This is a genomic window from Paraburkholderia sp. GAS199 (assembly GCF_050436585.1).
Taxonomy (GTDB): domain Bacteria; phylum Pseudomonadota; class Gammaproteobacteria; order Burkholderiales; family Burkholderiaceae; genus Paraburkholderia.
The window spans coordinates 1-115343 of sequence record NZ_JBNDMM010000008.1 but is presented as its reverse complement, the minus strand read 5'-3'; the positions used below and the strand labels follow the sequence as shown (position 1 = coordinate 115343).

Sequence of the window (115343 nt, the reverse complement as noted above, 5' to 3'; positions counted from 1 at the left end):
CCATCGGACCGGCCGGCACGAAGATGGTCGGCAGATGGCCGAACTGCAGCGCGCCGATCAGCAGGCCCGGCACGATCTTGTCGCAGATGCCGAGGCACAAGGCCGCGTCGAACATGTTGTGGGTGAGCGCGACCGCCGTGCTCATCGCAATCACTTCGCGCGAAAACAGCGACAGCTCCATGCCCGCATTGCCTTGCGTGACGCCGTCGCACATGGCCGGCACGCCGCCTGCGAATTGCGCCACGCCGCCGTTTTCACGCGCGGCTTCCTTGATGATGTCCGGGTAGTTTTTGTACGGCGCGTGCGCCGACAGCATTTCGTTATACGACGAGACGATGCCGATGTTCGGTTCGCGGATCGCCTTGATGGCGAGCTTGTCGCGCCCTTCGAGACCGGCAAAGCCGTGGGCCAGATTGGCGCACGAGAGCGCGCCGCGCGCCGGAAATTTGCCCTGCGCCTGGTCGATGCGGGCCAGGTAGGCCTCGCGCGTGGGCTTGCTGCGCTCGATCACGCGTTGCGTGACTTTCAACAATTGCGAATGCGGGGAAACCATCGGAGCTCCTTCGTCGCTGGCGACGCGCGCTCGATTCAGGCGTGCGCTTTATGCCAGGTAGGTATCGCGGGGGATGTCGGATCAGTCGACGTCGCAATATTAGTAGAAAAACTACATGATCGCAACGACGAATCCTGCTGCACCGCCGCATCGTCGGGCTACGCTCTACGCCTTACTGAGAGCGCTTCTACGTGATTCACAGCAAACCTAGGGATAACACCTAGATCGCTTTTTGTAGTTTTTGTACCTTCTTCAGCAATCAGATATAGTCCACGCATTCTTCAGCATAGTGCGAGTTTTCCGATGATGCTGTCCCAAGTGGAAGAGATGCGCGATCAGTTGCGGCCGTCCGAGCGCAAACTGGCCGATTACGTGATCGAAGCGCCGCGCGAGGTGTTGGACCTCTCGATGACGGAAGTCGCGGCTCGCGCGGGTGTCAGCCAGCCGACCATCGCGCGCTTCTGTCACGCGCTCGGTTTTTCGGGGTTTCGCGAGTTCAAGATCCGGCTTGCGCAGGGAATCGCGGCGGAAGTGCCCGCCGTCTATCGCGACGTGCGGCCGGATGAACCGACGCCGGGCGTCGCGGCGAAAGTACTGGATCGCACCATCGGCGCGCTGATTCAGGTGCGTAACAACCTGTCGTCGGATAGCGTGGCGGCGGCCATCGACCTGCTGGCGAGGGCGCGCCGTATCGAGTTCTACGGCGCGGGCGGTTCGGGTATCGCGGCACTCGACGTGCAGCACAAGTTTTTCCGGCTCGGCATGCCGAGCGTCGCTTATTCGGACCCGCACACGTTTTTGATGTCGGCGGCATTGCTCGGCGAGGGCGATGTCATGGTGGCCATTTCGAACACGGGCCGCACGCGCGACATCGTCGACGCCGCGAAATCCGCGCTGGCCGCGGGCGCCAAAGTGATTGCGATCACGCACGGCAATTCGCCGCTGGCGCGGCTCGCTACCGTCGGGCTTTTTGCGAACGTCGACGAAGACACGGACATTTTTTCGCCGATGACCTCGCGCGTATCGCATCTGGCGATCGGCGATATTCTGGCGGTAGGCGTTGCGTTGAGCCGGGGACCCGAACTGGTCGAAAAGCTCGCGCAGGTGAAAGAGGTGATCAACCGGCGGCGGATCGAGCCGGGTGCATGAAGTGGCGCGGCGCGTCAGCGCCACGTCGACTGGATACTCACTGTCTCAAAACGGCTTGATGACCACCAGTGCCACCGCGGCCAGCATGCCCAGCACCGGCAGTTCGTTGAACATCCGATACCACTTGTCCGATCGCCGGTTTTCCCCACGCTCGAACGTGCGCAGCAGCACGCCGCAATACGCGTGATAGATCAGCAGCAACACCACCACGCCGACCTTCGCGTGAATCCAGCCCTGCCCGCTGCCGATTCCGATCACGAGCCACAGCCATAGGCCGCACGCGAGCGCCGGCACGGTGATGAACGTCATGAAGCGAAACAGCTTGCGCGCCATGATCAACAGCCGCGCGACTGCCGCGGGTTCCGTTTCCATCGCCAGATTGACGAAGATGCGCGGCAGATAGAACAAGCCAGCAAACCAGGACGCAACCAGAACGATGTGAAACGTTTTGACCCAAAGCATCGACGGTACCTGTTTGTGGGAAATTGATAACGATACGGCCCGCTCACCAAGCGAAAGCGGCTGCATGACGCAGCCGCCTTTCCAGCGCTTGCCGACTCCTGCTAGCGCTGCCTGCTTCGCGAAGCCTTATTGACGGCCTTCGCCATGACCCAGCACGACATACTTGAGCGAGGTCAGGCCATCGAGTCCGACCGGTCCGCGCGCATGAAGTTTGTCGTTGGAGATACCGATTTCGGCACCCAGGCCGAACTCGAAGCCGTCGGCGAAACGCGTCGATGCGTTGACCATCACGCTCGCCGAATCGACTTCGCGCAGGAAGCGCATGGCACGGTCGTGGTCTTCGGTGACGATCGCGTCGGTGTGATGCGAACTGTATTCGTTGATGTGCTCGATCGCCGCGTCGAGGTTCTCGACCACCTTGATCGCCAGCACCGGCGCGAGATACTCGGTGCGCCAGTCTTCTTCGGTTGCGTCGACGAGCGGGCTCACCCCGGCGTCCGCGAGCACCGCGCGTGCGGCGGCGTCCACGCGCAACTCCACGTCTTTGTTGCGATACAGCTTGCCCAGCGGCGGCAGCACTTCGGCAGCGATGCCGCGCGCCACCAACAAGGTTTCCATCGTGTTACACGTGCCGTAGCGATGCGTCTTCGCGTTGTCGCAGACGGTCAGCGCTTTGGCCAGATCGGCGCGGTCGTCCACGTACACATGGCAGATGCCGTCGAGGTGCTTGATCATCGGCACGCGCGCTTCGTTCATGAGGCGCTCGATCAGGCTCTTGCCGCCGCGCGGCACGATTACGTCGACGTACTCCGTCATGGTGATGAGCTTGCCGACCGCGGCGCGGTCCGACGTGGCCACCACTTGCACCGCGTCCTGCGGCAGGCCCGCGGCTTCCAGACCTTCGCCGATCAGCTTCGCCAGCGCCGTGTTGCACTCGAGCGCTTCGGAGCCGCCGCGCAGAATCGTGGCGTTGCCGGACTTCAGGCACAGCGCCGCCGCGTCGATGGTCACGTTCGGGCGCGATTCATAGATGATGCCGATGACGCCCAGGGGAACGCGCATCTGCCCCACCTGGATGCCGCTCGGACGAAACTTCAGGTTGCTGATCTCGCCGATCGGATCGGCCAGCGCAGCGACTTGCCGCAAGCCTTCGACCATGGTCCGGAGCGCCTTGTCGGACAGCGTCAGCCGGTCGATGAATGCCGCGTCGTGACCTTTGTCGCGTGCGCGCGCCACGTCGCGCAAATTGGCTTCTTTCAGCGACGCCGCGTCGCGTTCGATCGCTTCGGCCACGGCCGCGAGCGCCGCATTCTTCGCCGCCGTCGAGGCACGCGCCATCGCACGCGAAGCGTGGCGGGCGCGGCGGCCGAGGTCGGTCATGTACTGGTCGATATCCATGGTGATTCTCGTGGTGCCGCGCACTTCAAGTGCGGCGGACGGACAGAATGAGCGGAAGATAAAACGATTGTAAGTCGGGTGCAGGTGCTTTGCTTGCCGCACCGCCGGCATGACACGACGGGCAAAACGCGTCGGACATGCCCGTTCAGGCTGGGCGTCGTGCCGACGTTGCAGGCGCGATACGAGGTCGCGCCGGCGGCACGGGCGCCGTTTTCGGCGCTGCCACGGTCATGGCCAGTTCGAACAGGCCGTCCCACGGATCGGGCGGCGGGTCGTTGAGATGATTGCCGGGCGTGCCACCGGACAAGCCCTTCACCTGGCGGTCCAAGCGCGCCGCCAACGCCAGCGCTTTCTCGAGCGCAGTTTCTGTTACGCGCGACAACGCAGGCCCGATCAGACGTTCACGCGGACCCCAGACACGGTTCTCGCGCACCAGCATCGCAAGCGGTTTGCCGGCCGATACGCCACGCTTGATTCGCAACAGCGTGCGCAATTCCTCGACGACGGCCCACAGCACCAGCACCGCCGCCTCGCCCTCGCCGCGCAAGCCGTCGAGCATGCGCGACAGACGGCCGACGTCGCCGGCCAGCATGGCTTCGTTCAGCTTGAACACGTCGTAGCGCGCGACATTGAGCACGGCATCGTGCACCTGCTCGAAGCTCAGCGTTCCGGCGGGATACAGCAGCCCGAGCTTCTGGATTTCCTGATGCGCGGCCAGCAGGTTGCCCTCGACGCGCTCGGCGATGAACGCCAACGCGCGCCGCCCTTCTTCACCCGCTGCCACGCGCTGATTCTGAGCCGCGAGCCGCTGACCCACCCAGTTCGGCAATTGCGCGCGTTCCACCGGGTCGATCTTCAGCGCGACACCCGCATCGGACAACGCGCTGAACCACGCCGACTTCTGCGTGGCCGCGTCAAGCCGCGGCAGGGTGATCATGGTGAGCACGTCGTCGTTGACGGACGCCGCGAGCGCCTTGAGCGCGTCCGCGCCTTCCTTGCCGGGTTTGCCGGACGGAATGCGCAACTCGACCAGTTGACGGTCGCCGAACAGCGACATCGACTGGCTCGCGCCCAGCAGCGAACTCCAGTCGAAGCCTCGCTCGACGGTGAACACCGAACGGTCGGTGAAACCGGCGCCACGCGCGCTGGCACGGATGCGGTCGCACGCTTCCTGAGCGAGCAGGTGCTCGTCGCCGTACACGACGTACAGTCCGGCGAGTCCCTTGGCGAGATGCGCTTCGAGCGCGTCAAGTCGCAGTTGCATGGCTACCGGTCGGCGAGGTTGGACGAAGACAAAATCGGCGTGCTCACAGCGGCGGCGGCGGCAAAGGCGCGCGCGGCGCAACACCAGGCACTTCCTGCCCGCGCGCCGGATGCATCGACTTCACCAGCGCGAGCCGGCGGCTCAGCTGATCGACGGCGTCGTTTTCCATGTCCGCAAACAGGATATCGGACTCCGCCGCCTTCGCTTGCGAGTACTGATCGCTGTACGTCATGGCGCGATTCAGCGCGATGATGCTCGGAGGAATCAGCACGGTGCCGTCCTTGCCGGTGAGCGAGTACGTCATGTACAGATTCAACGCGTACTCTTCGACGACACCCAGCGAATTCAGCGTCAGTGTGCTCTGGTCGCGGCCGATGCTGATCTGCAAGGTGGCATCGGCGTTGGCAGGCGACGTCACCACGACGGTGTCGCTGCCGCCCTGCACCATGCGGGTCAAACGTGCCGCGCCGGCAGGTGTGCCGCCGGAAATGTAGAGACGTTTAAACGCGTAATCCTGCTGGCCGCGCAGCTGGAAGCCGCACGCGGACAACATCAACACGCTGCATGCCGCCGTCAAAAACAATCTGCGAGTCACATTGGCTCCTGGGTTCGCAGTAGATTGCGCAGCGCCGGCAGCGCGGCCGCATGAAGCGGCGCCCTGCCTGCTGCCATGTTTGCGTACGCCGTCAGACGACCACGTTCACGAGTCGGCCCGGCACCACGATGATCTTTTTCGGGGCCTTGCCTTCGCTGAACTTCGCCACCATTTCGTGTGCCGCCGCCAGCTGTTCGATGGCTTCGCGCGAAGCATCTTTTGCCACGGTGATCGCGCCGCGAACCTTGCCGTTGACCTGCAGCACGAGTTCGATTTCAGCCTGTTCCAGCGCCTTTTCGTCGACCTTCGGCCATGCCGCGTCCAGCAGCGAACCGAATTCGTCGGCGTAACCGAGTTCCTGCCAGATCTGGAAGGTGAGGTGCGGCACGACCGGATACAGCACGCGCAGCATGACGCTATACGTTTCGCGCAGCACGGCCGCTTGCGCGCCCTTCGCGCTGTCGAGCGCGTTGAGCATTTTCATGGCCGCCGACACCACCGTGTTGTACTGCAAACGCTGATAGTCGAAGTCGGCCTGCTTGAGCACGCTGTAGATTTCGCGGCGCAGCGCCTTGTCGGCGTCGTTCTGGTTTGCGGCGTCGAACGCGCCGCCGGAACGCAGCGCAGCTTCGTTCGACTGCGCGAAATTCCACACGCGACGCAGGAAGCGGCTCGCGCCTTCCACACCCGAACCGGACCACTCGAGCTGCTGCTCGGGCGGTGCGGCGAACATCACGAACAGACGCGCGGTGTCGGCACCGTGCTGATCGATCAGCAACTGCGGGTCGACGCCATTGTTCTTCGACTTCGACATCTTCTCGACGCCGCCCAGCACCACGGCTTCACCGTCCGAGTTCAGCACAGCGCCGACCGGGCGGCCCTTGTCGTCGAACGAGACCGTGACGTCGGCCGGGTTGTACCAGGTCTTCTTGCCCGCTTCGTTTTCGCGGTAATAGGTTTCGTTGAGCACCATGCCCTGCGTGAGCAGGTTTTTGGCCGGCTCGCCGAACTTGACCAGACCGAGGTCGCGCATGACCTTGGCCCAGAAGCGCGAGTACAACAGGTGAAGAATCGCGTGTTCGATGCCGCCGATGTACTGGTCCATCGGCGCCCAGTAATCGGTGCGCTCGTCGACCATGGTCTTCGCGTCCGGCGACGCGTAGCGGTAAAAATACCAGGACGAGTCGACGAAGGTGTCCATCGTGTCGGTTTCGCGCTTCGCCGCGCCGCCGCACGTCGGGCAGGTGCAGTTCACGAACGCTTCGGACTTGGCGAGCGGATTGCCCGTGCCGTCCGGCACGAGGTCTTCCGGCAGCACGACCGGCAGATCCTTTTCCGGCACCGGCACGTCGCCGCACGTCGGGCAGTGGATGATCGGAATCGGCGTGCCCCAGTAACGCTGACGCGACACGCCCCAGTCACGCAGACGCCACGTGATCTGTTTGTCGCCGAGGCCGAGCTCCTTGAGATCGGCGGCGATCTGGTCGACGGCCTTTTCGTACGTGAGACCGTCGTACTTGCCGCTATTGATCAGCGTGCCGGTCTTCTCGCCGTACCATTCCTGCCAGGCTTCGGTCGAGAACTCCTTGCCTTCGACCGCCACGACCTGCTTGATCGGCAGGTTGTATTTCTTCACGAACGCGAAGTCGCGCTCGTCGTGTGCGGGCACGCCCATCACCGCGCCTTCGCCGTAGCTCATCAGCACGTAGTTGCCGATCCACACTTCGACCTGTTCCTGCGTCAGCGGATGCGTGACGTAGAAACCCGTGCCCATGCCCTTCTTTTCCATGGTTGCGACGTCGGCTTCGGCCACGCCGCCGCGTTTGCATTCTTCGATGAAAGCCTGCAGTTCCGGCTTGTCCTGCGCGAGACGCGTGGCGAGCGGATGCTCCGCGGCGATGGCGCAGAACGTCACGCCCATGACCGTGTCGGCACGCGTGGTGAACACGCGCAGCAGTTTCTGTTCGCCGTCGATTTCATACGGGAAACCGAAGTTCACGCCGAAGCTCTTGCCGATCCAGTTCTGCTGCATGATCTTGACGCGCTCGGGCCAGCCGAGACCTTCGAGATCGTTCAGCAGTTCGTCCGCGTACTGCGTGATGCGCATGTAGTACATCGGGATTTCGCGCTTTTCGACCAGCGCGCCCGAACGCCAGCCGCGTCCGTCGATCACCTGCTCGTTGGCGAGCACGGTTTGATCGACCGGGTCCCAGTTGACGGTGCCGGTTTTCTTGTACGCGATGCCCTTTTCGAGCATCTTCAGGAACAGCCACTGGTTCCACTTGTAGTAATCCGGGCTGCAGGTGGCGATTTCGCGCGACCAGTCGATCGCGAGGCCCATCGACTGCATCTGCTTCTTCATGTAAGCGATGTTGTCGTAGGTCCACTTCGCGGGCGGCACGTTGTTGGCCATCGCGGCGTTTTCCGCCGGCATACCGAACGCGTCCCAGCCCATCGGCATCAGCACGTTGTAACCGTTCATCCGCAGATAGCGGTACATCACGTCGTTGATCGTGTAGTTGCGGACGTGACCCATGTGCAGCTTGCCCGACGGGTACGGCAGCATCGAGACGCAATAGTACTTGGGCTTGTCGGTGGTTTCCGTCGACTTGTACGCGTCATGGGCGCGCCATTGCCCTTGCGCGGCGGATTCGACGTCGGAGGGAACGTATTTTTCGTGCATGGTGTGATGGGATCGCTGGGTTCGGTGCTTTCGCACCGACCGCCTGGTGCTCTGCTGGATGAAATTGCGTCGTTGCCCCGCTGTGCGGGGGAAAGGGCTGATTATACCGTTCGCGGACGGGTGCGCCGCGCGCCAGGATGTGGCGGCAAGACGCGTGATGCCACGGCGTTTCGCGCTACCGACGCCGTATGCGCTATTGCCCGCTACCCGGTGGCGGAGGATCGGTCACGAAGCCGATGCGTTCGAGACCCGCCTGCTGCGCCGCGCCCATGACCTGCGCGATCACTTCGTAACGCGTGGAGCGCTCGGCGCGCAACTGGATTTCGGGCTGATCGCCCTGTTTGCCGGCTTGCGCGAACTGCGTGCGCATCTGCTGGAGCGTGATGGCCGTGCCGTTCCAGTAGAGCTTGCCGGCGGCGTCGATGGAAAGGGAAATGGTTTGCGGCGTCTGGCGGGCCGGCGCGGCCGCAACCTTGGGCAAATCGAGCCGGATCGCGTGCGTGAACAAAGGCGCGGTAATGATAAAAATGACCAGCAGCACCAGCATCACGTCGATCAACGGCGTCATGTTGATCTCCGCCATGGGCGCGGCCGTCTGCTTTTTCTCGAGTCCGCCGAATGCCATGTCGCCTCCTTTGCCTGACCGCGAGACTCAGCGCGCCTGCGCCGCGACCGCGTGTTCCGTGCTGCGCGGCGCGCCTTCGACCGGCGCGCACACGTAGGCGTGCAGGTCGTGCGCGAAGCCGTCGAGTTCTTCCGACAATTGCCGCACGAGCCGTCCGAGGACGTTATAGGCGAGCACCGCAGGAATGGCCACGACCAGACCGAAGGCCGTCATGATGAGCGCTTCGCCCACCGGTCCGGCGACGTTTTCGATCTGCGCCTGCCCGCTCGCCGCGATGCTGCCGAGCGCGTGATAAATGCCCCAGACCGTGCCGAGCAGCCCGACGAACGGCGCCGTACTGCCCACGGAAGCCAGCAGCACTTGCCCGAACTCGAGCCGCCGCTGCGACGCGTTGAGCGCCTGCCGCAACGCGCGCAATACGCGTTCGCTGCGTTCGACGCGCGCCAGCAGCGCCCCTGGAATATCGACTTCGGCGGCATGCAGCGCGGCTTCGGCGAGCGGCGAAAACACCCGCTCGCGGTCTACGCGCCTCAGCACGGATACGCCTTCGGACAAGGTCGGCGCCTGCCAGAACTGCGCGATCGCTCGCGGCGCCTGGCGTTTGGCGCGCGTCAGCATCCAGCTTTTGACGATCAGAAAACACCAGCTCGCAATCGACATAGCCAGCAGCACGTACGCGACGCCGTGCGTGATGGCGTCGCTCGTTTGCAGGTAATGGGTGATGCCGCTGCCTGCCATCTGACCTCGCTATCGGAAAGTGATTTCAGGGACGCAGCCGGGCCGGAATAAGCCCGGCCCGATGACACGCTCAGCGCAGGCCGAGCACGTCCTGCATATCGAAGAAGCCGTTCTGATGGCTTTCGAGGAAACGCACCGCGCGCAGCGCGCCTTGTGCATAAGACAGACGGCTTGCCGATTTGTGCGTGATTTCGATGCGCTCGCCGATGCCCGCGAACAGCACCGTGTGGTCACCGACGATATCGCCGCCGCGAATTGCCGAAAAGCCGATCGTGGACGGATCGCGTTCGCCGGTCACACCTTCGCGGCTATAGACCGCGCAGTCGTCGAGATTGCGGCCCAGCGCGCTGGCGATCACCTCGCCCATCGTGAGCGCGGTGCCCGACGGCGCGTCGACCTTGTGACGGTGATGCGCTTCGATGATTTCGATGTCGTAGCCGGTGGCGAAGTGCTTTGCCGCGTATTCCAGCAGCTTCAGCGTGACGTTGACGCCCACGCTCATATTCGACGAGAACATGATCGCGATGTTCGCCGCGGCCGCGCGCAGTTGCTCTTTCTGCTCGTTGTCGAAACCGGTCGTGCCGATCACCATTTTCACGCCGTGACGCTGCGCGGCTTCCAGATGAACCAGCGTGCCTTCCGGACGCGTGAAGTCGATCAGGTAATCGGATTCGGCGAAAACGCGTTCGATGTCGTCGGTCAGCAGCACGCCTGTCTGCTTGCCGAGAAACGCGCCGGCATCCTGACCGAGTTGCGGGGCGCCGACACGGTCGAGTGCGCCGGTGAGCGTGGCTTCCGGATCGTTAAGAACGGTTTCGATGAGCATGCGGCCCATACGGCCCGATGCGCCAGCAATGGCAATTTTCATGGCTACGAGGGTTCGAAGAGTCAAAACCCGGCAAATGCGGGCAAAAGCGACGGCGCCGGGCATGACGCCCAGACACGCCGTCCAGATTGGTACGGCACAAAGCAGGACGGGCGCTGCACACGGCGCGTTGCCCGCATGCAGCGCCCGTCTTAAGACAGGGACAGCGCGATTAGCCGCCTGTTCCCGAAGCGGGAGCCGGCGCCGTGAGCGGCGCGTTGAGCGTCGGACCGCCGTTGCTGTTCTGCGAGCCCGTCGGACCCACCGGGTTGTCCTGGCTGCCCGGCACTTGCGGCGGCGGCGGACGATGGAACTGGAACTGCGGCTGACCGGCGGCCGTGGGACCTTGCGGCGGAACACCGCCGCCATTTGCCGTGGGCACCGAGGCCCGTGCCGACGACTGCGTCTTGCCCGTGGGCGCTTGCACGGCATTGGTCGCACGATTGGCGGCCTGCGCGGCTTCGGCGTTTGCGTCCGTTGACGGCACGGCGGCCGCTGCGGCGCCATCGACCGACGGCGAGCGCGTGGTATCCACCGTGACCGGCGCCGAGGCGGCAGCCGGCGCACTGGCAGCCGCGCTTGCGCTCGGTGCCGCAGCTTTCTTGCCGCGACGATCACCGTCGATTTCGGCCAGCAATTCGAGGTTGGACGGCAAATCTTCACCACCCGACCAGCTCGCGAGACGATCACCCGCGAAGTTCAGGACCAGATCGCGCTCCTGCACGACGTTCGTCGAACCGCGCTTGAAATAAAACACGTAGTCCCAGCGGTCGGCGTGGAACATGTCTGTCAACAACGGCGTGCCGAGCAGTTGGCGCACCTGTGCTCGCGACTGGCCAACCTGAAGTTGCGCAGCCGCTTCTTTCGACACGAAATTACCCTGCACCACCGTAATCCGGTACGGCGTAATGCTTTGGGCAACACGCTGCGTCAGGCTGTCGTAAGTGGAACATCCGGCAAGAACCGCGACAGTCGCAACAGCGATCAAGGTACCCCGCATGCGGCTCCCCCGGTAGATCAATTGAGATTTTGAAATCATTTCACTCACCGTGCGGGCCCGCTGACGAGCCGCGCGAGTTTCATTCCATCGAAGATGACCAGAACGGCTAAACACATTACTATGAGAGCCCAGCATTGTACTCTAGGGATCCCTTGTCATGACCAATCCAACCGATCTCAAGAATATCGGGCTCAAGGCGACCCTTCCGCGCCTCAAAATCCTTGAGATTTTTCAGCACAGCCCGGTGCGCCACCTGACCGCGGAAGACGTCTACCGCAATCTGCTGCATGAGGAACTCGATATCGGCCTCGCAACCGTGTATCGCGTACTCACGCAGTTCGAACAGGCCGGCTTGCTTTCGCGCAGCAATTTCGAGTCCGGCAAGGCCGTGTTCGAGCTGAACGAAGGGTCGCACCACGACCACCTGGTGTGCCTCGATTGCGGCCTCGTCGAAGAATTTTTCGACTCCGAAATCGAAAGCCGTCAGCAGTCCATCGCGAAGGAACGCGGCTTCAAGCTGCAGGAGCACGCGCTGGCGCTTTACGGTGCGTGCACCAAGGAAAACTGCCCGCATCGCAAGCACTGACGCCAGACAGACAGGCCGCCGGATGCGTCGGGGTGCGCGGTCCGGCCGGCAGAAAAAACCCGGCCGATGCCAATCGGGCCGGGTTTTTTTGCGCCCTTTCACGCCCTTTTTTGCGCCCTTTTCCGCCTTTCCGCAGATTTATTACGGGCGCACGCCGTTGCCTTACCGTAAGTCTTTTTGCGGCTTTTTCACGTCAGGGAAGCGCTTTTCGAACACTACATGATCCGACGGTCGACCTGACTTTGCCGAGGCCGTCGTCGCGGACATAAAAAAACCGCTCCGAAGAGCGGTTTTTTTTCGGTTGCCCTGACGACCTGGGCGGGCCGCGGGGAACACGAAGCGTCGTGCTTACTTGGCGTTGGCCAGTGCCACGGCCGTGTCCAGCATGCGGTTCGAGAAGCCCCATTCGTTGTCGTACCAGCTCGACACCTTCACCAGACGGCCCGACACCTTGGTCAGCGTTGCGTCGAACGTCGACGAAGCCGGGTTGTGGTTGAAGTCGATCGACACGAGCGGTGCATCGTTGTAACCGAGGATGCCCTTCAACGAGCCTTCCGACGCTTCCTTCATGATCGCGTTGACTTCTTCGACCGTCGTGTCGCGCGCGGCGATGAACGACAGATCGACGACCGACACGTTGATCGTCGGGACGCGAATCGCGTAGCCGTCGAGCTTGCCGTTCAGTTCCGGCAGCACCAGGCCGACTGCCGACGCAGCGCCGGTCTTGGTCGGGATCTGGCTATGCGTGGCCGAACGCGCACGGCGCAGGTCTTCGTGGTACACGTCCGTCAGAACCTGGTCGTTCGTGTAGGCGTGGATCGTGGTCATCAGACCGTTCACCAGACCGATCTTGTCATTCAGCGGCTTGACCAGCGGTGCCAGGCAGTTGGTCGTGCACGATGCGTTCGAGATCACCGTGTCCGATGCCTTCAGCACATTGTGGTTGACGCCGTAGACGATCGTTGCGTCGACGTCTTTACCGCCCGGCGCCGAGATGATCACCTTCTTTGCGCCGCCCTTGATGTGCGCGCTCGCCTTTTCCTTGGTCGTGAAAAAGCCCGTGCATTCCAGCACGACGTCGACGTTCAACTCGCCCCACGGCAGTTCGGCCGGATTGCGATTGGCCAGCACGCGGATCTTGTCGCCGTTCACGACCAGGTAGTCGCCGTCGACCGACACTTCGCCCGGGAATTTGCCGTGCGCGGTGTCGTATTGCGTCAGGTGAGCGTTGGTCTTGGCATCGCCCAGATCGTTGATGGCGACGATTTCGATATCGTGCTTCTTGCCGTTTTCATAGAAGGCGCGCAGCGTGTTGCGGCCGATCCGGCCGTAGCCGTTGATTGCGACGCGAATCGTCATGGTCTATCTCCTGATGGCTAAAAAAATACGTTTCTAATCGTCTGACTGGCTGCGTTGCCGCGCGTTCGCACGCGAACGGCAACGCGTGTTCGCCGATCAGCCGAGTGCGGCTTTGGCCGTCTCTACCACGTTCTCGACGGTGAAGCCGAAATGCTTGAACAGCACGCCAGCCGGGGCCGATTCGCCGAACGTGTCGATACCGACCACGCCGCCTTCCAGACCCACGTACTTGCGCCAGAAATCCGTTACGCCCGCTTCGATCGCGACGCGGCGCACGCCGTGCGGCAGCACGCGCTCACGGTACTCGGCGTCCTGCATGTCGAACACGGTGGTGGACGGCATGGACACGACACGTGCCGCAATGCCTTCGCGCGCCAGCGGCTCGATCGCGTTCAGCGCCAGTTCCACTTCCGAACCCGTCGCGATCAGGATGATCTTGCGCGCGACGATTTCGTCGTTCCAGTCGCGCAACACGTAACCGCCCTTCTCGATGTTGGCGATCTGCGCGTCCGTGCGCTCCGAGAACGGCAGGTTCTGACGGCTGAAAATCAGGCACGACGGGCCATGATGTTCGACGGCGTGCGTCCAGGCCACGGCGGTTTCAACCGTATCGGCCGGGCGCCACACTTGCAGATGCGGAATCAGACGCAGGCTTGCGACGTGTTCGATCGACTGGTGAGTCGGACCGTCTTCGCCGAGGCCGATCGAGTCGTGCGTGAACACGAAGATCGACGGCGCTTTCATCAGCGCGGCCACGCGCAATGCGTTGCGGCTGTAGTCCGAGAACGTCAGGAACGTGCCGCCGAACGCCTTGAAGCCGCCGTGCAGCGCGATACCGTTGATCGCGGCGCTCATGCCGAATTCACGCACGCCGTAGTTGACGTAGTTGCCCGCAGCCTTGCCTTCCGCGTTGACGCGCACCGGCTTGGCGGCCTTCCAGTTGGTCAGGTTCGAACCGGTCAGGTCGGCCGAGCCGCCGAGCAGTTCCGGCAGAACTGCCGACAGACCTTCGATGGCCTGCTGCGACGCCTTGCGCGTAGCGACCGTTTCCGCGCGCTCGTTTGCGCCGGCGATGATGGCCTTGGCCTTTTCTTTCCAGTCGGCGGGCAGTTGCTTCGCGTCGCGGCGCTTGAATTCAGCCGCTTCCTGCGGGTACTTCGCCGCGTAGGCTGCGAAGGCTTTGTCCCACTCGGATTCGATGCGCGCGCCGGCTTCCTTGGCGTCCCACGCTGCGTAGACTTCAGCCGGAATCACGAACGGTTCCCACTTCCAGCCGATCTTTTCGCGCGTGGCCGCGATTTCCTTGTCGCCCAGCGGCGAGCCGTGCGAATCGTGGCTGCCGGCCTTGGTCGGCGCGCCTTCGCCGATCACGGTCTTGCAGCAGATCAGCGTCGGCTTGTCCGACAGCTTGGCCTGCTTGATCGCCGCGTCCACGGCTTCGACGTCGTGACCGATCACGTTCGGGATGACGTTCCAGCCGTATGCTTCGAAGCGCTTCGGCGTGTCGTCGTGGAACCAGTGCACCACTTCGCCGTCGATCGAGATGCCGTTGTCGTCGTAGAACGCGATCAGCTTGTTCAGCTTCAACACGCCGGCCAGCGAACAGGCTTCGTGCGAGATGCCTTCCATCAGGCAGCCGTCGCCGACGAACACGTAGGTGTGGTGGTCGACGATGCTTGCGTCGGGCTTGTTGAACTCAGTGGCGAGCAGCGACTCGGCGAGCGCCATGCCGACCGCATTCGCCAGACCCTGGCCGAGCGGGCCGGTGGTCGTTTCGACGCCCGGCGTGATGCCGTATTCCGGGTGACCCGGCGTCTTGGAATGCATCTGGCGGAAGTTCTTCAACTCTTCGATCGGCAAATCGTAGCCGGTCAGATGCAGCAGCGAGTACAGCAGCATCGAGCCGTGACCGTTCGACAGCACGAAGCGGTCGCGATCGGCCCATTGCGGGTTCTTCGGGTTGTGGCGCAGATGACGCGACCACAGGGCCACGCCGATTTCGGCCATGCCCATCGGCATGCCGGGGTGGCCGGAGTTCGCTTTTTGAACGGCATCCATGGACAACGCGCGGATTGCGTTGGCCATCAGGGAGGTGGGTGCAGGAGACGGGGTCGTCATGTCGAGTCCGGAGACAGAGTCAGAAAGCGGTGCGCGCTCGAAGACCGGATGCTCGAATGCCGGTTCGCTTCGGCGCACGGTGCGGCGCCAGGAGACGCGAAACGGGCAGAGCAAACGGACAAGGCTGAAAGCGTGACATTCTAACAGAACGTTGCCCCCGTCCTGCTCGGAAAGCCCCCTCGTATTGCTGTCGGCAATGGCCGTCCGGACGCCCGCCGGGGCACGCCGCGCGTGGCCCGATACAATCAGGCAACCTCGATCCACTGTGCCGCCGCGCGCCGCACGGAGCCTGCCCGCCATGAGCGCGACCCTGCTGTTCCACCCGAATCGCGACGCCGTCTACGGCTTCGAGCATGCGCGCCGGCTCGCCAGCGTGCGCTCGGCCTATCAGCACATCGAGGTGTGGGATACGCCGCAGCTCGGCCGCCTGTTCACGCTCGACGGCCGGCCGATGACCTCGACGGGTGACGAGTTCATCTATCACGAATGCATGGTGCATCCGACCGCGCTGGCCCATCCCGCGCCTCGCACAGCGCTGGTGCTGGGCGGCGGCGATGGCGGCGCCGCGCGGCAACTGTTGCGGCATGCGTGCATCGAGCGGATCGTGGTGGCCGAACTCGACGCGGACGTGGTGCGTCTGACGCGCGAGCATCTGCCGGAAGTTCACGGCGGCGCATTCGACGATCCACGGGTCGAGCTGGTCATCGGCGACGCCGCCGACTATGTGGCCGCCGCCTCCGGACCGGCCGGCGCTCTAGGCAACATGGGCTTCGATCTGATCGTTTTCGACCTGACGCCGCCCGACTCGCCGGCGGCCGGCCTTTACACGCCGGGTTTCTACGCGCAACTGAAACGGGTGATGAACCCCGGCGCGGCCCTGTCGATGCACCTTGGTTCGCCGTACTTTCATCCGGAGCGCATCGGCCAGTTGCTCGACGACCTGCGCGAAACGTTCGCCGTCGTGCGTACGATGACGGCCTTCGTGCCGCTTTACGGCTCGCTATGGATGATGGCGACCGCCAGCGACACGCTCGATCCCGCGGCGCTCGCCACCGAAGCGCTCACTTCAAGATTGGCCGCACGCGGACTCGGCTCGCTGCAGCACTACGATCCGCACATGCATCCCGCACTCTTCTCCGCATTCCGCTCAGTGCGCGATAAACTAAGTCAATTCTTAAAGCCAGCAAGCTAAGGCGTGGGCAAAATGCACGGTCCAATCGGCCGGTAGTGTGAATCGATACCTGTCCGACCGACTGGCTTCATGGCACACGCCCCGCAACCCCCTCGATCCGGAGAACTCCATGACCGCCTCCCGCCCAGCCGGTGTGCCCTGGTTGACCCCCTATCTGACGGTGCGCGACGCCCGGGCCGCCACGGCGTTCTTCCAGGCCGCTTTCGGCTTCGAACTGCGTGACAGCGTCCAGGACGACGGCGTCGTCATGCACGTCGAGATGACTTATCAAGGTCAGTTGATAGTGATGTTCGCACCGGAAGGCGCGTTCGGCTCGGCGGCGAAAACCCCCAAAAGCGCGGGCGCAATTGCCCCGCAATCGTTCTATGTCTATGTCGACGATGTCGACGCGGTTTATGCGCGGGCACTGACCGCCGGCGCTAAATCGCTGAGCGAGCCACAGGATCAGTTCTGGGGCGACCGGTTCGCCCAGGTCGAAGACCTCGACGGCTATCGCTGGGCGCTCGCTCGCCACCTTTCGTGAACCAATGAGTATTTCTCTGATGCCTCGCTTCTTCGTCGGTACCCCTCTCAAGCCCGACGACATCATGCAGTTGCCAGATGACGTCACGCGCCACATCCTCGTGCTGCGCCTGCAACCCGGCGATTCGGTCGTGCTGTTCAATGGCGAGGGCGGCGAACACAGCGCCGAGCTCGTCGAAGTCGAGCGCCGCTCGGTCAAGGTGAGAATTCACGAATTCCGTCGTGTCGAAGTGGAAGCGCCGTATCACCTCACACTCGCTCAAGGCATCGCCGGCGGCGACAAAATGGATTGGCTGATCGAGAAGGCGGTCGAACTGGGTGCATCGTGTTTCGTCCCGTTGACCACCACACGAAGCGTCGTACGACTCTCCGGCGAGCGCGCCCAGCGGCGTCACGTGCATTGGCAGGGCATCGTGCGCGCCTCGTGCGAACAGTGCGGCCGTAACCGTTTGCCGGAAGTCATGCCCGTGCGCGAAATCGCCACGTGGCTGGGGGCGCTGCCCCGCGTCGCCGAGGAAGGCGAATTACGCATTCTGCTGTCGCCGCGCGCCACCATCAGCTTTTCCGCGCTGCCCACCGACGCGCCGTTCGGTCGCGTGACGGTGCTGGTCGGTCCGGAAGGCGGCTTTTCGGCGGCCGAAGAGGCGGCCGCGACGGAGCACGGCTTCACGGCTGTTGGCCTTGGACCACGCGTGCTTCGCACCGAGACCGCGGGCATCGCGGTGTTGTCGGCGCTCGCTGCGCGCTGGGGCGGCTGGTAAAGAACGCGTCCGCGAAGAATCCTTGCGGAAGGTTTCGCCGAAAGGTTTACTCCAAACAAAAGGCCCGCCAATTGGCGGGCCTTTTGCATGATCGGGCAGCGTGTTGCCGATTGCGTGGGTTACGCGAACGAATAGAAGACGCGGAACGCAACCTTGCGCTCGGCCCAGAACTCGGCGGCCTCGCGGAAAACGTCGAGCAAAGTCTCGCGGCCTTCCTTGTCGAACTTCTGCGCAACCGGCAGTTGATCGAGCACGATGACAAAACCAGGCTGCGTGCCCGCTTTCTGGACGAGGTCGGTCAGGCAATCATAGAGCGCGTCGTAGTTTTTCCCGAAGTGCTTAGGAAACAGGAACGATGTCGCGATGGTCTCGAGAACTTCCTGCTTGCTTTGCGCGTTCGCCGTGTACGCGTAAAGGAAATGCTGCCCCAGTTGATTGGCTTCGTCAGCGAGATCCTGCACGCGGAAGGCGCGGATCGACTGTACGATGTTCGGTCGTACGGTCTTGAAAAGACTCATGGGCTCCTCATTCGATGAAAGCTCAGTGCTGGCTTCGCTCTGGTTATCATGGCCCTGACCGCCGGCGCGCAATCGCATCACGCGCTGGAACAAATTGCCGTCGCCGGCCGCGAAAAGATCCGTCGCGACTCCGGTGTCGTGCGCGTAGACGTTGTCGCTCATGCCGTTCATCCCGATGTCATTCAACAATACGATTAAAACTGGTGTAGTGGTCGTCCGAGTAGAAGCAGTTGTCGGTTCGCTCGAGCGGACCTCCACAGACGATGCGGCGCGCCCCGCGATTACGTGAGCGAGGCGTAGGGACGGTGTATTCGTGGTAATAGCCGCGCCTATGCGGCGGCAGCAATCGTTCGCGGTTGCCGAATACGATGCCGTCCTTCTCATACGGGTAAGGCCCGCCAGCGGCAATCAAGTTCAATGTATTGACTGCTTCGCGCGGCAACTGCGCCAGCGCGACGGTGCCCTGCACCTGCGCGTCTGTACTGGAGGGCGCCGTGGAGTCGCGCGCAAACGCGCCAGGCACGGGGCCAGATAGAGCACAGAGCGTCAAAGCACCGATCAGCACGCCTTTGATGCGTTGCCACTTGCGTGCCATGAATCAAGGTTCCCCGCTGTTAGATCACGAGTTTGACGACCATGAAAGTCGTAAGGGTATCGCTAAAGCACCGCAGAATCAACGATCCCCAGGCAAGCGTACGCCCCCAAACTCGCCCGAAACGATACCTGGACAGGCTTTGACGACTTTTGACAGAATAATTAGCTTACACAAGCTAAGATTAGCCTTTCAGCGCGAAAGCAGGATTTTTTGCAGGCGGTTAGTGCGTCACGCCGGGGATTCGCGCCAGATTCCGAGGAGCCTCGGCGGCGGAGATATCTCAGTAGCCTTTTTTGGGTGGCTATCCCCTGTTCACCCAAGGCGTGCCCATTGCGGGCACGCCTTTTTTTTGCCCGGCGCCCTCGATCGACGAGCGCCGGGCCGCAGTGGCTTACGTGGACGCCGCTTAACGCGTGGCGATCACGTCGGCCACCAGCAAGGCCGTCATGTTGACGATCCGGCGCACCGTTGCCGACGACGTCAGCACGTGAACCGGCTTGGCAGCACCCAGCAGCATCGGACCGATCGCGATGTTATTGCCCGCGGCGGTCTTCAGCAGGTTGTATGAGATGTTGGCCGCGTCGATGTTCGGCAGCACCAGCAGGTTCGCGTCGCCTTCGAGCGTCGAGTCCGGCATGATCTCGCGGCGCAGGTTCGCGTCGAGCGCGATGTCGCCGTGCATTTCGCCGTCCACCTGCAATTCCGGCGCGCGCTCGCGCAGGATTGCCAGCGTGTCGCGCATCTTCTGCGCGGTCGGCGCAACGCTCGTGCCGAAGTTCGAATGCGACAGCAGCGCGACCTTCGGCTCGATGCCGAAACGGCGCACTTCGTCCGCGGCCATGATCGTGATCTCAGCCAGTTGTTCCGGCGTCGGATCGACGTTCACGTGCGTGTCGACGAGGAAAATCTGGCGATTCGGCAGCACCAGCGCGTTCATGGCGGCGTACACCTTCGCGCCTTCCTTCTTGCCGATCACCTGGTCGATGAAGTGCAAATGACGGTGCGTGGTGCTCACCGTGCCGCAGATCATGCCGTCGGCTTCGCCCTTTTCCACCAGCATCGCGCCAATCAGCGTGGTGCGGCGGCGCATTTCGAGCTTCGCCATCTGCGCGCTGATGCCCTTGCGAGACATCATCTTGTGATACGTCTGCCAGAAATCGCGATAGCGCTCGTCGTGGTCCGTGTTGACGACCGTGTAGTCCTGACCCGCGACCAGACGCAGACCGAAGCGCGCAATACGCTGCTCGATCACGGCCGGGCGGCCGATCAGGATCGGCTTCGCCAGCTTTTCGTCGACGATGATCTGCATGGCGCGCAGCACGCGCTCTTCCTCGCCCTCGGCGAAGACGATGCGCTTCTTTTCCGGCTCGACGCCACGCGCCAGCTGGAAAATCGGCTTCATGGTCGTGCCGCTGTGATACACGAACTGCTGCAGATGCTGTTCGTAGGCGTCCATGTCTTCGATCGGACGCTCGGCCACGCCGCAATCCATCGCCGCCTTCGCCACCGCCGGCGCGACCTTCACGATCAGGCGCGGGTCGAACGGCTTCGGAATCAGGTATTCCGGACCGAACGAGAGGTCCTCAATGCCGTAAGCGGTTGCGACGATGTCGCTCTGCTCCTGACGTGCCAGTTCGGCAATCGCGTTGACCGCGGCGATTTCCATCTCACGCGTCACCGTCGTCGCGCCCGCGTCCAGCGCGCCGCGGAACAGGAACGGGAACACCAGAACGTTGTTCACCTGGTTCGGGTAGTCGGTGCGGCCCGTGCACAGAACCGCGTCCGGACGCACTTCCAGCGCCAGTTCCGGCAGGATTTCCGGCGTCGGGTTCGCGAGTGCCAGGATCAGCGGCTTGTCGGCCATCTGCTTGACCATGTCCTGCTTCAGCACGCCGCCGGCCGAGAGGCCGAGGAACACGTCCGCGCCGCCAATCGCTTCAGCGAGCGTGCGGGCGTCGGTTTCGCGCGCGAAGCGTTCCTTGTCCGGGTCCATCAGTTCGACGCGGCCCTTGTAGACCACGCCGGCCAGATCGGTCACCGTGATGTTTTCGAGCGGCAGGCCGATGTCGACCAGCAGGTCCAGACAGGCCAGCGCCGCTGCGCCCGCGCCGGACGACACCAGCTTGACGTCCTTGATGTTCTTGCCGACCACTTTCAGGCCGTTGGTGATGGCCGCCGCCACGACGATCGCCGTACCGTGCTGGTCGTCGTGGAAGACCGGAATCTTCATGCGCTTGCGGCATTCGCGCTCGACGATGAAGCAGTCCGGCGCCTTGATGTCTTCCAGGTTGATGCCGCCGAAGGTCGGTTCGAGCGCGGCGATCACGTCGACCAGCTTGTGCGGATCGGATTCGTTCAGCTCGATATCGAACACGTCGATGCCGGCGAACTTCTTGAACAGCACGGCCTTGCCTTCCATGACCGGCTTGGACGCCAGCGGTCCGATGTTGCCGAGACCCAGCACCGCGGTGCCGTTCGTGACGACGCCGACCAGGTTGCTTCGCGCGGTGAAACGCGCGGCGTTCAGCGGGTTTTCGACGATTTCTTCGCAAGCGAAGGCCACGCCCGGCGAGTACGCCAGCGCGAGATCGCGCTGGTTGATCATCTGCTTGGTCGGGGCGATCGCGATCTTCCCGGGGGTCGGGAACTCGTGATAATCGAGAGCGGCTTCGCGGAGTTTGCTATTGACGGGAGTCGACATAAGGCGGGCTTCGAAGTGCGGATTAGAATAGATGTTCGACGGCATTGTAGCCCTAATTGCCGGCTCGATTCCTTCAATACGGGTACAACTGCCGCGACCGAAACAGTGCGAAAGGCAGTTGCAGCGCAGCATGACTCGCGCCGACGCCATCCGGAAGTTGCGTGCCGATCGCGCGCATATCCGGCAGGCGAGGCGCACGATACGCGCTGTTAGCGGGTTTTCACGGTATTTTTCAATTACGCACGCCACCATGCTTTCCGAGTTCTCGCTGATCGACCGATTCTTTACCCGGCGCGCCACCGCCCAATCACGCCGCCAGCAAGACGGGGAACTCGGCATCGGCGACGACTGCGCCCTGCTCTCGCCGCCGCCAGGCGAAATGATGGCGATTTCGACGGACATGCTGGTGGAAGGCCGCCACTTCTTCGCGGATGTCGATCCGGAAGCGCTGGGCCACAAGACGCTCGCCGTGAATCTCTCGGATCTCGCGGCAATGGGCGCCCAGCCACAGGCGTTCACGCTCGCCTTCTCGCTGCCCAAAGCGGACGAAGCCTGGCTAGCTGCTTTCAGCAATGGCTTATTTACGCTGGCAGACCGTTACGGTTGCGACCTGATCGGCGGCGATACCACCAGCGGCCCCTTGAATCTCTGCATTACGGTATTCGGCAGCGTCCCGCCGCAACTCGCGCTGCGCCGCGACGCCGCCCAACCCGGCGACGACATCTGGGTTTCCGGCACACTCGGCGACGCGCGCGCGGGTCTCGGCGTGCAACGCGGCGAGTGGTCGGCGAGCGCCGACGACGCTGCGACATTTCGTCGCGCCCTCGAGCGCCCGGAGCCGCGCGTTGCATTGGGTCGCGCGTTGCGCGGCGTCGCGCATGCCGCACTCGATCTTTCGGACGGCCTCGCGGGCGATCTGCGCCACATTCTGGAACGCTCCGGTCTGGACGCAAAGGTCGATGTCGACGCCGTGCCGCGCTCGGCCGCGCTGAAGCGCCTGTCGCCCGACATTCAGCGCCGCTGCACGCTTGCCGGCGGCGACGACTACGAACTGTGCTTCACCGCGCCCGTCGCGGCGCGCGAAAAGGTCGAAACCGCGGGCCACGAGGTGGACTTGGCCGTCACGCGCATCGGTACAATAAGCGACCTTCAAGCGGAGGCCGACCGTCCGGTCATCAACTGGCACGACGCCGCCGGCAAGCCGCTCACATTGACGTTGCAAGGCTTCGATCACTTTCATGCAGACTGATCCCTCGCTCGGCCCTGCCGACAAGCTCATCGGCAACCCGCCGCCCGACGCCTCCGGTCCGCGCGCGCCGCGTCCGCAGCCGCGCCGCGCTACCGCGCGTTTCATGCTGTCGCATCCGTCCCACATCCTGTCGCTCGGATTCGGCAGCGGCCTGTCGCCGGTGGCGCCGGGTACGGTCGGCACGCTGTTCGCGTGGGCGTCGTTTGCCGTGTTGAGCCGCTATCTGACGGTGATCGAATGGGGCGTGCTGATCGCGGTGGGTTTTGTCGGCGGCATTGCGATTTGCGGCTACACCGCGAAGAAGCTCGGCACCGACGATCCGTCGCCGGTGGTGTGGGACGAAATCATCGCGTTCTGGCTGGTGCTGCTGATGGTCACGCCGGTCACGCTGGTCGGGCAATGCTGGGCGTTCGTCGTGTTCCGTTTCTTCGACATGGTGAAACCGCCGCCCATCGGTTATTTCGATCGCCGCCTGAAAGGTGGCTTTGGCATCATGTTCGATGACCTCGTTGCGGCGTTTTTCACGCTGCTCGTCATCGCGCTGTGGCGCATGTCGATCTGACCGGCGGTCACTTCGTCGCAACGCCGTCGCTGCATCTTCGCCGCACTGTCGCCCTTTAGCCGATTTAGCCGCTTAATCCGCCTAGTCCGTATTTCCGCTTTCCGGATCGACGCCATGCCTACCGATTCAGTCGTTCACCAACTCGCGATTCGCGTGAGCAACCGTCTGCGTGACGAACGCTTGCTGCTCGTCACCGCCGAATCCTGCACGGGCGGCATGGTCGCCACCGCGATCACGGACATCTCCGGCAGCAGCGGCTGGTTCGATCGTGGTTTCGTCACGTATTCGAATCAGGCGAAATGCGAAATGATCGGCGTGCCGGCCGATCTGATCGACAAACACGGCGCGGTCAGCGAGCAGGTGGCCAAGGCGATGGCGGAAGGCGCGCTGCGCAACAGCCGCGCGCAGGTATCGCTGTCGATTACCGGCGTGGCCGGCCCTGGCGGCGGCACCGAAACCAAGCCGGTCGGCATGGTTTCGTTTGCCTGGAGCAACCGTCTGCACACGTCCGTCGAGACGAAAATATTCAAAGGCGACCGGGAAAAAATCCGCGTGCAGGCGGCCGCGCACGCATTACGCGGCGTCCTGGCGCTGCTCGACGAACGCGAACATTGACCGGCGCCCGCATGTCCGCATCCGCGACAGACAAAGACGAACTGATCCGCCGCTTCGATCTGAAGCCGCATCCCGAAGGCGGATTTTTCAGTGAGACTTACCGGTCCGAAGGGCGCGTCGCGCGCGTCGGCGGCTCACACGAGCCGGACGAAACGCGCTCGGCATCGACCGCCATTTACTACTTGCTCTGCGACGGCGCGCACTCGGCGTGGCATCGGATCAAATCCGACGAAGTCTGGCATTTCTACGCGGGTCAGCCGTTGCACGTCCACGTACTCGACGCGGCCGGCACGCTGGTGACGCATCGCCTAGGCAACACGTTGAACGACGTGGACGCCGTGTTTCAGGCGGTCGTGCCCGCGGGCGCGTGGTTCGCCGCGGAATGCGCCGACCCGGCGACGTTCGCGCTGGCCGGCTGCACGGTCGCGCCGGGCTTCGAATTCAGCGAATTCGAACTCGCCGACGTCGATGCGCTGATGGCCGCGCATCCTCATCATGCCGGGTTGATTGCGCGGCTGGGGCCGGCTGCGTAAAAACCGCCGGCCGTCGCGGCCATGATTGGGTCAGGAACGGCCCGCATCAGCCGCAACCATCCATTACCGGAACGCATTGATCCGGTCGCGCGTTTCCATCGCAGCTTGCGCAGCGGCTTCGGCGAAATCTTCGTCCTTGCCGGCGTAAATGATTGCCCGCGACGAGTTGATCAGCATGCCCGTGCCATTCGCCGTGCGGCCCGCGTTCACGGTGGCCTGAACGTCGCCGCCTTGCGCGCCGATACCCGGAATCAACAGCGGCATGTCACCCACGATGCCGCGCACCACTTCGATTTCCTTCGGAAAAGTCGCGCCGACCACGAGGCTCAGCTGCCCGCTCGCATTCCATTTTTCAGCGGCCAGTTTCGCGACGACCTGATACAGCGGACGGCCGCCCGTTTCCAGGAATTGCAGATCGGAGCCGCCCGGATTCGAGGTCCGGCACAACACGATCACGCCCTTGCCCTTGTGCTCGAGGTACGGCTCGATCGAATCGAAACCCATATACGGATTCACCGTGACCGCGTCCGCCTGATAACGCTCGAACGCCTCGCGCGCGTATTGCTCCGCCGTGCTGCCGATATCGCCGCGCTTGGCGTCCAGAATGACCGGCAGACCCGGATGATTCGCATGAATATGCGCGATCAGCTGTTCGAGCTGATCTTCCGCGCGGTGCGCCGCGAAGTAGGCAATCTGCGGTTTGAACGACGAGGCGTACGGCGCCGTTGCGTCGACGATCGTGCGGCAGAAGTCGAAAATCGCCTCGGGGCGGCCGGCCATCGCGCCGGGGAATTTCGTAGGCTCGGGATCGAGGCCGACGCACAGCAGCGAGTTGGTGCGCTGCCAGGCGTCGTTGAGTGTCTGGATGAAATTGGACATGATGGGTCTCGCGGCGAGCCGATAACGGAAGAGGCGCGTATTTTACCCGTCCTGCGCCGCTCACCCCGGCGCGCCCGGCACGGCGCAAGCGCGCGAGCACGCTCGCAGCCGCGGGTTCGCAGAAGCTACTGACGCCGACGCGAGCCGCGCGCGCCCGGCATGGAACGCAAGCCGGTCCGCTCGACGGTGAAGCGGAACGTGCGCGTCAGACGCTCGCCGCGCGCCAGCAGGGTCATGCCGTTCTCGCTCGCGCCGCCGGCCAGATTCATCGCGTTGATCGGGTGATCGACCGGTTCGAAGCAGAAAAAGTCCTGGCCGGTCGGCGTGTACAGAACGTAGTAGTCGGCGTCGGCGGCGATATTCAGCGAGAGCCGGCGTTTCGGCCACACCACCGCGGCCTGCCCGCTCCACCCGGTGAACGCATGATTGACGATGGTTTCCGGCAACGGATACGCCACGCCGAACTGCCAGGCGGGCGGCGCCGGCACATGCCGCACCGGCAGCCAGTCGTCCCCGGAAAGCCACAGGCCGCCGGCTGCCGCGGACAACTCGGTGTCGGTGTCGCGCACGAAAAACGGATGCAACCCGAGGCCGAACGGCATGGTCTCGCGCCCTGCGTTTTCGATTTCCAGCGTCACGACGAGCGTCGGGCCGTCCAGCGTGTAGGTTTGCGTCGCGCGAAACGCGTAGGGTTTGCCGTCGTGGCGATCGAGCGTCAGACGCACGCTCTCGCGGTCCGTTTCGGCAACCTGCCAGGCCGAAAGCCAGCCGTCGCCGTGGATCGGCAGCGGTTCGTCGGCGCGATTGCACGGCACCTCGACGCGCCGGCTTCCCACGTTGAATTGCCCGCCGCCGATGCGGTTCGAATACGGCAACAGCGGATAACACGCGAGCTGGTTCGGCTGCGTGTCGGCCGCGACGTGCCGGCAGCGCCGGAAAATCGGCGTCAGCGCGCCGTCGTTGCGCCAGTCGAAACGGGTCACGCCGCCGCCGAGCGTGGGCGCGACATCGAGCCGCAGATGCGCATTGGCAAGCGTGACGCAGGCGACATCGCCGGCGCTCACTTCACCGACCGCGACCGCCGACGTACTGGGACCCGGAAGCACCGGATTGGCTGCCGCGTTCAGTCGTGCGCGGCGTGTTTGAGAAGAAGCGGAAACGAGATTCGCAACAGTCATATCTGGCTCCATCGAGAGGCGTAGGACGTTTCCGTCATTGCTGACGGGTGTTGTTGGGCGACTTTGTGTACTGGTCGCCTCTGGGTCCGAACTGCGTGCTGCCGATTTACTGCCACTGGTTTTGCGACATCGACTTCTGATTCGCCGGAATGAATCCGGCCGGACTGCACTGACTGCTGCCGCGCGAGCGGAGCAGCGTCATTCTGCGCTAAGCGGGCGCGCCCTGGAATACCGGTTCGGGCAAACCGCGTCGCGCCGACGCCACCCTGAAAACGCCGCCGGCATGCGCGTCGTCCGCGAGCGCGGCGGCATCGAGGCCGACTCGCGCGCTCGTGATGTACAAGGAATCGAGCTGCACACCACCCAAGGCGACGCAGCTCGGCTGCGCCGTCGGCACTTCCACGCGCTCCGTTTCCACACCGTCGGGGCCGTATCGCACCACGCGCCGTCCGCCCCATTGCGCGTTCCACAGGCCGCCGTCGCGATCGACGGTGGAGCCGTCGGGTTCGCCGCTCGCGTCGGTGAGCGTGACGAACAGACGGTCGTTGGCGACGCTGCCGTCGGCGCGGTAGTCGCACGTGCGAATTTCGCGGGTCGGCGAATCGCAGTAATACATCGTCGCGCCGTCCGGGCTGAAGGCGATGCTGTTGGAGATTGCCGGCGCGGGCAGCGACAAACGCTCCAGCGAAAGATCGTGATTCAGACGGTAAAAGCCGCCCACCGCCTGCAGCGGCGAACCTTCGTCTTTCGTGCCGAACACGAAGCGGCCCTGCCGGTCGCAACGACCGTCGTTGACGCGCGTGTTCAGGCCGGGCTCCACGTCGACGATACGACGCGTCTCGCCCGTGGTGAGATCGAAGAACGCGAGATGTGTGGCGAGACCCAGCAACAGCACGTTGGAATCAGCGCACAGCGCGAAGGTGGCGAGCCGCTCCGGCATGTCCCAGAACGTGCTCTGACCGTCGGACGGATCGTAGCGCCACAAGCGCGCACCTTCGATATCGGTCCAGTAGAAGCGGCCGGTTTTCGCGCACCAGGTAGCGCCTTCGCCCAGCGCGCATTTCGTATCGAGCAGCAATGCTGCCGCCACGTGCGTGCCCGGTGCCGAACTCACGCCCAGCCTCCGTCGACGATGATGTCCTGCGCCGTGATCATGCCGCTGTCGTCGGCGGCAAGGAACAGTGCCATGCGCGCCAGGTCCGCAGGCTGCAATTCGGCGTCGATGCACTGACCTTCCTTGATCGAACGACGGCCCGCGTCGTCGAGCCACAGACGCTTCTGCTTGTCCGTCATGACCCAGCCCGGCACCAGCGTATTGACGCGAATATTGAAGTGACCGAGATCGCGCGCGAGCCCGCGCGTCAAACCCTGCACCGCCGCTTTCGACATCACGTACACCGGATAACCGCCGTTCTTCAGCATCCAGCTGATCGAACCGAGGTTGATGATCGAGCCGGCTTTGGCCGCCTTCATGTCTTCCATCACGGCTTGCGCCGCAAAAAACTGATGGCGGATATTGACCGCGATACCCGCGTTGAAAAACTCGGGCGTCACTTCGCCGATCGAATGACGCTTGTCGTTCGCCGCGTTGTTCACCAGCACCTGAATCGGACCCAGCGTGGCCTTCACGTCGGCGATCGCTTTTTGCAGCGCGTCGATATCGGTCAGATCGCAAGGCAGAAACAGTGGCTTGTGTTTCGAGTCGCCGAGTTTGTCGGCGAGTGCTTCGCCCTCGGTCGCGTCGATATCGAAGAACGCGACGCGCGCACCTTGCGCCGCGAAATGCTCGACGAACGATGCGCCGATGCCGGTCGCGCCGCCCGTGATCAACACCGTACGGTCGACGAGACTCGGATAGCGCGCGAACGCGTTGTCCGTGAGACGCTCGTTTGCATTGGCCGGAGACGACATCGTTCGATTCCTTTTAGAGCAGATTTAGAGTGGCGCCTGGCGCGCTTAGTCGCGCGAACCGCGGTTCTTCAACTGATCGAGCAGCACGGCGGCGAGCAGGATCGCGCCACGCACGAGGTACTGGTAGAACGCGTCGATGTTCATCAGGTTCATGACGTTCTCGACTGTGCCCATGATCAGCACGCCGATCACGACGCCGGAGATCGTGGCGCGGCCGCCGAGCAGCGACACGCCGCCCAGCACGCACGCCGAGATCACGTTCAGCTCGAAACCTTCGGCTGCATTCGGCTGCCCCGAGGTGATACGCGAGGCCAGAATCACGCCGGCCAGCGCAGTCACGGCGCCTTGAATCAGGAAGATGTAGACGCGCGTGCGCTCGACGTTGATACCGGCCAGACGCGAGGCTTCCGGATTGCCGCCGATCGCCAGCGTGTTACGGCCGTACACCGTCTGATTCAGCATGACGCCGAACACGATGAAGCACAGCAGCGTGACCCAGATCGGCAGCGACACGCCGAAGAAGCTCAGGCCGCCCAGCGCGATGAACGTATCCGACGACACGCCCACGGCCTGGCCGTGCGACACGATGAAGCCGAGACCGCGCACGATTTCCATCGTGGCGAGCGTGGTGATCAGCGCGTTGATGCGCAGATAAGCGATCACCGCGCCGTTGACGAAACCGATCACGGCGCCCGCGAACACCGCGGCGATGATCGCGATGAACGTATTGCCCGTGGCGTTGAGCACCATCGCGCACAACACGCCGGCGAAGGCGACCGTCGAACCCACCGAGAGGTCGAAGTCGCGCGAGGCCAGACAGAACATCATCGTGCAGGCCACCATGCCGATCTGCGAGATCGACAGCGCGAGGCCGAGCATGTTCTCGATCGAAAAGAAGTGATCGACGGTCAGCGACATCGTGACGAACATCACGACGAAGATCACGATCAGGCTGTACTCGGTGATCTGCTGCCACCACTTCGCCTTGTCGTTCGTCTGCGGAATCAGCGCTTCGGCCGCGCCTTTGGCGGCCTGCTGCGCGAGGTTTTCTCTGGCTTGCATGTTCAATACTCCTCCCGTTCCCCACGGGTTGCCGGACTTTCGTCCAAATGATGTCAGGCCGCTTGCTGGGTGGCGGCGCTACCGGTTTCGGGCAATGCGGTCGAGCTCTGCGGCAAGGCGAGGCTCAGCACCGATTGTTCCGTTGCATCCTTGCGCGCCAGTTCGCCGGAAATCCGGCCCTGACGCATCACGACGATACGATCGGACACGCCGAGCACTTCCGGCAGTTCCGACGAAATCATCACGATTGCGCAGCCGCGTTCAGCGAGCTGATAAATCACGTTGTAGATCTCGTGCTTCGCGCCGACGTCGATACCGCGCGTCGGTTCGTCGAGAATCACCACCTTCAGATCCGGCTCGGCCAGCCAGCGCGACAGAATCGCCTTCTGCTGGTTGCCGCCCGACAGGAAGCGGATTTTCTGGCGGCGGCTCGGCGTCTTGATCTTCAGAAGCTTGATGAAACGGTCGGCCGTTTCGGCTTCCTTCTTGCGGTCGAGGAACATGCCCGCGCGCAGATAGTGACGGCGGCAGCTGATGTTGATGTTCTCCGACACCGTCGCCATCGCGACGATGCCCTCTTCCTTGCGGTCTTCCGGACACAGCACGATGCCGTGGCGAATCGCTTCGCCTGCGCTGCGCACCTTGATCGGCTTGCCGTCGAGCAGCAGTTCACCGGCCTTCTTGCTGTCGGCGCCGTACACGAGGTGCATCAGTTCGCTGCGGCCCGCGCCCACCAGACCGAAGAAGCCGACGATCTCGCCGCGGCGCACTTCGAAGCTCGCCGGTTGCGCCAGCGCGTGACCTTCGATGGCTTTGGCCGCGAAGCGCACTTCGCCGAGCGGGCGCTCGGAATAGTTGTAGATGTCCGAAATTTCGCGGCCCACCATTTCGCTGACGATGGTGTCGCGCGACACGCCTTCGAGCGTCGGATGCGAGGCGATCTTGCGGCCGTCGCGGAAAATCGTGCAGGCGTCGCACAGTTCGTAAATCTCGTCCATGCGGTGCGAGATGTAGATCATGGCGCGGTTGTCCGCGCGCAGATCGCGCACCAGCTTGAACAGCACTTCGGTTTCGCGATGCGACAGCGAACTGGTCGGCTCGTCCAGCGCGATCACACGTGCATTGCGCAGCAGCGCCTTGCAGATTTCGACCATCTGCCGTTGCGCGATGGAGAGCTTGCGCAACTTCGCATTGGGGTCGAGCGCCACGCCCATCGCTTCGAGCCGCTCGCGCACGAAGCGCTTCGCTTCGCGTTTATTGACCCAGCCGAGCGAATTCGGCAACTGTCCGAGCAGCAGGTTTTCCGCGACCGTCAGGTCGGGCACGTATTGCAGTTCCTGGTGAATCACCGCGATTCCCGCTGCGATCGACGATGCTGCGCTCGTGAAGCGCACTTCGTTACCGTCGATCATCACGCGGCCCGAATCGGGCTGATATTCACCACCGAGAATCTTGAGCAGGGTCGATTTCCCCGCGCCGTTTTCGCCCATCAGGCCGTGCACCTGGCCGACGTTGACGTCGAAGGACACACCGTCGAGCGCGCGCACGCCTGGAAAGACTTTACCGATATTGTCAAAACGTAGCGTCGCTGACACTTCGCCTCCTTAACGATGAACCGCGCTTCGGTGCGCCGCACAGGCGGCAACGCAAAGCATGGCTTGTCTCTAATGCTGATTTCTTGCTGCTGCCGGCGCGTCGATCGAAGAACGACGCGCCGGCAGTTCACTTCATGTCACCGTTGCCGGATGGAGCCGCTCAGTTTGCGGCGAGGCCCATCTTCTGGCGCACGTCGGCCACGTTGTCACGCGTTGCCAGCATGCCGGTCGTCAGGGTCAGCGGGGGCGGTGCCTTGCCTTGCGTGATCCAGTCGTACATCAGCGTCGAGGTTTCTTCGCCGTGACGCTTCGGGCTGATGATGACCGTGCCGTAGAAGCCCGTCGGCGTCGGCTTCTTGAACTCGTTCAGTGCCGAATCCGAACCGCCGATACCGATACCGATCATGTTGTCCGCCTTGAAGCCGCGGCCTTCCGCTGCGCGCACTGCGCCGAGCACGCCTTCATCGTTGAGCGCGTAAGCCACCCAGTGCTTGAAGTTCGGGTTCTTGGTCAGCGCGATGTTGGCGGCGTTGAACGCGTTTTCCGTGTCGGTCTTCGCTTGCGGCGCGGCAATGATGTTCGCCTTCGGGAAGCCCGCGGCGATCAGCGCGTCGGTTGCGCCGCTGGTGCGGTCATGCGCGGTCGGCAGTTGCTCGTAGGTCACGTCGATCGCGCCGACGTCCTTCATGTCCCAGCCGCGCTTCTTGATTTCCGCAGCCAGGCCGTCGCCGACCTGCTTGCCGATGTTGTACGCCGAGATGCCCATATGCGGCACCGACGCGATCGGCTTGCCTGCGCCGTCCACCAGACGATCGTCGACCGTCATCATCTTCAGGCCGTCGGCTTTCGCCTTCGCGACGATGCCCGGTCCGAGCTTGACGTCCGGCGTGCAGATCACGAAGCCTTGTGCCTTCTGAGCCGACAGATTGTCGATTGCGCTCATCACCTTCTCACCCGACGGCGCGCCGATCTTCACCAGCGTGAAGCCCTTCTCCTTGGCGGCGATTTCGGCGAACTTCCATTCGTCCTGGAACCACGGTTCTTCCGGCTGCTTCACGAGGAAGCCGATCTTGACCGGATCGGCGGCTTGAGCAACCGGTGCATTGAAGAGCACACCCGTCGCCGCTGCTGCCAGCGTGAGGAAAATTCTACGTTTCATGATGCGTGTCTCCTGACTAATTGATAACGAGAAGGTATCGGCCGCGTCTTCTTGTACCGGTTGTGACACACGCGGCCAGCGCGTCGTCCGGTGAAACCTGCGCACCACGGCGCATCCTGCTTACTGCAAAAACCGTTGCCCGATCTCAGTCGTGATACAGCGCCGAGCGGCCGCCATCCACCGTGATGCAGCTCGCGTTGATGAACGGCGCTTCATCCGACGCGAGGAAAACCGCGGTCATCGCGACCTCATCCGGACGGCCGATACGGCCCATCGGCTGAAGGTCGACGGTCGCCTGGCGGGCGGCCGCCGGATCGGCTTGTTCGTTCCACCAGTCGTGTGTCAGTTGCGTCTCGATGTAGCCCGGCGCGATCGCGTTGACCCGCACGTTGCGCGGTGCGTACTCGATACCGAGCGCGCGCGTCAGACCAATCACGCCATGCTTGGCGACCGGATACGGAAAGCAGCCCGGAATGATCTTGAACGAGTGCGTCGAAGCGATGTTCACGATGCTGCCCGCGCGGCGTTCGACCATGCCCGGCAGAACCGCGCGGCATCCGTTCCAGACGCCGTCGAGATCGACCGCGAAACAACGACGCCAGTCGTCGTCGCTCATCGTCAGCGGATCGCAGAACACGTTGATGCCGGCGTTATTCACCAACACGTCTACTGGACCGAACGCGCGCTCGGCCTCGCCGACCGCGTGTTGCACCGACGCCGCCTGCGTCACGTCGGTTTGCACGGCCAGCACGCGCGCCGCCGTGCTTGCCTCGATTTGCGCCGCGGTTTGCTGCGCGGTGTCGAGGTCGAGTTCGGCCAGCACGACCGCCGCGCCTTCACGCGCGAACGCCAGCGCGATCGCCGCGCCGATGCCGCGACCGGCGCCGGTGATCAACGCGACTTTGTCGGCGAGTCGCTTCATTTCTTTGCGCCTGCCCGGGCGATGCGCAAGCCGTTGATGTAAGCCTTCGCATGCGAAGCCGTGCTCGCGACGCTTTGACCCGGCTTGTACAGCGCCGAACCGAGACCGAAGCCATTGGCGCCGGCGCTCAGGAACGGGCCCATGTTGTCCGGCGTGATGCCGCCGACCGGCACCAGCGGCACCTGCGCCGCGATCACCGCGCGCCACGCCTTCACGACGTGACAGCCAAGCTGCTCGGCGGGAAACATCTTCAGCACGTCGGCGCCGTTCTTCAGCGCGATGAAGGCTTCGTTCGGCGTCGCCACACCGGGCGCGCACGCGAGGCCTTGCGCTTTCGCAGCGGTGACCACATCCGGGTCGCTGTGCGGCATGACGATCAGTTCGCCGCCCGCCGATTTCACGTCGTTGACGAAACTCGGATGCAGCACCGTGCCCGCACCGACGATGGCGTCGGCCGGCAAGGCCTTGCGGATTGCCGCGATGCTGTCGAACGGTTGCGGCGAATTGAGCGGCACTTCGATGATCCGGAAGCCCGCTTCGTACAGCGCCTGACCATGCTCGGCCGCATCGACGGGCGTCACGCCGCGCAGGATCGCGATCAGCGGACAGACCTCGAATGCCGCGATCAGACCCGCGTGCGGCATGTACGGGGCGGGCAGATTGATGTGAGGTTGCATGTCTGTTCCTTATTCGTGTGCGGTCATGGACGGCGGCCGGCCGTTATCCGTTTATCCGGCGTGCGCCGTGCGGGGCGTCGGATTGACGAGCCCTGCCTGCGTGGCGACGCGCCACAGTCCACGTTCGGTGGCGTGCTTGACGAGTTCGGCCCGCGTGCAGCCGAACTGCGCCAGCGCGATGCGGTAGCGTTCGCACAGCGCTTCGTTGCCGATCAGCCGCAGACTTCGTGCGGCGAGCGAGTCGTGTTGCTGCGTCAGTACGGCGTCGAGCCCGGCCAGTTCGTGGCCGATCAGCAGGCCCGACAGATAGTCGGGCTGCTGCTCGCGCGACAACTGGCCCGTCAGGCCGAGCGTGCGCGAACTGAAGATGGTCGCGAGCATGCCCGCCTGCCCTTTCTGTTTCGCGATGCTCACGCCATGCACAAACGCGTCCGTATCCGGCCGATCCGGCGTGACCATCGTGCGGCCGAGAATGGTGTGCTCGCGCAGCGCCGCGAAAACTTCGCCGGTCATGAAAGTGTGAAAGCGCTCGATGCGTCCTGCCTCCACCATCACCCATTTCGCGTGCGTGCCGGGCAAGCCGATCAGCGCGCGTTTGTTGCCGTCCGGCGCGTTCGTCGCGCTGCCGTCGTGGCTCAGCGCGCCGAAAATCTGCGTTTCTTCGCCACGCATCACGTTGGGCAATTCGCCGCGTTGCAGGACGCCCGGCACGATATGCACCGTCGCGCCGCTCGCCGCCGTCACGCGGACGATCCCGGCTGCCAGCGAATCCGCATTCGCCGGCGCATCCACGTACGGCGCTTCGAGCCAGCCCTGCGCGCTGCCCACCATGCCCGCCGCGATGACCGGCACGCCGGGCGCGTCGGCGAGCCAGGCGCCGCAAGCGGCGTCGAATGCCGCGTCGAAGCCGCCTTGATCGGCGCTCTTCGGCAGATTCATGATGCCGGCCGTCGATGCCTGCGTGGCCAGCACGTTGCCGGCAGCGTCGAACAGATAGGCGCGCAGCGACGTCGTGCCCCAATCGAGCGCGACTAGCGCAGCCTGCTGCAGCGTCGACCCTGCCGCGCCGTCGACGGACTGGGTGGCTGTCGGCGTGAGAGAACCCGCTTGCGTCATCGCTTGATCCTGCGGGTTGCCGGTTGCGGTGCGCGCCAACCGAGTTCTTCCGAAATCGCGCGTGCTTCGCGCTGCACCACCGGGATCAGTTCGTCCATGCGTTCGAGCGACATGTAGGGAATCGTGCTTGCCACCGATAGCGCCGCCACCACCGCGCCGGAGGCGTCGCGCACCGGCGCCGCGACGCAGCGGATCGACGCTTCGTTTTCTTCGAGGTCGAAGGTGTAGCCGCCGGCGGCGTAACTGGTCATGCGCTGCATGAACGTCTGCGCATCCGGGCGGTTGTCCGGCTTGAACGTCACGCCGGCGAGCGCGCGCCGCGAGGCTTCGAACATCGACTGCCAGACGTCCGGCGTGAGGTCGAGCATCATGGCCTTGCCGATGCCCGTCGACGCCAGCGGCATGCGGTGACCGACGCGCGAACGCATCTCGAGGCCGCGCGTGCCAGGAATCTTGTCGATGTAGAGGACGTCGTCGCCGTCGCGTACGCCGAGGTGAATCGTGTCGAGCGTCTGTTCCGCGAGCGATTCGAGGTGTTGACGCGCGACGGCCGTCAGCGGCATCTGTTCGAGCGCGATCGTGCCGAGTTCGATCAGCTTCGGGCCGAGCAGATAACCGCCCTGCACCTGACGAAGATAGCGCGCCTGCACGAGGCTGCTGACCAGCCGGTGCGTCGTGCTGCGCGTCGTGCCGAGCGCGGCGCCGAAAGTGCGCAGATCGCGCACGCCGGCGGCGGCCGCCTCGAGAATCGCCAGGCCGCGCAATAGCGTTTGCGTACCGGCTTGCTGCGGCGTGATGTCGAGCAACGTGCTGGGCAACGCAATTTCGCTGACGACGGGTGTTTGCTGGGCGGCCGGGCGCGACGCCTTCGCGACGCCGGCGACATTGCCCGCGGAACGCGACTGCGGCGCTGCGCCGGCAGTCTGGTCGGCATGCGCCAGATCGGCTTCGGACGCGCTGGCGGCGTGAGTGGGCATCGCTTTGTTCATGGCGATTCGCTGATGGATGGGTTTTGCGCTTACAGCGCGGGGCCGGAGGAGAGGCCTCGACGGCTCGCTGCGTGGCTGGCGTGCAGGTACTGCCTGTGAGCGATCGGCATGATCTGGCTTGTCTCCGGTTTTTTTAGCGTCGCTGCGTGGGCGCTGTTTTTTGCGCTTGGCGCGTGTTGGTGAGGATTGTAGGGCGGTTTTTTGGAAATCTCCAATATGTGAGTGTTGGATTCATATAATGGGATTTTGGCCTTGCCATGGGGCCTTGGCGGGGGCCTTGGAGGTTTGCCCGCAGCGGTGGGGTTTCTGTTTTTTAGCGGTTTGTTTGCCTGCGGCGGTGGTGTCTCTGTTCTTATTGGTTTATTAGCGTTGCCCCTGTGCGGGGCGGCACTTACTTTCTTTGCCGCGGCAAAGAAAGCTAAGCAAAGAAAGCCGCTCAAACCGCTAATGCTATTCGTTATCGGTGGCGCTTCTCGGCGGCGGTGGCCCCGGAGCGTCCGACGTGTCGCGCACTCCGCGTGAGTGACAAGGCCGTCATCAGTTCCGGCGGCGCTTCGCGCGCCGAGCGGCATGCGACGGAAACCGAAGGTTTCCATTGAGCTTTTCGCCGAGGCGAAGCCGACGGCTGGCACACCGAAAAACCGAAGTGAAGGTTTGAATGAAGTACCGCTCCGGCGCGCGCAGCGTCGCCGGAACGGATGACTGCTGTACCACTAGAAACGACGATCCACGGTCGGCCCTATCGGCTGCCACTCCGTGTCGTTATGAGAGGTGCCCGCTTAGGGTTAGCGGTGTGAGCGGCTTTCTTTTGCCTACTTTTCTTTGCCGCGGCAAAGAAAAGTAGGTGCCGCCCCGCACAGGGGCAACACTAATAAACCAATAAGAACAGAGACACCCTCGCCGCAGGCATAACAAAAGAAACGCCGCCGCGCGAAGGCCAACAAAAACTAAAACAGTAAAAACAAAAAAACGAAAAACCAAACAATCATTCCGGCAATTCCGCCGCCCCCATCCGCCGCGCAATGACCCTCGACCTCTGGGCGAGATACCCCGACCCTCGATGTTCATCGAAATACTTCGGCTGCGGCAACATCACCGCCAATCTCGCCGACTGCGCAGCAGTCAACTTGGCTGCGGACGTCTTGTAATAATAATGAGCCGCCGCATCGGCGCCATAAACACCATTCCCCCACTCCACGGAATTCAGATAAATCTCGAATATCCGCTGCTTGTCCATCAAGGTTTCGAGCATCCACGTAATGATGAGCTCCTGCCCCTTGCGGATATAACTCTTCTCGCGCGATAAAAACAGATTGCGCGCGAGTTGCTGGGTGATCGTCGAGCCGCCCCGCACGATCTTGCCTTTGGCCTTGTTGCGCTCCCACGCCTGCAAGATGGCGTCGGTTTCGTAGCCGTTGTTGTTCACGAAGTTCGCGTCTTCGGACGCGATAATCGCCCGCTTCAGATTGTGCGAAATCTGATCGTACGGCACCCACGTGTGCTGGATGGAAAGGTCGGGGCGATCCTGCGATAAACGCCAGGCGTCCGAACGCATGAACGCGGTGGATTGCGGATTGACGGAGTTCCACACCGCGATCTGCGCGAAGTAAAAAGCCTGCGTCGTAAGCCACGCGATCGCCACCACGGCGCCCAGATAGAACACCCATCGCATCGGACCAGGCCGGATCGCGCGCCGCGTTGCTGTCATCGTGGTCTCAGTCGTCGAATGGGTGAGTCGGAGAAAACGGGTTACTGGACCGCCGCCTCAGGCGTGCGACGGCGCCTTCAGCAAGGCACGCAATTCGGCCAGCACGGGCGCGCCGTCGGGCCGCACGCCGCGCCACACGTAGAACGATTCCGCGGCCTGCTCGACCAGCATGCCGAGGCCATCCGCGCCACGCGCACCCAGCTTGCTCGCGTGCTCCATGAACACCGTGGGATGCGCGCCATACATCATGTCGTACGCCAAAGTGCCGGTGCCGAACGCGCGGTCGTCGCATTCGGGCAGCGAGGCGTCGAGACTGCCCGCCGTTGCATTGACGATCACATCGTACGCGCCCGCTTCGATGACGCGCGCCGCGCCGCCCGTCAGCCGACACCCCGAATCGCGCGCGGCTTGAGCGAACTGTTCGACCAATGCCTGCGCTTTTTCAGCCGTGCGATTGACGATGGTCAACGTGTGCGGCAAACGGTCGAGCATGGGCAACACCACGCCGCGCGCCGCACCACCCGCGCCCAGCAACAGAATGCGCGCGCCCTTCAGCGGCACGCCGAGGTTCACTTCGATATCGCGCACGAGGCCGAAGCCATCGGTGTTGTCGCCGTAGACGCCGTTAGCGTCGAAACGCAGCGTGTTCACCGCACCCGCCGCAGCCGCACGCGGCGAAAGCGTGTCGGCGAAGGCGTGAGCGTCGAGCTTGAACGGCACCGTCACGTTGAGGCCGCGACCACCCGCTTCGATGAAAGCGCGGACGTGCGGCACGAATGCGTCGACCGGCGCGAGCAGATGAGCGTATTCGATCGGCTCGCCGGTCTGCGCGGCAAAGCGGCCGTGGATGAACGGCGATTTGCTATGGACGATCGGATTGCCGATCACCGCATAGCGATCGCGCACGTCGCTCGCGCTCATCGCCCCGGCTCCGCGACGCGCTGCTGCTCGGCGTCGGCGTCGTTGCCGCTCGCGACGTTTTCGTCGCTGGCCACGTCGCCCGGCGCCACCGCGCCGCCGTCGAGATCGGCTTCGGCCTGCGCTTCGGCTTCGCCTTCCGCGCTTTCGTCGGCTGCGTCGATGATTTCTTCTTCGCTCTCGTCACCCTCGTCCGCTTCTTCAGCTTCGCTGCCGCTCGTCACGGTCGGCGCGTCGAGCACGTGCAACAGACGCACGGAAGCTTCCACCGTCAACTCGTCGATCGACATGACTTCCATCTGCAGACGCGTGCCGCGCGCATGCACGCCGAGGCCCGGCACGTGCAGCAACAGCGGAATTTCCTCGAGGCGCACCAGGTCGCCCTTCACCACCGAGGCCACCACCTGCTTGCGGTTTTCCTGCTTCAGCCAGCGCAGGCACCAGAAGTACTCCATCCGGCGCTGGTGATCGGCGTACGCCGTATAGGTATCGTCGAAACCCTGCACGACGGCGAACAGATCGGCGTCCTTCGGCTTGAACGGCGCGGCGAGTTTCGCGGTCACGCCATGCTGCACGCACGCAATCAACTGCCACTGGTTCACGAGGTCGACATAACGGCGCAGCGGCGACGTGCTCCACGCGTATTGCGTGACGCCGAGCCCTTCGTGCGGCGCGGCGTTGGTCTGCATGCGCGTGCGCTTCGGTCCGGTGGGCGCGCCGAACGCGCGCTGCGTGCGATAGATGCCCGGCACGCCATGATCGTGCAGGAACGCGCCCCACGACGAGTTGGCGAGAATCGCCAGCTCGGCGACGATCGTGTCGAGCGGCGAACCGCGACGGCGCGGCGTAATCGTGATGTGCTCGTCTTCGACGTAGAAATTGAAGTCGGTATTGCGCTGCACCTCGCGACGCAGACCGTAACCGGCGCGCGCGGTTTGCCGCTTTTCGAATAGCGCCTGCGCGAACGGCCACAACACGGCGATGTCCGCCTTGTGCGGATAGTCGCCGGTGCCCGCGGCGAGCGCTTCTTCCGTGACCAGCTCGTCGAGCGTGTTATGACGCAGATTGTTCTTGATGAAGACGCGTTCGGCGCGCGTTTCGCTCGCCACGATCTCCTGAGTTTCGCGATTGATGATCGAGTACAGCGACAACGCCGGCCGCAGGCCGCCTTCGGCCAGCGTGAAGGCGTCGACCACGCTTTCGGGCAGCATCGTGATCTTGTCGCCCGGCATATAGACGGTGGACAGACGCGCGCGCGCAATTGCGTCGACCTCGTCGCCCCGCTGGATGCCGAGCGCCGGCGCTGCAATATGCACGCCGATGCGGATGCGGCCGTCGGCCAGATGCTCGACGGAGAACGCGTCGTCGATTTCAGTGGTGGTCACGTCGTCGATCGAGAACGCTTCGACCATGGCTTCCGGCAGATCTTCGGGCAACGTGCCGACCGTTACCGGCGGAAAGCCCGTGCCATGCGGGAAGAACTCCGACAGGAATTTCGCCTCGTGCAAGGCGCGCGCCGACGGAATACCGCCGCATTCGAGCATCAGACGCGCCTGCGAAATGCCGCGCGCCGCCGCCGCGCCTTCCAGCGCCTTGTACTCGATCGTGTTCTTGTCGGGCTTCGTGAGCAAAGCCAGCGCCTTGCTGCCGGTGAACCCTTCCGGCAGACGGCCGGCCTTCAGTTCTTCTTCGTAGCCGGCTTGCACCAAAGCCTGCTGGCGCTTGCGCTCCAGACCGGCGAGCGCCATTTTCAGCTGTTCCTGCGGCGCGCGCTGATACATGCCGCGGCCCTTACGGCGGAAATACACCGGCGCGCCGTGCATGCGCAGTACCAGCGCCGCGCGCTGGATCGAGCCGAAGCCTTCGCCGAAATACTCGGCGCCCAGGGTGGCAAACGGAAATTCGTCTTCGGGCGCGCATTCCCACAGGAAGTCCAGATCGATTTCCTGCGCGGCGGCGTCCGCCTGCTGCATGAGTTCGGCCGCGCTGGGCTTCTCGAATTCGATCAACACATCTTTGGCGCGCACCTTGGCGCGCCGGCCGCCCGGCAGTTCGACCTGAAATGCGTCGCCTTGACGCGACAGCACGCTGCCCGCCTTGAAACTGCCCGATTCCTCGAAGAAAACGTTCACTCAATACTCTCGTTCTGACTTGCATCTGCCGGCGCGCCCGACCGGGTCGATGGTCGACTGACGGTCGCTGCCCGCGCGGCTTGGCAACGTGTTCGTGGTAGTGGCGCCGCGGCGCGATACGTGCGCGCCGGCGGCATGAATCTCGTGATCGGCGGTTTGCGCGCCGATGGGTCCTACGTGTTCAGGCCGCTTCGCGCGGCGCGGGCGGCTCGACGTCTTCGGCGTCGCAAAACGCCAGCACTTCGTCGACGTACTGCGGAAACTCGCTGATCGCGTGGTCGCTGCCTTCAATCAGCGTAGTGCGTGCGCCGGGATAGTGCGCAAGCATTTCGCGGTAATCGAGCACCTCGTCGCCGGTGGCGGCCACCAGATAATAGCGTTCGGGCCGCGTGATCGAGGCGACACCGAGCGCGCGCAGTTCATCCAGATGATGCGGCTCGACGACGATGCTGCCGCCGCCATGCCACAACGGCTGCTCGCCGAGATAGGCGCTCAGGTCGCGCTGCGGCACGACCGCCGGGTTCAGCAACACGGCCGGCCAGCCATGCTTTTCGGCCAGATACGTGGCGAAATAGCCGCCCAGCGAACTGCCGATCAAGGTCACGGTTTTCGGCTTCGCCTCGGCCACCAGCGATTCGGCGAGCGCCACGGTTTCGAACGGCGAAACCGGCAGCATCGGACAACACCATTCGTCGCTACGGCCGAGTTCGACGAGCCGCGCCGCCAGCACGCGTGCCTTGAAGGAATTCGGCGACGACCGGAAACCGTGCAGATAAAGAATCACGAAGCGCCTCGCGCGGAAAGTGCGTCGAGCAGTTTCTGATGCACGCCGCCGAAGCCGCCGTTGCTCATCACCAGAATCTGGTCGCCGGGACGCGCGGCATGGACTACGGCTTTGACGAGCGCGTCGAGATTGTCAAAAGCTTGCGCCTTGCCGCCGAGCGGCGCGAGCGCTTCACCGAGGTTCCAGCCGAGCGCGTCGCGGCCCGACGGTGCGCCGTAGCCGAACACCAGATCGGCGTCGGCCAGGCTGCCGGGAAGCTGCGCCTTCATCACGCCGAGCTTCATGGTGTTCGAGCGCGGCTCCAGCACGGCGAGGATGCGCGTGTTCTCGCGGCCGACGCGCGCGCGCAATCCGGCCACGGTGGTGTCGATGGCGGTGGGATGGTGCGCGAAGTCGTCGTAGACGGTCACGCCGTCGACACTGCCGCGCACTTCCATGCGGCGCTTCACGTTGCGAAAGCTCGCCAGCGATTGCGCGGCCTGCGCCGGCGGCACGCCGACATGGCGCGCGGCGGCGATCGCGGCCAGCGCGTTCATGCGGTTGTGTTCGCCCTGCACCTGCCACTCGACCACGCCGACCCGCTGGCTGTTGTGATAAACCGCGAAACGCTCGTCGACCGGCACGCCCTCTTCGGCGGGCAGGGTTTCCCAGCCGCCCTGCACGCCGAAACGCTCGACCTCGCTCCAGCAACCGCGCGTCAGCACACGTTCCAGCGCGTCTTCGCGACCATTCGTCACGACGCGGCCGATGCCCGGCACCGTGCGGATAAGGTGGTGAAACTGCGTTTCGATCGCGGCCAGATCCGGGAAGATGTCCGCGTGATCGAATTCAAGATTGTTCAGGATGGCGGTTTTAGGCCGGTAATGAACGAACTTGGAACGCTTGTCGAAGAAAGCCGTGTCGTACTCGTCGGCTTCGATCACGAAGAAGCTGGAATCGGTCAGCCGGGCGGACACACCGAAATTCAGCGGCACGCCGCCGATCAGAAAACCCGGATTGAGACCGGCGTCTTCGAGCAGCCAGGTGAGCATGGAACTGGTGGTGGTCTTGCCGTGCGTGCCGGCCACGGCCAGCACCCACTTGCCGTTCAGTACGTGTTCGCCGAGCCACTGCGGGCCGGACACGTACGGCAGGCCGCGATCGAGGATCGCTTCCATGAGCGGATTACCGCGCGACACCACGTTGCCGATCACGAACAGGTCTGCGTTCAGACCATTGAGCTGTTCCGCGTCGTAGCCTTCTATCAGACGAATGCCTTGCGCCTCGAGTTGCGTGCTCATGGGCGGGTAGACGCCGGCGTCGCAGCCCGTCACGGTGTGGCCCGCGCCGCGCGCGAGGACCGCCAGTCCGCCCATGAACGTGCCGCAGATACCGAGGATGTGGATGTGCATAAGCCTGTCGTGCCGCGCGGGCAATTTTTGCGAGGGATGAGAGTGCGCAGAAACAGCCGAAAAGACCGCCTGCAAAGGAGGCTATTGTAACCGACGGCTTCCGATCGCCCTACGAAACGGCCGCAGCGCCGGCCTCGTTCGGGGACCGCCTGGACGACCGGCGAGCGCCGCCCGTCAAGGCGCGTCGTCAATCTCTAGTATGATTGAGAGATGGTTCGCAAATCACATTTCGATCCGCAGCGCGTGCGCGAGGAAATCGCCATCGCCGCTGCCAGGATGATCGCCGAAGACGGTCTGGACTACGCGACGGCCAAGCGCAAAGCGGCACGACAGGTAGTCGGGGAGAGCCGTGTTGCCGGCGAATGGCTGCCCGATAACGATCAGATCGAAGAAGAAATCCGGGAATACCAGGCGCTCTTTCAGGGCGACAGTCAGCCGGCGCTGCTGCTTCGTCTGCGGCGCGTCGCAATCGACTGGATGCAGCGGCTCGCCCCGTTCGATCCGTACCTGACCGGCGCGGTGCTCGGCGGTACGGCGGGCGAGCACTCGGACATTCATCTTCAGACGTTCTGCGACAACCCCAAGGAAGTCGCGATCTACTTTCTGAACGCCAATATCCAGTACGACGTGTCGGAAACCCGGCATTTCGCGGGACGCGGCTACGTCGAAACGCTCAGCTTCCTGTGGCGTCCCACGAACGAAGGGCCGGACGCGGAGCCGGTCGGCGTGCACGTCGCGCTGTACGAGACGGACGACCTGCGCGGCGCGGTGCGCGCCGACGCGCGTGGCCGCACCGCGCGCGCCAACCTGCAGGCCGTGCAAACATTGCTCGACAGCAGCGACGTCACTTCCTCACCTAATTAGACACACCACGATGAATACGACACGGATTCTGGCAGGCGTAGTGGTTGCGGCAGCCGCGGCAGGCGGCGGCGTGCTCGCCAATCACTGGATGAACGGCGGCGGAGCCATCGAAGTGGCGCAGGCGGCGCAAGGCGGTTCGTCCGCGAACGCGGTCAATCAGTTGTGGGCCGCGCCTGTCACCACGGTGGACGGCAAGCCGCAATCGCTGAGCGTGCTCAAGGGCAAGCCGATCGTGGTTAACTTCTGGGCCTCGTGGTGCGGACCGTGCGTCGAAGAAATGCCCGCGCTTTCGCAGTTGCAGCGCGAGTACGCGAAGAAAGGCATCCAGTTCGTCGGGCTTGGCGTCGATTCCGACAAGAACGTCCAGGCGTTCCTGCAGAAAGTTAAGGTGGCCTACCCCGTCTACGTAACGGGATTCGGCGGCGCCGATCTCGCGCGGGCGTTCGGCAATAATGCCGGCGGACTGCCCTTTACTGTCGTAATCGACGCTAAAGGCAACGTTCGCTCGACAAAATTAGGCCAAATTGTGCCGAACGAGCTGAAACAGACGCTCGACTCGCTCTGAATCTCACATTCTTTTATCGTCCAGATAGTGGCGACAGGCGCGAATTTACGCGCAGATTGCCTGAATTTGAGAGAAGATGGGCGCCAGAGCGCTCATCAGCAAGGCGCCGAAATCGATCCGTACGCGCGGGAAACTAGACAAGTTTCTCTAATCAGCGCTAAAGTGCGCCCAATTCCACGGAAAAAGAAGCGACCATGACGCGACTGCTGGTGCTGCACGGACCTAACCTCAACCTTCTCGGCACCCGGGAACCCGAGGTCTACGGTCGCGTGACCTTGCCGCAGATCGATCAGGCGCTCGCGGACCGCGCAGCGGACGCAGGCGTCGAATTCGCGTCGTTCCAGAGCAATCACGAAGGCGCTCTGGTCGATCGCATCCAATCCGCACGAACCGAACAAACCGATTTCATACTGATCAATCCCGCCGCGTACACGCATACCAGCGTGGCCATTCGGGACGCACTGGCGGGGGTCGGCATCCCGTTCGTCGAGATTCATCTCTCGAACGTACATCGCCGCGAACCGTTCCGGCATCACTCGTATTTCTCCGACCAGGCGGAGGGCGTAATTTGCGGCCTCGGCTGGAAGGGGTATCTGTACGCGCTCGAATTCGCGCTCGACCGGCTGTCCGCCGGGTCGTCGCGCGGCTGATTCCAAACACGTCCAATTTAAGCCGGGTACTGCGATTGCACGCGCCGGCACTTTACGCATTGAAAGGGGCTTCCTGATGGATCTACGTAAACTGAAAACTCTGATCGACCTCGTCTCGGAGTCGGGTATTTCCGAACTCGAAGTGACCGAGGGCGAAGGCAAGGTCCGCATCGTCAAGAATGCGCCGCCGGTTTACGTGCAACCGTCCGCTTCGTACGCGCCGCAATACGCGCAACCGGCACCGGCAGCAGGCGGCGAAGCCCCGGCCGCTGCAGCAGCCGCACCGGCTACGCCGGCCGCCGCCGCGCCGCAAGGCCACGTGGTGACGTCGCCGATGGTCGGCACGTTCTACCGCGCGCCGTCGCCGGGCGCGGACCCGTTCGTCCAGGTGGGCGACACGGTCAAGGAAGGCCAGACGATCTGCATCATCGAAGCGATGAAGCTGCTCAACGAAATCGAGTCGGACAAGTCCGGCGTGGTGAAGGAAATCCTCGTCGAAAACGGCCAGGCTGTCGAATACGGCCAACCGCTGTTCGTGGTCGGCTAACCGGCACGCTTTGCGCATGCCGTCCGCGCGCCCGCTTCGCTGGGGTGCGCGACCGATCCTCTGAGGTAGCCGGCGTCGTGAACGACCCGGCGCCCATTGATGAGTCGAAAATCCGCTATGTTTGAAAAAATCCTCATTGCCAACCGTGGCGAGATCGCGCTTCGTATCCAGCGCGCCTGCCGCGAACTCGGCGTCAAGACGGTCGTCGTCTATTCCGAAGCCGATAAAGAAGCCAAGTACGTGAAGCTCGCCGACGAGGCCGTCTGTATCGGCCCGGCGCCTTCGAATCTGAGCTATCTGAACATGCCGGCGCTGATCAGCGCGGCCGAAGTCACCGACGCCGAAGCGATTCACCCCGGCTACGGCTTCCTGTCGGAGAACGCCGACTTCGCCGAGCGCGTCGAGCAATCCGGCTTCACCTTCATCGGCCCGCGCCCGGAAACGATCCGGATGATGGGCGACAAGGTAACCGCCAAGCAGACCATGATCAAAACCGGCGTGCCCTGCGTGCCGGGTTCTGAAGGCGCGTTGCCGGAAGATCCGAAGGAGATCGTGAAGATTGCCCGTCAGGTGGGCTATCCGGTCATCATCAAGGCCGCCGGCGGCGGCGGTGGCCGCGGCATGCGCGTAGTCCACACGGAAGCGGCGCTGGTGAACGCGGTCAACATGACGCGCGAAGAAGCCGGCCGCGCCTTCGGCAACCCGCAGGTCTACATGGAGAAATTCCTGGAGAACCCGCGGCACATTGAAATCCAGGTGCTCGCCGACTCGTTCAAGAACGCGGTCTGGCTGGGCGAGCGCGATTGCTCGATGCAGCGCCGTCACCAGAAAGTGATCGAGGAAGCGCCGGCGCCGGGCATCGCGCGCCGCCTGATCGATCGCATCGGCGACCGTTGCGCCGACGCCTGCAAGAAGATGGGCTATCTCGGCGCAGGTACGTTCGAATTCCTGTACGAAAACGGCGAGTTCTATTTCATCGAAATGAACACGCGCGTGCAGGTCGAACACCCGGTCACCGAATTGATTACGGGCGTCGACATCGTTCAGGAACAGATCCGCATCGCGGCCGGCGAAAAGCTCGCCTTCCGTCAGCGCGACATCCAGTTCAAGGGCCATGCGATCGAATGCCGGATCAACGCTGAAGATCCGTTCAAGTTCATTCCGTCGCCGGGACGTTTGACGTCGTGGCACATGCCGGGCGGCCCCGGCATCCGCGTCGATTCGCACGCCTACAATGGCTATTTCGTCCCGCCGAACTATGATTCGATGATCGGCAAGCTGATCGCCTACGGCGCGACGCGTGAACAGGCCATCAAGCGTATGCGCATCGCGCTGTCGGAAATGGTCGTGGAAGGCATTCAGACCAACATCCCGCTGCACCGCGAGTTGATGCTGGATGCGAAGTTCGTCGAAGGTGGCACGAGCATTCACTACCTCGAAAACCGTCTGGCCGCGAAGCTGCAGGCCGCACCGGAAGAAGCGTAAGCCATGAGTTACCGGGAATTGATCGCCGAACTGGCACGCGAGCACGCGGAAGAGTTTTCCGACGCGCTGCTCGAGTTGGGCGCGTTGTCCGTGTCGGTCGAAGACGCGGACGCCGACACGCCCGACGAGCAGCCGTTGTTCGGCGAACCCGGTCTGACGCCGGACCGCTCGGCGTGGCAACGTTCGCGCGTGATCGCGCTGCTGGCGCCGGAGCAGGAGCCGGCCGTGCTGCTCACCGCGGCGGCCAACGAAATCGGGCTCGACGCGGCGCCCTCCTTCACCGTGCGCGACGTCGAAGAACAGGATTGGGTGCGGCTCACACAATCGCAGTTCGATCCCATTCCGATCGGCCAGCGCATCTGGGTCGTGCCGTCGTGGCACGATGCACCGGACCCCGACGCCCTCGTGCTGGAACTCGATCCGGGTCTCGCCTTCGGTACCGGCAGTCATCCCACCACGCGTCTGTGCATGGAATGGCTGGAGCAATCGGTCAAGCCGGAGCAATCCGTGCTGGACTACGGCTGCGGCTCGGGCATCCTCGCGATCCTCGCGAAGAAGTGCGGCGCGAACCCCGTGTTCGGCATCGACATCGATCCGCAAGCGGTGGAATCGGCTCGCCACAACAGCGAGCGCAATCGCGCGGAAGTCACCTACGGTTTGCCCGACGAATGCCCCACCGGCGAGTTCGATATCGTGGTGGCCAACATCTTGTCGAATCCGCTCAAGCTGATGGCGTCGATGCTCTCGTCGAAGGTCAAGCCGGGCGGCCGCATTGCACTGTCGGGCATCCTGGCGCGTCAGGCCGACGAAGTGGCGCAGGTCTACGCGCGCTGGATCGATATCGGCATATGGCGTGAACACGAAGGTTGGGTATGTCTCACCGGAACACGCCGCGAAAGCCATTAGAATAGGGCGTACTGTCCAACCAGCGGTCTTTCGGCTCATCGGCTCACTATGCTCCTGGCAACGCGTTGCCCCTTCTGCGAAACCGTTTTCCGCCTGCAACCGGCACAGCTCGCGCTGCGCCGCGGACTCGTGCGTTGCGGGCATTGCCATGAAGTCTTCGACGCGTCGAGCAGCCTGTTCGAACTGAACGAGGCCGGCGACTTCGCCAGCGCCAAACCGATCGCTGCAGCTGCCGCGATCGAGGCGGTGTCGGGCGTGCGTCCCAAGGGTCTCGACTTCAGCGCCGAGGCGTGGGATCCGTGGGCGCCCGCGCCCGACGCCACCATCGACAACCGTCTGTTGCATAACGCCGGCAATGTGCCGCTCTCGCCGGTTTCGACCGGCGCCGGTGTCGCGGTCACGCCGCGTCACGCCACCGAGCCGGAACTGCCGCCGCACGCCTTCACCTCCCCGATTTATTCCGACGACGAACCCGTTCTCGCGGACGCTCCGCTCGAACCGTTTGCCTATCCGGCCGACGTGCCGTCAGGCACGGCGCGCGAGCCCTTCGTGCAGGCCGACGAACCGTCTGCGGAAGACGCGCCGCGCGTCTGGCACAAGACCGAGCGCGCGTCCGAACCCTCGTCCGAGCCTCTGTCCGAGCCGGCTGGCGGATTCTCCGCCGGCCTTCCCGCCGACGATGAACCGGTCCTCGGCGAACCGACCGGCTTGCACGGCATCCCCGACAACGAACCGCGCTTCGGCGCGGCCGGCTTAGGCGCGGCCGGCGTAGGTGCGGCCGCTGCAGGGGCAGCCGCTGCAACTGCAGCGTCGCCCGCTCCCGCCGGTGCGTCGAGCGGCGAGCCATTCACGGTGCGGCCGGTCAACGACGGCGTCGATCCGTTCCCCGTGGTGCGCGAAACACGACCGGCGGAACCTCGCCGCATCGGCTGGATCGTGCTCGGGTCGGTGGTCGCAGCGCTGCTGATCGTCGCGCTGCTCGCGCAACTTGCATGGTGGCAACGCGAAACGGTGCTGGTCTATTTCCCGCGCTCGCAGTCGCTCTATCTGAAGGCGTGCGCGCAGTTCGGCTGCCAGGTCACGCCGCCGCACGACATCGACGGCTTGCAGGTCGAGCCGTCCGATCTCCGGCAGATCGACGGTCCGCACAAGCTCGAACTGAAGATGCCGCTGCGCAACCGCTTCAACGTCGCGCTCGCCTATCCGGCCATCGAACTCACCCTGCTCGACGACCAGAACAACGTCGCCGTGCGCCGCGTCCTATGGCCGCAGGACTACGTCGCACCCGGTACGCCGATCGCCGCCGGTCTGCCCGCGCATACTACCCAGACCATGATCGTGCATCTCGACACGGGCAACGCGGTCGCCTCGAATTTCCGCGTGCAGATTTTTTATCCGTAACGCACCCCGCGCGTCCGGCATCGACCGGGCGCGTTCATTGTCACTTCTGACCACTTTCTGGAGCACACAACCATGAGCCAAGTCACGCTGGGCGGCAACCCGATCGAAGTAGCCGGCACGTTTCCGTCGGTAGGCCAGAAAGCCCCCGCATTCTCGCTGGTGGGCAAAGATCTGAAGAGCCTGTCGCTGGCCGATTTCGCCGGCAAACGCAAAGTGCTCAACATCGTGCCGAGCCTGGACACGCCGACCTGCGCCACCTCGACCCGCAAGTTCAACGAAGCCGCTGCCAAGCTGAACAACACGGCAGTGATCGTGGTGTCGGGCGACCTGCCGTTCGCAGCGTCGCGCTTCTGCACGACCGAAGGCATCGAAAACGTCGTCACGGCCTCCACCTTCCGCGGTCACGAGTTCGCGCAAGCCTACGGCGTCGACGTGACGAGCGGCCCGCTCACGGGCCTGACGGCGCGCGCCGTGGTGGTGCTCGACGAGAACGACAAGGTCGTGCACGCTGAACTGGTCGGCGAAATCAAGAACGAGCCGAACTACGACGCAGCGCTCGCCGCGCTGAAGTAAAACCTTCGCGCACGAACCCCGGCGCCGCGCTTCATGCGCGGCGCTGTCACATCGTCGCGCCGTTTCTTCACTGAATTTATACAGGAATCCTCGCCTTGGCTACGCTCATTTGCGGCTCGCTCGCCTACGACAACATCATGACCTTCGAAGGCCGCTTCCGGGAGCACATCCTGCCGGAGCAGGTCCACATCCTGAACGTGAGTTTCCTGGTGCCGACGATGCGCCGCGAGTTCGGCGGCTGCGCGGGCAACATCGCGTACTCGCTGCATCTGCTCGGCGGCAACGCGCGCATCATGGGCGCGCTCGGCGCAGTCGATGCGCAGACCTACATGGACCGCTTCGCGCAGCTCGGGCTGTCGACGGAAAACGTGCTGGTCGTGCCGGACACCTACTCCGCGCAGGCGATGATCACCACCGATCTCGAGAACAACCAGATCACCGCATTCCACCCGGGCGCGATGATGCAGGCGCACCTGAATCGCGCCGACGAAGCCAAGGGCATCACGCTCGGCATCGTCGCACCGGACGGCTACCAAGGCATGATCCAGCACTCCGAACATCTGGCCGCGGCCGGCGTGCCGTTCATCTTCGATCCGGGTCAAGGCCTGCCGCTCTTCGACGGCGACACGCTGCGGCGCATGATTGAACTTGCTACTTACGTGGCGGTCAATGATTACGAAGCCAAGCTGGTGAGCAACAAGACGGGCTGGTCGATCGAAGAGATCGCCGGCAAGGTCGAAGCACTGATCATCACGCTCGGCGAAAACGGCGCGCAGATCCATCACGCCGGCGGCATCGAAGACATTCCGGCGGTGAAGGCACAACAAGTGCTCGACCCGACAGGGTGCGGCGACGCGTTCCGCGGCGGCCTGCTGTACGGCATCGAGAACAAACTCGGCTGGGCCACCACCGGGCGTCTCGCGAGCCTGATGGGCGCGTTGAAGATCGAGCATCAGGGTCCGCAGAACTACGCGCCCAGCCGCGCCGAGATCAACGAACGGTTCAAGCAGGCGTTCGGATACGACCTGCAGTAATGCCAAGAGCTATTGGAGTAAGGGAATGAAAACAACTAGCCGCCTGATCGTGGCCGCCTTGATTGCCGGTTCGCTGGCCCTGTCCGGCTGCGCATACAACAGCAGCTCGGCCGACGTCTACACGGCGTCGCAGGCGCAGCGCGAAGAAACGGTACGCATGGGCACGGTCGACAGCGTTCGCGCCGTGAAGATCAGCTCGAACAACGGTCAACCGAGCGGGCTCGGCGCGATCGGCGGCGGTGCACTCGGCGCGGTCGCGGGTAGCGCGATCGGCGGCGGGCGCGGTTCCATCGTCACCGGCATCATCGGCGGTCTGGCCGGCGCCGTGGCGGGCAACGCGGTCGAGAACGGCACTGCCGTGCGCGACGGTCTCGAGATCACCGTGCGGCTCGACAACGGCGACCTGCGCGCCATCACGCAAAGCGCCACCGGCGAGATTTTCCGTGCCGGCGAACGCGTGCGTCTGCTCTCCAGCGGCGGCGTGACGCGCGTCACCCACTAACGCTTTCCCCTCTCGCGCAGTCGCGCTGTACGCGCCGCTGCGTCGATCTCACACGCATGCCCTCCCCTGTGCATGCGTTTTTTTTCGTCCACGCGTTTTGAGGTGTGTCGCGATGCAGGAAATCGCGGACGAAAAAAATCCCGCCGCCGGAAACCCGGCAACGGGACCCTGACCGAGTAGCGCTCGGTGGTGCTGCTTCAAGCGCTACTCGATCATCGACACCAGATGCGTGCCGAAGTACTTCTACCGCTCGACGTCCAGCTTACGGACGGCTGCCCGTCGGGAACGGCCATGCTGCTGCCGGGTTCAGAGCAGTCTTCACCGTCGCTGCCGGCGCTGCGCTCGAAACGGAAGTCGCTGCGGGTGCGGGAGCCGCCTTCTTGGCAACAGCCTTCTTCGCAGGGGCAGCCTTCTTGGCAGGAGCAGCGGCCTTCTTCGCGGCAGCCTTCTTGGCAGGCGCAGCCTTTTTAGCAGCAGCCTTTTTCGCGGGCGCAGCTTTCTTGGCAGCAGCCTTTTTCGCAGGCGCAGCTTTCTTCGCAGCAGCCTTCTTGGCAGGCGCAGCCTTCTTGGCAGCGGCCTTCTTCGCCGGTGCTGCCTTCTTCGCCACGACCTTCTTCGCTGCAACCTTCTTGGCAGCAGCCTTCTTCGCCGGTGCTGCCTTCTTCGCAGCAACCTTCTTCACTGCGACTTTCTTGGCTGCAACTTTCTTCGCCGGAGCAGCTTTCTTCGCTGCGACCTTCTTCGCCGGCGCTGCCTTCTTAGCTGCGACCTTCTTCGCTGCAACCTTCTTCACTGCCACTTTCTTGGCAGCGACTTTCTTTGCCGGAGCAGCCTTCTTCGCCGGCGCAGCCTTCTTGGCTACAACTTTCTTCGCTGCGGGTTTCTTAGCTGCGGCTTTTTTTGCAGTTGCCATCATGTTCTCCTTCAGGTTTTCAGATGAGAGTCAGTTCAAACTACACCCTTCGTCAAAACCCGCTTCCCGCGGACGCTTCTCAGGGCGCGCGCTACGAAGCGGGCTATTCATCGGCGTACGCAGGTGCTGCGCGCTTACGCTAATGAATGCGGTAAGGCGCGCGGAGCCCTCAGGCACCGCGCGCCAAATCTGTTCAGCGCTGGATTCCAGCGCCGGCGATTGCTTGATCGAACCGCTGGCAACGACGCCAGCGGCTTTTTCCGGGGGGAAGTTTGCCCATCCCACTGAAGGGTTCGCAAAGTGCCAGTCATGTTTGTGGGCCGCGCAGCCACGCGGCGCACCGGGCATGCTTTGCATCAGGCGGTTCTGCTCCTAAGCATAATTGCCACGGCCGAAGCCGACGGCATCCCCATCGATGAATGCATCTACGACACGAACCCGGATCACTCCCAGGTCAACGCGCCGCCAGTCTGATATTCGATAACTCGCGTCTCGAAGAAGTTGCGTTCCTTCTTCAGGTCGATCATCTCGCTCATCCACGGGAACGGGTTTTCCTCGTTCGGGTACAGCGGATCGAGACCGATCTGCTGGCAACGGCGGTTGCAGATGAAGCGCAGATAGCTCTTGAACATCGACGCGTTGAGGCCGAGCACCCCGCGCGGCATCGTGTCTTCTGCGTAACGATATTCGAGCTCAACCGCTTGCTGGAAGATCTCGCGGATTTCCGCGCGGAACTCAGCCGTCCAGAGTTGCGGGTTTTCGAGTTTGATCTGGTTGATCAGGTCGATGCCGAAATTGCAGTGCATCGACTCGTCGCGCAGGATGTACTGATACTGTTCCGCCGCGCCGGTCATCTTGTTCTGACGACCCAGCGCCAGGATTTGCGTAAAGCCGACGTAGAAGAACAGGCCTTCCATCACGCAGGCGAACACGATCAGCGAGCGAAGCAGCGTCTGGTCGGTTTCGAGCGTGCCGGTCTGGAAGCCCGGATCGGTCAGCACATTGATGTACGGAATCAGGAATTCGTCTTTCGCGCGAATCGAGGGAACCTCGTGATACGCGTTGAAGATTTCGCCTTCGTCGAGACCCAGCGATTCGACGATGTACTGGTAGGCGTGCGTGTGGATCGCCTCTTCGAACGCCTGGCGCAGCAGGAACTGGCGGCATTCGGGCGCCGTGATGTGGCGGTAGGTGCCCAGCACGATATTGTTGGCGGCGAGGGAATCGGCCGTGACGAAGAAGCCCAGGTTGCGCTTGACGATGCGGCGCTCGTCTTCGGTCAGACCGTTCGGGTCTTTCCAGAGGGCGATGTCGCGCGACATGTTCACTTCTTGCGGCATCCAGTGGTTGGCACAACCAGCCAGATACTTTTCCCAAGCCCACTTGTATTTGAACGGCACCAACTGATTGACGTCGGTCTGGCCGTTGATGATGCGCTTGTCGGCGACGTTGACCCGCGCTTCGGAAACGGCAGCCGTTCCGGTAGCAGCGTGAGAAACGGAAGCTGCGGGAGCGACAGCGATGTCGTTCGCGAAGACTTCTTGAGCCGAGGGAGCGTGAGGAGCGGAACGCGTTCCGACTTGCGAACCGACAGCCGATCCCGCAGCGTTGCGCAACGTGTTCTGTTGCGTAGCGCTCGAGGGAGTTACGGCAGTGATCTCGTCATCCCAGTTGAGCATAAATGTCACCATCAATTTAGAACGGTTTGTACCATCTTTTCACGAGCGATAAAAGAGTTCGCTCACGAAAAATCCTGTTTTCGATTCGCGCTGCTACGTTCATACAACACTTTGTTCAACCGACTGTGTGTGTCGCCTCGTGTGAAGCATGTTGAACGTGTGTCGACGACGTGCTTCGCGAACTCGAAGAGCAACGTGTCCGGAGACGTTTCGCTGCTCTATCTATATGTATTGCGGAGTGCGTTTAGCGTTGCTGCTGCAATGCTCTTGCGTGTTCGTCAGCGATGACGAGGTGAAGTTCAATGCACTGTTGGGCGATGCCTCGGACCGCCTGCGTGGAGTGGTCCATCGCTCGTGACTTCTGCTGAGCGCTTCGTGTCGAGCGCTTCGCGTTGCAGGCAAGCGGCGCTCGACTTCGACTTCCCCCTGAGCGCCGCTTCACCGACTCACTACTTCACTTCAACCTGCTTTCGCTGCCTGCTGCATGCGGGTCTGCATGCGGGTCATTACCTACGATCCGTCAGCAAGCAGCGATCCTGCTGTTACTGGCAAGCCTCGCATTCGTCGAAGCCAAGATCGCCCGGACGCATCATGCACACCGGACCATCTGCTTCCGGAGCGGCTTCGACCGCGACGGCCGGAGCAGCTGCCGCTGCCTGGATGCCGCCCGACGACGCACCGCCGCTCACGCCGAAACCGCCGGCTGCGCCACCTGCCGCGCCGCCCGAACCTTCATTGCCGCCCGAGCTCACCGCGTTCAGCGCGCCGTGCGCCACCGTCGACTTCTCGACGTGCGTCGCCGCCATCGTGCGGAGGTAGTAGGTCGTCTTCAGACCGCGCACCCATGCGAGCTTGTAGATCTCGTCGAGCTTCTTGCCCGACGCGCCGCCCATGTAGATGTTCAGCGACTGCGCCTGGTCGATCCACTTCTGGCGACGCGAAGCCGCTTCGACCAGCCACTTCGGATCGACTTCGAACGCCGTGGCGTAGATCGCACGGAGGTCGGCCGGGATGCGGTCGATGCGCGAGAGCGTGCCGTCGAAATACTTCAGGTCGGCGACCATCACTTCGTCCCACAGACCGCGCGCCTTCAGGTCGCGCACCAGGTAGTCGTTGACCACCGTGAATTCGCCCGACAGATTCGACTTCACGTACAGGTTCTGGAACGTCGGCTCGATACAGGCCGACACGCCGATGATGTTCGAGATCGTTGCCGTCGGCGCGATCGCCACGCAGTTCGAGTTGCGCATGCCGTAGGTGGCGATGCGCGAACGCAGTTCCGTCCAGTCCATCGATTCGCTCGAATCGACTTCGACGTAGCCGCCGCGCGCTTCGGCCAGCAACTTGACCGAGTCTTGCGGGAGGATGCCGCGATCCCACAGCGAACCGCGGTAGCTCGAATAACGGCCGCGCTCCTGCGCCAGTTCCGTCGACGCGTAGTAAGCGTAGTAGCAGACCGCTTCCATCGAGGTGTCGGCGAACTTGACCGCTTCTTCCGACGCGTACGGCGTACGCAGCAGATGCAGGCAGTCCTGGAAGCCCATGATGCCCATGCCGACCGGACGGTGCTTCAGGTTCGAGTTACGCGCCTTCGCGACAGCGTAGTAGTTGATGTCGATCACGTTGTCGAGCATGCGCATGGCGACGCTGACGGTGCGCTTGAGCTTGTCGTGGTCGAGCACCAGGGTACCGTCGGCCTGTTCCTTCAGGTGAGCCACCAGGTTCACCGAACCCAGATTGCAGACGGCGATTTCCGCGTCGCTGGTGTTCAGCGTGATTTCCGTGCACAGGTTCGACGAGTGGACGACGCCGACGTGCTGTTGCGGCGAGCGCACATTGCACGGGTCCTTGAACGTGATCCACGGGTGACCGGTTTCGAACAGCATGCCCAGCATCTTGCGCCACAGTTGCGCCGCCGGAATCTTCTTGAACAGCTTGATCTCGCCGCGCGCGACCTTGTCTTCGTAAGCCGTGTAAGCCGTTTCGAACTCGGCGCCGAACTTGTCGTGCAGGTCCGGGCAGGTGGACGGCGAGAACAGCGTCCAGTCGCCGCCTTCGTGAACGCGCTTCATGAACAGGTCGGGAATCCAGTTCGCCGTGTTCATGTCGTGCGTGCGACGACGGTCGTCGCCGGTGTTCTTGCGCAGCTCGAGGAATTCTTCGATGTCCAGGTGCCACGTTTCCAGGTACGCGCAGACCGCGCCCTTGCGCTTGCCGCCCTGGTTCACGGCCACTGCCGTGTCGTTGACGACCTTCAGGAACGGCACGACGCCTTGCGACTTGCCGTTGGTGCCCTTGATGTGCGAACCGAGCGCACGCACGCGCGTCCAGTCGTTGCCCAGACCGCCGGCGAATTTCGACAGCAGCGCGTTTTCCTTCAGCGCTTCGTAGATGCCGTCGAGGTCGTCGTCGACCGTGGTCAGGTAGCACGACGACAGTTGCGAGCGGCGGGTGCCCGAGTTGAACAGCGTCGGCGTGGACGACATGAAGTCGAAGCTCGACAGCACGTTGTAAAACTCGATGGCGCGCGCTTCACGGTCGATCTCGTTGAGCGACAGACCCATCGCGACACGCATAAAGAATGCCTGCGGCATTTCGATACGCACGCCGTCGTGGTGCAGGAAGTAGCGGTCGTACAGCGTCTGCAGGCCGAGGTAGCCGAACTGCAGGTCGCGGTTGTTGTCGAGTGCCGCGCCGAGACGCTTCAGGTCGAACTGCAGCAGCTTGTCGTCGAGCAGTTCGGCTTGCACGCCGCGCTTGATGAACTGCGGGAAGTATTCGGCGTAACGCTCGCCCATTTCGATCTGCGTGACTTCCTCTTCGAGGATCTCGCGGCGGATCGTGTGCAGCAGAATGCGTGCGGTGACCTGGCTGTACGCCGGATCTTTTTCGATCATGGTGCGGGCAGCCAGAATAGCCGAGTCGTAGACCTGGCTCATCGGCACGCCGTCGTACAGATTCTTGACCGTTTCCGCGATGATCGGGTCGGCGCTGACCGCGTCGCCCAGGTTCGAGCAGGCCAGCTCGATGATGCCGCGCAGCGCAGCCATGTCCAGCGGACGCGTGACGCCGTTGTCGGTCACGTTCAGACCCGGCGTGTTCGCGACGATCTGGTCGTCGTGACCGCGGGCTTGCGTGCGCTTTTCACGATACAGCACGTACGCACGAGCGACGTTGTGCTCGCCGCCGCGCATCAGCGCGAGTTCGACCTGATCCTGAATGTCTTCGATATGAAACGTGCCGCCGTTCGGGCGGCTGCGCAGAAGCGCGCGCACCACGTTCTGCGTGAGTTGCTCGACCAGTTCACGCACACGCGCCGACGCCGCGCCTTGACCACCGTTGACGGCCAGAAATGCCTTCGTCACGGCGATGGCGATTTTCGACGGTTCGAACGACACGACGCTGCCGTTACGACGGATCACTTTGTAGTCGGCGTAAGTGGCTTGCGGCGAGAGCGTCTGAGCGCCTTGTGCCTGGCCGAATGCCTGGCCAGTCGGTGAGCCCTCGTACCGGGTCGTCACGTTGTCGGTGGTTTGCATGTGCAAAGCTCCTGGTCTTGGAAATGTTGCGGGGGAAGCCGCGGATTAAAACGAACGCTGCGCCGCCGCGAGCGCAAGCGATGGGGTGCAGGAAAAGGGCCGGCTAAGCCGGGGGGCGGGATGCGACTGCGATGAAGCCTGGTTCGAATTGAAAACGGTCTTCGACGTGCGTGTCGCGATCACTGGCTAAGCCCCTTTCCCGAATCTTCAAGGACGCTGCCGGTGGTCCTTCCGGCTGCGCCACTGCAATATTTTTTCGATGCCTGAAATGCTTGCGGCGCCGTGCTCCGGGAGCGGACGCCGCAAACTTGTTCACCCAGTTGTGCACTTGGTTATTCACATGGTTATGCACAGAGCAACACAACATATAGTGCACAACGGGTTCAGTGGCACCAAGTATAGTGGACTTTCAAGACAGGTCAAATCGATTTATTTGCTTTCGAAGTCTTGACTTTTGGATAGCGAGGCGCGAAGCCGACTCCCCGGAGAACAAGGCGGCGCCTTGTTCTCCGCACGTCACGCAAACTCGCGCGAGGGGTCGTTACGCTGTTTTGGAAAACTTTAGATAGGGGAAATACTGAGCGGTGAGCGCAGTGTCGCCTTGTAGACGCGTCCACTCGAAATGCGGGCCTGGATCGGTCTTGCGACCGGGCGCGATGTCGGAGTGACCCGCCAGTGCTTCGACCGGATAGCGGGCCTTCAGCGCGTTCACGAGTGCACCCAGCGTGCGGTATTGCGCCGTCTCGAACGGCGTGGTGTCGCTGCCCTCGAGTTCGATGCCGATCGAGAAATCGTTGCAGCGTTCGCGGCCGAAAAAATTCGACGGACCGGCGTGCCATGCCCGTTCGTTGCAAGACACGAATTGCTCCAGCGCGCCGTCGCGATGAATCACGAAATGCGCCGACACCCGCACGCCGCGCAGATGTTCGTCGTAGTACGGATGCGCGTCGCAGTCGAGCGTGTTGAGAAATAGCTGCGCGATCGCCGGACCGCCGAACTCGTTCGGCGGCAAGCTGATGTTATGAACGACGATCAGCGTGGGCACGGCGCCGTCGGGCCGTGCTTCGAAATTCGGCGATGGCAGTTTGCGTGCGGCAGCGACCCAACCGTCGGCGTCGACGGTGAATTCGACGCTCATCGAGCGTCGCGGCCTGTCGGACGCGCGCCGTGACGCTGCGCATGCGCGGCGCTGCAGAACGGCTGCCCCGCCACCACCACGGAGTCGCTCTTCGGCGCGTGCACGCCGCACTCGGCGCAACGGATCATCGGCTCGGCGAGTTGCGGCGCCGCCTGGCGGGCACCGCGCGGCGCACCCTTCGCGTCACCGGCGGGACCGTTCGCGCCGGAGCGTTGCGCCGGTTGGCCGTCGTGACGACGCAGCGCCTTGACCAGCCATTGGCCAACGAAGAACAACAGAATCAGCAGAAAAATTTGTCGCATAGCAGGACGCTCACACTACAGCTCGGTGCAACAGCACCTCGAAAACGAAACGGCTGCCGACGTACGCCAGCAGCAGCGCGACGAACGACGCCAGCACCCAGCGCAATGCCGCACGGCCGCGCCAACCGGACACCTTGCGCGCGGTCAGCAGCGCGCCGAACATGACCCACGACAGAATCGCGAAAACGGTTTTATGGTCGAGCCGCAAGGCGCGATCCACGAGTTGCTCACTAAATAGAATGCCTGAGACGAGCGTCAGCGTGAGCAGGACGAAGCCCGCGCCGATCAGACGGAACAGCAGCTTCTCGAGCGTCAGCAACGGCGGCAGAGAATCGAGCCAGCTCGACAGCCAGCCGTTGCTCGCCGCGGCCGTATGCCGCTGCGCCGCGCCGCCGCGCATGGCGTGCAAACGACGCTCCACGAGCAACATAAGGATGGCGTGCAGGGCCGCGATCGCGAACAGTCCGTACGCGATGTTGGCGATCAGAAAATGCAGCTTGAACATGGGCGCCGCCGAATACGGCAGCACGCGCACGCCGCCGAAGGCGAGCGGCAGCAGCGAGGCGACGCAGGCGAGCGGTAACACCAGCAGACGCAGGCCGTCGAGCGGGAAGAAAAAACTCTCTATCCAGTAGATGCCGGCGCCGAGCCAGAACATCGCGGAAAGCGCGAACGCGAAACCGAACACCATCGCGTTCTGCGGGAAGATGGTGGTATGCAGCAGCACGCCATGAGCGAGCAGCGCGACGAACAGCAGCGCGCGCCCCGACGTGCCCATGCCGGAAGCGGCAGACGCTGCCGCCGACGCCGGCGCGACGGGCACCGGCGGCACGCTCTCGAGCATCGGACGCACGGCGGCGTGCCGGTGCGAGCGCCAGCCGGCCACGGCGAGACCGCCATAGAGGAGCGCAGTGAGGGCATACAGTACAATATCCATATTCGAAGTTTACACTAGGCCCCAACTCCGCGACGTCTTCCGCTTCGCGCGCTGCCCGGGCCGCACTGTTCATCGCTCCCCATGCTCGACAATCTGACTCAACGGATGGCGCGCGTCGTCAAGACGCTGCGCGGCGAAGCCCGGCTCACCGAGGCGAACACCCAGGAAATGCTGCGCGAAGTCCGCCTCGCGCTGCTCGAGGCCGACGTGGCGCTGCCCGTCGTGCGCGAGTTCATCGCCAGGGTGAAAGAAAAGGCCCTCGGCGAAGAGGTCATCAGCAGCCTGTCGCCGGGTCAGGCGCTGGTGGGCGTGGTGCAGCGCGAGCTGACCGCGATCATCGGCGGCGACTACGAAGGCAAGGCCGTCGAACTGAACCTGGCCGTCACACCGCCGGCCGTCATCCTGATGGCGGGTCTGCAGGGCGCGGGTAAAACGACCACGGTCGGCAAGCTCGCCAAACTCCTGCGCGAGAAGTACAAGAAGAAGGTCCTGACCGTTTCCTGCGACGTCTACCGTCCGGCTGCAATCGCGCAGTTGAAGACCGTGACGGAACAGGTCGGCGCAGATTTCTTCCCGTCCGAGCCGGACCAGAAACCGGTCGACATCGCGGTCGCCGCCGTCGACTGGGCCAAGCGTCACTATCACGATGTGCTGATCGTCGACACGGCCGGCCGTCTCGGTATCGACGAAGCCATGATGGCCGAAATCGCCGCCCTGCACGGCATGCTCAAGCCGGCGGAAACGCTGTTCGTGGTCGACGCGATGCTCGGCCAGGACGCGGTGAACACGGCCAAGGCGTTCAGCGACGCGCTGCCGCTCACCGGTGTGGTGCTCACCAAGCTGGACGGCGACTCGCGCGGCGGCGCGGCGCTCTCCGTGCGTCACGTCACGGGCAAGCCGATCAAGTTCGTCGGCGTTGCCGAAAAACTCGACGGCCTCGAAGTGTTCCACCCGGATCGCATGGCGAACCGGATTCTCGGCATGGGCGACATTCTCGCGCTCGTCGAAGAAGCGCAGCGCGGCGTGGACGTGCAAGCTGCCCAGAAGCTCGCCGACAAGGTCAAGAAAGGCGGCGACTTCGACCTCAACGATTTCCGCGCGCAGCTGACGCAAATGAAGGGCATGGGCGGCTTGTCGTCGCTCATGGACAAACTCCCCGCGCAGTTCCAGCAAGCCGCTGCCGGCGCCGACATGGGCCAGGCCGAAAAGCAGATGCGCCGCATGGAAGGCATCATCAACTCCATGACGCCGCTCGAACGCGCCAAGCCCGATCTGATCAAGGCCACGCGCAAGCGCCGCATCGCTGCGGGCGCAGGTGTCCAGGTGCAGGAAGTCAACCGCATGCTGAATCAGTACGACCAGATGCGTACCATGATGAAGAAGCTGAAGGGCGGCAATCTGCAGAAGATGATGCGCGGCATGAAGGGCATGTTGCCCGGTATGCGCTAAGCTTGTTCAAGACGGCGGCCTCGCAGGGCTGACTCCCGGATCGTGCGGGTTTATTCTGTACCGCGCGCCGCCGTTCTCACCCACACTATGTACACAGTTACCGCCCGTCAGACGTCATGAACCGCGAAGAAGCTCTCCACATTTTTAGCCACTCCGAAGAAATCGTTTCGGCCGACGACGTCAACGCGTCGATCAGCGGCATGGCCGCTGCAATCCGCGACGAGATGAGCGAGGATTTCCCGCTCGTGCTGTCGGTGATGGGCGGTGCGGCGGTGTTCACCGGCATGCTCCTGCCGCACCTCGATTTCCCGCTCGAGTTCGACTACATCCACCTCACCCGCTATCGCAACACCACCAAGGGCGGTAACGAGATGCAGTGGCGTGTGGCGCCGGCGGAATCGGTGAAAGATCGCGTCGTGCTGGTGCTCGACGACATCCTCGACGAAGGCGAGACGATGGCCGCGATTCGCGACCGCATTCTCGCGATGGGCGCAAAGCGCTTCCTGAGCGCCGTGCTGTGCGAAAAGATCATTCCGAAGGCCAAGCCGCTGCGCCCGGACTACTGCGGCTTCGAAGTACCAGACCGCTATGTGTTCGGCTGCGGCATGGACGCGAAAGGCTACTGGCGCAACCTGCCCACCATTCGCGCGCTGACCGAAGGCGCTTGAGCAACATCTCCTGACGCGTTTCACGATGCGTCGGATGTAAAAAAAGCGGCCCGCGGGCCGCTTTTTTGTTGCGTGTCTTTTGTTGCGTGTCTTTTGTTGCTTGTTTTTTGTTGCTTGTTTTTTGTTGCATGCAGGAACGGTGGATCGCCGCCTGCCCTGCTGCCTGGTTAAAGCTGATGCACGAAAGACCGGATACCGCCGAGCATCATCTCCACTGAAATTGCCACGAGCACCAGCCCCATCAGCCGTTCGAACGCCATCATGGCACGCTCGCCGAGCCACGCCTGAATGCGCTCCGCCAGCATCAGAACCACCGCGCAGACGATCATGGTGACGGTCAGCGCGCCGATCCATTCGAGCGTCTTTCCGGGCGCCTGCGAGGTCAGCAGCATGACCGTAGCCAGCGCCGACGGCCCCGCCAAAGCAGGAATCGCGAGCGGCACGATCAACGGTTCGCCACCGCGCGTGTCGCCGCCGAACGGGCCGTCCGGGTGCGGAAAGACCATGCGCAGCGCGATCAGAAACAGCACGATGCCGCCGCCGATGCGCAGCGACTGGTCGGTCAGACTCATCATGCGCAGGAAGCGGTCGCCGACCACCATGAACACCAGCAGAATCGCAAAAGCGATCGCCACCTCACGGAGAATGACGATCGTGCGACGCTTCGGCGCCACACCGCGCAGACAGCTGATGAAGAGCGGAATGTTGCCGAGCGGATCGGTGATGAGGATCAGCAGGACGGTCGCGGACAGGAAGGTGTACTCCACCGTCCGCTCCGCTTAGTTCGCCAACGCTGCGCGAACCTTGCCGATCACCGTCTGCGCGGCCTCGTCGACCGGCAGCAGCGTGGCTTCAGCGTCACGGCGGCCTTGATACTCCAGCTTGCCGTCTTTCAGGCCGCGGTCGCCGATCACGAGACGATGCGGTACGCCGATCAGCTCCCAGTCGGCAAACATCACGCCGGGGCGTTCGCCGCGGTCGTCCAGAATCACGTCGATGCCGGCCGCGACCAGTTCCGCGTACAGCTTGTCGGCCTGCTCGCGCACGGCGTCGCTGCGGTCGTAGCCCATCGGGCACAGCACGATCTCGAACGGCGCAATCGATTCCGGCCAGATGATGCCCTTGTCGTCGAAATTCTGTTCGATCGCCGCGCCAAGAATACGCGTGACGCCGATACCGTAGCAGCCCATTTCCATCGGACGCGGCTTGCCGGTTTCGTCCAGACACGTGGCGTTCATCGCTTCCGAATACTTCGTGCCGAGCTGGAACACGTGACCGACTTCGATGCCGCGGCAGATGTCGAGCACGCCCTTGCCGTCCGGCGACGGGTCGCCCTTCTTCACGTTACGGATGTCGGCCACCACCGGTTCCGGCAGATCGCGGCCCCAGTTCACGCCGGTGATGTGGTAATCGACCTCGTTCGCGCCCACCACGAAGTCGCTCATGTTCGCGACCGTGCGGTCCGCGACGACCTTGACCGGCTTCTTCGTGTTGATCGGACCGAGATAGCCCGGCGGCGTGCCGAAGGTCTCGATGATTTCGGCTTCGGTTGCCATGCGGAATTCGGCGAGACCCGGCAGCTTGCTTGCCTTGATCTCGTTCAGATCGTGATCGCCGCGCAGCATCAGCAACCAGATGGTCGGCGCGGCGCCTTCGTTTTCCGTGGCGAGGATGATCGACTTGATGGTGCGTTCGAGCGGAATGTCGAGCAACTCGGCGACGGCTTCGCACTTGGCCTTGCCGGGCGTCGCCGTCTTTTTCATGTCTTCCGCGGCAGCCGCGCGCTCGGCATGCAGCGGCAATGCTTCGGCCGCCTCGACGTTCGCCGCGAAGTCCGAGGTCGGGCAATAGGCGATGGCATCTTCGCCGGTGTCCGCGATGACGTGGAACTCGTGCGAACCGCTGCCGCCGATCGAGCCGTTGTCGGCCGCGACCGCGCGGAAATCCAGACCGAGGCGCGTGAAGATGCGCACGTACGCGTCGTACATCTTGCGATACGACTCACGCAGACCTTCGATGTCTTTATCGAACGAGTACGCGTCTTTCATGATGAATTCACGGCCACGCATGACACCGAAACGCGGACGGATTTCGTCGCGGAACTTGGTTTGCACCTGATAGAAGTTCACCGGCAACTGGCGATAGCTCTTGATCTGATTGCGCGCGATGTCCGTCACCACTTCTTCGTGGGTCGGTCCGATCACGAAATCGGACTGCCTGCGATCCTTGAAGCGCAGCAGCTCGGGGCCGTACTTTTCCCAGCGGCCCGATTCCTGCCACAGTTCGGCCGGCTGCACGGCCGGCATCAGCAGCTCGATCGCGCCTGCCCGGTTCATTTCTTCGCGCACGATCGCTTCCACCTTGCGGATCGAACGCAGGCCGACCGGCAGGTAGTTATAGATACCGCCAGCGACGCGACGGATCATGCCGGCGCGCACCATGAGCTTGTGGCTGACGATCTCGGCGTCGGCCGGAGCTTCTTTCAGGGTGCCGATAAAGAAACGGGAAGCTTTCATTCAGATTATCCAAAAGCGGCGGCTCCGGTGGGGCCGCCCGAAAGGTGAAAACGGTAGGGAATCGACACGGACCCGGCAAAGCGGCCGGCGCGGCACATGGAACACGACCCGGCGCCGGCTTGCAAATCCGGCGAATCATGGCAAGCCAGGGCGCCGCCCGCGCTGCTGAAACCGCCGCGCAAGCCCTTGCAGCAAGGGATGAGGCCGGAAAGCCTGACAGGCTACCGCAAACGCAGCGTTCTTGCGGTGAATCGTTCCATTCTGGTGCGAATCGGTGCGTCGGGTCCGTTATCTGTTTATAATCAAAGCAATTTTAAAGGATTCGAAGGTGGTTGTATGCTGGATCGTGAAGGCTTTCGCCCGAACGTCGGCATCATCCTCTTGAACGCGCACAACGAGGTGTTTTGGGGCAAACGGCTCCGTGAACATTCCTGGCAGTTTCCGCAAGGGGGCATCAAGTACGGAGAGACCCCCGTGCAAGCGATGTATCGGGAGTTACACGAAGAAACCGGGCTGCTTCCTGAGCACGTCAAGGTGATCGGTCGCACACGCGACTGGTTGCGTTACGAGGTGCCTGACAAGTTCATCAAGCGCGAAGTACGTGGTCATTACCGCGGCCAGAAGCAAATCTGGTTCTTGCTACGAATGGTTGGACGCGATTGCGACATCTGCTTGCGCGCCACCGACCACCCGGAGTTCGATGCGTGGCGTTGGAACGAGTACTGGGTGCCGCTCGACTGTGTGATCGAGTTCAAGCGGGATGTATATCAGTTGGCGCTGACGGAGCTATCCCGCTTCATGCGCCGGGCTGCGCCGCGTGCGGAAAAACCTGGCGGGCATCATGGGCCGCGCTATCCCCGGATAGCGTCGTCGATGGAAAGCCCACCGGATTCCACGATGATGACGGTAACGACAGTCACTACCGTCTCCATCGAGACATCGGTTCACACTACGATCGCGTCCGATTGCGGTGGAGGTTCGGAATCGGGCGCCGAGGTTGGCGCCGGATCCGAACGTGAAGACGAACCGGATCGCGAAACCGCCGGCTCGCTGTTCCGCCCAGGCGTGCGCGATTAACAACTCTGTGCGGCGGTTCATGCCGCCTCTACTGGCGCGGCTCGTCGAGTCGCGCCAGTGTTTCGAGGACTTCATATTGAAAGCACTTGCTCTCGTCGTGGCGTGCGTCGCCACCGGCGCCCTGCTGGCTGGATGTTCGAGCGCCGGCAAACCAACCAACAAAGACGATAGCGCGTTCACCTACCTGCTGGACCGGCAGGGCAACTGGGTGGAAAACAAGGTGGACACCTTGCCGCCGCTGCCGCAAGACTCGAATCTGCTGCCGTTCGAGGTCTCGGGCAACACTCCCTTGCAATTCTCGATCGATAAAAACTCGGTCAGCGTCGGCACCGACGGCGTCGTGCGTTACACCGTGGTCGTCACGAGTTCGAGCGGCGCGCGCAATGTGAACTACGAAGGCATTCGTTGCGACACCTACGAATGGCGTCTGTATGCCGGCTTGAACGCCGACCACGACGGCTGGGATCGAACCGTCGAAAACGGCTTCTCGCGTATCGAGAACGGTGCGCTGAATGCTTATCAGGCGTCGCTGTATCAGGACTACATGTGCGCGAACAAGATGCCGACGGGCAACGCGAAGCAGATCGTCGAGAATATCCGCTTCAAGCGCACGCAGAGTTCGCTGATTCATTGAACTAGCGCTGGCTCTGTCCAGATGCGCAGTCCAGATGCAAAAAAGCCGTTCCGGTTAAATGGAACGGCTTTTTTTGATTCGCGCTTCTGGGATCGCGCGCGTACCGGCTAGACCAGAACGAGGTTGTCCCGATGGATCAGTTCCGGCTCGAGCATGTAGCCCAGCACCGATTCGATTTCACCACTCGGGCGCCGCTGGATCAGCTTGGTTTCAGCGCTGCTGTAGTTCGTCAGGCCCCGCGCCACTTCGAGTCCGGCCGCGCTCAAGCAGGCAATGACCTCACCGCGCGCAAACGCGCCCTGAACGCCGACGATACCGATCGGCAGCAAGCTTTTGCCGCCCGCAGTCAGCTTTTCGACCGCGCCGTCATCGATCACGACGTGGCCGCGCACTTGCAGATGATCCGCCATCCATTGCTTGCGCGCCGCCATGCGCGCCGTGCGCGCGATCAATTGCGTGCCGATGGCCTCGCCCGACGCTAGCCGCGACAGCACGTCGGCTTCGCGCCCACTTGCGATCACCGTATTCGCACCGCTATGCGCCGCGCGCTTGGCGGCGAGAATCTTGGTCAGCATGCCGCCGCGGCCCAGGCTCGATCCCGCGCCGCCCGCCATGGCTTCCAGCTCCGGAGCGCCGGCGTCTGCCTGCTGCACGAGCGTAGCGCCAGGGTCTTTACGCGGATCGGCGGTGAACAGACCTTGCTGGTCCGTGAGAATCACGAGCGCATCGCCTTCGATCAGATTCGCGACCAGCGCACCCAGGGTGTCGTTGTCGCCGAACTTGATTTCGTCAGTGATGACGGTGTCGTTCTCGTTGATGATCGGCACGACGCCCAGACGCAGAAGTGTGAGCAACGTGGAACGCGCGTTCAGATAGCGCTCGCGATCGGCCAGGTCGGCGTGAGTCAGAAGAATTTGCGCTGTCTGGATCGAATGTTCGGCAAAGCGGCTTTCGTAGACCTGCGCGAGGCCCATCTGCCCAACCGCCGCGGCTGCCTGCAATTCATCGATTTCACGCGGCCGTTTGCTCCAGCCGAGGCGCTGCATTCCCTCGGCGATCGCGCCGGAACTGACCAGCACGACTTCCTTGCCTTGCGCGCGGAGCGCAGCAATTTGCGCGGCCCAGCGGCCGATCGCGGCATGATCGAGGCCGCGTCCGTCATTGGTGACAAGGCTCGAACCGACTTTCACTACCAATCGCCGTGAATCTGCGATGACTGAACGCATTGTGCGCGGTCTCCAAGATGACGCGTAGTGCTTGCCGCCCGCCCTCTCGAGCCGGCGACGCTCAGGCTTCTCGTTATTCCTGCGGTTCGGCGCTATCCGACGCGGGAGCAGCCGCTTCCGGCTTGTCGCGGAAACGGACGTCGGCAGCGAGGTCTTCTGCTTCGGCCGCGCGCTGCGCATCCGAGTGCGCCGCGATGTGATCGAACACGGCATAGCAAAGATTTTCGCAACCCTGGCCAGTCAGCGCCGAAATCTCGAACACCGGCCCCGTCCAACCGAAGCCCTCGAGGAACGACGACACGCGCGCCTCACGCTCGTCTTCGGGCACCATGTCGAGCTTGTTCAAAACGAGCCAGCGCGGCTTGTCGTAGAGCAGTTCGTCGTACTTGCGCAGTTCGTTGACGATGGCCTTGGCCTCGGCGACCGGATCGACCAATTCATCGAACGGCGCGAGGTCGACGATATGCAGCAGCAAACCGGTGCGCTGCAAGTGACGCAGGAACTGATGGCCGAGACCGGCACCTTCGGCCGCGCCCTCGATCAGCCCCGGAATGTCGGCGATCACAAAGCTGCGGCTCGGGCCAACGCGCACAACGCCAAGGTTTGGCGCGAGCGTGGTGAACGGGTAGTCCGCGATTTTCGGTTTCGCGTTCGACACCGACGCGATAAACGTGGACTTGCCGGCATTCGGCATGCCGAGCAGACCGACGTCGGCCAACACTTTCAGTTCCAGGCGCACCATGCGGCGCTCGCCCGGCTTACCGTCGGTTTTCTGACGCGGCGCGCGGTTGGTACTCGATTTGAAGTGCAGGTTGCCGAGACCGCCCGCACCGCCCTGCGCGATTTGCACGCTCTGGTTGTGCTCGGTCAGATCGGCGATCAACTCGCCGGTTTCCATGTCGGTGATGGTCGTGCCGACCGGCATGCGCAGCGTAATATCGTCGCCGCCTTTGCCGTAGCAGTCGGCGCCGCGGCCGTTTTCGCCGTTGCGCGCCAGGTGTTTTTTCGCGTAGCGGTAGTCGATCAGCGTATTGATATTGCGGTCTGCAACCGCAATCACGCTGCCGCCCCGGCCGCCGTCGCCGCCATCCGGGCCGCCGAACGGAACGAACTTCTCGCGGCGCATCGACGCGCTGCCATCCCCTCCGTCGCCGGCGATGACTTCAATCCTCGCTTCGTCAATGAACTTCATGCGTAACTCCGTCCCGTGGTGTACTGCCAGATGGTGCTGCTAGATTTTGATGCTATCGGATACTGCTATTTTGCCGCGCCCGCCGTGAGGTGATCAATCAGCCGATCAGCTAGCATTCGCCCTCGACCCTTGATCCGCCAGACTTCCGACGAAAGACGCCGCAATAAAAAAAGCCCCGCTAACTTCGCGGGGCCTTCTTCCGGTCCTGAAGCCCGTGTCTGACTAAACTCAGACTGCTGCCGGGACGACGTTGACCATGTGCTTCTTCGCTGCGCCCTTCGTCGAAAAATTGACGTGGCCGTCCGTCAGCGCGAACAAGGTATGATCCTTGCCGATACCGACGTTTTCGCCCGGGTGCATACGCGTGCCGCGTTGGCGAACGATGATGCCGCCAGCGTTGATGGCTTGACCGCCGTAAACCTTGACGCCGAGACGCTTCGATTCAGAGTCGCGGCCGTTCCGGGACGATCCGCCTGCCTTTTTGTGTGCCATTTGATTTGCTCCTTAACCGTTGCGCTTACGCGTTGATCGCGTCGATGCGCAGTTCGGTATAGTTCTGGCGGTGGCCGCCATGCTTCTGGTAGTGCTTCCGGCGACGCATCTTGAAGATAGTCACTTTTGCGTGACGACCTTGCGACACGACGGTAGCCTTGACGGAAGCCCCACTGACCAGCGGCGTACCGAACTTAATCGATTCGCCTTCGCCCACTGCGAGAACCTGGTCGAGCGTGATTTCAGCGTCAATGTCTGCCGGTATCTGTTCTACTTTAAGTTTTTCGCCGACGGCAACTTTATACTGCTTGCCACCGGTTTTTATGACCGCGTACATTGAGAACCTCACTCTGTGTTCATTTTTCCCACGCACCGCGCGCGGAAACCCGTGATTATACATAGAGTTAGCTGCGCGGTCAAAACTCATTGAGAGTCGTTGCCGAACTGCCCGGCGCCTGCCCGCGCAACGCGCGCCCATGATCCCGAGGCGGCCCCAATTTTGGCCGCGCGGCAGCCTGCGACCCGGAACTGTCGCGATTCGCCTTATAATTCGCGGCACTACCCAATTCAGCCATCATGTCGTCGACTGCCACCCCCTCCTCCAACGCCGCCAGCCTGCTTGCTCCGATCGCCGAAGACATGCAGCAGGTGAATCGCGTCATCCGGCACCGCCTGGCGTCCGACGTGATGCTGATCAATCAGATTTCCGAGTACATCATCAGCGCCGGCGGCAAGCGGCTGCGGCCTGCGCTATTGCTGCTGGTGGCGGGCGCGCTGGGCGAAACCACCGGGCATCGGCACGAACTGGCCGCGGTGGTCGAATTCATTCATACGGCCACGCTGCTGCACGACGACGTGGTCGACGAATCGGATCTGCGGCGCGGCCGGCAAACGGCTAATGCGCTATTCGGCAACGCCGCGAGCGTTCTGGTCGGCGATTTCCTGTATTCCCGCTCGTTCCAGATGATGGTGGGCGTGGGCAAAATGCGCGTGATGGAAATTCTTTCGGAGGCGACCAACATCATCTCCGAAGGCGAAGTGCTGCAATTGCTGAACATGCACGACGCCGACGTCGACGAAGCGCGCTACATGCAGGTGATCCGCTACAAAACGGCCAAGCTGTTCGAAGCGGCGGCTCAGCTTGGCGCGGTGCTAGCCGGCGCCGACGCGAAAATCGAAGCAGCTGCGGCGGAGTTCGGCCGGCGCATCGGCACCGCATTCCAGATCATGGACGACTGGCTCGACTACACCGGCACCGCGGAATCGATGGGCAAAAATGCCGGCGACGACCTGCGCGAAGGCAAACCCACGCTTCCGTTGATCTATCTGATCGAACGCGGAACGCCGGAGCAATCGGCATTGGCTCGCGAAGCTATTGAACAGGGCGGCACGGATCGATTCGACACGATTTTCGAAGCGATCACACGCTCTGGCGCACTGGATCACACGTTGGAATGTGCAAAGCAGGAAGCTCAGGCCGCAGCTGCAGCAATTTCTTCATTTCCCGATTCCATTTTCAAAGATAGCCTGCTAGAATTATGTTCTTACTCAACGGCAAGACAGTCTTAAACGAGACTGAAACACCGTAAGAGTCCAGCAGTACCAAATCGGGGTGTAGCTTAGCCTGGTAGAGCGCTACGTTCGGGACGTAGAGGCCGGAGGTTCGAATCCTCTCACCCCGACCAGATTTTCCTTGTTAGTTCAAGGTTCGAAAAACCGCCCAGTTCGCTTGGCGGTTTTTTTGTTTTTGCACTCCATTCAAGCAGTGTGTCCAAGTCCGTCGCGAGCAGGCCGATTCCGCCAGGGACATGCGCCGGTCGGCCTTAGCGGCCCCTCTGCTATATTCTCTCCATCCCGTCTCCTACCTCTCACCGCGCGTGGAACAACTTCCCTTATGGGCGCAGATCGGCGCCGTCGTTCTGCTACTCGTCTGCTCAAGTTTCTTTTCGATTTCCGAAACGGCAATGATGGCGCTCAATCGCCATCGTCTGAAACATCTCGCCAACCAGAACGCGCTGGGCGCCAAAACCACGCAAGGATTGCTGGCGCACACGGACCAGTTGCTGAGCGTTGTGCTCATCGGCAACAACCTTTTTAATACGATCATTCCGGTCCTCACCACGTCGATCGCCCTGCATACCTTTGGGCGGAACAACCTGGTGCTGTCGATCGCAACCGGCATCGTCGCGTTTCTGATTATCGTGTTTGCGGAAATCACGCCGAAAATCGTCGGCGCCACGTTTCCGGAGAAAATCGCGCTGCCGGCCAGCCTTCTGATTGCGCCGATGATGCGCATCGCGAAGCCGCTCGTGTGGTTCGTCAATCTGCTCGCGAACGGGATCCTGCGCCTGCTGCACATCAACACCAAAGGCGCGCACAACCAGAGGCTGTCCACCGAAGAATTGCGCACCATCGTGCTCGAATCGGGCAGCTTCATGCCGACCAAGCACCGCAGCATTCTGCTCAATCTCTTCGACCTCGAAAACATCTCCGTCGAAGACGTCATGATCCCGCGACGCCGTATCGAATCACTCGATTTCGATGCGCCCTTCGAACAGATCCTGCATCAACTCGAAACCTGTTACCACAACAAGCTGATCGTCTATCAGGGTGACATCGACCGCGTGCTCGGCGTGCTGCACGTTCGTAAAACGCTGGCCGCCCTGCACAATCAGGAGCTGGAACGCGAGACATTGCGCGAGCTGCTCGCCGAGCCCTACTTCGTGCCGACCGGCACGCCCGTATTCCAGCAACTCCAATACTTCCAGGAAAGCCGGCACCGCACGGCACTGGTCGTCAACGAATACGGCGAACTGCAGGGACTCGTGACGCCGGAAGACATCATCGAAGAACTGATCGGCGAGTTCACGACGTCGATTCCGCGCGGCGCCAATTCGCGCGGTGGCTGGAACGAGAACGGCGAATGCATCGTGGCGGGCAGCATGCCGCTGCGCGAATTGAACCGATGGCTGCAACTCACGCTACCGACCGACGGCCCGAAGACGCTCAACGGCCTGATCCTCGAAATTCTCGAAGACATTCCGGACGGCGACGTGTGCGTGCAGATCGGCGCGGTCAAACTCGAAGTGATGCGCAGCGACGACCAGGCCATTCGCACGGTCAAACTGTTCAGGCCGCCGCTTCGCGCAGGCCTTAAGGCGTCCAAAGCCGCACGCGGCTGAGCCATTCACGCATAACGATGACACATCGACCTGCCACGCGCCATTAGCCGATCGGCCTAATGGCGGCGGCCATGGCGTTGCCGGATGATGAAGCCCTCGTGTCCTACAGGCGGCTCATCACCGGTCATTCATGCAAGCGCCCTTCCAACCGTCGACAACGCCGCCCACGTCCGCCGCGTTACGGCCAGTCAAGCCCGATAGCGAGCGTGCGATCAAAGCGAAAGCCAATGCCTTCGCAACCGACTCCAACGCCAATTCGAATCTGGCCGATCCGGACAACGCGCCCGCCGTCCGCCTGCTCACCGACACCTTGCAGGAAGCGACACGCCGCAATGCGTCGGACCTGCACATCGAGCCGGCCGAATCCGGCTGGCGGGTGCGGCTGCGTATCGACGGCGTGCTGCACGAACTTGCCGCGCCGCCTGCCCATCTGCGTGACGCGTTTATCACGCGGGTCAAGGTGCTGGCGCGCATGGACATCGCGGAGCGGCGCGTGCCGCAGGATGGTCGCCTACGAATCGCGACCTCGCCCGGTCGCGTGGAAGATTACCGCGTGAACTCCCTGCCGACGCTGTTCGGTGAGAAGCTGGTTTTGCGGCGGCTCGATGCGCTGCCGACCGATCTTTCGCTCGACTCGCTCGGGCTCGCCGCACGTCAACGCGATCTGGTCGATGCGGCGATTCGCGCTCCGCATGGATTGATGCTCGTCACCGGCCCCACCGGCAGCGGCAAAACGCTGTCGCTCTATTGCTTCCTGCAGTTGCTCAATAGCGAGACGCGCAATCTGTGCTCGGTCGAAGACCCGGCGGAAATCCAGCTCGCGGGCATCAACCAGGTCAGCGTGCGAGAAAAGGCCGGCCTGACATTCGCCGTGGCCCTGCGCGCATTTCTGCGCCAGGATCCGGACGTGATCATGGTCGGCGAAATCCGTGACGACGAAACTGCCGACGTCGCCGTGAAGGCCGCGCAGACCGGTCATCTGGTGCTCTCCACGCTGCATACCAACGACGCTCCGGCGGCCATCGCGCGCCTGATCGATATCGGCGTCGAACCATACAATCTGGCCGCTGCGCTGCGGATGGTCACCGCGCAGCGACTCGTGCGGCGTTTGTGTCCGGCGTGCCGCATGCCCGCGCCGCAGACAGAAACGGCACTGCGCGCGGCAGGCTTCGCGGAAGACCAACTCGATGGTTGGCACCCCTACATTGCGACCGGCTGCGCGAGTTGCCACGGCATCGGATATCGCGGACGTGTCGGCGTCCATCAGGTCATGCCGGTATCCGACGCGATGCGCGAGCTGATCGTCGCGAGTGCCGGTACGCATGCGCTCGCACGGCTCGCTCAGCAGGAACAGGTCGCCACTTTGCGCGACGCGGCGCTCGCCCGCGTGCGCGACGGCACGACGAGCCTCGCCGAAGCGCTAGCCGCCACGGAGGTTGCATGATCGCCGCGACACCTCACCGCGCTGCCGCGAACGACATGCGCTTCAAATGGCAAGGCGTCGACACCAACGGTACGCGCAAATCCGGCTCGCTCATCGCGCCCGACGCGAGCGTCGCGCGGACCATGCTTCAGCGCGACAAGCTGTTCATCGTCGAACTGAGCGCGCATGGCGTTGCGCCGCGTCCGAAAGCGCGCGCCGCCGACGTCACGCTTTTCACGCGTCAACTCGCGAGCCTGCTGCGCGCAGGATTGCCGCTTGCGCCGGCGCTGGAGTTGCTGGCGCAAAACCAGAATTCCCGACAACCGGGCATGCCGCGCATAGTCGGTGCGCTTGCGCGCGACATTACGAGCGGCCTGCGCTTTTCGGCGGCGCTGCAACGCCATCCGGCACAGTTCAACGCGCTGTTCTGTCAGCTCGTCGAAGTAGGCGAAGCGGCAGGCGCGCTAGCAACCGTGCTGGCTCGCATTGCCGACGATCGCGAGCGGACCGCGGCGCAGCGCGCCAAAGTGCGCGGCGCGTTGACCTACCCGGTCGCGATTCTGTTGCTCGCGATTGCAATCACTGCGGCGCTACTGATATGGGTCGTGCCGACGTTCAAACAGATCTTCGACGGATTCGGCGCCAGGCTGCCGGCTCCCACGCAGTTCGTGTTGGCGCTGTCGGCCGGTGCGGCACGTTGGAGCGTGCCGGTTGTCGTCGCCGTCTTCGCGGCAACTTCGGCTATGACGTTTCTATTGCGACGTTCCGAACTAGCACGTGTTCGATTCGCGCGGCTATCGCTGACAATCCCGGTCGCCGGTCCGATGCTGCGCACGCTCTGCGCGGCACGCTGGAGCCGGGCGCTGGGCACGTTGCTGTCGGCCGGCACGCCGCTCGCCGATGCCTTCGAGTCGCTGACCCACGCCACCGGCAACGCCTTCTTCGATCGCGCTACCGTGGAAATCGCCGCGCGTTTGCGGCGAGGCGAACGGCTCGCGGCGGCCATGCAGGCGGCGCACTGCTTTCCGCCCGAGGTCGTGCAGCCGGTCGCGGTGGCAGAAGAATCCGGCGCGCTCGACACCATGCTGATCGACATCGCGTCGCTGGCCGACCGTCAGGTCGACGAAAAGATCGGCGTGTTGTCGAGTCTGTGCGAGCCGCTCGTCATTATCGTGCTGGGTGCGCTCGTGGGCGGTCTCGTCATCGCCATGTATCTCCCCATTATTCAACTCGGCAACGTGGTGTAGCATCGCAGCCGAATCCAACTCTTTCGCCATGCAGGCTACTTTTCCACTCGTGCCAGAAACCTCTTCAAGCGTGCTTTCGGGCATGCTGCCCAATCACTTCGCGGCCGGCATCGGCGTCGCGTTCGGCAGTCTGCCTGCCGGCGCGCAATTCGCCTTCGTCATCGTGCTCGGTCTGGTGGTCGGCAGCTTCCTGAACGTGGTCGTGCATCGCGTGCCGATCATGCTCGAGCGGGCATGGCGCGAAGAAGTGAGTGACGCCATCGACGAACCGCTCGAGGACGACGGTCTGCCGGCACGCTATAACTTATGGGTGCCGCGCAGTGCATGTCCGCATTGCGGTCACGTGCTGAGCGCGTGGGAAAACCTGCCGCTGCTTAGCTACGTGTTGCTTCGCGGGCGCTGTTCGGCGTGCAAGGCACACATCAGCGCGCGTTACCCACTCGTGGAACTGGCCTGCGCCGCGCTCGCGGCCGCCTCGCTTGCGCTATACGGATCGACCGGTACCGCGCTCGCAGCCTTCGGCTTATGCGCCGCGCTCCTCGCCATGAGCGCGATCGACATCGACACTCATCTGCTTCCCGACTCCATGACGCTGCCGCTATTGTGGGCAGGGCTCATCGTGAACTTCGACGGCCTCTTCACGAGCCTTCACGATGCGGTGCTCGGCGCTATCTTCGGCTATCTGGTCCTGTGGGTCGTGCACTGGCTGTTCAAGCTGATACGTGGCGTCGACGGCATGGGCTATGGCGACTTCAAACTGCTCGCGGCATTGGGCGCGTGGCTCGGTTGGGCCGCCTTGCCGCAGATCGTATTGATCGCCGCGGTAACCGGCGCCGTGGTCGGTCTTGCCGCAACGTGGCGCGGCCGCATGCGCTTCGAAGAGCCGTTGCCATTCGGGCCCTTTCTCGCTGCGGGCGGTGCTGTTACGCTATTTCTCGGTACACCGCTTTATATGGCTTTGGGAGGCTGAAGCATGTTCGTCGTGGGATTGACCGGCGGCATCGGCAGCGGCAAGTCCACCGTCGCCGATCTGTTCGCCTTGCAGGGCGTGCCGCTCGTCGACACCGACCTGATCGCGCATCGCATCACGGCCCCGCACGGCGTGGCGATGTCGCCGATCGCCACGGAGTTCGGCAACGAGTTCGTCGCGGCCGACGGCTCGCTCGATCGCGCCCGCATGCGCGAACTCGTGTTCAGCGACGAAACCGCGCGCAAGCGGCTCGAGAGCATCACGCATCCGTTGATTCGCGCCGAGACCGAGCGCGAACAGCGCGAAGCGCAAGGGCCTTACGTCATCGTCGTCGTGCCGCTGCTGGTGGAGTCGGGTACATGGCGAAACCGCGTGAATCGCGTGCTCACTGTCGATTGCAGCGTCGAGACGCAAATCTCGCGTGTGATGCGCCGCAACGCGTTCAGCCGCGAACAGGTGCAGGCCATCATCGCAAGACAGGCTACGCGTGAAGCGCGACTTGCCGCCGCAGACGACGTCGTCGACAACGACGACACGCCGCTCGACGCACTTACCGCGCGGGTCGACGCGCTCCACCAGACTTATCTGACGATGGCGAAAGCCTGACGCCGGACGCGTCGAAAACGGGTCGGGCCGGGCGCCGCGCAGCGTTCGCAAGTCGAACCTGCCACGCGTGCCGAACTTTGCGATCACGCATCGATCGAAGGACGGACGACGCCGCAAATTGCGGGAAACACGCAAAAAAAGCGGCAAAAGCACGCCAGAAAAGTGCGTGATTGCTAGGGTAGTCTCGCAGCATTAGAATGTTCTGCATTCCGTTCACCGACCACGCCCGAGGCGAGCCCGCTTGATCCTTTACGAGTATCCCTTCAACGAGCGAATCCGGACGCTATTGCGCCTCGAAGATCTGTTCGAGCGTTTCACGTTCTTTCTGACTCAGGAAGACGCCCGGGAACATCACGTCGCACTGACAACGTTGTTCGAAATCTCCGAGGTTGCGGGTCGCGCGGATCTTAAGTCCGATCTGATGAAGGAGCTCGAACGGCAGCGTCAAACGCTCGCGCCGTTCCGCGGCAATCCCGGCATCGAACAGAATGCACTGGAAGCCGTGCTTGGCGAGATCGAACAAACCTTGGCCGGCCTTTCGCAGATGCAAGGCAAGACCGGCCAGCATCTTGCCGACAACGAGTGGCTCGCCAGTATCCGCAGCCGCGCCATCATTCCCGGCGGCACCTGCAAGTTCGACTTGCCCTCCTACTACGCGTGGCAGCAGATTCACCCGGACCAACGCCGGCAAGACATCGCCAAGTGGGTCACGCCCTTGCTGCCGCTGCGCGATGCCGCCACGATCGTGCTGCGCCTCGCGCGGGAATCGGGTCAGGCGTCCAAGGTCATGGCCATGCAGGGCAGCTATCAGCAAATGCTGTCAGGACGTTCGTATCAATTGATGCAGGTACGCGTGGCACCGGAATTGCGCGTGATTCCCGAAGCGAGCGCCAACAAGTACATGCTGTGGGTGCGCTTTACGGTACAGGACGGCGATTTGCGCCCGCGTGCGGTAGACGTCGACGTCCCGTTCCAGCTGACGTTGTGCAGCCTGTAACGCGGCTTGCGCCGGCTGCTGTTGAAACCGGATGTCGGGCATGCCTTTAAAGCGGCACAAAATGCCCCTATATTCGATACTTGTTCCGTTTGCGATTGATTGCCTGACCGTATGCCTACCGTCGTCAAATGCCCCACTTGCGGAAAGGATGTCCGCTGGACTCCGGAAAACCGCTTTCGCCCGTTCTGCTCGGAACGCTGCAAGCAGACCGATCTCGGCGCCTGGGCCGCTGAGAAATACAGGATTGGCGGTACAGATCAGGAACCGCCGTCGGATGAATCGCCAGGTAGCGATTACACGCCGCACTAGGCGCACGGCGTCTGCTGTTTGATCACAAGCCGGCGCCGCGGGCGTAGCGCGGGCTTGTGCGAGTTGGCGCTCTTCTAGTTTTCTTCGGCCGCGAGCCATTCCAGCACGGGAATGGTCGCCGGCAGCAGCGGTGATACGTCGGCAGGCAGTGTCTGCCAGACAAATGCCTGGCCCTCGCGGCCGTGCGGCTCACCCGACCACTCCGTTACCTTGCAGAAAAACAGCCGCACGTAGGCATGCGGGTAATCGTGTTCGAGCGTGTGCCAGAGATGGCTCGCTTTGACGTCGATGCCCAATTCCTCGTGCAACTCACGCGCAAGCGCCGCTTCGACCGATTCGCCCGCCTCCAGCTTGCCGCCAGGAAACTCCCAGTAGCCTTCGTACGGCTTGCCAGCCGGCCGTTGCGCCAGCAGATAGCGTCCATCCGGCTGAATCAGCACGCCAACGGCGACTTCCGTCACCGGGCGGGCCGCCGGGTTTTTCGACGTGTCGCTCATGCCGAAGTCTTCCGACCGGACCAGTCGCGGGCAAATTGCCACGCCACGCGCCCCGAGCGCGAACCGCGCTCCAGCGCCCAGACCAGCGCGTCGCCGCGCGCCGCTTCGACTTCAGACTCGTCGCAGCCGAAATGACGGAGCCAGTGGCCGATGATCGACAGGTAGTCGTCCTGTTTGAACGGATAAAAGCTGACCCACAGCCCGAAACGTTCCGACAGCGAAATCTTCTCTTCAACCAACTCGCCAGGATGAATCTCGCCGTCTGACGTGTGCTTGTAGGTTTCGTTGTCGCTCATGTACTCGGGGAGCAGATGGCGGCGATTGGACGTGGCGTAGATCAGCACGTTATCGGATTGCGCGGCGATCGATCCGTCCAGCGCGACTTTCAGCGCCTTGTAGCCCGACTCGCCGTCTTCGAACGACAGGTCGTCGCAAAACACGACGAAGCGCTCCGGCCGCTGCGCGATCAGGTCGACGATGTCACCGAGGTCGTGCAGGTCGTCCTTGTCGACTTCGATCAGACGCAGACCGTCTTTCGCGTACGCGTTCAGGCAAGCCTTGATCAACGATGACTTGCCGGTGCCGCGCGCGCCCGTCAGCAGCACGTTGTTGGCCGGCTGCTTGTGGACGAACTGGCGCGTGTTCTGCTCGATCAGCCCTTTCTGACGATCGATGTTCTGCAGATCGTCCAGGGTGATCGCGGAAATGGCCGGCACGGGCTGCAAATAGCCACGCCCCTGGCGCTTGCGCCAGCGAAAGGCGACCGCGGCCGACCAGTCGATCTCCGGCGCCGCCGGCGGCAGCATTGCTTCGAGACGAACGAGCACGGCTTCGGCTCGGGTCAAAAACTGTTCGAGTTTGTCCATGGCTGAGTGAATAGCGGCCCGCAGGCCGCGTAATGAACCTGGTTACGAACGATAGTCGGCGTTGATGCTCACGTAGTCGTGCGACAGATCGCAAGTCCAGATCGTGGCTTGCGCATCGCCGCGGCCGAGCACCACGCGAATGCCGATCTCGCTCTTTTTCATGACGCGCTGGCCGTCTTCTTCACGGTACGCCGGATTGCGGCCGCCGGCAGTGGCAACCAGCACGTCGTCCAGATACAGATCGATCTTGCCGACGTCGAGATCATCGATGCCGGCATAGCCGATGGCCGCGAGAATGCGGCCGAGGTTCGGGTCCGATGCATAAAAAGCGGTCTTTACGAGCGGCGAATGGCCGATTGCATACGCGATCTGGCGGCATTCGCCAACGCTCGAACCGCCTTCGACGTGCACGGCCATGAACTTGGTCGCGCCTTCGCCATCGCGCACGATCAGCTGCGCGAGCGTCTGGGCGACTTCCGTTACCGCATCGCGCAGCGCTGCATAAGCGGGCGAATCGGTGGACGTGATCGCCGGCAGGCTCGATTTGCCCGACGCGATCAGGATGAAGGAATCGTTGGTCGAGGTATCGCCGTCGATCGTGATGCAGTTGAACGAGCGGTCCGCAACGTGCTTGACCAGCGCGTCGAGCACCGGTTGAGCCACGGCGGCGTCGAACGCGAGGAAACCGAGCATGGTCGCCATGTTCGGCTTGATCATGCCGGCACCCTTGCTGATACCCGTGAGCGTGACGGTATGACCGTCGATCTTGACCTGGCGTGACGTGGCCTTGGGCAAGGTGTCCGTGGTCATGATCGCCTGCGCGGCGTCGTACCAGTTCGCTTCCTTGCGGTTGGCCAGCGCTGCCGGCAGGCCGGCCTTCAGACGATCGACCGGCAACGGCTCGAGAATCACGCCCGTCGAGAACGGCAGAACCTGCTCCGGCGCGATGTCGGCAAGACGCGCGAGCTCGTTGCAGGTTTCGCGCGCCGCCACGAGACCCGGTTCGCCGGTGCCCGCGTTGGCGTTGCCCGTGTTGATCACCAGCGCGCGGATCGGCGCGCCGCCCGCGCGCACGCGCGCCAGGTTTTCGCGACACACCGTGACGGGCGCCGCGCAAAAACGGTTCTGCGTGAAGACGCCGCCTACCGTCGCGCCTTCGCCGACGGAAATGACCAGCACGTCCTTGCGGTTCGGTTTGCGGATGTTCGCCTCTGCCCAGCCGAGCGAAACGCCGGCGACGGGATGGAGTTGAGCGGGATCGATCGAGGGGAAATTGACAGCCATGGTCGCGACCTGTCGAAGAAAATGCCGGCAGGCGCCGGCATCGAGGGATCGGAAACTGATGGCTCGGGCGTGCTGCCGAACCACCGCGAAATCAACAACAAAAACGACGCGGCGCGCCTTGAGCGCGCCGCTTTCGGCATTACACGATCTTGCCGTGGCACTGCTTGTACTTCTTGCCGCTGCCGCACGGGCACGGGTCGTTGCGGCCGACCTTCGGCACGTTGTCCGCATTGACACTCACGTTCGCCGCCGGCGCTTGCGACGAGCCGTGGCTCATCGCGTCGCCGATCATGGCGGCCGTGGCCGCCTCGGCCGCAACCGGCGCTGCCGCAGCAGCTTCGGCGAACTCGGCGTGACGGAATTCGACGTTTTCGAGGTGACCGCCCTGCTCTTCCAGTTGCTCGGCCGCCTGCTCCAGCTGTTCCGGCGACTGGATCTGCACGTTCATCACCACGCGCGTGACTTCCAGCTTGACGGCGTCGAGCATGGCTGCGAACAGTTCGAACGCTTCGCGCTTGTATTCCTGCTTCGGGTTCTTCTGCGCGTAGCCGCGCAGATGGATACCCTGACGCAGGTGATCGAGCGCGGCGAGATGCTCGCGCCAGCTACGGTCGAGCGTCTGCAGCATGATCGAGCGTTCGAACGCGCTGAACGATTCGCGGCCCACCTGCTCGACCTTCGACTCGTACGCCTCGTCTGCCGCCGCTTCGACCGCTTCGAGAATTTCGTCCGCGCTGATCGAATTCGACTCGTTGATCATCTCCTGAATTGCGAGGTCGAGCTGCCATTCGTTGCGCAGCACTTCTTCGAGTTCAGGCACGTCCCACTGTTCTTCAATGCTGCCAGCCGGCACGAACTGGTGAACGATGTCGGCAATCACGCCATGGCGCATGGCGCCGATCGTTTCCGTGATGTCGTTTGCTTCGAGCAGTTCGTTGCGCTGCTGGTAGATCACCTTGCGCTGATCGTTCGAAACGTCGTCGTATTCGAGCAGTTGCTTACGCACGTCGAAGTTACGCGCTTCCACCTTGCGCTGCGCCGATTCGATCGAGCGCGACACGATGCCCGCTTCGATCGCCTCGCCTTCCGGCATCTTCAGGCGGTCCATGATGGCGCGCACGCGGTCGCCCGCAAAAATGCGCAGCAGCGGATCTTCGAGCGACAGATAGAAACGCGACGAGCCCGGATCGCCCTGACGGCCGGCACGGCCACGCAACTGATTGTCGATACGGCGCGATTCGTGACGTTCGGTGCCGATGATGTGCAGACCGCCGGCGGCCTTCACCTGATCGTGCAACGCTTGCCATTCGTCGTGCAGCTTCTGGATACGGCGCTGTTTTTCGTCGTCGGAGAGCGTTTCGTCCTGTTCGATGAAGGACGCCTGCTTTTCCGCGTTGCCGCCCAGCACGATGTCGGTACCACGACCGGCCATGTTGGTCGCGATCGTGACGCGCTTCGGACGGCCCGCTTCGGCGACGATCTCGGCTTCACGCGCGTGCTGCTTGGCGTTGAGCACCTCGTGCGCGAGACCGGCCTGCTTCAGCAGATGCGACAGCAACTCGGAATTTTCGATCGACGTGGTGCCGACCAGCACCGGCTGACCGCGCTCGTAGCATTCGCGGATGTCGCGAATCACGGCGTCGTAGCGCTCCTTGGCGGTCTTGTAGATCTGATCCTGTTTGTCGATCCGCTTCGGCGGACGGTTGGTCGGAATCACGACCGTTTCGAGACCGTAGATCTCGTTGAATTCGTACGCTTCCGTGTCGGCCGTGCCGGTCATGCCGGACAGCTTTGCGTACATGCGGAAATAGTTCTGGAACGTGATCGACGCGAGCGTTTGATTCTCGCTCTGGATCTTGACGTGTTCTTTGGCCTCGACCGCCTGATGCAGGCCGTCGGACCAACGGCGACCGGACATCAGACGCCCGGTGAATTCGTCGACGATCACGACTTCGCCGTTCTGCACCACGTAGTGCTGGTCTTTGAAGAACAGCGTATGTGCGCGCAGCGCGGCGTACACGTGGTGCATCAGCGTGATGTTTTGCGGCGCGTACAGGCTTTCGCCCTCGCCGATCAGGCCCCACTCGGCGAGCAGACGCTCGGCCTTTTCGTGACCCGATTCCGTCAGGAACACCTGACGGCCCTTTTCGTCCAGCGTGTAATCGCCCGGCTTTTCGACGCCAGTGCCGTCCGCTTTCTCTTCGCCGATCTGGCGTTCGAGCAGCGGCGGCAGCGCGTTCATGCGAACGTACAATTCGGTGTGATCTTCGGCCTGGCCGGAGATGATCAGCGGCGTACGCGCCTCGTCGATCAGGATCGAGTCGACCTCGTCGACCACCGCGAAGTTCAGGGCTCGCTGCACGCGCGCATCGGTCTCGTAGACCATGTTGTCGCGCAGATAGTCGAAGCCGAATTCGTTGTTGGTGCCGTAGGTGATGTCTGCCGCATACGCTTCCTGCTTGGCGGCGTGATCCATCTGCGAGAGATTGATACCGACTGACAGACCGAGGAAGTTGTACAGGCGCGCCATCCATTCGGCGTCGCGCTGGGCGAGGTAATCGTTCACCGTCACGACGTGGACGCCGCGGCCCGACAAGGCGTTGAGGTACACCGGCAACGTAGCGACGAGCGTCTTGCCCTCGCCGGTGCGCATTTCGCCGATCTTGCCGTAGTGCAGGACCATGCCGCCGATCAGCTGCACGTCGAAGTGGCGCATTTTCAGCACCCGCTTGCTCGCCTCGCGGCACACCGCGAAGGCTTCGGGCAGAAGCTTGTCGAGCGACTCGCCGCTCGCGACGCGCTGGCGGAATTCACCCGTTTTGGCGCGCAGTTGATCGTCCGTCAATTGCTCGATCTGCGGTTCGAGCGCATTGATCGCCGCGACGGTCTTTTGATATTGCTTGACTAGCCGCTGGTTGCGGCTGCCAAAAATCTTCTGTAGAAAACCGGTGGTCATCGGATCGGTGTCTGCGTCGCGGCTTCGGCTGGTTCGCGGCGTGCTGTCTGGGCACGTGCGCTCCGGGGTCGGAAGGGCCTCGGCGGCTTAGTCCAAGAGTGAATTGTCGGGTAGCCCGACCTTCTTACGAAGATCGGGCCCCCCGAGAACCGTACGTGCGAGTTTCCCCGCATACGGCTCAAATCTACAAACAAAGTTCTGTCTACGACAGAACCGGCTTAGTTACTACAAGTTTACCAACGTGTACCTGCTGGTGACAGTGCGGGTGAAGCAAGACCCGGTTGGACAACTTGTCTGACCCGCCATGCATCCGATATTCCAGATGATGATCGTGCCAGCCTGTTTCGTCCGTCAAGGCACAGCCGCAGTGCGCACACAGCCCGCTCTGCGACATGTACAGCGTCGCCCACTGTTTCCGGTAGCGCATCGAATCCCACAGACGCGTCTGCCGCAGTTGCTCGCCATATTGCTCCCACTTCGGATCAAAGGGATTGAATTCTCCTTGGATCTTCTTGTGTCTCCTGATCGCTGTACCGCTGAGTTGATACAACTCCATCAGGCCCCAACTGCCATCGTCTCGAACCGTCCGGACCGCAAACACCCACTGTCGAGCGTCGATTGAGTGGAAGTACTTCTGTCGCACCCAACTGTTGCTCTTTCGCGGATGTCGCCGCTTGGACCACCACCAGAGCTTCCGGAACACCAGATGCTCCATGCGGGTGTACGCCTTTTTGGCCGTAACCGGATGGTGATACTGCGCCCATCCGCGCAACATTGGATTTAGCAGTCGGATCATCTCCTCCTGCTTCACCGTCTTGTTGCTGCTAATCGCTTCCGCCACCTTGCTGTAGAACGCTTTCGCGTTCTTTTTGCTCGGTTTGATGAGCATCTTTCCCGAGTACTTCCGGAAATTCCACCCAAGGAAATCGAAGCCATCGTCAATGTGAGTGATCCGCGTTTTTTCCTGCGATAGCTGCAACCCTCGAACCGCCAGGAATGCCTCCACCCAAGGTCGGACCTCCTGTTCCAGTATCTCTTTCGAGTCACCGGTTATCACGAAGTCGTCCGCGTACCGCACCACATTCACTTTCAGCCTTCGGGTTTTCATGATCCCCAGCTTCGCACCGAGATGCACCGCCAGTTCTCGTTCCAGCCCGTTCAGCGTTACGTTAGCCAACGTCGGGGAGATGATTCCTCCCTGCGGCGTACCGGCCTCAGTCGCCCGTAGCTGACCTTGATAAATCAGGCCAGCCTTCAGCCATTTCCGGAGGACACCTCTGTCCATCGGGACATTGGTTTCCAGCCAGTCATGACTGATGTGGTCGAAGCATCCCTTGATATCCGCTTCTAGGACCCACTTGGCCGAAGCCTCTTGGGACATACAGACGCGGATTTGGGACATCGCGTCGGCTGTCGAACGATTCAACCTGAACCCATAAGAGTTCGAGTCGCTCGTCGATTCCGACACTGGCTCCAAGGCCAAGAGATACAGAGCTTGCATCGCCCTGTCCCGCATGGTCGGAATGCCCAGAGGACGTTCCTTCCCATTTGCCTTGGGGATAAAGACTCTCCGTAGTGGCAGAGGCTTGTATCCGCGCCGCTTCAACCTGTCGACGGCTTCCCATCGACTCTCAGGCGAATCCCATAGCTCGCGATCGACTCCAGCCGTTCGCGCACCCTGGTTTTGCGTAACACGTCGTACCGCATACAGCTTTGCAGACAACGTGCGAGTCAACATCCGTTGCAGGGCTTTCACCCTGCGCCAGTCGCCTTCCCGCGTCGCCTTCGCAATTCGAATCTGCATCCCTCTCACGTTCCGCTCAACTCGTCGCCAATCTACGGCGTACCAATCGTCCGGCGCGTGGGAAAGCGCAGATCTGGTCATTCGACCAAATACTTTCATGCTGCTCTCCTACCTGGAAAAGTCCCCAGACAGAAGGCGCATCTCCCCCAGCGGGGTAGATACACCCCGCTGGGGAACAACAAAACTCAATACAGGCGCATGCACCTGCATCTAACCAAGTTCATAGAGGGTAGTCAGCCGTCTTGCGACGGTAGACCAGACGGAAGTCTGCCCGCTTTCGCGTGAGGTAATGTCTCAACCCCTATCCGGTCCATTACAGCCCGGCCTTCGCTTTTTCCGTCCTCCCATACCTGCACGATCATCAGCGTCCCTCACGGTTCGCCTGCCAGCCCAACTGCGCTGGCAACCATACAGGCTTACCACGTTCCCGGCATGTCACACGACTGACTTAGGTTCTGCCTATTCCCCGGCGGTATCACCAACGACGTAACCCGAGATTCGAGCGGGCTATCCAACCGCATACCTTTTGGTCAGTGCCTATCAGCAGCTTTGGCACACAATGCTAACGAGGTTTATCAGCAGTTCACTTCCGTTAACCCTATCAGCCAGCCTAGCGCCTTACCCCCTTGCTGCTAGGAGTATCCAGACCGATTCCTCGCGGAAACGACCTGCCCGAAACATCCGGGGGCTACATTGTCAGAGGAGCTTCACACCTCACCGTTGCCAGTGACGCATGTCCTCCTAGGCTACTGCTGGTCGTACAGCAGGTTCACTATCCTCATCTTCAGCAACGAGGTCGAACAATGACACACCGAGCTTTCGCTCGTATCGTTTAGCGAAACCCTTGCCTTGAGGCTCAGGAATTGCAAACATCACCCCGCCCTGTCGGCGGAGGTGAAGCCGCTGACTGGGCGGGACCTGACGGTAATCAAGTCCATGCAACAAGGTCCCCGGCTGATTGCTCCGGTTTCCCATTTCACTACAAGGATGCTTCCCATAGGGTCGCATCTGCTTCTTAAAGTGCAGCCCACAAGGTGGCCGCCTGCGGAGGGCATGGTGAGTTGCCTCAATAACCCTCTAGTCGATGCTCCGTAACGTGGAGCCGCCGGACACGAGCGTGCGTGTCGCACCGAATCGGGCATTTTAGCACGCGCCCCCGGCTGCGCCTGTGTCGGCAGTGAGACGGCGGCACGGTGTTCCGGGCCCGTCACAGCCACCTTTGACGCTGCGCAATGAGGCGGGCTCGCGTGCATCCCGCACGGTACAATCGCGGCGTGAACGCACATGGGGTGCGAACGCGCCGTCACCACAGAAAATGAGCCGTTTCCCGTCCTTTTCAAGGCCGCCGCCCAAGCAGTTCAATGCGCGCCGCCCACAGCCGCTCGCTGAAGTGCTCAATCGCACCGACGCGTTCACGGCCCTGCGCGCGGGCGTCGAGCAGATCGCGGCGCTCGAAAAAGATCTGCGCGCGCTCCTGCCCGACTATCTTGCAACGAGTGTCGAACCGAGCTTCATCAAAGACGGCGTTCTGGCACTGTTCGCCGCGCACAATGCGCTGGCGGCACGTCTGAGGCATATCGAACCGCGGCTGTTGTCCGATCTTCAGCAGCGCGGGTGGCCGGTAAATTCGCTGAGAATTCGCGTGCGGCCGCAGCCGGTCAAGGAGCCGCCGCCGGTCAAGCAGGCCCGTATGACGCCGACCGGCGCCGACGCGCTGCACGCGCTGAGCCAGTCGCTCGCGCCGTCGCCGTTGCAGGAAGCGTTGGCCAAAATGGCCGCGCGGCATCGGAAAAATCGCTGAGCCAGGTCAAAAGTTTCGCGCAATAAAAAAGCGGCCCGCAGGCCGCTTTTTTGTTCCTCAGGCATCCCGTCTCGCAGGATGCCGCCATTCATCGATGCCTTATGCGAACGCCGTTTGCGTTTCGTACGCAAAGCCGCGCGGCGCCTTCTGGGTATCTTCGAAGGTGACGATTTCGTACGAGTCTTCGTGAGCCAGCAGTTCGCGCAGCAGCGCGTTGTTCAGTCCGTGGCCCGACTTGTACGCCGTGTACGAAGCCAGCAGCGGATGACCGACCACGTACAGATCGCCGATCGCGTCGAGCATCTTGTGCTTCACGAATTCGTCGTCGTAACGCAGACCGTCGTTGTTCAGAATGCGGTATTCGTCCAGCACGATCGCGTTGTCCATGCTGCCGCCGCGCGCCAGACCGAGTTCGCGCATCATTTCCACTTCATGCGCGAAGCCGAACGTACGGGCACGCGCGATTTCACGCACGTAAGACGTATTGGCGAAATCGACTTCCAGTGCCTGACCGGTTTTATCCACGGCCGGATGACGGAAATCGATGGTGAATTTGAGCTTGAAACCGAAAAACGGATCGAGACGCGCGAATTTATCGCCGTCGCGGATTTCGACCGGTTTCGTAACCTTGATGAATTTCTTGGCCGCGTTCTGTTCTTCAATACCAGCCGATTGAATCAGAAACACGAACGAACCCGCACTGCCATCCATGATGGGAATTTCTTCGGCAGTGACGTCCACGTACAGATTGTCGATGCCGAGACCGGCACAGGCGGACATCAGGTGTTCGATAGTCGACACGCGCGCGCCGTCTTTCTGCAACACCGAAGCCAGACGCGTATCGCCGATCGACATGGCCTGGGCGGGAATATCCACCGGCGTGGGCAAATCCACGCGCGAAAACACGATGCCGGTGTCCGGGCCCGCCGGACGAAGCGTCAAGTCGACCTTGCGGCCGGAATGCAGGCCGATGCCGACTGTCTTGACGATCGATTTGATAGTGCGCTGCTTCAACATGGTGATCTTCTATTCGATTGAAAATCCCAATCGGGACTTTTTATTCCATAGCACGAATTATACTCCAATACCCTAAGGAGCGTCTCGGCGCGGAACGTATCAATCTGTTTCGCTGCATTACCCAAAGGGCGCCGATCAGGGGAAGCGTGACGGGCCGACGTCCGGAACGGAGGCGTTTCCGGTCATCGGCCCGCGTAACGGCCTGTCACAAAAGCGTCGCATATGCCGTTGCCCTCATACAACGACCGGGCAAGCGGACATTTGAACGCATGTGACTAGCTCAACGTGGCAAGAATACTCTGCGCATCGCTCACTTCGAATTTGCCGGCAGCCTCGACGTTCAACGTCTTGACCACGCCGTCGTCGACAACCATCGCGTAGCGCTGGGAACGGATTCCCATGCCGCGCGCCGACAAATCCTGCTCAAGACCGAGCGCCCGTGTGAATGCCGCACTGCCGTCCGCCATCATGCGCACCTTGCCCGAGGCGTGCTGATCGCGTCCCCACGCGCCCATTACGAACGCGTCGTTGACGGACACGCACCAGATCTCGTCGATACCGCGAGCGCGGAACTGCTCGACGTGCTCGACGTAACCCGGTACGTGCTTGGCCGAACAGGTCGGCGTGAAGGCACCCGGCAATCCGAAGATCACCACGCGCTTACCCGCCGTCTGCTCGCGCACGTTAAAGCTGTTCGGCCCCAACGTGCAGCCCGCCCGCTCGTCCTCGACAAACTCGAAGATCGTCGCGTCGGGCAGCTTTTCACCAGTCTGAATCATGCTCAGTCCTTTGCATCGATGCGAAGCACGCTTGCACGTCGTCGTGTCGCAGTGAATTCAGCGTTTGCCTGACAACAGGCTCCTCTCGCCGGCGACAGTCGCCCAATCCGCTTCGCAAATCCGAAGAGGGCAGTTGTCCTTGCCGCGGATCTAACGATACGCGACCTGTTTGCCGTTCACCCGCCACGCTCGTGCATTCGTCCGCCAGCGCTGCACTGCAACCTGCCCGCAGCGCGGCAACGAAAGCCTGCTCGCGCGCTTAGTCCGCCTGCTTGCGCAGGAACGCCGGAATGTCGTACGTGTCGACGCCCTTTTCCTGCAGCGCCTGCACGTGCGAAGCCGCCGTATCGCGCGACGTGCGCCACACAGCCGGCGTATCCAGCGCGCCGTAATCGGCCGTGCTCGCGTGCGAAGCCGACGGTGCGTAAGCAGCGTGTTGCATCGTGCTGATCGGCTGGTTGTCCGTACCCGTGCGCAGCAGCGTCATCGGTGCCGATTGCTGCTTCTTCGCCGCACGGCCCAGACCCGTTGCCACGACCGTCACGCGCAGCGCGTCGCCCATTGCATCGTCGTACACCGCGCCGAAGATGACCGTTGCGTCTTCTGCTGCGTAGCTCTTGATCGTGTTCATCACTTCGCGCGTTTCCGACAGACGCAGCGAACGGCTCGACGTGATGTTGACCAGCACGCCACGTGCGCCCGACAGATCCACACCTTCCAGCAGCGGGCTGGCGACAGCCTGCTCGGCGGCCAGGCGCGCGCGATCGACACCGGCAACCGTCGCCGTGCCCATCATCGCCTTGCCCTGCTCGCCCATCACCGTCTTCACGTCTTCGAAGTCGACGTTCACCAGACCGTCGACGTTGATGATTTCCGCGATGCCGGCAACTGCGTTGTTCAGAACGTCGTCTGCGCACTGGAAGCACTTGTCCATCTCGGCGTCATCGCCCATCACCTCGAACAGCTTGTCGTTCAGAACGACGATCAGCGAGTCGACGTGATCCTCCAGTTGCTGCGAACCAGCTTCTGCAACGCGCATGCGCTTGCCGCCTTCGAATTCAAACGGCTTGCTGACCACGCCAACAGTCAAGATACCCATTTCCTTGGCGATCTGCGCGACCACCGGCGCTGCGCCCGTGCCCGTGCCGCCGCCCATGCCCGCGGTGATGAAGACCATGTGCGCGCCGCGCAGTGCGTCGGCGATACGCTCACGTGCTTCTTCCGCTGCGGCACGGCCCATTTCCGGCTTGGCGCCAGCGCCCAGACCCGTGTTGCCGAGCTGGATCACCGCCGTGGCGCGCGAACGCGACAATGCCTGCGCGTCCGTGTTCATCACGATGAAGTCGACGCCTTGCACGCCTTTGTTGATCATGTGCTGAACGGCATTGCCGCCAGCGCCACCTACTCCGACCACCTTGATGATGGTGCCGTTCGTTTCGGTTTCCAGCATCTGGAATTCCATGTTGCCTCCGTCAAGATAAAAAATTACAGCCACTTCGGCCGTTATTCGGCAAGAGATCGGGCAACCCCCTGTCGCGCGCCAGCCGCCGGCACCAGCGCGAATTTTTCCGCAAAACCCGTTTAAAGCGACTTCCTCAGAAGTTGCCGAGGAACCAGTCTTTCATCCGCGTGAAGACCTGGCCCATCGACCCCGACTGCACCGCGACCTTGCGGCCGCGCATCCGTTGCGAGCGCCCTTCGACGAGCAGACCCATGGCCGTCGAATAACGCGGGTTACGCACGACGTCCGCAAGACCGCCCGCGTATTCCGGCACGCCGATGCGCACCGGCTTCAGGAAAATGTCCTCGCCGAGTTCGACCATGCCGAGCATCATCGACGCGCCGCCCGTGAGCACGACGCCGGAGCTCAGCAGCTCTTCGTAACCCGACTCGCGCACCACCTGCTGCACGAGCGAAAACAGTTCTTCGACACGCGGCTCGACCACCGCCGCCAGCGCCTGGCGGGACAGCGTGCGCGGACCGCGCTCGCCGAGTCCCGGCACTTCGATCATCTCGTCCGGATCGGCCAACGCCTGCTTGGCGATGCCGTAGTCGACCTTGATGTCTTCCGCGTCCGGCGTCGGCGTACGCAGCGCCATGGCGATGTCGCTCGTGATCTGGTCGCCGGCGATCGGAATCACCGCCGTATGCCGGATCGCGCCTTCGCTGAAAATCGCGATGTCCGTCGTGCCGCCGCCGATGTCGACCAGCACCACGCCGAGTTCTTTTTCATCTTCCGTCAGCACCGCCAGCGACGACGCCAGCGGTTGCAGAATCAGATCGTTCACTTCGAGTCCGCAGCGGCGCACGCACTTGACGATGTTCTGCGCCGCGCTGACCGCGCCGGTCACGATGTGCACCTTCACTTCGAGGCGAATGCCGCTCATGCCGATCGGCTCGCGCACGTCTTCCTGACCGTCGATGATGAATTCCTGAGTCAGGATATGCAGCACCTGCTGATCGGTCGGAATATTGATTGCCTTGGCCGTCTCGATCACGCGGGCCACGTCCGCCTGCGTGACTTCCTTTTCCTTGATCGCCACCATGCCGCTCGAATTGAAGCTGCGGATATGGCTGCCGGCGATGCCGGTGAACACGTTCGTGATCTTGCAGTCGGCCATCAGCTCGGCTTCCTCGAGCGCGCGCTGAATGGACTGCACGGTGGCTTCGATGTTCACCACCACGCCTTTCTTGAGCCCCTTCGATTCGCTCTGGCCGAGGCCGATCACCTCGTAGTGACCCTCGCCCTTCAACTCGGCGACGATGGCCACGACCTTCGACGTCCCGATGTCGAGGGCGACCAGCAGATCTTTATAGTCTTTACTCATAGCGTGCTCATTGCGTGTGATGTCCGTTTACTTCTTGCCCTTATCGGGTTCGCTGATGAAGCGCATGCCAGCGGCACGAATCGCGAAACCGTTCGGATAGCGCAAGTCCGCATACTCGATATCCTTTCCCCAACGTTGCGTCACCGCGTTCCATGCCGCAGTCAGGCGCTTGCTGCGATCGAGCAGCGTGTCCTGATTGCGTTCGCGCCCAAGTTCTACCTGCATCCCGTTCGACAGCTTCACCGTCCACGCATAGCGCGGCGACAACGTCACTTCGTCAGGCGTTGCGCCCAGCGGCGCAAACCACTTCTGGAAGTCGTGATAACGCGCGACCACCTCTTTCGCCGTACCGTCCGGGCCGTCGAACGCGGGCAGCTCTTCTTCGAGTTCGCCCTGGTTCGCGGTGAACAGCTCGCCGTCGACGCTCACCAGCTGATCGCTGCCCCACGTTCCCAGCGGTTTGTACTCTTCCAGCGTGACAGCGAGTGCATTCGGCCAGACTCGCCGCACGCTCGCATGACGCACCCACGGCATCTGCTCGAACGCCTGTCTCGCGACGTCGAGATCGACCGTGAAAAAGTTGCCCTTCAACCGCCCTACTACGCCGGCACGCACCGTCGGCGAATTGATGTGCTCGGTATCGCCATCGATCTGGATTTCCCGCAGCGCGAAATTCGGCCGCTGGATCAGCCAGTAACCGCCTGCCGCCAGCAGCACGAGCACCAGCAACGCGTTCAAGGCGTTGGCGGCGAGATTGAGCTGGCGAACGTTGTTCCACATGGTGTTGCTTTCGGGTCGCCCCGGTTAGTCCTTCAGCGTCAGCGCCAACACGCCGACAACCAGTTCCTGATAGCTGATGCCCACCGCGCGCGCCGCTTTCGGCGGCAACGAGTGATCGGTCATGCCAGGCGCCGTGTTCACTTCCAGAAAATACGGATTGCCGTCGGCGTCGAGCATGAAATCCGCGCGACCCCAATCGGTGCAGCCGAGTACGTCGAACGCGCGGCGCGCCAGCACTTTCAGACGCGCTTCCTCTTCCTGCGGCAGACCGCACGGAATCAGATACTGCGTGTCGTTGGCGACGTACTTCGCGTGATAGTCGTAGAACTCACCGGCCGGCACGATGCGGATCACCGGCAGATCCAGCTCGCCTGCGATGCACGCGGTGTACTCGCCGCCACCTTCGATGCTCTTTTCGACCACGACGATGCGGTCGTACTTGACCGCTTCGATCAGCGCGGCCGGCAATGCGTCGGCGCTCTTCACCTTGATCACCGCGACGCTCGATCCTTCGCTCGCCGGCTTCACGAAAAGCGGCAAGCCGAGTTTCGCGACGATGTCTTTGGCGCGCGCGTCGTAGTCGTCGCCGCGCAGCACGGCTTCGAACGGCGGCGTCGGAATGCCGAGTTGCTGCCACACGAGCTTGGTGCGGAACTTGTCGAGGCCGAGCGCCGAACCGAGCACGCCGCTGCCCGTGTAACGGATGCCGTAAAAATCGAGCGCGCCCTGAATCTGACCGTTCTCGCCGTAGCCGCCATGCAGCGCGTTGAACGCGCGCACGAAACCTTCTTCCTTCAATGCCGCGAGCGGACGCTCGGCCGGATCGAACGGATGCGCGTCGACACCAGCGTCGCGCAGGCCTTGCAGAACGAGGCGGCCTGAATTGAGCGACACTTCTCGCTCGGCGGAATTACCGCCGAGCAGTACTGCCACTTTGCCGAATTGTTTCGGGTCGATGCTGCTCATCTCACACCTTGGTTTCCTGCGCGAGGCGACCTGGCACACCGCCGATCGAACCCGCGCCCATCGTAATCACCACATCGCCGTCGCGCACCACTGCTGAGAGCGCGTCCGGCACTTCATCCACCGTATCGACAAACACCGGCTCGACCTTGCCCGCCACGCGCAGCGCGCGAGCCAGCGCGCGACCGTCCGCCGCGACGATCGGCGCTTCGCCGGCCGAATAGACTTCGGTCAGCACCAGCGCGTCGACGGTCGAGAGCACCTTCACGAAATCTTCGAAGCAATCGCGGGTGCGCGTGAAACGGTGCGGCTGGAATGCCAGCACCAGGCGCCGCCCCGGAAACGCACCGCGCGCCGCCGCCACCGTGGCCGCCATTTCGACCGGGTGATGACCGTAATCGTCGACCAGCGTGTACGCGCCGCCCGCTTTTCCTTCCGCGATCACGGGCACTTCGCCGTAACGCTGGAAGCGTCGGCCTACGCCGTTGAAATCTGCCAGCGCTCGCTGGATATCGGCATCTTTCACCTCAAGTTCAGTCGCAATTGCAATTGCGGCCAAAGCGTTCTGCACGTTGTGCTCGCCCGGGAGGTTCAAAACGATGTCGAGCGGCGCCGCGTCTTCGCGCATGGCGGTGAAATGCATGCGGCCGTCGCGTGCCTCGACGTTGACCGCGCGCACCTGCGCATCGGGCGCGAGACCGTAGCGAATGATCGGCTTCGAGACGAACGGCAGAATCTCTTTCACGTTCGGATCGTCGACGCACAGCACCGCGATGCCGTAGAACGGCAGACGATGGGTGAACTCGATAAACGCCTGCTTGAGCCGCGCGAAATCGTGGCCGTAGGTGTCCATGTGATCGGCGTCGATGTTCGTGATGACTTCGATCACCGGGAACAGATTCAGGAACGACGCATCGGACTCGTCCGCTTCCGCGACGATGAAGTCACCCGTGCCGAGTCGCGCATTCGCACCCGCGCTGATCAGACGGCCGCCGATCACGAAAGTCGGATCGAGACCGCCGGCGGCCAGCACGCTCGCCACCAGCGACGTGGTGGTGGTCTTGCCGTGCGTGCCGGCAATCGCGATGCCCTGCTTCAGACGCATCAGTTCGGCGAGCATCACCGCGCGCGGCACGATCGGAATACGGCGATGACGCGCCGCCAGCACTTCGGGGTTGTCGCTGCGCACGGCCGTGGAAACGACCACGGCGTTCGCGCCTTCGATGTTTTCCGCCGCGTGGCCGATCGCGATCCGCGCGCCGAGTGCCGCGAGACGATCGGTAATGGCGTTGCTCGACAGATCCGAGCCGCTTACCTGATAGCCGAGGTTGACCAGCACCTCGGCGATGCCGCTCATGCCGACACCGCCGATGCCGACAAAGTGAATGTGTTTGACGATGTGTTTCATTGCTTTCCTTCTGGGCTCGCGCCCGAAATCAAACCCGCCACGTTCGCGCAGATTTGCGCGACCTGTTCCGTGGCGTCGGGTTTCGCGAGCGAGCGCGAACGCTCCGCCATATCCGCGAGGGTCTCTCGCGTCTGGCTGCGCAACCAGTCGGCGAGTTTTTCCGCCGACAGGTCGCGTTGCTGCACGAGCAGCGCCGCGCCGTTGCCGGCGAGAAACGCTGCGTTGGTTGTCTGGTGATCGTCTACTGCATACGGGAACGGCACGAACAACGCCGCCACGCCGACCGCCGAAATCTCCGACACGGTCATCGCGCCCGAACGGCAGATCACCAGATCGGCTTTCTCGTACGCGCTCGTCATGTCGTCGATAAAAGCGACGAGCTCGACGTTCGCGCCGTCCTGCAAACCGGCTGCCGCGTAGTTCTCGCGCAAAGCGTCGATATGCTTCGCGCCTGCCTGATGCACGATGCGCGGACGCTCGTTCGGCGCCAGCAACGCCACCGCACGCGGCACCACTTCATTCAAGGCCGCCGCACCGAGACTGCCGCCGACCACCAGCACATTCAGCGGACCGCTGCGCTGCGCGTAGCGTGCTTTGGGTGCAATTGTGCGAGCAAGTTCCGCACGAATCGGGTTTCCGGTCCATTCGCCGTGCGGCAGCGCGTTCGGAAAGGCCACGAGCACGCGCTTCGCGAGTTTCGCGAGCACCTTGTTGGCGAGACCGGCAATCGAATTCTGTTCGTGCAGCACCAGCGGCGTGCCGCTCAATGCCGTCATCACTCCCGCCGGGAAAGTGATGTAACCGCCCATGCCGAGCACGACGTCCGGCTTCACGCGACGCAACACGCTGAGGCTTTGCGAGCAGGCGCGCAGCAGATTCAGCGGCAGCATCAGCTTGGTCTTCATGCCCTTGCCGCGCAGTCCGCCGAAACGCACGTACTCCATCGGGATGCCGTGTTTCGGCACCAGCGTTGCTTCCATGCCCGCGGGATTGCCGAGCCAGACCACCTTCCAGCCCCACGCCTGCATCAGGTGCGCGACCGCGAGCCCAGGGAACACGTGTCCCCCGGTGCCGCCGGCCATCACCATCAGCGTGCGTTGTGCCGAAGCGGTCATACTTTTCCTCCGCGCATCAACAGGAAAAACGAAGCGTTTTGGCTTCGGCCGCTTCGCTTAACTTCGTGCGCGTTGCGCACGAAGTTAGCCTGCGCCGAAATCGTGTGCTGCTGCATGGGGGTCATACCTTCCCCCCACGCATCAGCACACGATTTTCATAATCCACACGCATCAGCACAGCCACCGCGACGCAGTTCAGCAAAATGCCCGAGCCACCGTAGCTCACCAGCGGCAGCGTCAGACCTTTGGTCGGCAGCAGACCGAGGTTCACGCCCATGTTGATGAAGGTCTGCGCGCCGAACCAGATGCCGACGCCCTTCGCCACCAGACCCGCGAACGTGCGGTCGAGTGCCAGCGCCTGACGGCCGATCTCGAACGAGCGACGCACGATCCAGTAGAACATAAGGATCACCACGAGCACGCCGACAAAACCGAGTTCCTCGCCGATCACCGCGAGGATGAAGTCGGTATGCGCTTCCGGCAGATAGTTGAGCTTTTCGACGCTGCCGCCGAGGCCCACGCCGAACCACTCGCCGCGGCCGAAGGCGATCAGCGAGTGCGTCAATTGATAGGCCTTGCCTTGCGCGTAGCGGTCGTCCCACGGATCGAGGTAAGCGAAGATCCGCTCGCGACGCCACGGCGACGCCCACACCAGCAGGCTGAACGTGCCCACCGCCGTCGCCACCAGGCCGCCGAACAGCTTGCCGTTCACGCCGCCGAGGAACAGCACGCCCATCGCGATCGCGGCGATCACCATGAATGCGCCCATGTCCGGCTCGAGCAGCAGCAGCGCGCCGACCAGACCGACCGCCACCGCCATCGGCAGAAAGCCCTTGGCGAAGCTGTGCATGTATTCCTGCTTGCGCACCGTGTAGTTCGCCGCGTAGATGGTCACGGCGAGCTTCATGATTTCCGACGGCTGCATGTTCGTGATGCCGAGCGGGATCCACCGACGCGCGCCGTTCACGCCCTTGCCGACGTGCGGAACCAGCACGATCACCAGCGCGACCAGCGAAATCAGAAAGAGCTTGGGCGCGTATTTGTCCCATGTGGAAATGGGAATGCGGAACGACACGATGCCGACCACCGAGCCCATCACCACGAAAATGAGCTGACGCACGAGGAAGGCGTAGTCGCGATAAGACGCGTACTTCGGCGAATCCGGCATCGCGATCGACGCCGAATACACCATCACGACACCGAGCCCCAGCAGCGCGACGACGACCCACAACAGCGAGTGGTCGTAGTCGAGCATGCGCGAGCGCAGCGGACGCACGCCGTTGACGGCGCTCGCCAGACCGCTGCCGCTGCGACCGGTGGCGCGGCTGGTGTTGCCCACGTCGCCATTGCCGGCGCGTGAGCCGGCGAGGCGCGAACCGAAGCGTTCCGACCAGCTCATATCATCGTCCCCCGTTCAGCTGCGATGTCTTCCACGGTGCTGCGGAAAACCGCCGCGCGATGTGCGTAGTTCTTGAACATGTCGAAGCTCGCGCAGGCCGGCGACAGCAGTACGGCGTCGCCCGGCTCCGCCAGCGCGGTTGCCGCGCGCGTTGCGTCTTCGAGTGTGGCGTGTTCCGTCATGGCGATGCCGGTGTCTTCGAGCGCGGCGCGAATGAGCGGCGCGTCGCGGCCGATCAGCATCACGGCGCGGCACCAGCGTGCCACGGGTTCGGCGAGCGGCTCGAAGTCCTGGCCCTTGCCTTCACCGCCGACGATCAACACGGCGCGCTGCGCGAGGCCGTCGAGCGCGGCGACCGTTGCGCCGACGTTCGTACCCTTGCTGTCGTCCACGTAGTCCACGCCTTCGATCGACGCGATCAATTCCACCCGATGCGGCTCGCCGCGATACTCGCGCAGACCATGCAGCAGCGGCGCGCCCGGCAGGCCGACGGCACGTGCCAGCGCGTAGGCGGCCAGCGCGTTCGCCGCGTTGTGCAGACCACGGATACGCAGCGCGTCCGCCGGCATCAGGCGCTTGAACGCGATGCTCGGCGCCGCGGCAACTTCATTCTTGCGACGACGCGTCGGCGCGGGCTCGTCGCTCGCGTCGCGGTCGTGCGCTTCGACCAGCCATACCATGCCGTTGTCGCGCAGCAGGCCGTAGTCGCCAACACCCTTCGGCTCGGTCACGCCGAACGTGATGATCTCCGCTTCGCTGCCTGCGGAAGGCGCGAGCGCCATCACGCGCGAGTCGTCGCGATTCAGCACGCGCACGGTCTGTGTACCGAAGATGCGGCCCTTCGCGGCAGCGTAGGCGTCGAGGCCGCCGTGCCAGTCGAGGTGATCTTGCGTGATGTTCAGCACGGCCGCCGCGTCGGGCATGAACGTATGCGCGGTTTCCAGCTGGAAGCTCGACAGCTCGAGCACCCAGACGTCGGGCAACGCGGTGGCGTCGATGGCTTCGGTGAGTTTGTCGAGCACCGACGGGCTGATGTTGCCCGCCACCGCCACCTTCTTGCCCGCGCGTTCGCACAACAGGCCGGCGAGGCTCGTGGTGGTGGTCTTTCCGTTCGTACCGGTGATCGCGATCACCTTCGGCGCGTAGCCGCTTTCGCCGAGCGTCTTGAGCGCTTGCGCGAAGAATTCGAGTTCGCCCCACACGGGAATGCCTTGCTCGCGCGCTGCGGTGATGAGCGGCAGCAGGTCGGCAGCGAGCGGCGACAGTCCGGGGCTGATCGCCACGAGTTCGACACCGTCGAGCAGGGCCGCCGAAAACGCGCCGCCGATGAAGTCGGCATCGACGCCGTGCGCTTCCAGCGCGGACAGGTTCGGCGGCACCTCGCGCGTATCGGCCACACGCAGCCGACAGCCGTGCCGCGCGCACCAGCGCGCCATCGCAAGACCGGATTCACCCAGTCCCAGCACGAGCACCATCGGCTTTTGCCGATCCCGAAACTTCTCGCCGAACATCGCCTGCTTCCTTGATTACCTGCTGCTTAACGCAGTTTGAGCGTGGACAAACCGAACAGACACAACATCAACGTGATGATCCAGAAGCGCACGACCACCTGCGTTTCCTTCCATCCCGACAGTTCGAAATGGTGATGCAGCGGCGCCATCTTGAAGAGACGCCGACCTTCGCCGAAACGGCGCTTGGTGAATTTGAACCACGTAACCTGCAACATCACGGAAAGCGTCTCCGCGACAAAAATGCCGCCCATGATGAAGAGCACGATTTCCTGACGCACGATCACCGCGACGGTGCCGAGTGCGCCGCCGAGCGCAAGCGCACCCACGTCGCCCATGAACATCTGCGCCGGGTGCGTGTTGAACCAGAGAAACGCCAGCCCTGCCCCGCCCATGGCCGAACAGAAAATCAGCAGTTCGCCCGCGCCGGCGATGTGCGGAAAGAGCAGGTATTTCGAATAGACCGAGCTGCCCATCACGTACGCGAACACGCCGAGCGAAGCGCCGACCAGCACCACCGGCATGATGACGAGGCCGTCGAGACCATCCGTGAGATTGACCGCGTTGCTCGCGCCGACGATCACCAGATACGTCAGCACGATGAAGCCCCACACGCCGAGCGGATAGCTGATCGACTTGAAGAACGGCAGCATCAGATCGGCGCGTGCCGGCAAGCCCATCGACAAGCCGCTGCGCACCCACGCCATGAACAGGTCGAACACGCGCACGTTGCTGGCTTCGGAGACGCTGAACGCCAGGTACACCGCGGCGAACAGGCCGATCACCGATTGCCAGAAATACTTTTCGCGCGACGACATGCCGCGCGGATCCTTGTAGACCACCTTGCGGTAGTCGTCGACCCAGCCGATGACGCCGAAACCGAACGTGACGAGAATCACGATCCAGATGAAGCGATTGGTCAGATCGGCCCACAGCAGCGTGGCCACTGCAATGCCGAGCAGAATCAGCACGCCGCCCATGGTCGGCGTACCCGACTTGACGAGGTGCGACTGCGGACCATCTTTACGGACAGCCTGACCGACCTTCATGGCGGTCAGCTTGCGAATCACCGCCGGGCCGCAGACGAGCCCGATCAGCAGCGCGGTGATGGTGGCCATCACCGCACGGAAAGTCAGATAACTGAACACGCGCAAGAAGCTTGCGTCATTCTGCAGCCATTGCGCCAGCGCCAGTAGCATGCTTCGGTCCTTCTATTTCAATGTGCTGCGGGCGCATTGCCCGCAGCGTTGGGTTGTGGACTCGTTACGGCGTCCACCACGCGTTCCATCTGCATGAAACGCGAGCCTTTCACGAGAAGCGTTGCAGCCGCGCCGAAACCGGCCTGCTGCAATTGCGCGACGAGCGTGCCGACGTCGGCGACGTGATGCGCAGCGGCGCCATAGGCCGTGCATGCGTCGCGCGAGGCGTCACCCATCGCATAGAGCGCGTCGATGCCGCGCTCTTTGGCGTACGCACCGATTTCGCGGTGGAACGCCGGACCGTTGTCGCCGACTTCGCCCATATCGCCCATCACCAGCACGCGCGGCGACGCTTGCGCCGCGAGCACGTCGATGGCGGCACGCATGGAGTCGGGATTCGCGTTGTAGGTGTCGTCGATCACGGTTGCGCCGGCGAGCGTGCCGAGCGCGGCCTGCTTCACCTGCAAGCGGCCTTTCACGGCGCCGAACGATTCGAGACCGCGCTTGATCGCGTCGAGCGACACGCCGGCAGCGAGCGCCGCCGCGGTGGCGGCGAGCGCGTTGTGCGCGTTGTGGTCGCCCAGCACCTGCAGCGTGAGGTCGACGTGGCCTTGCGGCGTGTCGATGCTCAGCACGTTGCCGGTGAATGTGCCGGTGACGGCGGCCTCGGTGCTGCGCTCCGACGTGTTGAGCGCGAAGTCCATGATCGGGTTGCCGGTGGCGGCGACGCGCCAGATGCTCGCGTACGCGTCATTGGCCGGAAACACGGCGACGCCGTCCGGCGACAACGCGTGAATCACGCTCGCATGTTCCAGCGCGACCGCTTCCACAGTTGCCATGAATTCCTGATGCTCGCGCTGCGCGTTGTTCACCACGGCGACCGTCGGCTCGGCGATTTTCGCGAGCAGCGAGGTCTCGCCCGGATGATTCATACCGAGTTCGACCACGGCGAGCCGATGCGCGGCGTGCAGACGGAACAGCGTGAGCGGCAAGCCGATGTCGTTGTTGAAATTGCCCGCCGTGGCCAGACGCGCGTCGGCGCCGACGGCGGCGGCGAAGATCGACGCGATCATTTCCTTGACCGTGGTCTTGCCGTTGCTGCCGGTGACGGCCACGAGCGGCATCGCGAACTGGCGACGCCAGCCGCGCGCCAGCGCGCCGAGACCGACGCGCGTATCCGTCACGCGCAGCGACGGCACGTTCCAGCCTTCCGGCGCGCGCGACACCAGCACGGCACTGACGTTGCGCGCGGCAACCTGCGGCAGGAAGTCGTGCGCGTCGAAACGGTCGCCCTTGATCGCGACGAACAGATCGCCGGGACCGGCGCTGCGGCTGTCGGTGGAGACGCGCTCGAAAGCGACGCTGTCGTCGCCGCTTACCGTTGCGCCGGGAATCAGCGCGGCGGCTTCACGCAGTGTGAACATCGTCATTCGCCACCTCCGCGTGCGTGCGTCGCGCGTGCGGCCAGCGCGAGGCGTGCGTGATCCTGATCGGAGAATGCGCGTTTCTTGCCCATGATTTCCTGTGTTGCTTCGTGCCCCTTGCCTGCCAGCACGATGACGTCTTCGCGCGCCGCGCTGCGGATCGCCTGCAGAATGGCGCTCGCGCGATCTTCGATGCGGCGCGCCTTCGACGCGTCTTTCATGCCGGCGACGATCTGGTCGATGATGGATTGCGGATCTTCGCTGCGCGGGTTGTCGCTCGTGACAACGACGCCGTCCGCGACCTTCTCGGCAATCGCGCCCATCAGCGGACGCTTGGTGGCGTCACGGTCGCCGCCGCAGCCGAACATGCAGATCAATTCGCCGCCGCGAGCGGCCGCCATGGGGCGCAGCGCCTCGAGCGTTTTTTCCAGCGCGTCCGGCGTGTGCGCGTAGTCGATCACGACGAGCGGTTCGTCGTTCTGCAAGCGGCCGCCGAGACGCTGCATGCGGCCATTGACCGACTCCAGCTTCGACAGTTCGGCGAGCGCGACGAAGAACGGCACGCCGGCGGCGAGCAAGGCGCCGAGCACGCCGAGCAGATTGCTGACGTTGAACGCGCCGAGCGTCTGCACCTCGACTTCGGCTTCGCCCCACTCCGACGTGGTGAGGTGAAACGCCGTGCCGGTGGCGGTGGCGCGAACGTTCGAGGCGAGCAGCAAAGCGTCGGCTTGCGGCGCGTCCTGCAACGCGCCATCGATGCCGTAGGCAATCGTGCGCGCCTGACCCTGCGTGCTGGCGAGCAGACGGCGGCCCGCCGCGTCGTCGCGATTGACGACGACCGCGCGCAGATCGGGCCACGCGAACAGCAGCGCTTTCGCCGCTTCGTAGGCTTCGAACGTGCCGTGGTAATCGAGGTGGTCTTGCGTGAGATTCGTGAACACGGCGATGTCGAACGCCGTGCCGTTCACGCGGCCTTGATGCAGCGCGTGCGACGACACTTCCATTGCCACGGCCTGCGCACCGGCGTCACGCAATTGCGCGAGACTGCGCTGGAGTTGCGGCGCGTCGGGCGTGGTGAAACCCGTGTGGACGAGTTGACCCGGCAGGCCGGTGCCGAGCGTGCCGATGATCGCGCAGCGCGTGCCGAGCGCCGTGAGCGCCGCCGAAATCCACTGACTGCACGACGTCTTGCCGTTCGTGCCGGTGACGCCGATCGTCAGCATGCCGTCGCTGGGATTGCCGTACCAGGCGCTCGCAATCGAACCCGCGAGTTCGTTCAATGCGGGCACGGCCAGCATGGTGGACGGATCGACTTTGCCGCCGAAACCTTCCGGTTGAACCAGCACCGCCGCCGCGCCACGCTCGATCGCACCTTCGATGAACGGGCGGTTGTCGGCGCCGTCAACGGCGTAGGCGAAAAACGCGTCGCCGGCCGCGAGCGAACGCGTGTCGGCGTGCAGATGCGCGCCTGGCTGCACGTGAGCGTGCAGCCAGGTGACGGCGTCGGCGATCTGCCGTTGCGCGGGATGCTTCTGACGCAACGCGCTCATCGCTCGACTCCGGCATGCGTTCTGGCGTTGGCCGAGATCGTCATTTTCTTCGCGCCCGCGCTGGTGGAGAGCTTCTTCACCGACGCCGCCGTGGGCGGTGCGCTCGGTGCAGCGGGCGCGGAGTCGTCCGACACCACCATCTGCTTAACCGGCATGTCCGGCGGCACGTTCAGCGAACGCAGCGTGTCGCCGACGATGCCCGAAAACACCGGACCCGAGACCTGACCGCCGAAGTGGCTGCCTGCGGTCGGTTCGTCGACCGACACGGCCACGACGATGCGCGGATTCGGCATCGGCGCCATGCCGACGAACGAGGCGCGATACTTCGAGTGATCGTAGCCATGCGGGCCGTGCTTATACGCCGTACCGCTCTTGCCGCCGACGCGATAACCCGGCACCGCCGCATCCGGCGACGTGCCGCCAGGCGCCGTCACGGTTTCGAGCATGGCGCGCACTTCGCGTGCGGTGGTAGGCGCGAAAATCTGCGGACCGACCGCCGGCTGGTCGCCCGGCGAACGGAAAATCGACACCGGCATGATTTCGCCGTCGTGGGCGATGGCGGTATAAGCGCGACCCAGCTGGAACAGCGACACCGAAAGACCGTAACCGTACGACATGGTGGCCTGTTCGATACGGCGCCAGCTCTTCCACGGACGCAAACGACCCGCGGCCGCGCCTGGGAAGCCGACCTTCGGCGCCTGGCCGAGACCGATGCTGGTGTACATGTTCCACATCTCTTCGGGCTTGAGCTGCATCGCGATCTTGGTCGCACCGATGTTGCTCGACTTCTGGATCACCCCGCCCACGGTCAGCACGCCGAAGCCGCTGTCGTCGGTGATCGGTGCGCCGTCGAGCACGAAACGCCCGCCGCCGGTATCTACCAGTGTAGTCGGCGTGACGCGGTGCAGATCGAGTGCGAGCGAGACCGTGAACGGCTTCATGATCGAGCCCGGCTCGAACGTGTCCGTGAGAATGCGGTTACGCAACTGGTCGCCCGTGAGGTGCGAACGGTCGTTCGGGTTGTAGGTCGGATAATTGACCAGCGCCAGCACTTCGCCCGTGCGCACGTCGATCACCATTGCGGCGCCGGCCTTGGCCTTGAATTTCTCGACTGCGGCCTTCAGGTTCGTGTAGGCGATGTACTGGATCTTGCTGTCGATCGACAGATCGACGTCCTGTCCGTTGTGCGGCACGACCTGTTCGTCCACATCTTCGATGATGTGGCCCATGCGGTCCTTGATGACGCGGCGGCTGCCCGACATGCCGGCGAGCAGCTTCTGGTCGCCGAGTTCGACGCCTTCCTGGCCTTCGTCTTCCACATTGGTGAAGCCGATCAGGTGAGCCGTGATTTCGCCTTCCGGATAGAAGCGCTTGTATTCGTCGCGCGCGTAAATGCCGGGGATATCCAGCGCCGCCACTTTTTCCGCGACGTCGACCGGCACCTGACGCTTCACGTAGACGAAATTCTTGTCTTCCGAAAGCTTGGCGCGCAGCTCCTTGTTCGTCATGTCGAGCAGCTTGCCGAGCTGGTTCAGCTTGTCGGCGCCGAGGTCGTCCGGCACGGAATCGGGAATGGCCCAGATAGCGCGCACCGGCAGACTCGTGGCCAGCACGAGACCGTTACGGTCGAGAATCTTGCCGCGCGTAGCCGGCAATTCGAGCCGGCGCTGATAGCGGATTTCGCCCTGCTTCTGATAGAAGGCGTTGCCCGGCCCCTGAATCCAGAAGGCGCGCGCGGTGAGCGCGACGAACGCCATGAACAGGAGGAAGACGACGAGCTTCGAGCGCCACATCGGCAAACGCACCGAGAGAATCGGGTTTGCCGAAAAGGCCACGCTCTTGCGGGTGGACGATTTTTTCATCGTGCGGCTCCGCGACGTGTCGCAACCGGCGCCGAAGCCGGGCCGGAAGTCGGAATAGGCGCGTCCTCAGCCTTGGCCGCGCCCGGGTCGAGCGTCAGGTACTGGGTGCGTCCGGTCGTGACCGATTGCATCTTCAGTGAATCAGTGGCGATCTGCTCGATGCGCGATGTTTTGGACAGCGCGCTCTGCTGATATTGAAGTTGCGAATAGTCCTGCTGCAGCTGGCGCTCCTGCGATTGAGCGCGCTGCAACTGGATGAAGATCTGCCGCTGCTGATTCGTGGCGTTGACGACGGACAAGGCACAACCCATCACGATGATCAGCAGGAAGATATTGAGGCGGTTCATGGTGCAATCCGCTCCGCCACGCGCATTACGGCGGAACGGGCGCGCGGGTTCGCGGCGACTTCAGCTTCGCTCGCGAACACACGGCCGATGATTTTGAGCGGAGGGCTCGGCAGATCGACGGCACGAATCGGCAGACGGCGATCCACCGCAGGCGTACTTGCGTTCGCCTGCATGAATCGCTTGACGATCCGGTCCTCGAGCGAATGAAAGCTGATGACCACCAGCCGCCCCCCTTGCTCCAACAGCGACAACGCTGCTTCTAAAACGACTTGCAGCTCCGCAAGCTCTTGATTGACGTGAATCCGTATAGCTTGAAAGGTGCGGGTTGCCGGATCCTTGCCCTTCTCACGGGTTTTGACGACGTTAGCCACGATTTGGGCAAGCTCGCCCGTGCTGACGAGAGGCCCAAGACGGTCGGACTCTGCCCGGCGAGCAACAAGCGCCTTTGCAATCTGAAAAGCAAACCGTTCTTCCCCATAATCTCGTATCACCTCCGTCAGTTCCTGCACCGTGGCCCGCGCCAGCCAGTCTGAAGCGGACTCGCCGCGCGTCGGGTCCATCCGCATGTCGAGTGGGCCGTCGGCGCGAAAGCTGAAGCCCCGCTCCGGATCGTCGATTTGCGGCGACGATACGCCCAGATCCAGCAAAACACCCGACACTCGCCCTACTCCCCGCTCTGCGATCGAGTCGCGTAGCGAAGCAAAACTCTCGTGCACGATGCCGAAGCGCGGATCGGCAATCTGCTGGGCCGTTGCGATGGCAAGCGGGTCTTTGTCGAACGCGATGAGGCGCCCCGACTCCGCCAACTTCTCCAGCACTAGCCGGCTGTGACCGCCGCGCCCGAACGTACCGTCTACATAGACGCCGTCGGCGCGTGTGATCAGCGCTTCGACCGCCTCGTCCAGCAGCACCGTGCGATGCTGCAATTCATTTCCCATCGCAGGTGCCATATATGTAATCCGCGATCAGAACGTGAAATTCTTTAACGCTTCGGGCATGCCCTCGGCGATCGCTGCCTGTTCCTTTGCTGCGTACGTTGGTGCATCCCACAATTCGAAGTGACGACCCATACCGAGCAAGGTCACTTCCTTTTCAAGCGAACCGGCCGCGCGCAATTCCGGCGACACGAGCACACGCCCCGCGCCGTCCATATCGACGTCCATGGCATTACCGAGAAAGATGCGCTTCCACCAGGCCGCGTTCATGGGGAGCTTGTCGACCTTGTCGCGGAAGACTTCCCATTCCGGGCGCGGAAAGAGCCACAGGCAGCCGTCCGGGTGCTTGGTGATCGTCACCCGGCCCTCTGCCTGTGTTTGCAGCGCATCCCGATAGCGAGAAGGGATCGACAACCGCCCTTTCGCATCGAGCGTCAGCGCCGACGCCCCTTGGAACACTTCGCTCTCCCCTGTGCATGCAACCTGGTGCTGTCGCGACGTTGCGGCGCCGCCTGCCCGATTCGTGAAAATCTACTCGAAACTGCCTGCGAGATCACACAAAAATACACTTTCTCACACTGTCTCCCACTTTAGAGGAACGCTAAACAGGGGTCAAGGGAGATACACGCTTTTTGAGCGAATTTTGTTTGCTAGAACAAGGACTTAGCGCGAGTCCTTCACGTCACACCTAAAACGGAAAACCGTTATAAATGAATGAGCTAGTGCAACATGTGAAGGTGATACGTGAAAAGTGCGCGGGAAAGGCGTGGAATGTAAGAGATCGTGAAGCGGGATTTGGCGGGGCTGGATGGCGTTCGGGGACTTTCAAACGGATGGCGCGCGCGGCGCCATCCCACTTTCACGCGGACTGCGTTCGACCGCGATAACTCATATGTAATAGGCAGTGCGCGTCATCACCTTCGATACAGCGCGCATCAGCGCGCGCGCGGGAAACGGCAACTCGACGCCGCCGGCGTCCATTGCGGACTTGCCATGCCCGGCTTCGTCCACTCGCATCTGTTCGACGATCGCGCGCGATTCGTGATCGGCTGCCGGCAACTTCTCCAGATGACTATCCAGATGCTGCTCGACCTGACGCTCGGTCTCGGCCATGAAGCCGAGACTCACGCGATCACCCATCCGGCCCGCGGCGAGACCGATCGCGAGGGCGCCGGTATACCACAGCGGGTTCAGAAGACTGGGACGCGAGTCGAGTGCTTCGAGACGCTTCGAGGTCCACGCGAGGTGATCTTCTTCTTCGATCGCGGCGTGATCGAACACAGCTCGCAAGGACGGCGAACGGGTCGCGAGTTTTTGCGCCTGGTACAACGCCTGGGCGCAAACCTCGCCGACATGATTCACGCGCATCAGGCCAGCCGAGTGCGCTCGCTCCTCCGGCGAAAGCTCGGCGACGTCCGCCGTCGATTCCTGCGGAACGGGCAACGGACGACTCATCCGCGACACGCCGGTCATTGAGCGTAAACCCCGATCAAACTCGCTAATCAACTCGTCCAGAAACATTCAGCACTCCCTGATTCATCTACGACGGCACCGCGCCGGCGAGTCCGTACGACAAGGCTTTGCGGGGCAAAACCTGTTTTGCCTACACATCGGATTCGCATAAATTAAGCGGCCAATTTTGGATTTTAGACCATGTTGCGTAAACGAAACAGGAGCCTTCCTGGCTGTCTCCTTTTTCTTTGTGCCATGTATGCCTTTTGTTACATTACGTGCAACTTCTCGCGAAGTTGGACAAGCAAGGCCTCAACGCTACATAAATATTCGCCTTGTACAAAAGATTCGTAATCCTTGGAGATCATTCGATGAAAAAGTCGCTTCTCGCTCTCGCAGCATTGGGCGCATTCGCAGGCGTCGCACATGCTCAGAGCAGCGTGACCCTGTACGGTATCATTGACGAAGGCTTCAACATCAACACCAACTCGGGTGGCAAGCACCTGTACAACCTGTCCAGCGGCGTTCTGCAAGGCTCGCGTTTCGGCCTGCGCGGCACGGAAGATCTGGGCGGCGGTCTGAAGGCAATCTTCGTGTTGGAAAACGGCTTTGACGTGAACAACGGCAAGCTGGGTCAAGGCGGCCTGATGTTCGGTCGTCAAGCGTATGTTGGTCTGTCGAGCCAGTTCGGCACGGTCTCGCTGGGTCGTCAGTACGACTCCGTCGTCGACTACGTCGGTCCGCTGGAAGCCGGTGACCAATGGGGCGGCTACATCGCTGCTCACCCGGGTGACATCGACAACTTCAACAACGCGTACCGCACCAACAACACGGTCAAGTACACGAGCGCAAACTACGGCGGCCTGACGTTCGGCGGCACGTACAGCTTTGGCGGCCAGGCAGGCAACATCACCGGCAACCAGATCTGGTCGTTGGGCGCTGGCTACAACAACGGTCCGTTGGTCTTGGGCGTTGGCTACTTGAACGCACGTACGCCGGCAGCTTCGGGCGGCCTGTTCAACAACGGCGGTACGGCTGCAGCAGCAAACGCAGCTGTGACGACGCCGTCGTACGCTGGCTTCACGTCGGCTAACACGTACCAGGTTATCGGTGCTGGCGGTGCTTACACGTTCGGCGCAGCTACGATCGGCCTGACGTACTCGAACATCCGCTTCGCAAACCTGGGTGCTTCGTTCGCATCGCCGTACAAGGGTCAGTCGGCAACGTTCAACAACGGCGAAATCAACTTCAAGTATCAGTTGACCCCGGCCCTGCTGGTCGGCGCAGCGTATGACTACACGCGCGGCGCAGACATCGCTGGCGCATCGCGCGCTCAGTACCACCAAGGCGCAGTTGGCGTGGACTACTTCCTGTCGAAGCGTACCGACGTGTACGTGACGGGTGTGTACCAACACGCTCTGGGCGACACGCTGAACGCAGCGGGTAACGTTGTGGACGCAACGGCTGGCATCAACGGTCTGACGGGTTCGTCGAACCAGAACCAGTTCACGGCTCGCGTCGGCATCCGCCACAAGTTCTAATAAGTCGTAAAAAAGCAGTTTGCCTTAAAGGCGCCTTCGGGCGCCTTTTTTTATGGCTATTCGCGGGGCGCGATGCGCCACGTTATCCTGCTCGTCGCACGCGTACTTTCTCGTGCCGCTGAAAACAGGAAAGGCCCGACAGATGGTCGTCTGCCGGGCCTTTCTGTTTCCTGCTGCTCACGCCGGTTGAACTGCGCGCTTATCTTTGACCGCTTGTCAGGCCCTGCCGTCGCGCAATTCGCGACGAAGGATCTTGCCGACGTTGCTCTTCGGCAATTCGGCGCGGAATTCGACGATCTTGGGACGCTTGTAGCCGGTCAATTGCTGCTTGCAGTACGCGAAGATATCCGCGTCCGTCAGCGCCTGATCTTTCTTCACGACGAACAGCTTCACCGCTTCGCCCGAATGCTGGTCCGGCACGCCGACCGCGGCGACTTCGAACACGCCCGGCAGTTTGGCTACGACGTCTTCGATTTCATTCGGATAGACGTTGAAGCCCGACACCAGAATCATGTCCTTCTTGCGGTCGACAATCTTGACGAAGCCGGCTTCGCTCATCAGACCGACGTCGCCGGATTTGAAGAAACCATCGGCGGTCATGACCTTGGCCGTTTCGTCCGGACGGTTCCAGTAGCCGGCCATCACCTGCGGGCCGCGAATGCAGATTTCGCCGGGCTGCCCGAGCGGCACTTCGTTGCCTTCGTCGTCGCGGATCGAGATTTCGGTGGACGGCAGCGGCAAACCGATCGTGCCGCTGTACTCCGTGACCGTCACGGGATTGCACGTGACACATGGCGACGTTTCCGACAAGCCGTAGCCTTCGATAATCGGCGTATGCGTATGCTCGAACCAGCGCTTCGCGACGGCTTCCTGCACGGCCATGCCGCCGCCATTCGCGGCGATCAGTTTCGAAAAATTCAGCTTGTGGAAGTCAGGGCTATTCAGCAGCGCGTTATAGAGCGTGTTGACCGCCGGGATCGTCGTGATCGCGTAACCCTCGAGCGCCTTGATCATGCCGGGAATATCGCGCGGATTCGGAATGAGCACGCCCAGACCACCGGTGCGGATCGTGAGCAGGCCGCAAACGGTCAGCGCGAACACGTGATACAGCGGCAGTGCGACAACCGTGATGAACTGGTCGATATCGGTCCGATTCGCGCGGACCGGGTCGAGCCAGATTTCCGACTGCAACACGTTGGCGATCAGATTCCGATGCAGCAGCGTTGCGCCCTTGGCCACGCCAGTCGTGCCGCCGGTGTACTGCAGGAATGCCACGTCGTTCGGGCCTTGCTGCACCGGCTTGAAACTCAGGCGGCCGCCCTCGCCGATTGCTGCGTTGAACTTGATGTGTCCGGGCAGATTCCACTCCGGCACCATCTTCTTCACGCGCCGCACGACGAAATTCACGAGCGGACCCTTCACACCCATAAGATCGCCCATCGCAGCGACAACGACATGCTTCACCGCGGTATTGCGCACAATGGCCTGCAGCGTCACAGCGAAGTTCTCGAGCAGAATAATGGCTTCCGCGCCGCTGTCCTTGAGCTGATGCTCGAGCTCGCGCGGCGTGTAGAGCGGGTTCACGTTCACGACCACGTAGCCCGCACGCAAGATTGCCGCGATTGCCACCGGGTACTGAAGCACGTTCGGCATCATGATCGCAATACGAGCGCCACGAGCCAGGCCTTTGGACTGGAACCACGCTGCAAGCTTGCGCGATAGCGCATCGAGCTCACCGTAGCTGATCTCCTTGCCCATGCAGACAAACGCCGGCTTCGTCCGATGATCGCGGAAGGCCTCTTCCAGCAGTTCGGCGACGGACGAATAGCGGCTCGGATCGATCTCTGCGGGAACGCCGGGCGGATAAGATTTCAGCCAGATTTTGTCCATGCAGCGTCTCCTCAATTATTTTCGAATGGTCGTGCTAAAAACGCATCGTAGCATGCGGACATAGGCACTATTCGCGATTTGCGGCCAGGTTAGACTGCAGCCTCCAACCCTCGACAGACGAGGGTTGCGGCACTTTTTGGTGTGGTTCAAGCAGGCTCGACTTCGACCAGACAGTCGTAGAAAGTCGCGGAGCCGCCGAGGTCGGTGAGCGCCTGGCTGGTGACCTGATTGGCGTTGCGGCCGTCCGGTGCAAGCTTCTTCCACCAGATCGACAGCCCGACGACGAGTCCTTCGCGGGCTTTGTCGGTGACGCGTGCGCGCGCCTGCATCGATCCCCGGTCGTTGAAAATGCGCACGAGGTGGCCGTCGACGATCTCGCGTTGCTGGGCGTCCACCGGATGAATGTCGAGACGCGGCTCGCCTTCCGTCGCGCGCAAACTTTCGATATTCACGAAGGTGCTGTTGAGGAAGTTGCGGGCAGGCGGCGAGATCATCGCCAGCGGATAACGCGCTGCAAGTTCCGGCGCGCCGTCGGCCGACTCGTAAGGCGGGAGGTAATCGGGCAATGGGTCGAGCCCCATCTGCTCGAGCCGCGCGCTGAAAAATTCGCATTTGCCCGACGGCGTTCTGAAGCCGCCCTCGGCGAACGGTGCGTCCGGCAAATTCAGCTTGGCCCAGCCGGTTTTCTTCAACGTCTCCCAATCCGTGCCGTCCAACGCTTTGTCGTCCCAGCGGAAGGCCGCTTGCGCGACGGCTTCGTCGCTGTCGTAGAGCGCCGGTTCCTCCAGTTCCATGCAACGCGCGAGTCCGCGGAAAATCTCCGTATTCGAACGCACGCCGCTGATGGGCGCGATCGCCGGCAGGTTGACCATCACGTCGGTGTGTCCGTACGACTTGTGGACGTCGAGGTGTTCGAGTTGCGTCGTGGCAGGCAGGAGCAAATCGGCGTAGTCGGCAGTGTCGGTCTGAAAGTGTTCCAGCACGATCGTGAAGAGGTCTTCGCGGGCGAAACCGGCAGCGACCTTTTCCGAATCCGGGGCAACCGCCACGGGATTCGAGTTGTAGACCACGATCGCCTCGATTCGCGGACCAAACGTGGCCTCGCCGGTGTGCAGCAATGCGTCGCCAATTGCGTTCATATTGACGACGCGCGACTGTTTTGCCGGCCATCCCGGCATCAGATCCGGGCGCTGCAATGCGTGCGAATCCACCGGAGCCCAACCGCCCGACGACAGCAAAGCGCCGCCCGCGCGCTCACGCCAAGCGCCCGTCAGCGAAGGCAAACAGGCGATGGCACGCACGGCGTTGCCGCCGCCACGCACCCGCTGCAAGCCATAATTCAGACGGATGGCGGACTTTTTCGTGCTGCCATACAGCCGCGTGAGGTCGACGATAACCTGTTCGTCGACGCCGCAAATCTCGGCGACACGCGCCGGCGGATAGCTGAGTGCCCGCGCTTTCAGCGCGTCGAAACCGAGCGTGTGATCCGCAATGTATTCCGCGTCGAGCAGGTTTTCCGTGATCAGCACGTTCATCATGCCGAGGGCCAGCGCGCCGTCGGTGCCGGGTTTCAAGGCAATGTGCTGATGACATTTTTCTGCGGTCAGGGACCGGTACGGATCGATGGCGATCAGCTGGGCGCCGCGGCGTTTCGCTTCCTGCGCACGCGTCCAGAAGTGCAGGTTCGACGCGATCGGGTTTGCGCCCCAGATCAGGATCAGTTCGCTTTCGGCAAAAAACTCCGTATGCATGCCGATGCTCGCCCCGTACGTGTACTTCAGCCCGGCGGCGCCGGCGGCGGCGCAGATGGTGCGATCCAGTTGCGACGCACCGATCTTATGGAAAAAGCGCTGTGCGATGCTGTCGCCCTGGACCAGCCCCATGGTGCCGGCGTAGCTGTATGGCAAGATGGCTTCGGGGGCGCGCTTCGCTATTTCCGCTAGACGCGTGGCGGCCAGCTGCAACGCCTCGTCCCAACTGATCGGTTCAAAACGGCCTTCGCCTTTGCGGCCGACGCGTTTCATCGGCGTGGTCAGTCGTTGCGGATGATGGACGCGGTCCGCGTAGCGACTGACTTTCGCGCATAGCGCGCCTTGCGTCGACGGATGGTCCGGGTCGCCCGTCACTTTGATGGCTCGCCCATCTTGCACGGTAACGCGCATCGCGCAGGTGTCGGGGCAATCGTGAGGGCAAACTGCGCGGGCAAATTCTGTCGGAGCATTCATGGCGGACGTTTTGGGGACATCGGGAAGCGGGAGCACTCTGGAATTTTATACGCTGGAGGGTGGGCCGCCCTTGATGCCGTCAAAAATGCCTTCGGCGTAGAATCGTTTATCACCGGGCTTGGGCGTCTCGTTGCCCCGAGCGTTTCCACACAAGCAAAAGCCAAGCGCATCATGAAACTGATCCCTGAAATCCAGGCAGCACACGGCGAGATTCAAACCCTTCGACGAACGATCCACGCACACCCCGAACTGCGCTACGAAGAGACGGCAACGGCCGACCTGGTCGCCAGAAGCCTGGAGTCGTATGGCATTGAAACCCACCGCGGACTCGGCAAAACCGGCGTGGTTGGAATATTGAAGCGCGGCACGGGTTCGCGCTCTATCGGCTTACGCGCCGACATGGACGCATTACCTATCCAAGAGTTGAACGGCTTCGAGCATCGCTCGCAAAACGACGGAAAAATGCACGCGTGCGGTCACGATGGACACACCGCGATGTTGCTCGGCGCGGCCCGGCATCTGGCGAAACACGGCGAATTCGACGGCACGATTGTTTTCATCTTTCAGCCGGCTGAAGAAGGCGGCGCCGGCGCGCAGGCCATGATCGACGACGGCCTATTCACCCGATTCCCCGTGGATGCTGTTTTCGGCATTCACAACTGGCCGGGCATGCCAGCAGGTCACTTCGGCGTGACCGAAGGCCCGATCATGGCGTCGAGCAACGAATTCCGCATTGAAATCAAAGGCGTGGGATCGCACGCGGCGCTACCGCACAATGGCCACGACCCGGTGTTCACCGCCGTGCAAATTGCCAACGGCTTGCAAAGCATCATCACCCGGAACAAAAAACCGCTTGATACGGCCGTGCTGTCCATTACGCAGATTCATGCGGGCGACGCGGTGAATGTCGTGCCGAACAACGCCTGGATCGCCGGCACGGTGCGGACTTTCACGACAAAAACGCTCGATTTGATCGAGACACGCCTGCGCAAAATTGCCGAAAGCACGGCGGAGGCGTATGACTGCTCCGTCGAAATCCACTTCCACCGCAATTACCCACCGACGATCAACAGCGAAGCCGAGGCGCGCTTTGCTGCGTCGGTGATGAAGGAGGTCGTGGGCGCAGAAAATGTCGACGATGCGGTCGAACCGACGATGGGCGCTGAAGATTTTTCCTTCATGTTGCTCGCGAAGCCAGGCTGTTATGCGTTTTTGGGCAATGGCGATGGAGGTCATCGGGAGTCCGGACACGGCGCAGGACCATGCATGCTCCACAACGCCAGCTACGATTTCAACGATGATCTGCTGCCCGTCGGATCGACTTATTGGGTGCGGTTAGCGCAACGGTTTTTGGCCGGGGAAGGGCTTGCGGATTAAAAGAACTTGAGTGAAGGTGCTTGTTACCGCGGCGCGAAACGGGCAATTGAGTTCTGCAGGACTTGCGACGGTGCGTAGAACGTGGTCGTCCGTTTTGGCATCTACGCGTGGATGCAGTTGAATTTTGAGGCTAGAAGGCGCGTAGCTCTTGGCTCGTCGCGCAGCTCTGGATGAGCTGCGCGATACATCTTATTCGTGACGCTTTCTTTTTCTAATTGGCGGAGTAGCGTCTTGCGGGGCAGTGCTTTCCTTTACTTCGCCGCCGTCTGGAGCGCCAAACATCGTGCAGGTCACCGGGTCTGCAGGGCCGGTCTGACAGACGTGCGCCTGGCTTTGTTTTGTTTCTTCTGCATCCCCAAACGCAAAAACCCCGCCTTTTAGGGCGGGGTTTCTGTTTGCTGCTAGGGAGCCTGACGATTACCTACTTTCACACGGGAATCCGCACTATC

103 protein-coding genes and 1 tRNA gene (1 of these 104 running past the window's edge) are annotated in these 115343 nt (G+C 62.8%); 35 read left to right on the top strand and 69 right to left on the bottom strand.

Annotated features, from left to right (window positions below):
- Window positions 1-553 carry the 5' portion of a phosphogluconate dehydratase gene (edd, locus tag P3T18_RS27380; RefSeq protein WP_429303095.1) on the bottom strand. It extends 1352 nt beyond the left edge of the window, so only the first 553 of its 1905 coding nucleotides appear in the window; the start codon lies at window positions 551-553; the stop codon falls past the left edge of the window.
- Between the two features lie 303 nt (window positions 554-856).
- Here edd and P3T18_RS27375 point away from each other — a divergent pair, with 303 nt between their 5' ends.
- Window positions 857-1702: a MurR/RpiR family transcriptional regulator gene (locus P3T18_RS27375; RefSeq protein ID WP_429303094.1), complete on the top strand. Its 846-nt coding sequence runs from the start codon at window positions 857-859 to the stop codon at window positions 1700-1702.
- Window positions 1703-1747: 45 nt separating this feature from the next.
- Here the strand turns inward: P3T18_RS27375 and P3T18_RS27370 are convergent, their stop codons facing one another.
- From P3T18_RS27370 to bamE, 9 genes are all read right to left on the bottom strand, one after another.
- Complete coding sequence (locus tag P3T18_RS27370) at window positions 1748-2164, bottom strand: CopD family protein (protein ID WP_429303093.1); 417 nt, start codon at window positions 2162-2164, stop codon at window positions 1748-1750.
- 126 nt (window positions 2165-2290) lie between these two features.
- Window positions 2291-3562: a glutamate-5-semialdehyde dehydrogenase gene (locus P3T18_RS27365; RefSeq protein ID WP_429303092.1), complete on the bottom strand. Its 1272-nt coding sequence runs from the start codon at window positions 3560-3562 to the stop codon at window positions 2291-2293.
- A gap of 145 nt (window positions 3563-3707) precedes the next feature.
- Window positions 3708-4826 (bottom strand): DNA polymerase III subunit delta, encoded by a 1119-nt coding sequence (holA, locus tag P3T18_RS27360; protein WP_429303091.1) that lies wholly within the window; start codon window positions 4824-4826, stop codon window positions 3708-3710.
- 43 nt (window positions 4827-4869) lie between these two features.
- A complete protein-coding gene (gene lptE / locus P3T18_RS27355) occupies window positions 4870-5421 on the bottom strand; it encodes an LPS assembly lipoprotein LptE (protein WP_429303090.1) in 552 nt (183 codons plus the stop codon).
- Between the two features lie 91 nt (window positions 5422-5512).
- Window positions 5513-8104 carry a leucine--tRNA ligase gene (leuS, locus tag P3T18_RS27350; protein ID WP_429303089.1) on the bottom strand — a complete coding sequence of 864 codons (2592 nt, stop codon included), beginning with the start codon at window positions 8102-8104 and terminating at the stop codon, window positions 5513-5515.
- 193 nt (window positions 8105-8297) lie between these two features.
- Complete coding sequence (locus tag P3T18_RS27345) at window positions 8298-8729, bottom strand: ExbD/TolR family protein (protein ID WP_429303088.1); 432 nt, start codon at window positions 8727-8729, stop codon at window positions 8298-8300.
- 27 nt (window positions 8730-8756) lie between these two features.
- On the bottom strand, window positions 8757-9467 hold the full coding sequence (locus P3T18_RS27340; RefSeq protein ID WP_429303087.1) for a MotA/TolQ/ExbB proton channel family protein: 711 nt from the start codon (window positions 9465-9467) through the stop codon (window positions 8757-8759).
- A 70-nt stretch (window positions 9468-9537) separates the two neighbouring features.
- Entirely contained in the window at window positions 9538-10335 is a 798-nt protein-coding gene (gene dapB, locus P3T18_RS27335; protein ID WP_429303086.1) for a 4-hydroxy-tetrahydrodipicolinate reductase, read from the bottom strand.
- Between the two features lie 169 nt (window positions 10336-10504).
- On the bottom strand, window positions 10505-11332 hold the full coding sequence (gene bamE, locus P3T18_RS27330) for an outer membrane protein assembly factor BamE domain-containing protein (protein WP_429303085.1): 828 nt from the start codon (window positions 11330-11332) through the stop codon (window positions 10505-10507).
- Window positions 11333-11489: 157 nt separating this feature from the next.
- On the opposite strand from bamE, the gene fur reads away from it, so the two are divergent.
- Window positions 11490-11918, top strand: a complete 429-nt coding sequence (gene fur / locus P3T18_RS27325; RefSeq protein ID WP_012434340.1) for a ferric iron uptake transcriptional regulator — start codon at window positions 11490-11492, stop codon at window positions 11916-11918.
- 348 nt (window positions 11919-12266) lie between these two features.
- Here the strand turns inward: fur and gap are convergent, their stop codons facing one another.
- Window positions 12267-13277 (bottom strand): type I glyceraldehyde-3-phosphate dehydrogenase, encoded by a 1011-nt coding sequence (gap, locus tag P3T18_RS27320; RefSeq protein WP_408182856.1) that lies wholly within the window; start codon window positions 13275-13277, stop codon window positions 12267-12269.
- A gap of 96 nt (window positions 13278-13373) precedes the next feature.
- The gene (gene tkt / locus P3T18_RS27315) at window positions 13374-15395 is read right to left on the bottom strand and encodes a transketolase (protein WP_429303084.1); all 2022 of its coding nucleotides are present in this window, start codon (window positions 15393-15395) and stop codon (window positions 13374-13376) included.
- Between the two features lie 298 nt (window positions 15396-15693).
- Between tkt and speE the strand changes: the two genes are divergently transcribed.
- The 3 genes from speE to P3T18_RS27300 all read left to right on the top strand — a co-directional run bounded on the left by speE (window position 15694) and on the right by P3T18_RS27300 (window position 17870).
- Entirely contained in the window at window positions 15694-16587 is an 894-nt protein-coding gene (speE, locus tag P3T18_RS27310; protein WP_429303083.1) for a polyamine aminopropyltransferase, read from the top strand.
- A 109-nt stretch (window positions 16588-16696) separates the two neighbouring features.
- Window positions 16697-17110 carry a VOC family protein gene (locus tag P3T18_RS27305; RefSeq protein WP_429303082.1) on the top strand — a complete coding sequence of 138 codons (414 nt, stop codon included), beginning with the start codon at window positions 16697-16699 and terminating at the stop codon, window positions 17108-17110.
- Between the two features lie 19 nt (window positions 17111-17129).
- Window positions 17130-17870 (top strand): 16S rRNA (uracil(1498)-N(3))-methyltransferase, encoded by a 741-nt coding sequence (locus P3T18_RS27300; protein ID WP_429303081.1) that lies wholly within the window; start codon window positions 17130-17132, stop codon window positions 17868-17870.
- Window positions 17871-17989: 119 nt separating this feature from the next.
- On the opposite strand, the gene P3T18_RS27295 is transcribed toward P3T18_RS27300, so the two are convergent.
- The 3 genes from P3T18_RS27295 to P3T18_RS27285 form a co-directional block, all read right to left on the bottom strand.
- A complete protein-coding gene (locus tag P3T18_RS27295) occupies window positions 17990-18550 on the bottom strand; it encodes a barstar family protein (protein WP_429303412.1) in 561 nt (186 codons plus the stop codon).
- A gap of 16 nt (window positions 18551-18566) precedes the next feature.
- Window positions 18567-18983 (bottom strand): ribonuclease, encoded by a 417-nt coding sequence (locus P3T18_RS27290; protein ID WP_429303080.1) that lies wholly within the window; start codon window positions 18981-18983, stop codon window positions 18567-18569.
- Between the two features lie 406 nt (window positions 18984-19389).
- Window positions 19390-21729 (bottom strand): NADP-dependent malic enzyme, encoded by a 2340-nt coding sequence (locus P3T18_RS27285; RefSeq protein WP_429303079.1) that lies wholly within the window; start codon window positions 21727-21729, stop codon window positions 19390-19392.
- Window positions 21730-21934: 205 nt separating this feature from the next.
- On the opposite strand from P3T18_RS27285, the gene thiL reads away from it, so the two are divergent.
- The 4 genes from thiL to P3T18_RS27265 all read left to right on the top strand — a co-directional run bounded on the left by thiL (window position 21935) and on the right by P3T18_RS27265 (window position 24643).
- Window positions 21935-22933: a thiamine-phosphate kinase gene (gene thiL, locus P3T18_RS27280; protein WP_429303078.1), complete on the top strand. Its 999-nt coding sequence runs from the start codon at window positions 21935-21937 to the stop codon at window positions 22931-22933.
- Window positions 22923-23495, top strand: a complete 573-nt coding sequence (locus tag P3T18_RS27275) for a phosphatidylglycerophosphatase A family protein (protein ID WP_429303077.1) — start codon at window positions 22923-22925, stop codon at window positions 23493-23495. The genes thiL and P3T18_RS27275 overlap by 11 nt, the downstream gene beginning before the upstream one ends.
- A gap of 114 nt (window positions 23496-23609) precedes the next feature.
- The gene (locus P3T18_RS27270; protein ID WP_429303076.1) at window positions 23610-24110 is read left to right on the top strand and encodes a CinA family protein; all 501 of its coding nucleotides are present in this window, start codon (window positions 23610-23612) and stop codon (window positions 24108-24110) included.
- 11 nt (window positions 24111-24121) lie between these two features.
- Window positions 24122-24643 (top strand): cupin domain-containing protein, encoded by a 522-nt coding sequence (locus P3T18_RS27265; protein WP_429303075.1) that lies wholly within the window; start codon window positions 24122-24124, stop codon window positions 24641-24643.
- Between the two features lie 63 nt (window positions 24644-24706).
- Here P3T18_RS27265 and pyrF read toward each other — a convergent pair whose 3' ends face one another.
- The 16 genes from pyrF to mpl form a co-directional block, all read right to left on the bottom strand.
- On the bottom strand, window positions 24707-25522 hold the full coding sequence (pyrF, locus tag P3T18_RS27260; RefSeq protein ID WP_429303074.1) for an orotidine-5'-phosphate decarboxylase: 816 nt from the start codon (window positions 25520-25522) through the stop codon (window positions 24707-24709).
- A 125-nt stretch (window positions 25523-25647) separates the two neighbouring features.
- A complete protein-coding gene (locus tag P3T18_RS27255) occupies window positions 25648-26700 on the bottom strand; it encodes an aldose 1-epimerase (protein ID WP_429303073.1) in 1053 nt (350 codons plus the stop codon).
- Window positions 26701-26908: 208 nt separating this feature from the next.
- Window positions 26909-27814, bottom strand: a complete 906-nt coding sequence (locus tag P3T18_RS27250; protein ID WP_429303072.1) for an SMP-30/gluconolactonase/LRE family protein — start codon at window positions 27812-27814, stop codon at window positions 26909-26911.
- Window positions 27811-28611: an SDR family NAD(P)-dependent oxidoreductase gene (locus tag P3T18_RS27245; protein WP_429303071.1), complete on the bottom strand. Its 801-nt coding sequence runs from the start codon at window positions 28609-28611 to the stop codon at window positions 27811-27813. Before P3T18_RS27245 ends, P3T18_RS27250 begins: the two co-directional genes overlap by 4 nt.
- 45 nt (window positions 28612-28656) lie before the next feature.
- Entirely contained in the window at window positions 28657-29673 is a 1017-nt protein-coding gene (gene araH / locus P3T18_RS27240; protein ID WP_429303070.1) for an L-arabinose ABC transporter permease AraH, read from the bottom strand.
- A 53-nt stretch (window positions 29674-29726) separates the two neighbouring features.
- Window positions 29727-31268 (bottom strand): L-arabinose ABC transporter ATP-binding protein AraG, encoded by a 1542-nt coding sequence (gene araG, locus P3T18_RS27235; RefSeq protein ID WP_429303069.1) that lies wholly within the window; start codon window positions 31266-31268, stop codon window positions 29727-29729.
- A 160-nt stretch (window positions 31269-31428) separates the two neighbouring features.
- Window positions 31429-32427: an arabinose ABC transporter substrate-binding protein gene (locus tag P3T18_RS27230; protein ID WP_429303068.1), complete on the bottom strand. Its 999-nt coding sequence runs from the start codon at window positions 32425-32427 to the stop codon at window positions 31429-31431.
- Window positions 32428-32572: 145 nt separating this feature from the next.
- The gene (locus P3T18_RS27225) at window positions 32573-33349 is read right to left on the bottom strand and encodes an SDR family oxidoreductase (protein WP_429303067.1); all 777 of its coding nucleotides are present in this window, start codon (window positions 33347-33349) and stop codon (window positions 32573-32575) included.
- On the bottom strand, window positions 33346-34026 hold the full coding sequence (locus P3T18_RS27220) for a 2-dehydro-3-deoxy-6-phosphogalactonate aldolase (RefSeq protein WP_429303066.1): 681 nt from the start codon (window positions 34024-34026) through the stop codon (window positions 33346-33348). Before P3T18_RS27220 ends, P3T18_RS27225 begins: the two co-directional genes overlap by 4 nt.
- Before the next feature lie 51 nt (window positions 34027-34077).
- Window positions 34078-35142 (bottom strand): 2-dehydro-3-deoxygalactonokinase, encoded by a 1065-nt coding sequence (locus P3T18_RS27215; protein WP_429303065.1) that lies wholly within the window; start codon window positions 35140-35142, stop codon window positions 34078-34080.
- Window positions 35139-36131: an IclR family transcriptional regulator gene (locus P3T18_RS27210; protein WP_429303064.1), complete on the bottom strand. Its 993-nt coding sequence runs from the start codon at window positions 36129-36131 to the stop codon at window positions 35139-35141. The genes P3T18_RS27215 and P3T18_RS27210 overlap by 4 nt, the downstream gene beginning before the upstream one ends.
- 985 nt (window positions 36132-37116) lie before the next feature.
- Window positions 37117-37839 carry a monofunctional biosynthetic peptidoglycan transglycosylase gene (gene mtgA / locus P3T18_RS27205; protein ID WP_429303063.1) on the bottom strand — a complete coding sequence of 241 codons (723 nt, stop codon included), beginning with the start codon at window positions 37837-37839 and terminating at the stop codon, window positions 37117-37119.
- A gap of 57 nt (window positions 37840-37896) precedes the next feature.
- Window positions 37897-38760: a shikimate dehydrogenase gene (gene aroE / locus P3T18_RS27200; RefSeq protein WP_429303062.1), complete on the bottom strand. Its 864-nt coding sequence runs from the start codon at window positions 38758-38760 to the stop codon at window positions 37897-37899.
- Window positions 38757-40889: a ribonuclease catalytic domain-containing protein gene (locus tag P3T18_RS27195; RefSeq protein ID WP_429303061.1), complete on the bottom strand. Its 2133-nt coding sequence runs from the start codon at window positions 40887-40889 to the stop codon at window positions 38757-38759. Before P3T18_RS27195 ends, aroE begins: the two co-directional genes overlap by 4 nt.
- 181 nt (window positions 40890-41070) lie before the next feature.
- Complete coding sequence (locus tag P3T18_RS27190) at window positions 41071-41673, bottom strand: YqiA/YcfP family alpha/beta fold hydrolase (RefSeq protein WP_429303060.1); 603 nt, start codon at window positions 41671-41673, stop codon at window positions 41071-41073.
- Window positions 41670-43064 (bottom strand): UDP-N-acetylmuramate:L-alanyl-gamma-D-glutamyl-meso-diaminopimelate ligase, encoded by a 1395-nt coding sequence (gene mpl, locus P3T18_RS27185; RefSeq protein ID WP_429303059.1) that lies wholly within the window; start codon window positions 43062-43064, stop codon window positions 41670-41672. Before mpl ends, P3T18_RS27190 begins: the two co-directional genes overlap by 4 nt.
- 210 nt (window positions 43065-43274) lie before the next feature.
- On the opposite strand from mpl, the gene P3T18_RS27180 reads away from it, so the two are divergent.
- The 10 genes from P3T18_RS27180 (at window position 43275) to P3T18_RS27135 (ending at window position 51591) form a co-directional block, all read left to right on the top strand.
- Window positions 43275-43928 carry a UDP-N-acetylmuramate--alanine ligase gene (locus P3T18_RS27180; protein ID WP_429303058.1) on the top strand — a complete coding sequence of 218 codons (654 nt, stop codon included), beginning with the start codon at window positions 43275-43277 and terminating at the stop codon, window positions 43926-43928.
- Window positions 43929-43938: 10 nt separating this feature from the next.
- Entirely contained in the window at window positions 43939-44493 is a 555-nt protein-coding gene (locus P3T18_RS27175; RefSeq protein ID WP_429303057.1) for a TlpA family protein disulfide reductase, read from the top strand.
- Between the two features lie 194 nt (window positions 44494-44687).
- Window positions 44688-45143 (top strand): type II 3-dehydroquinate dehydratase, encoded by a 456-nt coding sequence (aroQ, locus tag P3T18_RS27170; RefSeq protein WP_429303056.1) that lies wholly within the window; start codon window positions 44688-44690, stop codon window positions 45141-45143.
- A 76-nt stretch (window positions 45144-45219) separates the two neighbouring features.
- Window positions 45220-45690, top strand: a complete 471-nt coding sequence (gene accB / locus P3T18_RS27165) for an acetyl-CoA carboxylase biotin carboxyl carrier protein (protein ID WP_429303055.1) — start codon at window positions 45220-45222, stop codon at window positions 45688-45690.
- Window positions 45691-45807: 117 nt separating this feature from the next.
- Window positions 45808-47175: an acetyl-CoA carboxylase biotin carboxylase subunit gene (gene accC / locus P3T18_RS27160; RefSeq protein WP_429303054.1), complete on the top strand. Its 1368-nt coding sequence runs from the start codon at window positions 45808-45810 to the stop codon at window positions 47173-47175.
- A 3-nt stretch (window positions 47176-47178) separates the two neighbouring features.
- On the top strand, window positions 47179-48081 hold the full coding sequence (gene prmA / locus P3T18_RS27155; RefSeq protein WP_429303053.1) for a 50S ribosomal protein L11 methyltransferase: 903 nt from the start codon (window positions 47179-47181) through the stop codon (window positions 48079-48081).
- A gap of 48 nt (window positions 48082-48129) precedes the next feature.
- Complete coding sequence (locus tag P3T18_RS27150) at window positions 48130-49482, top strand: zinc-ribbon and DUF3426 domain-containing protein (RefSeq protein WP_429303052.1); 1353 nt, start codon at window positions 48130-48132, stop codon at window positions 49480-49482.
- A gap of 72 nt (window positions 49483-49554) precedes the next feature.
- Window positions 49555-50055: a thiol peroxidase gene (gene tpx, locus P3T18_RS27145; protein ID WP_429303051.1), complete on the top strand. Its 501-nt coding sequence runs from the start codon at window positions 49555-49557 to the stop codon at window positions 50053-50055.
- Between the two features lie 95 nt (window positions 50056-50150).
- Window positions 50151-51089 carry a carbohydrate kinase family protein gene (locus tag P3T18_RS27140; RefSeq protein WP_429303050.1) on the top strand — a complete coding sequence of 313 codons (939 nt, stop codon included), beginning with the start codon at window positions 50151-50153 and terminating at the stop codon, window positions 51087-51089.
- 25 nt (window positions 51090-51114) lie between these two features.
- Window positions 51115-51591 carry a glycine zipper 2TM domain-containing protein gene (locus P3T18_RS27135; protein ID WP_429303049.1) on the top strand — a complete coding sequence of 159 codons (477 nt, stop codon included), beginning with the start codon at window positions 51115-51117 and terminating at the stop codon, window positions 51589-51591.
- A 262-nt stretch (window positions 51592-51853) separates the two neighbouring features.
- Here P3T18_RS27135 and P3T18_RS27130 read toward each other — a convergent pair whose 3' ends face one another.
- The 7 genes from P3T18_RS27130 to P3T18_RS27100 all read right to left on the bottom strand — a co-directional run bounded on the left by P3T18_RS27130 (window position 51854) and on the right by P3T18_RS27100 (window position 60099).
- Entirely contained in the window at window positions 51854-52504 is a 651-nt protein-coding gene (locus P3T18_RS27130) for a histone H1-like DNA-binding protein (RefSeq protein WP_429303411.1), read from the bottom strand.
- 30 nt (window positions 52505-52534) lie between these two features.
- Window positions 52535-52861 (bottom strand): hypothetical protein, encoded by a 327-nt coding sequence (locus P3T18_RS27125; protein ID WP_429303048.1) that lies wholly within the window; start codon window positions 52859-52861, stop codon window positions 52535-52537.
- 86 nt (window positions 52862-52947) lie between these two features.
- Window positions 52948-54183, bottom strand: a complete 1236-nt coding sequence (locus tag P3T18_RS27120) for a ribonucleotide-diphosphate reductase subunit beta (protein WP_429303047.1) — start codon at window positions 54181-54183, stop codon at window positions 52948-52950.
- 542 nt (window positions 54184-54725) lie between these two features.
- The gene (locus P3T18_RS27115) at window positions 54726-57722 is read right to left on the bottom strand and encodes a ribonucleoside-diphosphate reductase subunit alpha (protein WP_429303046.1); all 2997 of its coding nucleotides are present in this window, start codon (window positions 57720-57722) and stop codon (window positions 54726-54728) included.
- 541 nt (window positions 57723-58263) lie between these two features.
- On the bottom strand, window positions 58264-58860 hold the full coding sequence (gene ampD, locus P3T18_RS27110; protein WP_429303045.1) for a 1,6-anhydro-N-acetylmuramyl-L-alanine amidase AmpD: 597 nt from the start codon (window positions 58858-58860) through the stop codon (window positions 58264-58266).
- Window positions 58857-59162, bottom strand: a complete 306-nt coding sequence (locus tag P3T18_RS27105) for a PP0621 family protein (RefSeq protein WP_429303044.1) — start codon at window positions 59160-59162, stop codon at window positions 58857-58859. Before P3T18_RS27105 ends, ampD begins: the two co-directional genes overlap by 4 nt.
- Before the next feature lie 10 nt (window positions 59163-59172).
- Window positions 59173-60099: a cytochrome C assembly family protein gene (locus tag P3T18_RS27100; protein ID WP_429303043.1), complete on the bottom strand. Its 927-nt coding sequence runs from the start codon at window positions 60097-60099 to the stop codon at window positions 59173-59175.
- Window positions 60100-60180: 81 nt separating this feature from the next.
- On the opposite strand from P3T18_RS27100, the gene ffh reads away from it, so the two are divergent.
- Entirely contained in the window at window positions 60181-61548 is a 1368-nt protein-coding gene (gene ffh, locus P3T18_RS27095; protein WP_429303042.1) for a signal recognition particle protein, read from the top strand.
- A gap of 116 nt (window positions 61549-61664) precedes the next feature.
- Entirely contained in the window at window positions 61665-62216 is a 552-nt protein-coding gene (locus tag P3T18_RS27090; protein ID WP_007180337.1) for a hypoxanthine-guanine phosphoribosyltransferase, read from the top strand.
- 167 nt (window positions 62217-62383) lie between these two features.
- Here P3T18_RS27090 and P3T18_RS27085 read toward each other — a convergent pair whose 3' ends face one another.
- Both P3T18_RS27085 and P3T18_RS27080 read right to left on the bottom strand, forming a co-directional pair.
- Window positions 62384-62983, bottom strand: coding sequence for a MarC family protein (locus tag P3T18_RS27085; RefSeq protein WP_429303041.1), 600 nt, complete (start codon window positions 62981-62983; stop codon window positions 62384-62386).
- A 12-nt stretch (window positions 62984-62995) separates the two neighbouring features.
- Entirely contained in the window at window positions 62996-64732 is a 1737-nt protein-coding gene (locus P3T18_RS27080) for a proline--tRNA ligase (RefSeq protein WP_429303040.1), read from the bottom strand.
- 336 nt (window positions 64733-65068) lie between these two features.
- Between P3T18_RS27080 and P3T18_RS27075 the strand changes: the two genes are divergently transcribed.
- A complete protein-coding gene (locus tag P3T18_RS27075; protein ID WP_429303410.1) occupies window positions 65069-65809 on the top strand; it encodes an RNA pyrophosphohydrolase in 741 nt (246 codons plus the stop codon).
- A 76-nt stretch (window positions 65810-65885) separates the two neighbouring features.
- Window positions 65886-66443 (top strand): CNP1-like family protein, encoded by a 558-nt coding sequence (locus P3T18_RS27070; protein WP_429303039.1) that lies wholly within the window; start codon window positions 65886-65888, stop codon window positions 66441-66443.
- Window positions 66444-66550: 107 nt separating this feature from the next.
- Here the strand turns inward: P3T18_RS27070 and proB are convergent, their stop codons facing one another.
- From proB to rplU, 4 genes are all read right to left on the bottom strand, one after another.
- Window positions 66551-67669, bottom strand: coding sequence for a glutamate 5-kinase (gene proB, locus P3T18_RS27065; protein ID WP_429303038.1), 1119 nt, complete (start codon window positions 67667-67669; stop codon window positions 66551-66553).
- 73 nt (window positions 67670-67742) lie between these two features.
- A complete protein-coding gene (gene cgtA / locus P3T18_RS27060) occupies window positions 67743-68861 on the bottom strand; it encodes an Obg family GTPase CgtA (protein WP_429303037.1) in 1119 nt (372 codons plus the stop codon).
- A 228-nt stretch (window positions 68862-69089) separates the two neighbouring features.
- A complete protein-coding gene (gene rpmA, locus P3T18_RS27055; RefSeq protein ID WP_007180330.1) occupies window positions 69090-69353 on the bottom strand; it encodes a 50S ribosomal protein L27 in 264 nt (87 codons plus the stop codon).
- Window positions 69354-69378: 25 nt separating this feature from the next.
- Entirely contained in the window at window positions 69379-69690 is a 312-nt protein-coding gene (rplU, locus tag P3T18_RS27050) for a 50S ribosomal protein L21 (RefSeq protein ID WP_007180329.1), read from the bottom strand.
- 239 nt (window positions 69691-69929) lie between these two features.
- Between rplU and P3T18_RS27045 the strand changes: the two genes are divergently transcribed.
- The 9 genes from P3T18_RS27045 (at window position 69930) to P3T18_RS27005 (ending at window position 78087) form a co-directional block, all read left to right on the top strand.
- Window positions 69930-70922, top strand: coding sequence for a polyprenyl synthetase family protein (locus P3T18_RS27045; protein ID WP_429303036.1), 993 nt, complete (start codon window positions 69930-69932; stop codon window positions 70920-70922).
- Window positions 70923-70961: 39 nt separating this feature from the next.
- Window positions 70962-71038, top strand: a tRNA-Pro gene (locus tag P3T18_RS27040).
- A gap of 192 nt (window positions 71039-71230) precedes the next feature.
- Complete coding sequence (locus P3T18_RS27035; protein ID WP_429303035.1) at window positions 71231-72535, top strand: HlyC/CorC family transporter; 1305 nt, start codon at window positions 71231-71233, stop codon at window positions 72533-72535.
- A 130-nt stretch (window positions 72536-72665) separates the two neighbouring features.
- The gene (locus P3T18_RS27030) at window positions 72666-73979 is read left to right on the top strand and encodes a GspE/PulE family protein (RefSeq protein WP_429303034.1); all 1314 of its coding nucleotides are present in this window, start codon (window positions 72666-72668) and stop codon (window positions 73977-73979) included.
- Window positions 73976-75205 carry a type II secretion system F family protein gene (locus P3T18_RS27025; protein WP_429303033.1) on the top strand — a complete coding sequence of 410 codons (1230 nt, stop codon included), beginning with the start codon at window positions 73976-73978 and terminating at the stop codon, window positions 75203-75205. Before P3T18_RS27030 ends, P3T18_RS27025 begins: the two co-directional genes overlap by 4 nt.
- Before the next feature lie 28 nt (window positions 75206-75233).
- A complete protein-coding gene (locus P3T18_RS27020) occupies window positions 75234-76175 on the top strand; it encodes a prepilin peptidase (RefSeq protein WP_429303032.1) in 942 nt (313 codons plus the stop codon).
- A 3-nt stretch (window positions 76176-76178) separates the two neighbouring features.
- A complete protein-coding gene (gene coaE, locus P3T18_RS27015; RefSeq protein WP_429303031.1) occupies window positions 76179-76781 on the top strand; it encodes a dephospho-CoA kinase in 603 nt (200 codons plus the stop codon).
- A gap of 241 nt (window positions 76782-77022) precedes the next feature.
- Window positions 77023-77778 (top strand): cell division protein ZapD, encoded by a 756-nt coding sequence (gene zapD, locus P3T18_RS27010; RefSeq protein ID WP_091798841.1) that lies wholly within the window; start codon window positions 77023-77025, stop codon window positions 77776-77778.
- A gap of 111 nt (window positions 77779-77889) precedes the next feature.
- Window positions 77890-78087, top strand: coding sequence for a DNA gyrase inhibitor YacG (locus P3T18_RS27005; RefSeq protein ID WP_429303030.1), 198 nt, complete (start codon window positions 77890-77892; stop codon window positions 78085-78087).
- Between the two features lie 74 nt (window positions 78088-78161).
- Here P3T18_RS27005 and P3T18_RS27000 read toward each other — a convergent pair whose 3' ends face one another.
- The 5 genes from P3T18_RS27000 to ltrA form a co-directional block, all read right to left on the bottom strand.
- Complete coding sequence (locus P3T18_RS27000; protein WP_429303029.1) at window positions 78162-78584, bottom strand: NUDIX domain-containing protein; 423 nt, start codon at window positions 78582-78584, stop codon at window positions 78162-78164.
- Complete coding sequence (locus P3T18_RS26995; RefSeq protein WP_429303028.1) at window positions 78581-79450, bottom strand: ATP-binding protein; 870 nt, start codon at window positions 79448-79450, stop codon at window positions 78581-78583. The genes P3T18_RS27000 and P3T18_RS26995 overlap by 4 nt, the downstream gene beginning before the upstream one ends.
- A 42-nt stretch (window positions 79451-79492) precedes the next feature.
- A complete protein-coding gene (gene argJ / locus P3T18_RS26990; protein WP_429303027.1) occupies window positions 79493-80734 on the bottom strand; it encodes a bifunctional glutamate N-acetyltransferase/amino-acid acetyltransferase ArgJ in 1242 nt (413 codons plus the stop codon).
- A 139-nt stretch (window positions 80735-80873) separates the two neighbouring features.
- Window positions 80874-83690 carry a preprotein translocase subunit SecA gene (secA, locus tag P3T18_RS26985; RefSeq protein WP_429303026.1) on the bottom strand — a complete coding sequence of 939 codons (2817 nt, stop codon included), beginning with the start codon at window positions 83688-83690 and terminating at the stop codon, window positions 80874-80876.
- Window positions 83691-83892: 202 nt separating this feature from the next.
- Window positions 83893-85593 carry a group II intron reverse transcriptase/maturase gene (gene ltrA / locus P3T18_RS26980; protein WP_429303025.1) on the bottom strand — a complete coding sequence of 567 codons (1701 nt, stop codon included), beginning with the start codon at window positions 85591-85593 and terminating at the stop codon, window positions 83893-83895.
- Window positions 85594-86809: 1216 nt separating this feature from the next.
- On the opposite strand from ltrA, the gene P3T18_RS26975 reads away from it, so the two are divergent.
- Window positions 86810-87295 carry a DciA family protein gene (locus P3T18_RS26975; protein ID WP_429303024.1) on the top strand — a complete coding sequence of 162 codons (486 nt, stop codon included), beginning with the start codon at window positions 86810-86812 and terminating at the stop codon, window positions 87293-87295.
- 99 nt (window positions 87296-87394) lie between these two features.
- On the opposite strand, the gene lpxC is transcribed toward P3T18_RS26975, so the two are convergent.
- The 18 genes from lpxC to coq7 form a co-directional block, all read right to left on the bottom strand.
- Complete coding sequence (gene lpxC / locus P3T18_RS26970) at window positions 87395-88312, bottom strand: UDP-3-O-acyl-N-acetylglucosamine deacetylase (protein ID WP_429303023.1); 918 nt, start codon at window positions 88310-88312, stop codon at window positions 87395-87397.
- A gap of 275 nt (window positions 88313-88587) precedes the next feature.
- Window positions 88588-89091 carry a peroxiredoxin gene (locus P3T18_RS26965; protein ID WP_429303022.1) on the bottom strand — a complete coding sequence of 168 codons (504 nt, stop codon included), beginning with the start codon at window positions 89089-89091 and terminating at the stop codon, window positions 88588-88590.
- A 259-nt stretch (window positions 89092-89350) separates the two neighbouring features.
- Window positions 89351-90553 (bottom strand): cell division protein FtsZ, encoded by a 1203-nt coding sequence (gene ftsZ, locus P3T18_RS26960; RefSeq protein WP_429303021.1) that lies wholly within the window; start codon window positions 90551-90553, stop codon window positions 89351-89353.
- A gap of 133 nt (window positions 90554-90686) precedes the next feature.
- Window positions 90687-91919 carry a cell division protein FtsA gene (gene ftsA / locus P3T18_RS26955; RefSeq protein WP_012434417.1) on the bottom strand — a complete coding sequence of 411 codons (1233 nt, stop codon included), beginning with the start codon at window positions 91917-91919 and terminating at the stop codon, window positions 90687-90689.
- Between the two features lie 27 nt (window positions 91920-91946).
- Window positions 91947-92699, bottom strand: coding sequence for a cell division protein FtsQ/DivIB (locus P3T18_RS26950; protein WP_429303020.1), 753 nt, complete (start codon window positions 92697-92699; stop codon window positions 91947-91949).
- Between the two features lie 24 nt (window positions 92700-92723).
- Entirely contained in the window at window positions 92724-93665 is a 942-nt protein-coding gene (locus P3T18_RS26945) for a D-alanine--D-alanine ligase (protein ID WP_429303019.1), read from the bottom strand.
- Between the two features lies 1 nt (window position 93666).
- Window positions 93667-95070, bottom strand: a complete 1404-nt coding sequence (murC, locus tag P3T18_RS26940; RefSeq protein WP_429303018.1) for a UDP-N-acetylmuramate--L-alanine ligase — start codon at window positions 95068-95070, stop codon at window positions 93667-93669.
- Window positions 95067-96185, bottom strand: a complete 1119-nt coding sequence (murG, locus tag P3T18_RS26935) for an undecaprenyldiphospho-muramoylpentapeptide beta-N-acetylglucosaminyltransferase (RefSeq protein WP_429303017.1) — start codon at window positions 96183-96185, stop codon at window positions 95067-95069. The genes murC and murG overlap by 4 nt, the downstream gene beginning before the upstream one ends.
- A 121-nt stretch (window positions 96186-96306) precedes the next feature.
- The gene (ftsW, locus tag P3T18_RS26930; protein ID WP_429303016.1) at window positions 96307-97584 is read right to left on the bottom strand and encodes a putative lipid II flippase FtsW; all 1278 of its coding nucleotides are present in this window, start codon (window positions 97582-97584) and stop codon (window positions 96307-96309) included.
- Window positions 97581-99095 (bottom strand): UDP-N-acetylmuramoyl-L-alanine--D-glutamate ligase, encoded by a 1515-nt coding sequence (gene murD, locus P3T18_RS26925; RefSeq protein ID WP_429303015.1) that lies wholly within the window; start codon window positions 99093-99095, stop codon window positions 97581-97583. The genes ftsW and murD overlap by 4 nt, the downstream gene beginning before the upstream one ends.
- A 26-nt stretch (window positions 99096-99121) precedes the next feature.
- Complete coding sequence (mraY, locus tag P3T18_RS26920) at window positions 99122-100291, bottom strand: phospho-N-acetylmuramoyl-pentapeptide-transferase (protein ID WP_201646317.1); 1170 nt, start codon at window positions 100289-100291, stop codon at window positions 99122-99124.
- A 17-nt stretch (window positions 100292-100308) separates the two neighbouring features.
- Window positions 100309-101721: a UDP-N-acetylmuramoyl-tripeptide--D-alanyl-D-alanine ligase gene (locus P3T18_RS26915; protein ID WP_429303014.1), complete on the bottom strand. Its 1413-nt coding sequence runs from the start codon at window positions 101719-101721 to the stop codon at window positions 100309-100311.
- Window positions 101718-103265: a UDP-N-acetylmuramoyl-L-alanyl-D-glutamate--2,6-diaminopimelate ligase gene (locus P3T18_RS26910; protein ID WP_429303013.1), complete on the bottom strand. Its 1548-nt coding sequence runs from the start codon at window positions 103263-103265 to the stop codon at window positions 101718-101720. Before P3T18_RS26910 ends, P3T18_RS26915 begins: the two co-directional genes overlap by 4 nt.
- Window positions 103262-105127, bottom strand: a complete 1866-nt coding sequence (locus tag P3T18_RS26905) for a peptidoglycan D,D-transpeptidase FtsI family protein (RefSeq protein WP_429303012.1) — start codon at window positions 105125-105127, stop codon at window positions 103262-103264. Before P3T18_RS26905 ends, P3T18_RS26910 begins: the two co-directional genes overlap by 4 nt.
- Window positions 105124-105474 (bottom strand): cell division protein FtsL, encoded by a 351-nt coding sequence (ftsL, locus tag P3T18_RS26900; protein ID WP_429303011.1) that lies wholly within the window; start codon window positions 105472-105474, stop codon window positions 105124-105126. The genes P3T18_RS26905 and ftsL overlap by 4 nt, the downstream gene beginning before the upstream one ends.
- Window positions 105471-106412, bottom strand: a complete 942-nt coding sequence (gene rsmH, locus P3T18_RS26895) for a 16S rRNA (cytosine(1402)-N(4))-methyltransferase RsmH (RefSeq protein ID WP_429303409.1) — start codon at window positions 106410-106412, stop codon at window positions 105471-105473. The genes ftsL and rsmH overlap by 4 nt, the downstream gene beginning before the upstream one ends.
- A gap of 27 nt (window positions 106413-106439) precedes the next feature.
- Entirely contained in the window at window positions 106440-106868 is a 429-nt protein-coding gene (gene mraZ / locus P3T18_RS26890; RefSeq protein ID WP_429303010.1) for a division/cell wall cluster transcriptional repressor MraZ, read from the bottom strand.
- A 429-nt stretch (window positions 106869-107297) separates the two neighbouring features.
- On the bottom strand, window positions 107298-107930 hold the full coding sequence (gene coq7 / locus P3T18_RS26885) for a 2-polyprenyl-3-methyl-6-methoxy-1,4-benzoquinone monooxygenase (protein ID WP_429303009.1): 633 nt from the start codon (window positions 107928-107930) through the stop codon (window positions 107298-107300).
- 302 nt (window positions 107931-108232) lie between these two features.
- Between coq7 and P3T18_RS26880 the strand changes: the two genes are divergently transcribed.
- Window positions 108233-109402, top strand: a complete 1170-nt coding sequence (locus P3T18_RS26880; RefSeq protein WP_429303008.1) for a porin — start codon at window positions 108233-108235, stop codon at window positions 109400-109402.
- 216 nt (window positions 109403-109618) lie between these two features.
- Here the strand turns inward: P3T18_RS26880 and P3T18_RS26875 are convergent, their stop codons facing one another.
- Together P3T18_RS26875 and P3T18_RS26870 are read right to left on the bottom strand one after the other, a co-directional pair.
- On the bottom strand, window positions 109619-111292 hold the full coding sequence (locus tag P3T18_RS26875; RefSeq protein WP_429303007.1) for a long-chain fatty acid--CoA ligase: 1674 nt from the start codon (window positions 111290-111292) through the stop codon (window positions 109619-109621).
- A 146-nt stretch (window positions 111293-111438) separates the two neighbouring features.
- A complete protein-coding gene (locus P3T18_RS26870) occupies window positions 111439-113517 on the bottom strand; it encodes a molybdopterin-containing oxidoreductase family protein (protein WP_429303006.1) in 2079 nt (692 codons plus the stop codon).
- 171 nt (window positions 113518-113688) lie between these two features.
- Between P3T18_RS26870 and P3T18_RS26865 the strand changes: the two genes are divergently transcribed.
- Window positions 113689-114894, top strand: a complete 1206-nt coding sequence (locus tag P3T18_RS26865; protein WP_429303005.1) for a M20 aminoacylase family protein — start codon at window positions 113689-113691, stop codon at window positions 114892-114894.
- The last annotated feature ends 449 nt before the right edge of the window (window positions 114895-115343 follow it).

What these genes read in the sequence shown, in the direction of transcription:
- P3T18_RS27375 (WP_429303094.1), top strand. Translation starts at nt 857, where the DNA reads ATGATGCTGTCCCAAGTGGAAGAGATGCGCGATCAGTTGCGGCCGTCC.
- P3T18_RS27370 (WP_429303093.1), bottom strand. Translation starts at nt 2,164, where the DNA reads ATGCTTTGGGTCAAAACGTTTCACATCGTTCTGGTTGCGTCCTGGTTT.
- P3T18_RS27365 (WP_429303092.1), bottom strand. Translation starts at nt 3,562, where the DNA reads ATGGATATCGACCAGTACATGACCGACCTCGGCCGCCGCGCCCGCCAC.
- holA (WP_429303091.1), bottom strand. Translation starts at nt 4,826, where the DNA reads ATGCAACTGCGACTTGACGCGCTCGAAGCGCATCTCGCCAAGGGACTC.
- leuS (WP_429303089.1), bottom strand. Translation starts at nt 8,104, where the DNA reads ATGCACGAAAAATACGTTCCCTCCGACGTCGAATCCGCCGCGCAAGGG.
- P3T18_RS27345 (WP_429303088.1), bottom strand. Translation starts at nt 8,729, where the DNA reads ATGGCATTCGGCGGACTCGAGAAAAAGCAGACGGCCGCGCCCATGGCG.
- P3T18_RS27340 (WP_429303087.1), bottom strand. Translation starts at nt 9,467, where the DNA reads ATGGCAGGCAGCGGCATCACCCATTACCTGCAAACGAGCGACGCCATC.
- dapB (WP_429303086.1), bottom strand. Translation starts at nt 10,335, where the DNA reads ATGAAAATTGCCATTGCTGGCGCATCGGGCCGTATGGGCCGCATGCTC.
- bamE (WP_429303085.1), bottom strand. Translation starts at nt 11,332, where the DNA reads ATGCGGGGTACCTTGATCGCTGTTGCGACTGTCGCGGTTCTTGCCGGA.
- fur (WP_012434340.1), top strand. Translation starts at nt 11,490, where the DNA reads ATGACCAATCCAACCGATCTCAAGAATATCGGGCTCAAGGCGACCCTT.
- gap (WP_408182856.1), bottom strand. Translation starts at nt 13,277, where the DNA reads ATGACGATTCGCGTCGCAATCAACGGCTACGGCCGGATCGGCCGCAAC.
- tkt (WP_429303084.1), bottom strand. Translation starts at nt 15,395, where the DNA reads ATGACGACCCCGTCTCCTGCACCCACCTCCCTGATGGCCAACGCAATC.
- speE (WP_429303083.1), top strand. Translation starts at nt 15,694, where the DNA reads ATGAGCGCGACCCTGCTGTTCCACCCGAATCGCGACGCCGTCTACGGC.
- P3T18_RS27305 (WP_429303082.1), top strand. Translation starts at nt 16,697, where the DNA reads ATGACCGCCTCCCGCCCAGCCGGTGTGCCCTGGTTGACCCCCTATCTG.
- P3T18_RS27300 (WP_429303081.1), top strand. Translation starts at nt 17,130, where the DNA reads ATGCCTCGCTTCTTCGTCGGTACCCCTCTCAAGCCCGACGACATCATG.
- P3T18_RS27295 (WP_429303412.1), bottom strand. Translation starts at nt 18,550, where the DNA reads ATGAGCGACAACGTCTACGCGCACGACACCGGAGTCGCGACGGATCTT.
- P3T18_RS27290 (WP_429303080.1), bottom strand. Translation starts at nt 18,983, where the DNA reads ATGGCACGCAAGTGGCAACGCATCAAAGGCGTGCTGATCGGTGCTTTG.
- P3T18_RS27285 (WP_429303079.1), bottom strand. Translation starts at nt 21,729, where the DNA reads ATGCCGTCGAACATCTATTCTAATCCGCACTTCGAAGCCCGCCTTATG.
- thiL (WP_429303078.1), top strand. Translation starts at nt 21,935, where the DNA reads ATGCTTTCCGAGTTCTCGCTGATCGACCGATTCTTTACCCGGCGCGCC.
- P3T18_RS27275 (WP_429303077.1), top strand. Translation starts at nt 22,923, where the DNA reads ATGCAGACTGATCCCTCGCTCGGCCCTGCCGACAAGCTCATCGGCAAC.
- P3T18_RS27270 (WP_429303076.1), top strand. Translation starts at nt 23,610, where the DNA reads ATGCCTACCGATTCAGTCGTTCACCAACTCGCGATTCGCGTGAGCAAC.
- P3T18_RS27265 (WP_429303075.1), top strand. Translation starts at nt 24,122, where the DNA reads ATGTCCGCATCCGCGACAGACAAAGACGAACTGATCCGCCGCTTCGAT.
- pyrF (WP_429303074.1), bottom strand. Translation starts at nt 25,522, where the DNA reads ATGTCCAATTTCATCCAGACACTCAACGACGCCTGGCAGCGCACCAAC.
- P3T18_RS27255 (WP_429303073.1), bottom strand. Translation starts at nt 26,700, where the DNA reads ATGACTGTTGCGAATCTCGTTTCCGCTTCTTCTCAAACACGCCGCGCA.
- P3T18_RS27245 (WP_429303071.1), bottom strand. Translation starts at nt 28,611, where the DNA reads ATGTCGTCTCCGGCCAATGCAAACGAGCGTCTCACGGACAACGCGTTC.
- araH (WP_429303070.1), bottom strand. Translation starts at nt 29,673, where the DNA reads ATGCAAGCCAGAGAAAACCTCGCGCAGCAGGCCGCCAAAGGCGCGGCC.
- P3T18_RS27230 (WP_429303068.1), bottom strand. Translation starts at nt 32,427, where the DNA reads ATGAAACGTAGAATTTTCCTCACGCTGGCAGCAGCGGCGACGGGTGTG.
- P3T18_RS27225 (WP_429303067.1), bottom strand. Translation starts at nt 33,349, where the DNA reads ATGAAGCGACTCGCCGACAAAGTCGCGTTGATCACCGGCGCCGGTCGC.
- P3T18_RS27220 (WP_429303066.1), bottom strand. Translation starts at nt 34,026, where the DNA reads ATGCAACCTCACATCAATCTGCCCGCCCCGTACATGCCGCACGCGGGT.
- P3T18_RS27215 (WP_429303065.1), bottom strand. Translation starts at nt 35,142, where the DNA reads ATGACGCAAGCGGGTTCTCTCACGCCGACAGCCACCCAGTCCGTCGAC.
- P3T18_RS27210 (WP_429303064.1), bottom strand. Translation starts at nt 36,131, where the DNA reads ATGAACAAAGCGATGCCCACTCACGCCGCCAGCGCGTCCGAAGCCGAT.
- mtgA (WP_429303063.1), bottom strand. Translation starts at nt 37,839, where the DNA reads ATGACAGCAACGCGGCGCGCGATCCGGCCTGGTCCGATGCGATGGGTG.
- aroE (WP_429303062.1), bottom strand. Translation starts at nt 38,760, where the DNA reads ATGAGCGCGAGCGACGTGCGCGATCGCTATGCGGTGATCGGCAATCCG.
- mpl (WP_429303059.1), bottom strand. Translation starts at nt 43,064, where the DNA reads ATGCACATCCACATCCTCGGTATCTGCGGCACGTTCATGGGCGGACTG.
- P3T18_RS27180 (WP_429303058.1), top strand. Translation starts at nt 43,275, where the DNA reads ATGGTTCGCAAATCACATTTCGATCCGCAGCGCGTGCGCGAGGAAATC.
- P3T18_RS27175 (WP_429303057.1), top strand. Translation starts at nt 43,939, where the DNA reads ATGAATACGACACGGATTCTGGCAGGCGTAGTGGTTGCGGCAGCCGCG.
- aroQ (WP_429303056.1), top strand. Translation starts at nt 44,688, where the DNA reads ATGACGCGACTGCTGGTGCTGCACGGACCTAACCTCAACCTTCTCGGC.
- accB (WP_429303055.1), top strand. Translation starts at nt 45,220, where the DNA reads ATGGATCTACGTAAACTGAAAACTCTGATCGACCTCGTCTCGGAGTCG.
- accC (WP_429303054.1), top strand. Translation starts at nt 45,808, where the DNA reads ATGTTTGAAAAAATCCTCATTGCCAACCGTGGCGAGATCGCGCTTCGT.
- prmA (WP_429303053.1), top strand. Translation starts at nt 47,179, where the DNA reads ATGAGTTACCGGGAATTGATCGCCGAACTGGCACGCGAGCACGCGGAA.
- P3T18_RS27150 (WP_429303052.1), top strand. Translation starts at nt 48,130, where the DNA reads ATGCTCCTGGCAACGCGTTGCCCCTTCTGCGAAACCGTTTTCCGCCTG.
- tpx (WP_429303051.1), top strand. Translation starts at nt 49,555, where the DNA reads ATGAGCCAAGTCACGCTGGGCGGCAACCCGATCGAAGTAGCCGGCACG.
- P3T18_RS27135 (WP_429303049.1), top strand. Translation starts at nt 51,115, where the DNA reads ATGAAAACAACTAGCCGCCTGATCGTGGCCGCCTTGATTGCCGGTTCG.
- P3T18_RS27130 (WP_429303411.1), bottom strand. Translation starts at nt 52,504, where the DNA reads ATGGCAACTGCAAAAAAAGCCGCAGCTAAGAAACCCGCAGCGAAGAAA.
- P3T18_RS27125 (WP_429303048.1), bottom strand. Translation starts at nt 52,861, where the DNA reads ATGCAAAGCATGCCCGGTGCGCCGCGTGGCTGCGCGGCCCACAAACAT.
- P3T18_RS27120 (WP_429303047.1), bottom strand. Translation starts at nt 54,183, where the DNA reads ATGCTCAACTGGGATGACGAGATCACTGCCGTAACTCCCTCGAGCGCT.
- P3T18_RS27115 (WP_429303046.1), bottom strand. Translation starts at nt 57,722, where the DNA reads ATGCAAACCACCGACAACGTGACGACCCGGTACGAGGGCTCACCGACT.
- ampD (WP_429303045.1), bottom strand. Translation starts at nt 58,860, where the DNA reads ATGAGCGTCGAATTCACCGTCGACGCCGACGGTTGGGTCGCTGCCGCA.
- P3T18_RS27105 (WP_429303044.1), bottom strand. Translation starts at nt 59,162, where the DNA reads ATGCGACAAATTTTTCTGCTGATTCTGTTGTTCTTCGTTGGCCAATGG.
- P3T18_RS27100 (WP_429303043.1), bottom strand. Translation starts at nt 60,099, where the DNA reads ATGGATATTGTACTGTATGCCCTCACTGCGCTCCTCTATGGCGGTCTC.
- ffh (WP_429303042.1), top strand. Translation starts at nt 60,181, where the DNA reads ATGCTCGACAATCTGACTCAACGGATGGCGCGCGTCGTCAAGACGCTG.
- P3T18_RS27090 (WP_007180337.1), top strand. Translation starts at nt 61,665, where the DNA reads ATGAACCGCGAAGAAGCTCTCCACATTTTTAGCCACTCCGAAGAAATC.
- P3T18_RS27080 (WP_429303040.1), bottom strand. Translation starts at nt 64,732, where the DNA reads ATGAAAGCTTCCCGTTTCTTTATCGGCACCCTGAAAGAAGCTCCGGCC.
- P3T18_RS27075 (WP_429303410.1), top strand. Translation starts at nt 65,069, where the DNA reads ATGCTGGATCGTGAAGGCTTTCGCCCGAACGTCGGCATCATCCTCTTG.
- proB (WP_429303038.1), bottom strand. Translation starts at nt 67,669, where the DNA reads ATGCGTTCAGTCATCGCAGATTCACGGCGATTGGTAGTGAAAGTCGGT.
- cgtA (WP_429303037.1), bottom strand. Translation starts at nt 68,861, where the DNA reads ATGAAGTTCATTGACGAAGCGAGGATTGAAGTCATCGCCGGCGACGGA.
- rpmA (WP_007180330.1), bottom strand. Translation starts at nt 69,353, where the DNA reads ATGGCACACAAAAAGGCAGGCGGATCGTCCCGGAACGGCCGCGACTCT.
- rplU (WP_007180329.1), bottom strand. Translation starts at nt 69,690, where the DNA reads ATGTACGCGGTCATAAAAACCGGTGGCAAGCAGTATAAAGTTGCCGTC.
- P3T18_RS27045 (WP_429303036.1), top strand. Translation starts at nt 69,930, where the DNA reads ATGTCGTCGACTGCCACCCCCTCCTCCAACGCCGCCAGCCTGCTTGCT.
- P3T18_RS27030 (WP_429303034.1), top strand. Translation starts at nt 72,666, where the DNA reads ATGCAAGCGCCCTTCCAACCGTCGACAACGCCGCCCACGTCCGCCGCG.
- P3T18_RS27025 (WP_429303033.1), top strand. Translation starts at nt 73,976, where the DNA reads ATGATCGCCGCGACACCTCACCGCGCTGCCGCGAACGACATGCGCTTC.
- P3T18_RS27020 (WP_429303032.1), top strand. Translation starts at nt 75,234, where the DNA reads ATGCAGGCTACTTTTCCACTCGTGCCAGAAACCTCTTCAAGCGTGCTT.
- coaE (WP_429303031.1), top strand. Translation starts at nt 76,179, where the DNA reads ATGTTCGTCGTGGGATTGACCGGCGGCATCGGCAGCGGCAAGTCCACC.
- P3T18_RS27005 (WP_429303030.1), top strand. Translation starts at nt 77,890, where the DNA reads ATGCCTACCGTCGTCAAATGCCCCACTTGCGGAAAGGATGTCCGCTGG.
- P3T18_RS27000 (WP_429303029.1), bottom strand. Translation starts at nt 78,584, where the DNA reads ATGAGCGACACGTCGAAAAACCCGGCGGCCCGCCCGGTGACGGAAGTC.
- P3T18_RS26995 (WP_429303028.1), bottom strand. Translation starts at nt 79,450, where the DNA reads ATGGACAAACTCGAACAGTTTTTGACCCGAGCCGAAGCCGTGCTCGTT.
- argJ (WP_429303027.1), bottom strand. Translation starts at nt 80,734, where the DNA reads ATGGCTGTCAATTTCCCCTCGATCGATCCCGCTCAACTCCATCCCGTC.
- secA (WP_429303026.1), bottom strand. Translation starts at nt 83,690, where the DNA reads ATGACCACCGGTTTTCTACAGAAGATTTTTGGCAGCCGCAACCAGCGG.
- ltrA (WP_429303025.1), bottom strand. Translation starts at nt 85,593, where the DNA reads ATGAAAGTATTTGGTCGAATGACCAGATCTGCGCTTTCCCACGCGCCG.
- P3T18_RS26975 (WP_429303024.1), top strand. Translation starts at nt 86,810, where the DNA reads ATGAGCCGTTTCCCGTCCTTTTCAAGGCCGCCGCCCAAGCAGTTCAAT.
- lpxC (WP_429303023.1), bottom strand. Translation starts at nt 88,312, where the DNA reads ATGTTGAAGCAGCGCACTATCAAATCGATCGTCAAGACAGTCGGCATC.
- P3T18_RS26965 (WP_429303022.1), bottom strand. Translation starts at nt 89,091, where the DNA reads ATGATTCAGACTGGTGAAAAGCTGCCCGACGCGACGATCTTCGAGTTT.
- ftsZ (WP_429303021.1), bottom strand. Translation starts at nt 90,553, where the DNA reads ATGGAATTCCAGATGCTGGAAACCGAAACGAACGGCACCATCATCAAG.
- ftsA (WP_012434417.1), bottom strand. Translation starts at nt 91,919, where the DNA reads ATGAGTAAAGACTATAAAGATCTGCTGGTCGCCCTCGACATCGGGACG.
- P3T18_RS26950 (WP_429303020.1), bottom strand. Translation starts at nt 92,699, where the DNA reads ATGTGGAACAACGTTCGCCAGCTCAATCTCGCCGCCAACGCCTTGAAC.
- P3T18_RS26945 (WP_429303019.1), bottom strand. Translation starts at nt 93,665, where the DNA reads ATGAGCAGCATCGACCCGAAACAATTCGGCAAAGTGGCAGTACTGCTC.
- murC (WP_429303018.1), bottom strand. Translation starts at nt 95,070, where the DNA reads ATGAAACACATCGTCAAACACATTCACTTTGTCGGCATCGGCGGTGTC.
- murG (WP_429303017.1), bottom strand. Translation starts at nt 96,185, where the DNA reads ATGACCGCTTCGGCACAACGCACGCTGATGGTGATGGCCGGCGGCACC.
- ftsW (WP_429303016.1), bottom strand. Translation starts at nt 97,584, where the DNA reads ATGAGCTGGTCGGAACGCTTCGGTTCGCGCCTCGCCGGCTCACGCGCC.
- murD (WP_429303015.1), bottom strand. Translation starts at nt 99,095, where the DNA reads ATGTTCGGCGAGAAGTTTCGGGATCGGCAAAAGCCGATGGTGCTCGTG.
- mraY (WP_201646317.1), bottom strand. Translation starts at nt 100,291, where the DNA reads ATGCTACTGGCGCTGGCGCAATGGCTGCAGAATGACGCAAGCTTCTTG.
- P3T18_RS26915 (WP_429303014.1), bottom strand. Translation starts at nt 101,721, where the DNA reads ATGACGATGTTCACACTGCGTGAAGCCGCCGCGCTGATTCCCGGCGCA.
- P3T18_RS26910 (WP_429303013.1), bottom strand. Translation starts at nt 103,265, where the DNA reads ATGAGCGCGTTGCGTCAGAAGCATCCCGCGCAACGGCAGATCGCCGAC.
- P3T18_RS26905 (WP_429303012.1), bottom strand. Translation starts at nt 105,127, where the DNA reads ATGAAAAAATCGTCCACCCGCAAGAGCGTGGCCTTTTCGGCAAACCCG.
- ftsL (WP_429303011.1), bottom strand. Translation starts at nt 105,474, where the DNA reads ATGAACCGCCTCAATATCTTCCTGCTGATCATCGTGATGGGTTGTGCC.
- rsmH (WP_429303409.1), bottom strand. Translation starts at nt 106,412, where the DNA reads ATGGGAAATGAATTGCAGCATCGCACGGTGCTGCTGGACGAGGCGGTC.
- coq7 (WP_429303009.1), bottom strand. Translation starts at nt 107,930, where the DNA reads ATGTTTCTGGACGAGTTGATTAGCGAGTTTGATCGGGGTTTACGCTCA.
- P3T18_RS26880 (WP_429303008.1), top strand. Translation starts at nt 108,233, where the DNA reads ATGAAAAAGTCGCTTCTCGCTCTCGCAGCATTGGGCGCATTCGCAGGC.
- P3T18_RS26875 (WP_429303007.1), bottom strand. Translation starts at nt 111,292, where the DNA reads ATGGACAAAATCTGGCTGAAATCTTATCCGCCCGGCGTTCCCGCAGAG.
- P3T18_RS26870 (WP_429303006.1), bottom strand. Translation starts at nt 113,517, where the DNA reads ATGAATGCTCCGACAGAATTTGCCCGCGCAGTTTGCCCTCACGATTGC.
- P3T18_RS26865 (WP_429303005.1), top strand. Translation starts at nt 113,689, where the DNA reads ATGAAACTGATCCCTGAAATCCAGGCAGCACACGGCGAGATTCAAACC.